Origin of the sequence: Prosthecobacter sp., from assembly GCF_044222565.1 — a bacterium.
In the GTDB taxonomy this organism is placed as follows: domain Bacteria; phylum Verrucomicrobiota; class Verrucomicrobiia; order Verrucomicrobiales; family Verrucomicrobiaceae; genus Prosthecobacter.
The window spans coordinates 115,344-227,983 of the sequence record NZ_JBGANA010000012.1 but is presented as its reverse complement, the minus strand read 5'-3'; the positions used below and the strand labels follow the sequence as shown (position 1 = coordinate 227,983).

General features: G+C 60.5%; 100 protein-coding genes (1 of these 100 only partly in view). 45 read left to right on the top strand and 55 right to left on the bottom strand.

The features are described 5' to 3' along the window. The 7 genes from ACILSR_RS18860 to ACILSR_RS18830 form a co-directional block, all read right to left on the bottom strand. Positions 1-593, bottom strand: the 5' portion of a protein-coding gene (locus tag ACILSR_RS18860) for a hypothetical protein (RefSeq protein ID WP_395751349.1). It extends 7 nt beyond the left edge of the window; 593 of the gene's 600 nt are visible here — the first part of the coding sequence; its start codon is at positions 591-593; the stop codon falls past the left edge of the window. 6 nt (positions 594-599) lie between these two features. After that, complete coding sequence (murJ, locus tag ACILSR_RS18855; protein WP_395751348.1) at positions 600-2,243, bottom strand: murein biosynthesis integral membrane protein MurJ; 1,644 nt, start codon at positions 2,241-2,243, stop codon at positions 600-602. Positions 2,244-2,341: 98 nt separating this feature from the next. Beyond that, complete coding sequence (locus tag ACILSR_RS18850) at positions 2,342-3,382, bottom strand: L-threonylcarbamoyladenylate synthase (RefSeq protein WP_395751347.1); 1,041 nt, start codon at positions 3,380-3,382, stop codon at positions 2,342-2,344. After that, the gene (gene folE2 / locus ACILSR_RS18845) at positions 3,379-4,167 is read right to left on the bottom strand and encodes a GTP cyclohydrolase FolE2 (protein WP_395751346.1); all 789 of its coding nucleotides are present in this window, start codon (positions 4,165-4,167) and stop codon (positions 3,379-3,381) included. The genes ACILSR_RS18850 and folE2 overlap by 4 nt, the downstream gene beginning before the upstream one ends. Before the next feature lie 84 nt (positions 4,168-4,251). Continuing rightward, positions 4,252-4,491, bottom strand: a complete 240-nt coding sequence (rpsR, locus tag ACILSR_RS18840) for a 30S ribosomal protein S18 (RefSeq protein ID WP_395751345.1) — start codon at positions 4,489-4,491, stop codon at positions 4,252-4,254. A 19-nt stretch (positions 4,492-4,510) separates the two neighbouring features. After that, the gene (gene rpmG, locus ACILSR_RS18835) at positions 4,511-4,684 is read right to left on the bottom strand and encodes a 50S ribosomal protein L33 (protein ID WP_294397372.1); all 174 of its coding nucleotides are present in this window, start codon (positions 4,682-4,684) and stop codon (positions 4,511-4,513) included. Between the two features lie 23 nt (positions 4,685-4,707). Further along, positions 4,708-5,754 carry a TraR/DksA family transcriptional regulator gene (locus ACILSR_RS18830; RefSeq protein ID WP_395751344.1) on the bottom strand — a complete coding sequence of 349 codons (1,047 nt, stop codon included), beginning with the start codon at positions 5,752-5,754 and terminating at the stop codon, positions 4,708-4,710. Positions 5,755-5,948: 194 nt separating this feature from the next. Here ACILSR_RS18830 and ACILSR_RS18825 point away from each other — a divergent pair, with 194 nt between their 5' ends. Next, positions 5,949-6,287 carry a DUF4282 domain-containing protein gene (locus ACILSR_RS18825; protein WP_395751343.1) on the top strand — a complete coding sequence of 113 codons (339 nt, stop codon included), beginning with the start codon at positions 5,949-5,951 and terminating at the stop codon, positions 6,285-6,287. Between the two features lie 95 nt (positions 6,288-6,382). Next, a complete protein-coding gene (locus ACILSR_RS18820) occupies positions 6,383-7,585 on the top strand; it encodes an NADH-quinone oxidoreductase subunit H (protein WP_395751342.1) in 1,203 nt (400 codons plus the stop codon). A 51-nt stretch (positions 7,586-7,636) separates the two neighbouring features. Here the strand turns inward: ACILSR_RS18820 and ACILSR_RS18815 are convergent, their stop codons facing one another. Next, positions 7,637-7,999, bottom strand: a complete 363-nt coding sequence (locus ACILSR_RS18815) for a VanZ family protein (RefSeq protein ID WP_395751341.1) — start codon at positions 7,997-7,999, stop codon at positions 7,637-7,639. Between the two features lie 156 nt (positions 8,000-8,155). Here ACILSR_RS18815 and ACILSR_RS18810 point away from each other — a divergent pair, with 156 nt between their 5' ends. Together ACILSR_RS18810 and ACILSR_RS18805 are read left to right on the top strand one after the other, a co-directional pair. Next, complete coding sequence (locus ACILSR_RS18810) at positions 8,156-8,875, top strand: DUF1080 domain-containing protein (protein WP_395751340.1); 720 nt, start codon at positions 8,156-8,158, stop codon at positions 8,873-8,875. 168 nt (positions 8,876-9,043) lie between these two features. Further along, complete coding sequence (locus tag ACILSR_RS18805; RefSeq protein ID WP_395751339.1) at positions 9,044-9,760, top strand: hypothetical protein; 717 nt, start codon at positions 9,044-9,046, stop codon at positions 9,758-9,760. Between the two features lie 336 nt (positions 9,761-10,096). On the opposite strand, the gene ACILSR_RS18800 is transcribed toward ACILSR_RS18805, so the two are convergent. The 5 genes from ACILSR_RS18800 to ACILSR_RS18780 form a co-directional block, all read right to left on the bottom strand. Then, the gene (locus tag ACILSR_RS18800; protein WP_395751338.1) at positions 10,097-10,513 is read right to left on the bottom strand and encodes an OsmC family protein; all 417 of its coding nucleotides are present in this window, start codon (positions 10,511-10,513) and stop codon (positions 10,097-10,099) included. Between the two features lie 30 nt (positions 10,514-10,543). After that, entirely contained in the window at positions 10,544-11,113 is a 570-nt protein-coding gene (locus ACILSR_RS18795) for a plastocyanin/azurin family copper-binding protein (protein WP_395751337.1), read from the bottom strand. A 67-nt stretch (positions 11,114-11,180) separates the two neighbouring features. After that, positions 11,181-12,035 carry an alpha/beta fold hydrolase gene (locus tag ACILSR_RS18790; protein ID WP_395751336.1) on the bottom strand — a complete coding sequence of 285 codons (855 nt, stop codon included), beginning with the start codon at positions 12,033-12,035 and terminating at the stop codon, positions 11,181-11,183. A gap of 7 nt (positions 12,036-12,042) precedes the next feature. Beyond that, positions 12,043-12,483 carry a hypothetical protein gene (locus ACILSR_RS18785; protein WP_395751335.1) on the bottom strand — a complete coding sequence of 147 codons (441 nt, stop codon included), beginning with the start codon at positions 12,481-12,483 and terminating at the stop codon, positions 12,043-12,045. A 96-nt stretch (positions 12,484-12,579) separates the two neighbouring features. Continuing rightward, positions 12,580-14,160 (bottom strand): hypothetical protein, encoded by a 1,581-nt coding sequence (locus tag ACILSR_RS18780; RefSeq protein WP_395751334.1) that lies wholly within the window; start codon positions 14,158-14,160, stop codon positions 12,580-12,582. 136 nt (positions 14,161-14,296) lie between these two features. On the opposite strand from ACILSR_RS18780, the gene ACILSR_RS18775 reads away from it, so the two are divergent. Together ACILSR_RS18775 and ACILSR_RS18770 are read left to right on the top strand one after the other, a co-directional pair. Beyond that, positions 14,297-14,725 (top strand): hypothetical protein, encoded by a 429-nt coding sequence (locus tag ACILSR_RS18775; protein WP_395751333.1) that lies wholly within the window; start codon positions 14,297-14,299, stop codon positions 14,723-14,725. A gap of 101 nt (positions 14,726-14,826) precedes the next feature. Beyond that, positions 14,827-15,330 carry a universal stress protein gene (locus ACILSR_RS18770; RefSeq protein ID WP_395751332.1) on the top strand — a complete coding sequence of 168 codons (504 nt, stop codon included), beginning with the start codon at positions 14,827-14,829 and terminating at the stop codon, positions 15,328-15,330. 65 nt (positions 15,331-15,395) lie between these two features. On the opposite strand, the gene ACILSR_RS18765 is transcribed toward ACILSR_RS18770, so the two are convergent. The 3 genes from ACILSR_RS18765 to ACILSR_RS18755 form a co-directional block, all read right to left on the bottom strand. Further along, entirely contained in the window at positions 15,396-16,820 is a 1,425-nt protein-coding gene (locus tag ACILSR_RS18765; protein WP_395751331.1) for a class II fumarate hydratase, read from the bottom strand. Between the two features lie 99 nt (positions 16,821-16,919). Next, on the bottom strand, positions 16,920-17,450 hold the full coding sequence (locus ACILSR_RS18760; protein ID WP_395751330.1) for a peroxiredoxin: 531 nt from the start codon (positions 17,448-17,450) through the stop codon (positions 16,920-16,922). A gap of 36 nt (positions 17,451-17,486) precedes the next feature. Continuing rightward, positions 17,487-18,452, bottom strand: coding sequence for a c-type cytochrome domain-containing protein (locus ACILSR_RS18755; RefSeq protein WP_395751329.1), 966 nt, complete (start codon positions 18,450-18,452; stop codon positions 17,487-17,489). A 132-nt stretch (positions 18,453-18,584) separates the two neighbouring features. Here ACILSR_RS18755 and ACILSR_RS18750 point away from each other — a divergent pair, with 132 nt between their 5' ends. Then, positions 18,585-19,895, top strand: a complete 1,311-nt coding sequence (locus tag ACILSR_RS18750; RefSeq protein WP_395751328.1) for a glucose-1-phosphate adenylyltransferase — start codon at positions 18,585-18,587, stop codon at positions 19,893-19,895. Positions 19,896-19,952: 57 nt separating this feature from the next. After that, positions 19,953-21,392 carry a C39 family peptidase gene (locus ACILSR_RS18745; protein ID WP_395751327.1) on the top strand — a complete coding sequence of 480 codons (1,440 nt, stop codon included), beginning with the start codon at positions 19,953-19,955 and terminating at the stop codon, positions 21,390-21,392. 25 nt (positions 21,393-21,417) lie between these two features. On the opposite strand, the gene ACILSR_RS18740 is transcribed toward ACILSR_RS18745, so the two are convergent. Beyond that, positions 21,418-22,152: a hypothetical protein gene (locus ACILSR_RS18740; protein WP_395751326.1), complete on the bottom strand. Its 735-nt coding sequence runs from the start codon at positions 22,150-22,152 to the stop codon at positions 21,418-21,420. Positions 22,153-22,157: 5 nt separating this feature from the next. Continuing rightward, entirely contained in the window at positions 22,158-23,243 is a 1,086-nt protein-coding gene (gene aroC, locus ACILSR_RS18735) for a chorismate synthase (protein ID WP_395751325.1), read from the bottom strand. Between the two features lie 135 nt (positions 23,244-23,378). On the opposite strand from aroC, the gene ACILSR_RS18730 reads away from it, so the two are divergent. After that, the gene (locus ACILSR_RS18730; protein WP_395751324.1) at positions 23,379-24,938 is read left to right on the top strand and encodes a hypothetical protein; all 1,560 of its coding nucleotides are present in this window, start codon (positions 23,379-23,381) and stop codon (positions 24,936-24,938) included. Positions 24,939-25,013: 75 nt separating this feature from the next. Continuing rightward, positions 25,014-25,775 (top strand): phosphodiester glycosidase family protein, encoded by a 762-nt coding sequence (locus tag ACILSR_RS18725; RefSeq protein ID WP_395751323.1) that lies wholly within the window; start codon positions 25,014-25,016, stop codon positions 25,773-25,775. Between the two features lie 72 nt (positions 25,776-25,847). On the opposite strand, the gene ACILSR_RS18720 is transcribed toward ACILSR_RS18725, so the two are convergent. Next, on the bottom strand, positions 25,848-27,398 hold the full coding sequence (locus ACILSR_RS18720) for an NAD(P)/FAD-dependent oxidoreductase (protein ID WP_395751322.1): 1,551 nt from the start codon (positions 27,396-27,398) through the stop codon (positions 25,848-25,850). A gap of 88 nt (positions 27,399-27,486) precedes the next feature. On the opposite strand from ACILSR_RS18720, the gene ACILSR_RS18715 reads away from it, so the two are divergent. After that, the gene (locus ACILSR_RS18715) at positions 27,487-28,422 is read left to right on the top strand and encodes a hypothetical protein (RefSeq protein WP_395751321.1); all 936 of its coding nucleotides are present in this window, start codon (positions 27,487-27,489) and stop codon (positions 28,420-28,422) included. Next, positions 28,419-29,228: a polysaccharide deacetylase family protein gene (locus tag ACILSR_RS18710; RefSeq protein ID WP_395751320.1), complete on the top strand. Its 810-nt coding sequence runs from the start codon at positions 28,419-28,421 to the stop codon at positions 29,226-29,228. The genes ACILSR_RS18715 and ACILSR_RS18710 overlap by 4 nt, the downstream gene beginning before the upstream one ends. Here ACILSR_RS18710 and ACILSR_RS18705 read toward each other — a convergent pair. The 3 genes from ACILSR_RS18705 to ACILSR_RS18695 all read right to left on the bottom strand — a co-directional run bounded on the left by ACILSR_RS18705 (position 29,221) and on the right by ACILSR_RS18695 (position 32,414). Then, complete coding sequence (locus ACILSR_RS18705; RefSeq protein WP_395751319.1) at positions 29,221-29,694, bottom strand: hypothetical protein; 474 nt, start codon at positions 29,692-29,694, stop codon at positions 29,221-29,223. The genes ACILSR_RS18710 and ACILSR_RS18705 overlap by 8 nt on opposite strands. 864 nt (positions 29,695-30,558) lie before the next feature. Continuing rightward, a complete protein-coding gene (locus ACILSR_RS18700) occupies positions 30,559-31,233 on the bottom strand; it encodes a class I SAM-dependent methyltransferase (protein WP_395751318.1) in 675 nt (224 codons plus the stop codon). Then, the gene (locus ACILSR_RS18695; protein WP_395751317.1) at positions 31,230-32,414 is read right to left on the bottom strand and encodes an AMP-binding protein; all 1,185 of its coding nucleotides are present in this window, start codon (positions 32,412-32,414) and stop codon (positions 31,230-31,232) included. Before ACILSR_RS18695 ends, ACILSR_RS18700 begins: the two co-directional genes overlap by 4 nt. 50 nt (positions 32,415-32,464) lie before the next feature. On the opposite strand from ACILSR_RS18695, the gene ACILSR_RS18690 reads away from it, so the two are divergent. Next, the gene (locus ACILSR_RS18690) at positions 32,465-33,748 is read left to right on the top strand and encodes a beta-ketoacyl-[acyl-carrier-protein] synthase family protein (RefSeq protein WP_395751316.1); all 1,284 of its coding nucleotides are present in this window, start codon (positions 32,465-32,467) and stop codon (positions 33,746-33,748) included. Next, on the top strand, positions 33,745-34,770 hold the full coding sequence (locus ACILSR_RS18685) for a beta-ketoacyl synthase N-terminal-like domain-containing protein (protein ID WP_395751315.1): 1,026 nt from the start codon (positions 33,745-33,747) through the stop codon (positions 34,768-34,770). Before ACILSR_RS18690 ends, ACILSR_RS18685 begins: the two co-directional genes overlap by 4 nt. Positions 34,771-34,820: 50 nt before the next feature. Here the strand turns inward: ACILSR_RS18685 and ACILSR_RS18680 are convergent, their stop codons facing one another. Next, a complete protein-coding gene (locus ACILSR_RS18680) occupies positions 34,821-35,459 on the bottom strand; it encodes a DUF4412 domain-containing protein (RefSeq protein ID WP_395751314.1) in 639 nt (212 codons plus the stop codon). Between the two features lie 98 nt (positions 35,460-35,557). Here ACILSR_RS18680 and ACILSR_RS18675 point away from each other — a divergent pair, with 98 nt between their 5' ends. The 4 genes from ACILSR_RS18675 to ACILSR_RS18660 are packed head-to-tail and all read left to right on the top strand — an operon-like array spanning position 35,558 to position 39,243. Then, the gene (locus ACILSR_RS18675; RefSeq protein WP_395751313.1) at positions 35,558-36,856 is read left to right on the top strand and encodes an ABC transporter permease; all 1,299 of its coding nucleotides are present in this window, start codon (positions 35,558-35,560) and stop codon (positions 36,854-36,856) included. Between the two features lie 11 nt (positions 36,857-36,867). Beyond that, a complete protein-coding gene (locus tag ACILSR_RS18670) occupies positions 36,868-37,695 on the top strand; it encodes a rhomboid family intramembrane serine protease (RefSeq protein ID WP_395751312.1) in 828 nt (275 codons plus the stop codon). Between the two features lie 15 nt (positions 37,696-37,710). Further along, entirely contained in the window at positions 37,711-38,553 is an 843-nt protein-coding gene (locus ACILSR_RS18665; RefSeq protein WP_395751311.1) for a phosphodiester glycosidase family protein, read from the top strand. 27 nt (positions 38,554-38,580) lie between these two features. Beyond that, complete coding sequence (locus ACILSR_RS18660; RefSeq protein ID WP_395751310.1) at positions 38,581-39,243, top strand: L,D-transpeptidase family protein; 663 nt, start codon at positions 38,581-38,583, stop codon at positions 39,241-39,243. On the opposite strand, the gene ACILSR_RS18655 is transcribed toward ACILSR_RS18660, so the two are convergent. Further along, a complete protein-coding gene (locus tag ACILSR_RS18655) occupies positions 39,194-39,802 on the bottom strand; it encodes a cyclase family protein (protein WP_395751309.1) in 609 nt (202 codons plus the stop codon). The genes ACILSR_RS18660 and ACILSR_RS18655 overlap by 50 nt on opposite strands. A gap of 88 nt (positions 39,803-39,890) precedes the next feature. Here ACILSR_RS18655 and ACILSR_RS18650 point away from each other — a divergent pair, with 88 nt between their 5' ends. After that, the gene (locus ACILSR_RS18650) at positions 39,891-41,240 is read left to right on the top strand and encodes a Gfo/Idh/MocA family protein (RefSeq protein WP_395751308.1); all 1,350 of its coding nucleotides are present in this window, start codon (positions 39,891-39,893) and stop codon (positions 41,238-41,240) included. A gap of 59 nt (positions 41,241-41,299) precedes the next feature. Here the strand turns inward: ACILSR_RS18650 and ACILSR_RS18645 are convergent, their stop codons facing one another. Then, on the bottom strand, positions 41,300-42,727 hold the full coding sequence (locus ACILSR_RS18645) for a DUF1501 domain-containing protein (protein WP_395751307.1): 1,428 nt from the start codon (positions 42,725-42,727) through the stop codon (positions 41,300-41,302). A 144-nt stretch (positions 42,728-42,871) separates the two neighbouring features. Between ACILSR_RS18645 and ACILSR_RS18640 the strand changes: the two genes are divergently transcribed. Both ACILSR_RS18640 and ACILSR_RS18635 read left to right on the top strand, forming a co-directional pair. Further along, positions 42,872-44,782, top strand: a complete 1,911-nt coding sequence (locus ACILSR_RS18640; RefSeq protein ID WP_395751306.1) for a sulfatase-like hydrolase/transferase — start codon at positions 42,872-42,874, stop codon at positions 44,780-44,782. Between the two features lie 35 nt (positions 44,783-44,817). Further along, positions 44,818-46,302 (top strand): sulfatase, encoded by a 1,485-nt coding sequence (locus ACILSR_RS18635; protein WP_395751305.1) that lies wholly within the window; start codon positions 44,818-44,820, stop codon positions 46,300-46,302. An 8-nt stretch (positions 46,303-46,310) separates the two neighbouring features. On the opposite strand, the gene ACILSR_RS18630 is transcribed toward ACILSR_RS18635, so the two are convergent. The 4 genes from ACILSR_RS18630 to ACILSR_RS18615 all read right to left on the bottom strand — a co-directional run bounded on the left by ACILSR_RS18630 (position 46,311) and on the right by ACILSR_RS18615 (position 50,726). Then, the gene (locus ACILSR_RS18630; RefSeq protein ID WP_395751304.1) at positions 46,311-48,485 is read right to left on the bottom strand and encodes a M56 family metallopeptidase; all 2,175 of its coding nucleotides are present in this window, start codon (positions 48,483-48,485) and stop codon (positions 46,311-46,313) included. Then, positions 48,482-48,868: a BlaI/MecI/CopY family transcriptional regulator gene (locus ACILSR_RS18625; protein WP_395751303.1), complete on the bottom strand. Its 387-nt coding sequence runs from the start codon at positions 48,866-48,868 to the stop codon at positions 48,482-48,484. Before ACILSR_RS18625 ends, ACILSR_RS18630 begins: the two co-directional genes overlap by 4 nt. A 105-nt stretch (positions 48,869-48,973) precedes the next feature. Continuing rightward, positions 48,974-49,372 (bottom strand): thioredoxin family protein, encoded by a 399-nt coding sequence (locus tag ACILSR_RS18620; protein WP_395751302.1) that lies wholly within the window; start codon positions 49,370-49,372, stop codon positions 48,974-48,976. A 64-nt stretch (positions 49,373-49,436) separates the two neighbouring features. After that, complete coding sequence (locus ACILSR_RS18615) at positions 49,437-50,726, bottom strand: DUF2314 domain-containing protein (protein WP_395751301.1); 1,290 nt, start codon at positions 50,724-50,726, stop codon at positions 49,437-49,439. A gap of 201 nt (positions 50,727-50,927) precedes the next feature. On the opposite strand from ACILSR_RS18615, the gene tkt reads away from it, so the two are divergent. Both tkt and ACILSR_RS18605 read left to right on the top strand, forming a co-directional pair. Then, on the top strand, positions 50,928-52,904 hold the full coding sequence (gene tkt, locus ACILSR_RS18610) for a transketolase (RefSeq protein ID WP_395751300.1): 1,977 nt from the start codon (positions 50,928-50,930) through the stop codon (positions 52,902-52,904). A 154-nt stretch (positions 52,905-53,058) separates the two neighbouring features. After that, positions 53,059-54,285, top strand: a complete 1,227-nt coding sequence (locus ACILSR_RS18605; RefSeq protein ID WP_395751363.1) for an MFS transporter — start codon at positions 53,059-53,061, stop codon at positions 54,283-54,285. Here the strand turns inward: ACILSR_RS18605 and ACILSR_RS18600 are convergent, their stop codons facing one another. Genes ACILSR_RS18600 through ACILSR_RS18560 form a run of 9 tightly spaced genes read right to left on the bottom strand, consistent with a single transcriptional unit; the run spans position 54,286 to position 61,956 of the window. Continuing rightward, positions 54,286-54,984, bottom strand: coding sequence for a hypothetical protein (locus ACILSR_RS18600; RefSeq protein ID WP_395751299.1), 699 nt, complete (start codon positions 54,982-54,984; stop codon positions 54,286-54,288). After that, entirely contained in the window at positions 54,981-56,018 is a 1,038-nt protein-coding gene (locus ACILSR_RS18595) for an SAM-dependent methyltransferase (protein ID WP_395751298.1), read from the bottom strand. Before ACILSR_RS18595 ends, ACILSR_RS18600 begins: the two co-directional genes overlap by 4 nt. A gap of 40 nt (positions 56,019-56,058) precedes the next feature. After that, positions 56,059-56,850, bottom strand: a complete 792-nt coding sequence (locus ACILSR_RS18590; RefSeq protein ID WP_395751297.1) for a DUF1295 domain-containing protein — start codon at positions 56,848-56,850, stop codon at positions 56,059-56,061. After that, positions 56,840-57,340 (bottom strand): DUF2062 domain-containing protein, encoded by a 501-nt coding sequence (locus tag ACILSR_RS18585; protein WP_395751296.1) that lies wholly within the window; start codon positions 57,338-57,340, stop codon positions 56,840-56,842. Before ACILSR_RS18585 ends, ACILSR_RS18590 begins: the two co-directional genes overlap by 11 nt. Next, positions 57,337-57,669: a DUF1475 family protein gene (locus ACILSR_RS18580; protein ID WP_395751295.1), complete on the bottom strand. Its 333-nt coding sequence runs from the start codon at positions 57,667-57,669 to the stop codon at positions 57,337-57,339. Before ACILSR_RS18580 ends, ACILSR_RS18585 begins: the two co-directional genes overlap by 4 nt. A gap of 3 nt (positions 57,670-57,672) precedes the next feature. After that, the gene (locus tag ACILSR_RS18575; protein ID WP_395751294.1) at positions 57,673-58,953 is read right to left on the bottom strand and encodes a class I SAM-dependent methyltransferase; all 1,281 of its coding nucleotides are present in this window, start codon (positions 58,951-58,953) and stop codon (positions 57,673-57,675) included. Continuing rightward, on the bottom strand, positions 58,950-59,750 hold the full coding sequence (locus tag ACILSR_RS18570) for a DUF1365 domain-containing protein (protein WP_395751293.1): 801 nt from the start codon (positions 59,748-59,750) through the stop codon (positions 58,950-58,952). Before ACILSR_RS18570 ends, ACILSR_RS18575 begins: the two co-directional genes overlap by 4 nt. After that, positions 59,750-61,027 carry an NAD(P)/FAD-dependent oxidoreductase gene (locus tag ACILSR_RS18565; protein WP_395751292.1) on the bottom strand — a complete coding sequence of 426 codons (1,278 nt, stop codon included), beginning with the start codon at positions 61,025-61,027 and terminating at the stop codon, positions 59,750-59,752. The genes ACILSR_RS18570 and ACILSR_RS18565 overlap by 1 nt, the downstream gene beginning before the upstream one ends. Further along, the gene (locus ACILSR_RS18560) at positions 61,024-61,956 is read right to left on the bottom strand and encodes an acyl-CoA desaturase (protein ID WP_395751362.1); all 933 of its coding nucleotides are present in this window, start codon (positions 61,954-61,956) and stop codon (positions 61,024-61,026) included. Before ACILSR_RS18560 ends, ACILSR_RS18565 begins: the two co-directional genes overlap by 4 nt. Before the next feature lie 163 nt (positions 61,957-62,119). Between ACILSR_RS18560 and ACILSR_RS18555 the strand changes: the two genes are divergently transcribed. The 3 genes from ACILSR_RS18555 (at position 62,120) to ACILSR_RS18545 (ending at position 68,577) form a co-directional block, all read left to right on the top strand. After that, positions 62,120-62,851 (top strand): RNA polymerase sigma factor, encoded by a 732-nt coding sequence (locus tag ACILSR_RS18555; protein WP_395751291.1) that lies wholly within the window; start codon positions 62,120-62,122, stop codon positions 62,849-62,851. 62 nt (positions 62,852-62,913) lie between these two features. Beyond that, positions 62,914-65,418 (top strand): serine/threonine-protein kinase, encoded by a 2,505-nt coding sequence (locus tag ACILSR_RS18550; protein WP_395751290.1) that lies wholly within the window; start codon positions 62,914-62,916, stop codon positions 65,416-65,418. A 129-nt stretch (positions 65,419-65,547) separates the two neighbouring features. After that, positions 65,548-68,577, top strand: a complete 3,030-nt coding sequence (locus ACILSR_RS18545) for a protein kinase domain-containing protein (protein WP_395751289.1) — start codon at positions 65,548-65,550, stop codon at positions 68,575-68,577. Between the two features lie 32 nt (positions 68,578-68,609). Here ACILSR_RS18545 and galT read toward each other — a convergent pair whose 3' ends face one another. After that, positions 68,610-69,608 (bottom strand): galactose-1-phosphate uridylyltransferase, encoded by a 999-nt coding sequence (gene galT, locus ACILSR_RS18540; RefSeq protein WP_395751288.1) that lies wholly within the window; start codon positions 69,606-69,608, stop codon positions 68,610-68,612. 143 nt (positions 69,609-69,751) lie between these two features. Further along, entirely contained in the window at positions 69,752-70,972 is a 1,221-nt protein-coding gene (gene metK, locus ACILSR_RS18535) for a methionine adenosyltransferase (RefSeq protein ID WP_395751287.1), read from the bottom strand. 143 nt (positions 70,973-71,115) lie between these two features. Between metK and ACILSR_RS18530 the strand changes: the two genes are divergently transcribed. From ACILSR_RS18530 to ACILSR_RS18505, 6 genes are all read left to right on the top strand, one after another. Continuing rightward, positions 71,116-72,066: an MJ1477/TM1410 family putative glycoside hydrolase gene (locus ACILSR_RS18530; protein WP_395751286.1), complete on the top strand. Its 951-nt coding sequence runs from the start codon at positions 71,116-71,118 to the stop codon at positions 72,064-72,066. A gap of 36 nt (positions 72,067-72,102) precedes the next feature. Then, positions 72,103-73,425, top strand: coding sequence for a sulfatase-like hydrolase/transferase (locus tag ACILSR_RS18525; protein ID WP_395751285.1), 1,323 nt, complete (start codon positions 72,103-72,105; stop codon positions 73,423-73,425). Between the two features lie 73 nt (positions 73,426-73,498). Beyond that, positions 73,499-75,988 (top strand): HEAT repeat domain-containing protein, encoded by a 2,490-nt coding sequence (locus ACILSR_RS18520; RefSeq protein WP_395751284.1) that lies wholly within the window; start codon positions 73,499-73,501, stop codon positions 75,986-75,988. Positions 75,989-76,104: 116 nt separating this feature from the next. After that, on the top strand, positions 76,105-76,989 hold the full coding sequence (gene hisG / locus ACILSR_RS18515) for an ATP phosphoribosyltransferase (RefSeq protein ID WP_395751283.1): 885 nt from the start codon (positions 76,105-76,107) through the stop codon (positions 76,987-76,989). Positions 76,990-77,019: 30 nt separating this feature from the next. Beyond that, on the top strand, positions 77,020-77,124 hold the full coding sequence (locus tag ACILSR_RS18510; protein WP_133796641.1) for an AURKAIP1/COX24 domain-containing protein: 105 nt from the start codon (positions 77,020-77,022) through the stop codon (positions 77,122-77,124). A gap of 17 nt (positions 77,125-77,141) precedes the next feature. After that, positions 77,142-78,977: a tetratricopeptide repeat protein gene (locus ACILSR_RS18505; RefSeq protein WP_395751282.1), complete on the top strand. Its 1,836-nt coding sequence runs from the start codon at positions 77,142-77,144 to the stop codon at positions 78,975-78,977. 51 nt (positions 78,978-79,028) lie between these two features. Here ACILSR_RS18505 and ACILSR_RS18500 read toward each other — a convergent pair whose 3' ends face one another. The 3 genes from ACILSR_RS18500 to ACILSR_RS18490 form a co-directional block, all read right to left on the bottom strand. After that, positions 79,029-80,303 carry an MFS transporter gene (locus ACILSR_RS18500; RefSeq protein ID WP_395751281.1) on the bottom strand — a complete coding sequence of 425 codons (1,275 nt, stop codon included), beginning with the start codon at positions 80,301-80,303 and terminating at the stop codon, positions 79,029-79,031. A gap of 90 nt (positions 80,304-80,393) precedes the next feature. Next, a complete protein-coding gene (locus ACILSR_RS18495; protein WP_395751280.1) occupies positions 80,394-81,905 on the bottom strand; it encodes a toll/interleukin-1 receptor domain-containing protein in 1,512 nt (503 codons plus the stop codon). A gap of 166 nt (positions 81,906-82,071) precedes the next feature. After that, entirely contained in the window at positions 82,072-82,908 is an 837-nt protein-coding gene (locus tag ACILSR_RS18490) for a hypothetical protein (protein ID WP_395751279.1), read from the bottom strand. 75 nt (positions 82,909-82,983) lie between these two features. On the opposite strand from ACILSR_RS18490, the gene ACILSR_RS18485 reads away from it, so the two are divergent. Both ACILSR_RS18485 and ACILSR_RS18480 read left to right on the top strand, forming a co-directional pair. Beyond that, a complete protein-coding gene (locus ACILSR_RS18485) occupies positions 82,984-84,399 on the top strand; it encodes a caspase family protein (protein ID WP_395751278.1) in 1,416 nt (471 codons plus the stop codon). Positions 84,400-84,406: 7 nt separating this feature from the next. Next, a complete protein-coding gene (locus tag ACILSR_RS18480) occupies positions 84,407-84,814 on the top strand; it encodes a hypothetical protein (RefSeq protein ID WP_395751277.1) in 408 nt (135 codons plus the stop codon). A gap of 11 nt (positions 84,815-84,825) precedes the next feature. On the opposite strand, the gene ACILSR_RS18475 is transcribed toward ACILSR_RS18480, so the two are convergent. Next, positions 84,826-85,647 (bottom strand): TIGR00282 family metallophosphoesterase, encoded by an 822-nt coding sequence (locus tag ACILSR_RS18475; RefSeq protein WP_395751276.1) that lies wholly within the window; start codon positions 85,645-85,647, stop codon positions 84,826-84,828. A gap of 54 nt (positions 85,648-85,701) precedes the next feature. On the opposite strand from ACILSR_RS18475, the gene ACILSR_RS18470 reads away from it, so the two are divergent. Then, positions 85,702-87,243, top strand: coding sequence for a hypothetical protein (locus ACILSR_RS18470; RefSeq protein WP_395751275.1), 1,542 nt, complete (start codon positions 85,702-85,704; stop codon positions 87,241-87,243). After that, positions 87,240-88,676, top strand: a complete 1,437-nt coding sequence (locus tag ACILSR_RS18465; RefSeq protein WP_395751274.1) for a shikimate kinase — start codon at positions 87,240-87,242, stop codon at positions 88,674-88,676. The genes ACILSR_RS18470 and ACILSR_RS18465 overlap by 4 nt, the downstream gene beginning before the upstream one ends. A 61-nt stretch (positions 88,677-88,737) precedes the next feature. On the opposite strand, the gene ACILSR_RS18460 is transcribed toward ACILSR_RS18465, so the two are convergent. Further along, positions 88,738-91,410, bottom strand: coding sequence for an ATP-dependent DNA ligase (locus ACILSR_RS18460; RefSeq protein WP_395751273.1), 2,673 nt, complete (start codon positions 91,408-91,410; stop codon positions 88,738-88,740). Between the two features lie 65 nt (positions 91,411-91,475). Between ACILSR_RS18460 and ACILSR_RS18455 the strand changes: the two genes are divergently transcribed. Then, a complete protein-coding gene (locus tag ACILSR_RS18455; protein WP_395751272.1) occupies positions 91,476-95,081 on the top strand; it encodes an SNF2-related protein in 3,606 nt (1,201 codons plus the stop codon). 3 nt (positions 95,082-95,084) lie between these two features. Here the strand turns inward: ACILSR_RS18455 and ACILSR_RS18450 are convergent, their stop codons facing one another. Together ACILSR_RS18450 and ACILSR_RS18445 are read right to left on the bottom strand one after the other, a co-directional pair. Beyond that, complete coding sequence (locus ACILSR_RS18450) at positions 95,085-95,594, bottom strand: nucleotidyltransferase (protein ID WP_395751271.1); 510 nt, start codon at positions 95,592-95,594, stop codon at positions 95,085-95,087. After that, a complete protein-coding gene (locus ACILSR_RS18445; RefSeq protein ID WP_395751270.1) occupies positions 95,555-95,770 on the bottom strand; it encodes a hypothetical protein in 216 nt (71 codons plus the stop codon). Before ACILSR_RS18445 ends, ACILSR_RS18450 begins: the two co-directional genes overlap by 40 nt. Before the next feature lie 63 nt (positions 95,771-95,833). Here ACILSR_RS18445 and ACILSR_RS18440 point away from each other — a divergent pair, with 63 nt between their 5' ends. Next, positions 95,834-97,207: an FAD-binding oxidoreductase gene (locus ACILSR_RS18440; RefSeq protein ID WP_395751269.1), complete on the top strand. Its 1,374-nt coding sequence runs from the start codon at positions 95,834-95,836 to the stop codon at positions 97,205-97,207. 6 nt (positions 97,208-97,213) lie between these two features. On the opposite strand, the gene ACILSR_RS18435 is transcribed toward ACILSR_RS18440, so the two are convergent. After that, positions 97,214-97,495, bottom strand: a complete 282-nt coding sequence (locus ACILSR_RS18435) for a hypothetical protein (RefSeq protein WP_395751268.1) — start codon at positions 97,493-97,495, stop codon at positions 97,214-97,216. Then, entirely contained in the window at positions 97,488-97,727 is a 240-nt protein-coding gene (locus tag ACILSR_RS18430; protein WP_395751267.1) for a hypothetical protein, read from the bottom strand. The genes ACILSR_RS18435 and ACILSR_RS18430 overlap by 8 nt, the downstream gene beginning before the upstream one ends. A gap of 87 nt (positions 97,728-97,814) precedes the next feature. Here ACILSR_RS18430 and ACILSR_RS18425 point away from each other — a divergent pair, with 87 nt between their 5' ends. Further along, positions 97,815-99,011, top strand: coding sequence for an FG-GAP repeat domain-containing protein (locus tag ACILSR_RS18425; protein ID WP_395751266.1), 1,197 nt, complete (start codon positions 97,815-97,817; stop codon positions 99,009-99,011). A 5-nt stretch (positions 99,012-99,016) separates the two neighbouring features. On the opposite strand, the gene fmt is transcribed toward ACILSR_RS18425, so the two are convergent. The 4 genes from fmt to ACILSR_RS18405 form a co-directional block, all read right to left on the bottom strand. After that, complete coding sequence (gene fmt / locus ACILSR_RS18420) at positions 99,017-99,946, bottom strand: methionyl-tRNA formyltransferase (RefSeq protein ID WP_395751265.1); 930 nt, start codon at positions 99,944-99,946, stop codon at positions 99,017-99,019. 10 nt (positions 99,947-99,956) lie between these two features. After that, positions 99,957-100,592, bottom strand: coding sequence for an adenylate kinase family protein (locus ACILSR_RS18415; protein ID WP_395751264.1), 636 nt, complete (start codon positions 100,590-100,592; stop codon positions 99,957-99,959). A gap of 22 nt (positions 100,593-100,614) precedes the next feature. Then, the gene (locus ACILSR_RS18410; protein WP_395751263.1) at positions 100,615-101,514 is read right to left on the bottom strand and encodes a glycosyltransferase family 9 protein; all 900 of its coding nucleotides are present in this window, start codon (positions 101,512-101,514) and stop codon (positions 100,615-100,617) included. Between the two features lie 67 nt (positions 101,515-101,581). Beyond that, positions 101,582-102,172, bottom strand: coding sequence for a hypothetical protein (locus ACILSR_RS18405; protein WP_395751262.1), 591 nt, complete (start codon positions 102,170-102,172; stop codon positions 101,582-101,584). A 1,024-nt stretch (positions 102,173-103,196) separates the two neighbouring features. Here ACILSR_RS18405 and ACILSR_RS18400 point away from each other — a divergent pair. From ACILSR_RS18400 to ACILSR_RS18390, 3 genes are all read left to right on the top strand, one after another. After that, a complete protein-coding gene (locus ACILSR_RS18400) occupies positions 103,197-103,748 on the top strand; it encodes a transcription termination/antitermination protein NusG (RefSeq protein WP_395751261.1) in 552 nt (183 codons plus the stop codon). A 474-nt stretch (positions 103,749-104,222) separates the two neighbouring features. Then, on the top strand, positions 104,223-104,528 hold the full coding sequence (locus tag ACILSR_RS18395; protein WP_395751260.1) for a glycine zipper domain-containing protein: 306 nt from the start codon (positions 104,223-104,225) through the stop codon (positions 104,526-104,528). A gap of 832 nt (positions 104,529-105,360) precedes the next feature. Then, positions 105,361-106,173: a sterol desaturase family protein gene (locus tag ACILSR_RS18390; protein ID WP_395751259.1), complete on the top strand. Its 813-nt coding sequence runs from the start codon at positions 105,361-105,363 to the stop codon at positions 106,171-106,173. Between the two features lie 64 nt (positions 106,174-106,237). Here the strand turns inward: ACILSR_RS18390 and ACILSR_RS18385 are convergent, their stop codons facing one another. Further along, complete coding sequence (locus ACILSR_RS18385) at positions 106,238-106,369, bottom strand: hypothetical protein (RefSeq protein ID WP_395751258.1); 132 nt, start codon at positions 106,367-106,369, stop codon at positions 106,238-106,240. Positions 106,370-108,146: 1,777 nt separating this feature from the next. Here ACILSR_RS18385 and ACILSR_RS18380 point away from each other — a divergent pair. After that, positions 108,147-108,482: a hypothetical protein gene (locus tag ACILSR_RS18380; RefSeq protein WP_395751257.1), complete on the top strand. Its 336-nt coding sequence runs from the start codon at positions 108,147-108,149 to the stop codon at positions 108,480-108,482. A gap of 482 nt (positions 108,483-108,964) precedes the next feature. Then, positions 108,965-109,264, top strand: coding sequence for a hypothetical protein (locus ACILSR_RS18375; protein ID WP_395751256.1), 300 nt, complete (start codon positions 108,965-108,967; stop codon positions 109,262-109,264). 44 nt (positions 109,265-109,308) lie between these two features. Here the strand turns inward: ACILSR_RS18375 and ACILSR_RS18370 are convergent, their stop codons facing one another. Continuing rightward, entirely contained in the window at positions 109,309-110,541 is a 1,233-nt protein-coding gene (locus ACILSR_RS18370) for a DUF4190 domain-containing protein (RefSeq protein ID WP_395751255.1), read from the bottom strand. Between the two features lie 400 nt (positions 110,542-110,941). On the opposite strand from ACILSR_RS18370, the gene ACILSR_RS18365 reads away from it, so the two are divergent. Next, a complete protein-coding gene (locus tag ACILSR_RS18365; RefSeq protein ID WP_395751254.1) occupies positions 110,942-112,552 on the top strand; it encodes an ABC-F family ATP-binding cassette domain-containing protein in 1,611 nt (536 codons plus the stop codon). The last annotated feature ends 88 nt before the right edge of the window (positions 112,553-112,640 follow it).

Genomic DNA, 112,640 nt, shown 5'->3' with positions numbered 1-112,640 from the left:
ATGCGCATGCCTTGCATGCGGCCTTGCATGGCTTCGAACATGGGGGCCATTTCGAGTTTGGCGGAGAGGGGGGCTTCTTTGAAGAAGAGGCCTGCGTCTTTGATGAGGCTTTTTTCAAAGTCGGCGGGTGTCTGGTCGAGCAGGAGCTGTATTTCAGAATCTTTGCCGGCCTTCTTTTTCATCTCGCGCTGGATGGTGCCGGCGAGGCGGCGGCGGTCTTCGGCGGGGAGTTTTTCCAGGCCTTTCATGACGGCTTTGAAGTTTTCTCCGACGGTGCGGTTCACGTAATCGCTTTTTTCCTCGAAGGTGAGCGATTTGGAAAAGCGGTCCATGGTTTCGAGGCCGTCTTCGCGCATGTCATTGCGCTGGTTGAAGTCGAGCTTGAGGTAAGAGGTGATGACTTTGTCGAGGTAAGCCTGGCGCTTGGATTCGGAGAAGTTTTCATCGGCGAACCATGGAGCGTTCTCCATGAGGGCGAGGGTTTTCTCCGAAGAGAAGACGTAGTCTTCGGTGGACCACATGACGATTCCAACGCCAGCCCAGACAAGGGCGAGGAAGGCGGCGATCTGGAGCCAGAAGCGTTGGAGCGGCATGAGCGCCTACCTTTTGCCAAAGCGGCGGCCTAGCAACGAAAGAAATTCGCCGGATTCCTCGACCTTGAGTTTTTTGGTGACGGTGAAATAGGCGATGGCAGCGGCGCCGATGCTGGCGGCGAGGGCGGCGCAACGGAGGAGGAAGTTGAGGTGCGACCAGCCGGACATGATGGTGTATTTGGCGAGGAGGCAGACGGCGGACATGACGGCGACGCCGATGACGAGCCTGACGAGGGACTGAATGAGGGAGCGAGTTTCGAGGCCGGAGGCGAACCTGCGCATGCAGAGGTAGAGCGTGAGGAAATTGAGCGAGAGGCCGACGGCGGTGGCCCAGGCGAGCGCGGTGTGGTCCCAGTGGAAGACGAAGACGGTGATGGAGTTCACCGTGGCGGTGAAGACGATGACGCCGATGCTGACGAGCATGGGAATGAAGCGGCGGTTGATGGTGTAGAAGGCGGGCTGCAGGACTTTGATGGCGGCGTAGAAGATGAGGCCGAAGGCGTAGGCCTGGAGCGGTGCGGCGGTGTTTTGCACGTCTGTGGCGGTGAACTTGCCATGCTCGAAAATGACGGAGATGATCTCCTGCGAGAGGAGGGTGAGGCCGACGGCGCAGGGCAGCGTGAGGAAGAGCACGAGGCGCAGGCCTTTCGCCAAGGCACTGCGAAAGGCTGGCGTCATGCCCTCTGTGGCGAGGCGTGAAAGCATGGGCAGTGTGACGGTAGCGACGGCGACGCCGAAGAGGCCGAGGGGAAGCTGCTGGAGGCGCTGGGCGTTGGCGAGCCAGGCGAGGGATCGCTCGTGGCCGTCGGTGAAGGAGGCGAAGATGGAATTGAGCAGCACGGCAACCTGAGTGCCGCTGGCGGCGAGCATGGAGGGCCACATGAGATGGAGCACTTCTTTCACGGCGGGATCTTTGCAGCCGAAGTCGAAGCGGAAGCGGAAGCCGACGCGGTGGAGCGATGGGAGCTGAACGGCGAGCTGCAGCACGCCGCCGATCAAAGTGCCGATGGCAAAGCCGGTGAGGCCTTTTTCGCTGACGTGGCCATGGCGGAAGCCGGGATCGATGATCCAGGCGAGGGCGACGCCACCGACAATGCAGCCGAGATTGAAGAAGGCGGAGGCGACGGCGGGGATGAAGAAGACTTTCTTGGAGTTCAGCATGCCCATGACCAATGCGGTGACGGAGACGAGGGCGATGAAGGGATACATGATCTGGGCGAGCCAGGTGCCGAGGACTTTGGCTTCTTCGCTCAGGCCGGGAGTGAGAATGCGGAAGAGGATGGGAGCGAGCGCGACGCCGGCGATGGCGACGAGAGTCATGAACCACATGGAGAGCGAGATCATCTTGCGGCCGAGGATCCAGGCGGCCTCATCGCCCTCGGTCTTCATCTTCTTTGAGAAGGTGGTGACGAAGGCGGTGGAGAGGGCGCCTTCGGCGAAAAGATCGCGCAGCATGTTGGGCGTGCGGAAGGCGGCGGTGAAGATGCCGGTGAAGGCGGAGCCGAAGAAGCCATTGAGCAGCTGGTCGCGCACGAGTCCGAGGACGCGGCTGCAGAGGATGGCGATGGAGACGATGCCGGTGGAGCGGGCCTGGGAGTTGCCGTCGGGCTTGCTCTCTTTCACCGAGCCTGAGGGAGATGGTTCATTCATGAGGGCTTAAATGCTTGATCCCCACTCCAAAAGGTCTGCGCCGCTTCGGCTGCCATTGGATCGAAGTGGGTGAGGTCATTGAAGGAAGGACGGTTGCGCTACGCGTAGCGGCGGGAGGCGCGGCGGAGCTTGTCCATCATGGCGATGCCCATGCCGTGTTCATGCAACGGTTCTGCAATGATTTCATCGACGCCGAGCTTGTCGAGGGCGCGGAGGACGTAGAAGAAGCGGACGGCGGCTTCAGGGAGCTTGCCGTTACCGGGGCTGAGCATCATGACTTCCTCCCAGTCGCATAGATTAAGATAGCCGTCTTTTTCTTCGCCACGGTAGCTCATGAGGGCGTAGCGCTTGCCCTCTTCGGGAATGAAATCCTGGGGGCGCTCAAGAAGGCGGAGGGGGGTCTTGGGGGCGTAGTGGGAGGCGAGCTGGCCGGGGGCAGCGGTGGCTTCATCGACCACGGTGCGCGAGGCGTAGCGCACCTTGCCGTAGGCTTTCAAATCTTCCGCAGTGATGGGGCCGGGGCGGACGATGTCGATGAACATCTTGGGGCTGCCGGGCTCGATCTTGATGATGGTGGACTCGAGGCCGAACATGCAGGCACCGGCATCGACGATGAGGTGGATGCGGCCATCCAGCTCGGAGAGCACGGCGCTGGCGGAAGTGGGGCTGATGGAGCCGAAGCGGTTGGCGCTGGGAGCGGCGAGGGGCTTGTCCAGCGCGCTGATGACGCGGCGGAAAAAGGGATTGGAGCTGACACGCACGGCGACGGTGGGCAGACCGGCGGTGACGAGATCGGGGACGCAGGGCTTCTTGGGGAGAAGGATGGTGAGGGGGCCGGGCCAGAAGCGTTCGACCATTTTTTTCAAAGTGGCAGCGATCTCCGGCGGGACATCGGCCACGCGATCGATCTGTTCTTTGCTGGCGAGGTGGACGATGAGGGGATCGAAGGTGGGGCGTTCCTTGGCTTCGAAAATTTTCGCGACGGCAGCGGCATCGAGCGCATTGGCGGCGAGGCCGTAAACGGTCTCGGTAGGGAGGGCGACGACTTCCCCTTCGCGGAGCAGGCGCACGGCTTCCTCGACCGCCTGGTGCATGAGCGGTGGCTGGTCGGTGGGAAGGACGGCGGTGACGTAGCTCATGATGGCGATGTGTGGCTCTCAATCACCGCCCAGGCGTTGTGATTGTGGATGGACTCGTAGTTTTCCGCCTCGACGCGGAACCAGGTGATGCGGGGGTGGGCCTTGGTCTTGACGGCGATGTTGCGCACGAGGTCTTCGACGAAGACGGGGTTGTCGTAGGCAGCTTCGGTGACGTGCTTTTCGTCCGGGCGCTTGAGGATGCTGAAGAGCTCGCTGCTGGCGCTGGACTCGACAAGCTCGAGAAGGTCCTCGATCCAGACCGGATCGCTGAAACGAACGGCGAGGGTGACGGTGCCGCGCTGATTGTGGGCACCGCGGGCGCTGATGGCCTTGGAGCAGGGGCAGAGGGTGGTGACGGGGACTTCGACGGTTAGGACGAAGTCGGTCTCCGATTTGTCTGCGTTCACTTCAAAGATGACGCCGTAGTCGAGCAGGCCTTCGGCACCGGAGACGGGGGCTTTTTTGGCGCGGAAGTAAGGGAAGCGCATCTCCACGTGGGCCTTGTCTGCATGGAGCTTTTTCATGAGCTCGCGCGGCATCTTGACGATGTTGGAGACGGTGAGCTCCTTGCCATGGGCATGCAGCACCTCCACAAAGCGGCTCATGTGAGTGCCTTTGAACTGATGCGGAAGGTCAACGGCGAGTGAGACGGTGGCGACGGTGTGCTGAACGGCGGAGTCGCGGTCGCGAATGCTCAGAGGGAAACGGAGGCTGCGCACGCCGACGCGATCGATGGGCAGGCGGCGGTCATCGCGTTCATTTTGAGTGTCGGTAAGGGCGGACATGGCTGAAAATAAAACTTCCCACTGTCGCATGATGCAACAGTGGGAAGCGGATCAAAAGAAACCCGGCACGGGCGGGGGCATCGATCAGGCCATGAGGTTCACAGCGCGGGAGCGCTTGATCTCACGGACGACCTTGCGGTGCAGCCAGGCAGGAAGACCGGTGATACGGCGGGGGATGAGCTTGCCGGACTCCGTGGTGAAACGGGCGAGCAGTTCAGGATTGGTGTAGTTGATCTTTTCCACCGGGATGTCCACACGACGGCGCGGCATCTTGCGATTGGCGCGACGGAAATTGGACATGCGTTCTTTGGTCTTCGGTTGCATGGCAGTCTGGGGGTAAAAATTAGCGGGTTTCGCGGTGAAGGGTGCGCTTCTTCATGAAGTGATTAAACTTCACCTTCTCAAGACGGCCAGGGGTGCGGACGCTCTTCTTATTCCGCGTGGTCACGTAGCGGGAGGGGGGCATACCTGCGGCTTTCGCTTCGGTGCATTCAAGGGTGATGATTTCTCGCGGCATAAATTTGGGGCGCGGAGGCTAGGTTATTCCTTGGAGAAGTCAAGTGATTCGCCAGAGTTGTTGCTGGAAGAGCTCGGAGCGGCGTCATCTTCGTCCTTGTCGTCGTCGGCGGCGTCGTCGGCGTTGTCGAGGCCAAAGAGGGAGTGGACAGGGCGGCTCCAACGGCCGCTCATCTGGCTGCGCTCGATCTTTTCCTGGTAGGCGACGGAGAAGCGGGCGAAGGGCATGGCCTCGAGGCGCTCCTCGGGGATCTGGTGGCCGGTGCCTTCACAGACGCCGTAAGTGCCGGTTTCAATGCGCTTGAGGGCTTCATTGATTTCATAGAGGGCGTCCTGCTCCTTGCCGAGGAGGCTGAGGGCGAAGTCGCGGTCATAGGCATCGCTGCCGGCGTCTGCCTGATGCATGCCGAAAGCGGAGGAGTCGCCGTTTTCATTGCGGATGGTCTCGCTGGCGACACCTTCGATGGAATTGAGGTAGGCATCGCGAAGCTCGACGAGGCGCTGCTTCTGCTTTTTAAGGAAGGGGGTCATCTTGACCGGGCCCTTGGCAATTTCGATGGTGATGCCTTCTTCCTCACGATTCAGGCGGGAACGAGGGGTGCCCGAGGTGGAGCCGGAAATGCGGCCTTTGGGAACCAAGGGCACGGGAGCGGTCTTGGAGGATGGCTTGGCGGGCTTTGCGGGAGCCGGGGCCGGAGCTGGCGCAGGAGCGGCGGCCTTTGCAGGGGCAGGCGCGGGAGCGGGCTTGGCGGCGGGTTTCTCAGCCTTGGCAGGAGAAGCGGACTTTTTAGCGGGAGTTGGAGCGGGTGCGGACTTGGCAGCAGCTTTTTTTGCAGGGGCGGGTTGCTTGGCGGGAGCTTTTTTCGGCGCGGGTTTCTTCACAGGCTTGGGGGAGGGTTTTTTCGGAGCGGGCTTTGAGGGCGCCGCTTTTTTAGGAAGGGGTTTCTTGGCCGTTTTGACGGCTTTGGCGGGAGCTGGCTTGGTCTTCGACTTCACCGCCTTGACCGGAAGTTTTTTCGCGGGCTTGGCAGCGGACTTCTTAACTGCGGGTTTCTTGGATTTCGCAGGCATGACTTTGGCGGTGTTGGTTTAGTCGACGGACATCTCTCTTAAGGCACCTGGCCACAGGGCGGAAAAAGAGGCGCGGATTGTGGCTGCGGATGTGAAAACGCGCAACCAGTATTCCAACGGCGCCGCAAGGTTCCCATTTGCAGGCATTTATTTGGCAAGTTGCGCCTGCCAAGCCGGGGCCTACTTTGTCTGTCATGAATGCCGAGCCCCCGTCCAGTTCCGCGCTTTCCAGCCTGTGGCAGCAGATCCGCGCCGTGCTGGACCTGGTGCTGGACCTGTCCTTCAAGCGCTACGTGACGCCACACCTGGTGCGCATGCTGTACGTGCTGAGCCTGCTGGCGGCGCTTTTTTATGCGGGTGTGTGGATGTTCAGCGGCTTCTGGGGATTCGTCACGGCACCGCTGGCCTTTCTGCTCTACCTCATCGTCGCCCGCGTGGCGGTTGAGCTGATTTTGGCGATCTTTCGGATCGCGGAGCATATCGCGCCTTTGGATGGGGAGACATCGAAGGAGATTGGGAAGACGAAGCGCTAGGAAATGGAGGTCGGAGAGGAGGCGGAAGGACTTTGTGAAATTTTTCACAAATTGGGGTTGCCGCCCTTCGCTGCTTCCTGATAATCGGGGTGCCGATGTCCACTCCCCTGCTCGCCAATTACGATCTTCTTGCGCTCTCCATCTCGGTGGGAAAGATCGTGTTTCTGACCTTTCTCGTCATCCTGCCGCTGGTCTCGATCGCCGTTTATTTTGAGCGACGCATCTCGGCGGTGATCCAGGACCGTGTGGGTCCGAACCGGGTGGGGGTGCCGCTGACGCTGTTTGGATTCAAGAAAGACTGGCAGCCCTTCGGCATCGGCGGTCTGGCGCAGGCGGCGGCGGACGGGCTGAAGTTCATCCTGAAGGAAGACTTTGTGCCTGCGCATGTGCGGAAGTTTTACTACTGGCTGGCCCCGTGCATGACGGTGGTGCCGGCGCTCCTGACCTGCGTGGTGCTGCCGTTTGGCAGCGAGCTGAACCTGTCCTATTTCGGGATTGCCGAGCCGATCAAGCTGGTGATCGCAGACCTGAGCGTGGGGCCGCTTTTCACTTTCGCCATCGCCTCGATCGGCGTCTATGGCATCGTGCTGGCGGGCTGGGCCTCGAACTCGAAATATCCCTTCCTCGGCGGTGTGCGCGCGAGTGCGCAGATGATCTCGTACGAGATGTCGCTGGGGCTTTCGATCATCCCAGTGCTGATGATTTTCGGGGAGCTGAACCTGACGAAGATGTCCGCGTTTCAAGATGCGAACGGCTGGCTGCTGCTGCCGCTGTGGGGTGAAGGCCTGAGCCTTTCCCGCTGGGTGCTGCTGATCCCGATTGTGATCTCGTTTGTGATCTTCACGGTCTCGATGTTTGCCGAGACAAACCGTCTGCCGTTTGACCTGGCGGAGTGCGAAACGGAACTGGTGGCAGGTTATCACACGGAATACAGCTCGATGAAATTCGCGCTGTTCTTCATGGGCGAGTATGCGGCGATGATCATTGGCTCCGGCATGGCGGTGACGCTGTTCCTCGGTGGCTGGAGCATCCCGTTTGGGCCGGAGCTTTCGAAGCTCACTGGGCTGCAGTTCCACTACACACCGGGCATGACGCCGCTGTATACGGGGCTGCTGCACATCGCGACCTTCTTTGCGAAGGTGTTTTTGTTCATCGTGTTCTTCATCGTGATCCGCTGGACGCTGCCACGCTTCCGCTTTGACCAGCTGATGGCGCTGGGTTGGAAGGTGTTCTTCGAGCTGGCGCTGGCGAACGTGTTTTTGACGGCGCTGCTGATGTGGGCGTTTCCGCTGAAGTGAGAGCGAGAGTCAGAAACAGACCCTGCCAAACCCAGTTGCGGCGCAACTGGGCTACTTTCTGAGCCAGCGCTCTGTGATGAGGGCGAGGGCGGCGCCGAGGAAACCGCCGCAGATGTCGGCGGTCCAGTCCCAGAAGTCGCCGCCGCTGCGGCCGGGGGTGTGGAGCTGGTGCCATTCGTCGAAGCCGCCGACGGCGGCACAGAAGAGGACGGAGGCGAGGAAGGCGGCCTGGGTGGTTTTGGCGAAGCCGGCGAGGCGCAGGGCGAGGAGGAAGCACATGCCGCCGGCGGAGAAAAAGAGGGTGTGCTCAAACTTGTCCACACCTTCAAATTCCGCCGGGGATGGCAGATGGCTTTGCGAAGAGAGCCAGTAGAGGGTGATGAACCAGGCGCACACGAGAAGGCGCCATGGCATGGGCAAGGAGAGGAAGCGCGGGAGATGCATCTTGCGCGGTGGTATCACCACCGGATGAAACAGCAAGCAGGATTCGTGACATGGGCAAAGCGATAGACAAGAGCAGGGGTGCGCGTAAAACTTCGCCCGATTGATCCAATCCATCCCAACCCATTCATGAAACTGCACCTCGCTCTCGCCGCACTCTTCGCCACGCTTTCCTTTGCCACCGCAGGGGAGAAAGAAATCTTCAACGGCAAGGACCTGACCGGCTGGGAAGGCAACAAGGAGCTGTGGAGCGTACAGGATGGCACGATCACCGGCAAGACTCCCGCCGATCCAGCCAACCCGGCCAAGAGCATTCTGAAGCACAATACTTTCCTGGTGTGGAAGGGCGGCACGGTGGGTGACTTTGAGCTGACGTTTCAATACCGCATCGAGAAGGGGAACTCCGGACTGCAGTATCGCAGCAAGGAGCTGCCTGCAGGTGAGAACGGGCCGATCATCAGCGGCTACCAGGCGGACTTTGAAGCGGGCAAGACCTACAGCGGCATCCTCTATGAAGAGCGCGGTCGCGGCATCCTGGCGAAGCGCGGTGAGAAGACCGTGATCAAGCCCGCAGCGGATGGTGGCAAGAAGGCCGTGGTGGAAGTGACGGGCAGCGTGGGAGACAGCGCCGCGATCCAGGCAAGCATCAAGGAAGAGCAGTGGAACGAGTACCGCATCGTGGCGAAAGGCAACCATGTGCAGCATTTCATCAACGGCATGCAGACGGTGGATGTGACGGATGAGGATGCCGCCAATGCACCGAAGGAAGGCCTGCTGGCGCTGCAGATCCACGCCGGCCCGCCGATGGTGGTGCAGTTCAAGAATTTCAAGCTGGTGGAGACGAAGTAACCAAGTTCTCGGAAAACCTCTTATCAATGCCTGGCGGCGGAGCGGCTCAACTGGCTGCGTCCGCCGCTTTTTTGTTGTCGTTTAACCTTGAGCCACCCGGCCGGCCGAGATCAAAAGGGACAATCTTTTTGAGAAACAGTCCAGCCGTGCTTTGTTATTTACTTCATCATGCCCCGCCTGTTTCTCTCCACGCTTCTCCTGCTGACTTTTGGCTTTGCCGTCAATGCCGCCGCAGACACCGAATACCTTGTCGTCAGCGGCGGGCCCGCGGTGCGGCAGTTTGAGGATCTGCGCCGGCCGGGGGAGCAGCATGACCGCTGGTGGGGCAACTTCATCCGCACCGCGCGTGTGCGCATGCAGGAGATCCACAACACGGCACCTGCAGGCACACGCATCACGTGGCTGGTGTATCGCGACGGGTATGTGCGGCGCGGCGCGGCAGATCACGAGTCGTTGACGGCGAATGTGGAGTCGGTGCCGAAGGCCTACCCATACATCCATCTGGTGTGGTTCCGCACGACGGACGAACTGATCAACTACATCAACCACGGCACGTCGGGCCGCAGCAATTTGAAGATTTCAGGGTTCGAGTACTTCGGGCACTCCAACAAGTTCAGCTTCATGTTTGACTACAGTTCGGACACATATGCGACCAGCACCGCGTGGCTGCATGAACACGATCTGCGCAAGATCAGCCGCTGGGCCTTTAGCGGCAAGGCGTACTGCCAGAGCTGGGGCTGCCACACGGCAGAGAGTTTCAGCCAGGCGTGGAAGCGCGCCACCGGCACCAAAATGGTCGGTGCACGGGGCAAGACGGACTACTCGGACATGCACTTGCGCGACTGGCACGTGGGGCTCTCGAGCGGGGCGACTTGGGTGAGGTAGAGGAGGTGGCGGGGCCGGTTCTGCGAGACCGGCGGATTTGCCTCGTGGAGCAGCGGGACCTTTTTTGGCCGATGCGGAGCCTAGACCAACTCTCAAAAATCTTGTCACATTGCCCGGGCGGCGGAGCGGCCCCATTGGCTGCGTTAGTCGCTTGCCTGTTATTCTTCAATAGCAGGCGGCGCTCCCACCTTGCCACTGGGGCCGCTGCGCTCGCCGGTTCAATATGACAATCTTTTCGAGAACTGGTCTAGGGTATGGCGGAGCGTTGAGGGACCAAGATGGTCCCTCTCCTGCCGGAGGGCGCGTTTTAACGGAGCGCTGCGACTTCGAGGCGATTCACTTCCCGCTCCAGACGAAGGTCACCGGTTTGTCGATGTCTGGATGAACGCTGTGGTGGACGGGGCAGCCGAGGGCGGTGGCTTCGAGGAGCTTGCGGTCGGCGTGGTCTTCGGGCAGAGGGATCTCGATGGTGATGGGCAGGCGCACGATGCGGCGTGGGCTGTCCGCGCTCATGTGCTTTTCCACGCTGACCTTCATGCCGGCGATGTCGTAGCCCTTTTGCTGGGCCTTGATGCCGATGACGGTGGCCATGCAGGTGGCCAGCGCGGTGGCGACGAGGTCAGTGGGGCTGAAGGACTCGCCTTTGCCGTGGTTGTCCACCGGTGCATCGGTGAGGAGCTGGCCCTGCGAGGGGCCGTGGGTGGCACGGCAGCGCAGGCCGCCCTCGTAGTCAACGCTGATGGAGACGGCCATGGGAGGTGTGAAAGGTAAAAGGGAGCTCGATTACTGCACGGTGATAACACCGTTCATGAGCAGGAAGTGGCCGGGGAAAGTGCAGAAGTAGGGATAATCGCCCGCGGCGGAGACGACGAACTCGACGGTTTCGGTTTTGGTGGGCTGCACCAGGCCGGTGTGGGCGAGGATGTCCGGAGAGTCGGGGACGAAACCTTTGTCCACCAGAGTCATGCCGGCGGTGGCGATGGCATTCATCTTGTCCTTCGTGCCCGCCTTGCCGATCACGATGTTGTGCGCAAGCGGCACGGGATGGGCGTTGGTGAGGGTGAGCTTCACTTTCTGGCCCACTTTGGCGCTGATGGTCTTGATGTCATAGGCCATGCCGGCGGGGCCGTCGGGCTTGATGGTGACTTCCAGGGGAGGCATGTCCGCAGCCGGGGCCGCAGCAGCGACGCCCAGTTCTTCAGCCTTGGGCTTCGGACGAAGGGAGCCCAGGCCTTCCGCCACAAAGGCAAGCACCCAGAGCAGCACGAGACCACCGAGAATGGTACCGATGATCTTGTTGAGGAGAGACCAAATGGAGGGGGAATCTTCGGAAGAGGAAGGGTGGGCGGACATGAGCTAGAGATGAGGGATTGAAGGGTCATCAGAGCACAGCGGCGCGTGAAAGCAACCGCCGTGTGTCTCAGGGCTGAGCGCCTGCGAGGACTTCCTGCATCGCACGCCCGACCTGCGGGGAGTCGGTCTCCAGGAGATCATTGTGGTGGCCGCCCGGGATTTCGTGAAAAGTGACGACCTGCGGGTGGGCCTGCGAAAGCTCGCGGCCCATGCGCACGGGGATCACTTCGTCGTCACCGCCATGGAAGATGACGAACCGGGCGCCCGGACGCGCGGCGACCCGGCCCAGGGTCTGCTGATTGTCAAAACGGTGGCGGTTCAGGTAGCAGAGGGGCCAGCCAAGGACTATGCGGCCCATTTCCGTCATGGTGGTAAAAGGAGAAAGAAGCACGCCACGACAGACATCGAGATCGTCCGCAGCCATGAGTGCGGCGGCAGCGCCGAGGGAATGGCCGAGCACGGCCAGGCGTGGGTGCAGTTCTTCCTGGGTGGTTTGCAGGTGCGCCGCAAGGGCGGCCACGGCGGCCTTGGAGCTCTCGCGGATGCGATAAGGCGTCGGCTCGCCTTCGCACTCGCCGTAGCTGGGGTAGTCAATCAAGAGGTAGGCCTGGTGGGTGTCCCACCCGGAGGTATGGCTCAGCCAGTCGAGAGCCAGGGAGCCGTTTCCTGCGAAGCAGAGCCAGAGGGTCGGCGGCAGGCCGGAGGAGGGTGGCGAGTGCGGGGGGATGTAAAAGGCTGTCTGGCGCCCCTGGGAGGTGGTGAAGCGAATGCGCGCTCCACGGGCCTTTTGCAACGCCGTTTCATACTCGTTGCGGTAGGGATTAGGGAAGTAAATGAGACGGGACTGGCAGCTGAGCAGGAAGATCACAGGGGTGAGAACGATGATGGCGACGATGCGCAGGACTCGGTTCCAAAGAGACATGGGGAGATCAGTCAGGTGAATAGGTTTTGGACTTCAGCCTGCCGTTTTCAAAGGCGAGGAAGATGCCTTCACAATTGGGCTCCGTGGCATGCTCGGGGTGCATGAAGAAGGTGATGCTGCGCTCGTCCTCCACGATGATGGTGGGCTTTTTGCGGGGGCCGTCGGGTGGGTAGAGCCGGTTCTGGACAGCCATGACCTCCTCCCGCGTCATGCCGAGGCGGATGTCTGCAAAGAAGGTCTTGTAGCTGCGGTAGCGGGCATCGATCCATTCCGGATAGGCGGCCGCCATCACCAAACCTGCCGGGGCAAGCGTGAGGATAGAAATGAGCACGAGCAGCACTTTTAGCCCGAGACTGCGTACGCGAAAGGCGATGAAGAGCATGAGCACGGTGGCCACGATACCAAGCGCTGCCAGCACGAAGATGGGATGCGGGGAGGAGAGGCTCATGCGGCAGGATTTTGAGCCGTGTCGGGTGGAAAGGCGATCAAAAAGAGGGGGAATGGCAGCGGTGTGTGGCCTGCGGCAGCTGCTCTCTTCTCTTTCTTAGCGGACCGGCGTCCAGCGCAGGCGGTAGAAGTAACTGCCCTGGGGAGCGCCGGGCTTCTGCCAGGTGTAGGTGAAAGAGGCAGTGCTGTCCGCAGTGCGAATGGTCTGCTCCGTAGTCCAGGGGGCGGCGAGATTGGGGGAGCTTTCGAGGATGTAGCTGACCTGAGGATCGAGGCTGGAGAGATCCAGCAACAGGTTGCCGCCGCTGAGGCGGGGTGACACCGCGGGGCCGAGGCCAAGCTGGGTGTCCCAGGCGAGGCCGTAGTTGCGGCCATTCGTGCTGGTGGTGACGACGAGCATGTATTGTCCAGGTGGGAGGTTGTAGCAAAAGAGGTGCTCCACATTATCCACGGTGCTGGTGGAGGAGTAGAGCGGCGTGGCCCCGGGGATGAGGCCGGTGGCGGAGTAAAGCTTGAGGTTCAGGTCCGAAAGGGTGCCGGTGTAGTTGCGCGCGAAGCCAGAGAACGTGCGGTGCCAGGTCAGCGCGGCGGAGAAGGTGCTGCCGTAGCGGCCGGCAGGGATGCTGAAGAAGTAACGCCGCCCGGCAGCGGCATTGGTGGTGGCGGCGTAGTCCCAGCCACGAGAGGGTGACTCGGCGGTGGTGGAATACGTGTGCTGGCCGGCCTGCTGGATGTAGTAGGCATTGCGAAGGTTCAGCTCTCCGGCACCGAAAACGGCATCGTAGGGGGCGCTGTCGCTCGCACGCAGCCATTGGGGCAGGTTTTGCTTGGAAGCGCCGGCGAGCATCTGGGCCTTGATGACCTGGGGCATCTGCGCATTGGCGCTGCCCGAGGCCAGGGAGGCGGCGGATTGGAGCAGGACGGCCCCGGTACCGGCGATGGCGGGTGAGGCGTAGCTGGTTTCAGGCACATTGACGACGAGGTCTGGTTTCATGCGGCCGGAGCCGTCTGTGTTGGTGCCGCCGAGGCTGTGGAGTCCAGAACGCACCCCGGCGGTGAGGGCGTGATAATTGTTTCCCAGAAGGGGCGGGATGGCGCCGGTGCTGTTGTCCAGCGCGACGGAGACGATGCGACCATCCCGATTGATCATGAGATCCAGACTCCGCAACAGCTGGGGATCGGTCGTGGTATCCGCACTGCCTTTCCAACTGTGATTCTGCACGCGCGCCCCAAAATCCGTCGGTCCGGTGGCTGAGTAAAGACCCGTGAGGAAATCGTTCGCGGTGTAGATGCGGATGTCGGTGGCTCCCTGGGCGATGCCGGAGCCGTTGGCATAGAAGTAGAAGGCCACGGACTGCGCGTGGCTGAGCACCACGCCGGCGCCGGATCCGGCGGTAAATGTTTTGCCAGTGTAAGGGTCTGCCCCAGCAAAAGTGCCCGGCCCGCCTGCCTGGGGCAGGTAATTGGGCGGGGAGGTCTGATCATTGGCCTCGGAATCCAGCAGGATGATGCCCGCGCCGGTGGGCATGGAAGGGCCAAGTTCGGCCGCCAGCTGGGTGTACCCGATGTCATCGCGCCAGTCTGCACGCAAGGCCATGCGGCAGCCGAGCAGCAGAAACGGCACCACCCACCAGCGAGGGAGGATGGCGGCAGCTCGAAAGCGTCGGGAAGAGATCATGCAGCGGAGGTAAAGACAGCGCCTATGCGCGAGGCGTTTACGAAAAGTGGCAGATTATGCAGTTTTCTCATGCGGCCAAACCTGAAGACTGCGACGATCTGTTTACCGAGCCATGCACCCCGCGGATTCCGCCTCCATGTTCCAAGCTGCCGTCACCGCGTCAGGGAAGACGGTGGAGACTCTCGGCGCGGAGGGAGCGCTGGAGCAGATGACGGCCTTTTACCGAAATGTGCGCGCGGAGAGCTGCATCCTGGATGAAGAAGGGGACACCCTGCTGTGCGAGTGGGGCCTGCATGAGGAAGGACCCGTGCCCGGATTTCAGCTGGAATTCACCCGCCATTTCATCGAGCCCGGAGATGAAGATGAGGATGGCATGAGCCAGCTCTCCCTGACGCTGTACTACTCCCCTGCCCCGGAGCTGCAGGCACTGGAAAACGGGACGCGCCTGTGCACGATGCCGGATGGGGCAATGGAATTTGAAAACTCCGTGCGCTCGAGCGAAGCCTTTCAGGCCGTGGCCAGGCTGAAGCCTGTAAAGACGGACGCGGCGTGGTACGAAGTGTGACGCATTTGAAGAGAGCGGCGTTTTCAGCCCGACTGCCGAGGGGGTGAAAGACGTATCTTTTCTGGGGAGCCGCACTGGCGCAACAACCACCCCGTGATGTTATGAACACCGTTCTTGCGCTCATCGATTTTTCCGACGTCAGCTCAAAGGTTCTCGAACATGCCAGGACCCTGGCCAAGGCCTTTGAGAGCGAGGTGATTCTGGTACATGTGGTGCCGCCGGAGCCGCTGGTGGTGGATTTTGAGCCTCCAGCAGTGCCTCCCGATGTGTTTGAGGCGAGGCAGAAGGAGCTCTCAATCATGCGTGATGCACTGGCCAAGGAAGGGGTTCATGCCTCTGCGCAGGTGTTCGGGGGACTGCTGCAGGTTACGCTGCTAGAACAGATCGGGCGCATAGATCCCGATGTCATTGTGATGGGATCGCATGGCCATGGCTCGCTGTATCATTTGATTGTGGGCAGTGTGACGGAAGGGATCATTCGGAATGCGCAGAGGCCGGTGGTGATCATTCCGAGTGTGCCAGCGCCGCAGGCTCGTGTGCTGAAGGTGGCTGAAGCGGATGCGCCCGCCGAGGAGGCGGCGCTAGGGGTGCCTTTGCCGGCTTGAAACGATTCCGGAAAAGGTAGAAAGATTTGGGGTTAAAATCTTTCCCAGAGTTCAGATTTTGATTTTCATCCACCGCCGCCGCCGACCATCTGGGCATTGGGACTGGTCATGCGCGCGGGGTCGAGGGCTTCGGTGAGTTCGGCTTCGGTGATGCCGAGGTCTTGGAGGCGATCGAGACAGAGCTGGCGGACTGGGATGCCGGTCTTGGCGCTTTCTTTGGCAATCTGAGCGGCTTTGTCGTAGCCGATTTTGGAGTTTAGGCCGGTGACCATGGCGAGGCTGTGCTCGATGAAATTTGTGCAGCGTTCGTGGTTGGCGATGATGCCGCTGACGCAGCGTTCGCTGAAGAGGGTGGTGGCGTTGGCGAGGAGTTCGATGCTTTCCAGCAGCGCGGCTGCGAGTGAAGGCATCATGACATTGAGCTCGAGATTTCCATTGGCGGCGCACCAGGTGACGGTGGTGTCATTTCCCATGACGCGGGCGCAGACCTGCATGAGGCTCTCGCACATGACAGGGTTTACCTTGCCGGGCATGATGGAGCTGCCGGGCTGGGTGGCGGGAAGGATGATCTCTCCGATGGCGCATTGCGGGCCGGAGCTGAGCCAGCGGATGTCGTTGGCGATCTTGAACAGGCTGGTGGCTATGGTCTTGAGCTGGCCGCTGGTTTCCACGAGGGCGTCCTTGGCCGACTGGGCTTCGAAGTGATCCTGTGCGCGGCGAAAGGGCAGGCCGGTATTTTCCGCGAGGAGAGCAACGGCCTGCGCGGGCATGTCGGGATGGCTGTTTAAACCGGTGCCAACGGCAGTGCCGCCGAGAGGGAGCTCCATGAGGCCGTTGAGAGCCTTGTGCACACGATCCACGCCAAGCTCGGCCTGACGTGCGTAGCCTTTGAACTCCTGCCCGAGACGGACTGGTGTGGCATCCATAAGATGGGTGCGACCGATTTTGAGGACGTCCCAAAATTCCACGCTTTTGGCCGCCAGTGCGACGCGCAGAGCCTCCAGGGCAGGAAGGAGGCGAAGCTGCAACTCCAGCGCCACCGCAATGTGAATGGCGGTGGGAAAGGTGTCGTTGCTGGACTGGCCCATGTTCACGTGGTCATTCGGATGCACAGGGTCTTTGGCACCGATGGGCCTGCCGGCGAGCTGACAGGCACGGTTCGAGATGACCTCGTTCACGTTCATGTTGGTGCTCGTGCCAGATCCAGTCTGGTAGATGTCGATGACGAAGTGCGCATCGTGCGCGCCTGCAGCGACCTCCAACGCCGCCTTTTCAATGAGCGCGGTCTGGTCCTGCGGCAGCAATCCGAGAGCGTGGTGCACATGCGCAGCAGCCCACTTGATGAGGCCGTAGGCGTGAATGAGGGGCAAGGGCACGCGGCGGCCGCTGACGGGGAAATTGAGCACGGCCCGCTGGGTGCTGGCGCCATAGAGGGCGTCCTCCGGCACGGGCATCTCCCCCATGCTGTCTGTCTCCATGCGGGTTTTCATGACAGGCATACGCTTGTGGGAAATGTGGAATGACAAAAAAGCCGGGGGCATTGCGGCCCCCGGCTGGTGTGTGAGTTGGAATCTGAACGCGACGTCTGCTTACTTGGCTTCAGCGAGCACGCGCTTGATGTCGGCGGCCTGCTGGTCGGTGGCGGCGGCGTAGTCTTCCCAGACGACCTTGCCGTCCTTGATGAGGAAGCAGCTGCGCTTGGCGAGGGAGAGAAGACCTTTGGCCATCTTCTCGACTTTGAAAGCGGCGACGATTTTGCCTTCCGGGTCGGCAATGAGGTCGTAGGGGAGGGTGAACTTGTCCTTGAAGGCCTTCTGCGCTTCCGCCTTGTCAAAGGAGACGCCGAGGACCTGCACGCCCTGCTTGGAGAGATCGGCAAAGGCATCGCGGAGGGAGCAGGCCTGCTTGGTGCAGCCGGGGGTGTCGGCCTTCGGGTAGAAGAAGACGACCGTGGGGCCTTTCTTGTACACATCGGCAAAGTTCACCGTCTTGCCATCCTGATTGATGCCCGAGACCTCAGGGGCGGGATAGCTAACCATTTTGCCTTCGCCGGCATTGGCGGTTCCAAAGAGTGAGCTGAGCAGAGACATGGCGGTGAGAATGAAGAGACGCTTTTTCATGGCAGGATACGGGGTGGAGAGACTGAACGGACGGGATTATTCGATGCTGACCTTGACGCCAGGGATGGCGGCGGTGAGCTGTTTTACGCCGGACTTGGTGGCTTTGGACTGCCAAAGATGGACATTTTTGAGGCTCTTGATTTTGGCGAGGTGCTGCAATCCGGCATCTGTGATCTCGGTGCCGTAGAGATTGAGGGTCTCGAGCTTCTTCAAACCGATGAGCGCCTCGAGGCCGGCATCGGTGACCTTGGTCTGGCGCAGGTCCAGGGAGACCAGACGGGGCATCTGGCCGAGGGTCTTCAGAGCGGCGTCGGTGATGATGGTGCGACCGAGGTCCACCTGGACGATGTTTTCCTTGAGGGGAAGGATGGCGGCGACTTTTTCGTCGTTGCACTTGGAGACGCCGGTGAGGAAATCCACGCGGACGAGGGGGCTTTCCACCTTGATGGGAGAGACCTGGGCGCCGGCGGCCTTGGCTTTGGCAAGCTGGTCATCCGAAAGGGGCTTCACTTCCTTCTCCAAAGCGGCGTAAAAAAGGTCATGCGGACGGGGCTTGAAGGGCTTGGTGGATTCCGTCTGCGCACCCGCGGGCATGCCTTCCACGCTGCCGATCCAGCCGCCGAAGTTGGCGCCTTCCTCGATCCATTTCTTGAGGAGGGCGATTTCATCCTTGGTCAGATCCTCGCCTTTGGAAGGCATGTGGCCGTCATCGTCCTTGGGCAGCATGACAGACTCATAAATACCGCTCTTGTCCGGTGCGCCGGGAGTGAGGACGGGACCGTTTTCACTGCCCTTCAAAATGGCCCAGGAGGCATCCAGACGCAGGCCGGCTTTCGGGTCTTTTTTCTGGCCGTTCACCACCTGAGAAGCCTTGTGGCAATCCATGCACTTCTTAGTAATGGTGGGAAGCAGCTCCTTTTCGAAATTGACCGCGGCTTGTACTGAGGACGCAAGAAGGCAGGCGCTGGCAAGAATTGGCAAACGAAACACAATTGAGTGCATGTGGGGGTTGGATATGGTGATAGTACTAAAAAGATTGCGAGGCGCGTCAGCTCGACAAAATGATTGAGGCATGGATAACGCTTGCTTGTTCAGCTTGTTGCAGAGAAATATCGACAGACTCAACCACCTGCCATGAACACGATTATTTCGTCCCAGTTTGAAGCTGATGCACTCCTCCGACGCAGCACTCTGGCCATCGTCATGGGAGGGGGGGCCGGGACGCGACTCTTTCCGCTGACCAAGGACCGCGCGAAACCCGCGGTGCCGCTGGCGGGCAAGTACCGGCTGGTGGACATCCCGATCAGCAACTGCATCAATTCCGGCCTGCGCCAGGTGTATGTGCTTACGCAGTACAACAGCGCCTCGCTGAACCGGCACCTCTCGCGCACCTACCGCTTTGACCAGTTCACGCGCGGCTTTGTGGAAGTGCTGGCGGCGCAGCAGACACCCGATGGCGAACGGTGGTACCAGGGCACTGCGGATGCCGTGCGCCAGAACCTGCGCTACTTCCTCGAGGGCGGTCATGATTACTTCCTCATCCTCAGCGGGGACCAGCTCTACCGCATGGACTTCCGCAAGGTGATGCGCCAGCACCTGGCCAGCGAGGCTGATCTGACGATTGCCACACTGCCGGTCAACGAAAAGGATGCGACGAGCTTTGGCATCATGCACGCCGACGCCACCAACCGCATTCACGAGTTTGTGGAAAAGCCTAAAGATCCGGCGGTGCTCAAGAAGCTGCGCATGCCGGAGGAGACCCTGAAGGGGCTGGGCATTGAAACCACCGAGCCGCGCTTCCAGGCTTCGATGGGGATCTATCTTTTCAACCGCAAGGTGCTGGAGGAGTGCCTGGACAACACGCACAACGACTTCGGCAAGCACATCATTCCCACGGCGATCAAGGACCGCCGGGTGAATGCCTACAACTTCCACGGCTACTGGGAGGACATCGGTACGATCCGCAGCTTTTTCCAGGCCAATCTGGACCTGTGCAAAGTGGTGCCGCAGTTTGACTTCTTTGACTCGACCGCGCCCATCTTCTCCCACTCTCGTGCGCTGCCGGCCACGAAGATCAACGGCGCCACGATTCACCACGCACTGATCGCCGACGGCTGCATCGTGACGGATGCGCACATCGAAACCGCCGTGATTGGCGTGCGCTCGAAGATCGAGCCAGGCGCGACCATCCGTGACACGATCATCATGGGGGCCGATTTCTATGCTGGAGCGGCCGGCACAGATCCGGACCGCCCGCCGCCCGGGATCGGCCGCAACTGCCGCATTGAGCGCGCGATCATCGACAAGAACGTGCACATCGGCGACAACGTGGTGATCACCCCCGAAGGTAAACCGAGCGAAATGGACGGGGACAACTTCTACATCCGTGACGGCATTGTCTGCGTTCCCAAGGACGCGATCATCCCGGCCGGAACGTGGATTTGAGCCGTCCGCAAAAAATACTAACATGAGCGCGCGTGCATGCGTTTAGAGGCGTCAATCATGAAACATATCACCGGTGTTTTCCTAGCCTTAGGTCTCAGCCTTGCAGCGGCATCTGCCCAAGCTCCTGAACTGCGCACTTTCACCAATGCCCAGGGCAAGACAATTCAGGCCAAGATGCTCGGCGTCAGCGGGGCCAACGTGACGCTTGAGCTGGCCAATGGTCAGAAGTACTCGCTGGCCATCGCTTCCCTCTCGGCGGCGGACCAGCAGTTCATCAAGGCGAATGCGTTTAAAAGTCCGGCCGACAAACTGACGCCGGCGGAGATGAACGAAGTCGCAGGCCAGCCGCTTTTCGGCGATGTGATTCTGTGGGACTCCTCCGCCGAAGAACTGGCGACCAAGCTGAAGATCCCGCAGGAGTCGAAGACGAAGAACGCCAGCAGCTACCGCTCCTACACGAAGGAGGACTACATGCTGTTTGGCGCGCATCCTTACTCGGTGGCCATGTATGCGGAGAACGACAAGATCACCGGCTTCTCGCTCGTGTTTGCGAACAAGGGCGATCTCTTCAGCGCCAAGGGTGGCGGAGAAATGCACTTCGACAAAGACACACCGCCTGCCGAGGCGGCGAAGATCGTCAAGAAGGCCATGGACAAGGACCTGGCTGCGATCGCGGAGACGCTCACCAAAAAGCTCGGAGCGCCAAAGAAGGAGCGTTTTGGCGAGAAGGCCGGGCGCATGAACATGCAGCGCTGGGACTGGCGCGGGCATGCCATTCTTCTGGCCGAGGCCGAAGAAGTGTACGTCGGCGTGCAGATCGTCACCACCGCCTTTGCGGATGCCGGTGGCAAGGTGGAGGGAACGGGTGACAAGGAGATCCGCGCGCGTGTGCTGGCCAACCTGGAAAAGCGTGAGAATGGCGACGTGGTGGTGGGCGACCTGCCCATGGTGGACCAAGGCCCCAAAGGCTACTGCGTGCCGGCCACCGCGGAGCGCGCCATGCGCTATCTCGGCATTCCTGCGGACATGTACATCCTCGCCAACGCGGGCCAGAGCGGTTTTGGAGGCGGTACCAGCGTGGAGATGCTGCTGGAAGGCATCGCTCCGCAGATCCGCAGCAAGCGCCGCTCGTTTGATGCCTGGCAGGGCGAACTGAAAATGAAGGAGATTGCCAAGTACGTCGACAAAGGCGTGCCAATCATGTGGCGTCTGTACAGCACGGACAAGTTCAACGACACGGCAAACAAACGCACCCAGGACCGCAAAGCCGTGGCGAACTGGGCCTCCTGGAAAGCCAAGGTCACGGAAGAATCCGCCGCCAACCGGCTGCCGAAGGACAAAGACAGCGCCCACGTGGTCCTCATCACCGGGTACAACCGGGACACGAACGAGATCGCCTTCAGTGACAGCTGGGGAGAAGACTACAAAGAGCGCTGGATCACGCTGCCGGAGGCCGAGCAGGTGTCCCAGGGGCACTTTTATGTGGTAGGATTCTGAGAGGGTAGCGGGGATGGCTCCGCCATCAGTCTTGTCTCCCAGAGGTCACGGCATAGGTTCCAGGCAGCGGCGTTCTCAAGCGCCGGCTGCAATCGACGCAGAGAATGACGCCCAGGACAAGGGGCACGCACATGCCCACGAGCCAGTTGAGGAAGGCAGACTCTCTGATCTTTAACGACGCCATTACTTCAGCGATCACATTGGCCTCTTCAAGATACAACGGGCTGGCAGCATGCAATACGGCGAAGTCGGCTGCGGTGAGACGGCTGGGGTCAGAGCCGGTGCGGCGGAGGATTTCCGGCAGCGTTCTGATCTTATCGGTGAGCACGATGACCGAGTGATACCCCACCGTCAGAGACTGATCCTCGCCCCAGCGATGCAAAAGAACCACGACCTTCTGCCCTTGTTTGAGAGAACCGCAGACGCCCCAGTCGGGCTCCACCTGCTGATAGGTGTCATGCAGGTATGAGCCGCCGATACGAAGAGTGGTGGCACCGGCCAGTTCAGCCGAGGTCCCATACATGGCTTCCAGGCGCAAGGTGCAGCCCTCTTCCAGCCGGATCTCCGAAGCGGATTGATGAGCTTGCGAGGTAACTTTCATGACCTCTGCGATCACGAACGATTCCCAGGTGGTGAAATAGCCCAGGGAGCTGAGTTCCGGGCTGATGGCGACCTCCTTCGGTGTGGTGCCGAGCGGGATGAGCGGCAGCGGCCGCGCCATGCAGCAAGTCGTGAGACCAAGCAGCAGGAGCCAGCGCATGACATTTATCCCCTCATGGCGCGCTGGCGCAGGAAGTGGTCTGCGAGCACGAGGTGGACCATGGCTTCGATCATGGGCACGGCGCGGGGTAGGACGCAGGGATCGTGGCGGCCGCGGGCGGAGAGGGTGGTGTCCTCACCGGTGTTGGTCACGGTTTTCTGCTCGCGCAGGACAGTGGCGGTGGGCTTGAAGGCGACGCGGAAGACGATGTCTTCGCCGTTGCTGATGCCGCCCTGGATGCCGCCGCTGCGGTTGGTGCGGGTGCGGACTGTGCCGCCGTCCATGTAGAATTCGTCGTTGTGCTCCAGGCCGGTGAGGGTGGTGCCGCCAAAGCCGCTGCCGATTTCAAAGCCTTTGCAGGCGGGGAGGCTGAGCATGGCCTTGGCGAGATCTGCCTCCAGCTTGTCAAAGACGGGCTCGCCGAGGCCGGGGGGGACGCCGCGCACGACGCACTCGATGATGCCACCGACGCTGTTGCCTTCGCTGCGGATTTTTTCGATGAGCGCGATCATCTTTTCCGCCGCCACGGGGTCGCAGGTGCGGACGATGTTGGACTCGATGAGGGCAGAGGTGAGTTCCGCTGCGGCGGGGACCTGGGCCTCGATGTTCTGCACGGTCTTCACGTAGGCGAGGCATTCGTAGCCGGTGAGGGAATGCTGGAGGACTTTGCGGGCGATGGCACCAGCGGCGACGCGGCCGATGGTCTCGCGGGCGCTGGAGCGGCCGCCGCCGGAGACTGCGCGGATGCCGTACTTGGCATCGTAGGTGTAGTCTGCGTGGCTGGGGCGGTAGGACTGCTGCATCTCCGTGTAGGCGGAGGGGCGCTGGTCGGTATTGCGGACGAGGATGCCGATGGGAGTGCCGAGGGTGAGGCCATCGAGCACGCCGGAGAGGATTTCCGCTTTGTCGTCCTCTTTGCGAGGGGTTACGATCTTGCTCTGGCCGGGGCGGCGACGGTCCAGCTCTGCCTGAATGTCCTCCACGGAAAGGGGGATGCGCGGCGGGCAGCCGTCGATGACGACGCCGACGCCGACGCCGTGGGATTCACCCCAGGTGCTGATACGAAAAAGTGTGCCGAGACTGCTGGACATGCGGGGTGGCATCATGGGGCAATCCGCCCTGGGTTCAAGGGTTCTTCATGAGTGGAATCAAGGAATTGGGGAAATCCGAATTTGCATGCATTTTGCAGACGCCTGGCCGTTTATCGGCCATCGGTGAATCCAGTCATGAGCCCAAGACGCCTTGCCACAGCCGCCGCACTCGGCGTTTTTCTCGTTCTGGCGGGCGCTCAGGCCGCTGAAGAACGGCCGGCCATCGATGCTGGGTGCACTGAGATGCGGCAGCAAATGGAGGCGGCAGCGGGAAGGCTTTCTCACTTCGCCACTCAGGACATCATCCACAACCGGCATGATGAAAGGCGCTGGCCGGAGAAGATGCTGGAGGAACAGGTGCAGCTGATGAAGGAGTTGCACCAATGGGCCCAGCGCCCCGAGTGCCTGAGAGTGCTGATCAAGCACGATGACGCCAAGGTGCGCACGCTGGCGCTTGGGGCCTTGTTTGTGCGGGAGGAGGCGCATGACCTGCCGCTGATCGCCGCGAGTGCTGATGACACGGCGGCCACATTTCCGGAGATTCACGCATCATTAAACAGCGCGCTCGGCCCGCTGCCGATGGCGGAATTTGAAGGACCTCAAACGGTGGGAGACGTGGCCCGGGCGATGCTGGATTTTTATTTTAAGGCCAGCACGAAGAAGAAGCTCTCCTTTGACGAATACTGGAAGCAGCGTGCGAACCGTAAGCACTGCGCGGGCTGGTTTCTTGTTAAACTCAATCGTGCAGACCGCCTGAGCTCGCCGATTCAGCCCTCCTATCAGGCTGATGTACAACGTGTGCTGGATGAGATCCATGCGCTGCCGATGCCGGAGCGCGCATGGACGCTGCTCTATGTGCGCAGCATGAGCCCTGTAAAATTAGTCCCTCTTTCCCCGGATGCAGCGTGTGTTTCTGCCTTGAGGGAGGCTGGCCCTGCTCAAATCGTGCGGTTCCTGAAACAACGGCGCATTACGGACGATCCGGACCTTTGGCTGGACGCTCTTGACCCAAGCAGCAGCCGCTCGTTTGAATGGATGGCCATCTTCCTCCTGCGCCACGCACGGGAGCTGCTGCGAGCGGAGGATGCTCCGGTGCTGCTGGACTGCGAGAGCGAACAACGCAGCACGACCCGAAAGACGCTGACCGGCGCGTCTCCATACTGGGCCGCTGCGGCCGCGGAACTGACCGGTGAAAGGGATCTCCCATCTGCCATTCACCTCATTGACGAAGCACTCGAACGTTTCCCGATGAAAGTCTTCGGACGCTTCCCGATCAAAGTCGTCAGCGGAGGGGGACAACAGGCGGTGCTGATGGGCGCGCTGTGGCGGGCAGCGGGGGCCCGTGAGAAGCAGAGATTTGTTGAATGGTTTTATCTGGCCCAGGCCAGGCTGAAAGAGTCCCGAAACGATGCGTCGAATCATGGGCCTATGGATTTTTTATATCTGGTGCGAGGCAGCAATCGGCCGGACATCCCTGAGTTTCTGGGAGCTCTGGTCAACGACGGGAGATTTGATGAAACAGACTGGTACACGCTCAAGGCATTGCTGGAAACGGCGAACGATGGACTGACGACGCCCTTGGTCAGTGAGAAGGACCTCAATGATGCCTGGCCTGCAAGACGCCGGCCGGATCAAGCCGAAGTGCTGGCGCAGTGGCGGAAGATTCTGCGGCAGCACTTCGACCGTGGGAAATGAACGACCTCTGTCCAAGCGGGCTGGTGAGTCGGTTCCGGGGATTGCAAGACGATTAGAAAACTGGCAACCTGCCGCATGATCTCCTCTTTTCGGAAGTTTCTCCTGCTCTGCTGCGCTGTGCTGACCTCGTCTCTGCATGCGGGAGAGACGCTGGAGTATGAAGGCGGGCGGTACCACCTCTACCGGGTGGATAAGGCGGACTGGGGACGCCTGCAGCTGGCCTGGCTGGGAGATGACGGCACGCCGCTGCGGGATTTTAACGGACTGAGCCGTCAGGTGAATGCCCATGGCAGGAGGCTGCTGTTTGCCACCAACGCCGGCATCTATGAGCACGGTCCGCGGCCCTGCGGGCTGACGATCTGCGCCGGGAAAGAGCTGGTGCCGCTGAACCTCAATGCAGGTGCGGGCAACTTTTTCCTCAAGCCCAACGGCGTCTTCTACCTCGACGCTGCCACCGGCGCCGGAGTCATGGAGGCGGAGGAGTATGCCAAAAGCGGTCTGCACCCCCGACTGGCCACGCAGTCCGGCCCGCTACTGATGCGCAAGGGGGTGATCCATCCTGCCTTCCGGGCAAATTCCCCCAACAAGCGCCTGCGCAATGCCGTGGGTGTGCGGAAGAAAGGCGGGCAGATCGTCTTTGTGATGAGTGATCGTGATGACTCAGTGAAGGGACGAGTGACGTTTCATCAGCTTACGCAGCTTTTTCTTCACCTCGGCTGTGAGGATGCGCTCTTTCTGGACGGCGACATCTCGCAGATGGTGGTGAATCCTAAGGCGGATGCGACGTTCATCTCGAACACGTTTGCGGGGATGTTTTTTGTGGAGGAGCCGAGGTAGAGCTGGGCGTGAGTTTGTTCCGGGAGGATTTGTTCGCTTTCCAGAACGAGCTAAAGCTCATGACTACCTTGTTCAGGCCTCCGCGGGTTTTTCGGCCATCATGACGGGGGCGGTCGAGGGAGTCGGAGCGAGCCAGGTGGTGATCTCGGCTTTGAGCCAGACTTTGATGCCCGCCCAGAGCAGGCGTGCGGCGGTGTTGTCCGGAGAGAGGCTCATGTGGGGCATCCAGACGTGGCCGTTGTTTTTCGCGCCGTAGATACCCTTGCGCCGACGCTCCTGGCCAAGGTGGACGAGGCGGCGGTTGTAGAAGGCCATGAAGCGGCCGAAGAAGGCACCCGCAGCCCCCTCGTAGGGCATGAGCTTCCACTCGGCATCCGGGTTTGAATACACGCCGCGCACCGGGCCGAGGAAGTAGGCGGAGAGGTCCAGCAGGAAGGTGGCATTGATCAACTCCGCGTCCCCCATGTAGGAGTATTTGTCCTTGTAGAGGGCATTGAACCACAGGCTCCAGCTGCGCGGGTAGGCTTTGTTCAGGTAATCGGTGATCTCCTGGGTGTTTTCCCCCATAAGGTTCTTTTCGACCAAGTCCGTGGCGGCAGACACGGTGTAGCCGGCAAAGTCGAGGCCATGGCTGTAAAGGGGGTCCATGAAGCCGGCGGCGTCGCCGACCATGACCCAGCGATTTCCCGCGATACGATCGGAGCGGTAGGCGAGGTTTTTGTAATAGAAGGTGTCATCGGCATCCGGCACCGCGTTTTCAAACATGAGGCGGCCGATGGGGTGGGTCATCAGGTGGGCCTGCAGGCGGGCGACTAAAGACGGCCCCGCTGGCAGGGTGTAAAAGCGCCGGTCCCAGGTGACGCCAACGCTGAAACTGCCATCCGAGAGGGGAATGATCCAGCACCACCAGCCATGGCCCATGAGGTGATTGGTGGCCGTGGTGCGGAGCTGCTTTACATTCTCCATGAGGCGCGGATGCATCTTGCGGCTCTTGAAGGTGTCGAGGCCGTTGACGTTGCGCATGCGGCACCAGATGGAGGAGGTGGGGTGCAGTTCCTCCATCGTGTGATGGAAACCGAGCTTTTTTGCCAGCACGGCCGCCTTCCCGGAGGCATCGATGAGCCAGCGGGTGGTGACGGTGCGGAGCTGCCCCTCCTGAGGTGCGATCTCGAGCGTGTGCGGAGATTCGTCTTCGGAAAGGGCGATGGACTTGATGGTGGCGGGGCGCAGCAGCTCGCAGCCAAAGTCGCAGGCCTCCTTGAGCAGATGCTCGTCGAGGATGGCACGGTCGAGCTGAAAGGTGGGCAGCCGCGACTGATAACGCGGGCCGACTTCCGTGAGGTCTCCCACATTATCATCAGAAGTCTTGCAGAACCACATGCGAAGACCGTGCTTCTGATAGTGATGCGCACTCAGATGCCCCCCCTGATGCAAGACCCGGGTCAAAAAGCAGGCGGCGACCTCCGAGGTGCTCTCCCCCACCTTCCGGTCAAACTGCACGGTGCGCTCGACGATGAGAATGCGCATGTCCGGGTGCTCGCGCTTGAGCATCATGCCGGCGGAAGCGCCGGAAAAAGCCCCGCCCATGATGACCACATCGTAATCTGTGCCGGGGGAAGTCATGCGTGAACAGGTGAAAAAGTCAGTTGTCGGAGGCAGTGTGACGGTCGAAACAGAACGTCTCATCTTATTTTTCGTACGCCTTTAAATAATGCCATCCGCTGATTCTGCAACACAGCAGCCGAACACGAACACCGCTCCGACACGCATGGGTCTGCATAACGCATGCTGGACGCGGGCCATCCTGTTCTTCATGCAATGGCTGCCGGCGTGGGTCTTCACGCTGCTGACGTATCCCTTCGCGGCGGTGGCGTACCTGCTGGCCGTGAACCAGCGCGAGGCCTTGCGCGCCAACCTGGGCGCGCTGATCCCGGGAAAGGGCTCCAGCTCGCTGGCGGGCTACCGGGTGTTTGTGCAGTTTGCGCTGACCTACCTGGACCGGCTGTGGCACCTGCATTTTGGCGATGAGATTGACTGGCAGATCATTGGCAGCCAGGAATTCGGCTCCCTGCAGCAGCATACCGGCGGCGCGCTGATCTTTACGGTGCATTCCGGCAACTACGACATCGGCGCGAGCCTCTTTGCCCGCAAGTTTACCCGCCCCGTCCATACGGTGCGCGTACCGGAAGCCTCGGAATCCCTGCAGAAGCTGCGCAAGGAGGAGCTGTGCGCCGAGGAGCGCCGGGAGCCGAACCTGCACGTGCACTACAACGAACCCGGCGGGCATCTCGGCATGAAGCTGTGCCGTCTTCTGATGGAAGGTGAAATCGTCTGTGTGCAGGGAGACCGGGTGATGGGAGACGTGGCACGGGCGCGGGCCAGCATCGACGGCGTGACGTACGAGATCCCGCGCGGCCCGCTGGTGCTGGCGGAAGTGACCGGCGTGCCCTGCTACTCGGTGTTTCTGACCCGGCGTGGACGGCTGGCCTATACAATCGAAATCTGCCAGCCGTTTCATGAGGGAGGGACCAAGCTCAAGGCGGACGCGATAGCCGGGGAATGGCTGCCGGTGATGCATCAATTTTTGCTGCGGCACTGGGACCAATGGTTTGTATTCGAGCCACTCGTGACCCGTGAAGCGAAATGAATGAAGCCCTCCGTGCAACCAGCCTGAGGCGTGCCTACCTGCGGTGCATTCCCGCCCTGGCTCCCGTGCCAGCAGTGGCCTGGCTGGCATGGCGGGGGGAGACGCTGGCGGCCGTGCTGCTGTTCTGCACGGTGCTGACGATCATGACGGTGGGCACGCTGGTGCCGCGCTGCGCGATTTTTGGCCGCATGATCCGGACGCTGCCGCCGGAGGGAAAGCAGGTGCTGCTAACCATTGACGACGGCCCGCACCCGCAGCACACCCCGGCGATGCTGGACATCCTGGACCAGCACGGCATCAAGGCGATATTTTTTCTGGTGGGTGATCGGGCGGCACGACATCCAGAGCTGGTGCGGGAGATCGTCGCACGCGGCCATGAAATCGGCAACCACTCGCAGACACATCCAGCAGGGACCTTCTGGATGCTGCGCCCGCGGGCGATGTGGAGGGAAATTGCCACGTGCCAGGAGACACTGACGGCGATCTGCCCGGAACATGCGCCGCGCTTTTTCCGCCCGCCGGCGGGGCATCACAACCTGTTCGCCGCCTTGCTGGCGCGGGCGCTGGGACTGAAGATGATGATGTGGAGCGCGCGAGGGTTTGACGGAGTGATGACGGATGTGCCCGCGATCACGCAGCGCATCTCCCGCCGCCTGAAGGCCGGGGCGATTGTGCTGATTCACGAGGGCACGCCCGTGGCGATCGAGGTGGCACAGACCGTGGCGGGCATGCTGACCGCGAGCGGGCTGAAATGTGACACGCCACCAGACATGCTGGCGTTCAGCGATGATGAGCGGGTTACTTAGCAGCCTCTTGTTTGGTCGTTGCAATCCTTTGGACGAGCGGGAAAATCAATGGTCGTGCCTCTGGATAGATGTCTCCATCTTCAACTTGTCTGCGTGTCCCATTTTCATCTGTATGAACAAAACTTTTTTCCAGCGCTTTGAGGCCATCCTTCCGCCCGAGAGCAAGCAAGTTTCCCTGTTTCAATAGACGTAAGCGAGGCCACTTTTGATCGGCGAACGAGAGATCAATTCCGTTGTCCTCAGTGTAAGCGTATGTCCCGGGATAATTCGAGAATCCATTGCCCCAGGTATAAAGATGAACCTTGGAATCAACGAAGAAGTGCAAGCTCAATATGGCTCCGTCCATTGAAGCCCCAAGATGTGAACTGTCGATAAATACGAGCTCCTTCTTTTTGTTTATCTCCTCTTTAAACTGAGGGACCAAGCTCGCATTTTGTGGCTGCGTGCGGCTGCACGCGTCGAGCATGAATAAAAAGGCGACTAACACCACAGTTGCCGTAGCTTTGGTTGTTCTCGCTGTTCTCATGTGAGTATCGCTAAGTTGCCTGATTGGCTAATGCCCAAGGTGTGCGGACCACCACGGTCGAGCGGAGGCTGGCGGTTCCTTTACGCAAATGGCATCGGAATAAACGTTACGGGTCTAGCGTCGGCATCGCAAACGATGGACTGAACCCGCTCAACAAATAAGTCAGGCTCTGGTTCACAGCCCGTCCCCCAATTTGCACGACCGTTTTTTGCAAATTCAGATACAAAAGTGGTTTTTTGATTGGTGATAGGATTGATCGAGTCTTCCAGGCAAAAGACGCGAGGGTTACCATTCGAGATCAAAAGTGCGAGGTAGTACGCTTCGTTCCGATTTCGAGGCTGAGGGAAGCACACGACTACGGTTTTCATGTCATCGAAACAGTCTGGACTGTAGGATCTCAAACCATCCGTCGGTATCCGTTCGTCGGCCGAATGTTCCTGCCCTAGGGCTTGCCATAGATCTGTCAGGTATACTTGGTCTTCTGCATCACAGAACGTGCGATAAAATCGATCGGGATCTTGGAGTGCCATTTGAGCCAAAATGTATTTGGCTTTCATTGCATGCGTGAGTTTCGACATTGCAGTAAATTCTTGGCTAACGTCTAAGTGGTGGAGACTGAGGGCGCAAGGTATTGCTGACAGCACAGGCGGCTACAAACCGTTGGTACCAGCGTTTTGTCTGGCCGTTGTTGGTCTGTGTTGATCGCCAGTTGTCAGGGAGTGACACGTTGAGCAGCTCGCTTGGGATTCCGCACAAGCATCCCGAGGGCGCGAATTTGCCACCTGCAACTTCGGCGGCTGTGCTTCACTCGCGTTCGGCGACGATGAGGTGGTTGTTGAACGGGGTGCCGCCCCATAGGGGCTGCAGGCGCACGCGCAAACCGGCGGCGCCAAGCACGGACTCAAACAGAGCGCGATCCGGATAGCAGACGGGGGAAGCCTTCATCCAGAACGTCAGCTTGGCCAGCCAGTCTCCGGCGACGGTGATGCGGAAGCGGCGGGAGTCGTCCCGCAGGCAGGTGCGGATGATTAGCCTGCCCCCGGGTGCCACGCGGGAGGCAGCAGCGCCAAGCAGAGCCGACTGCTCCTGCGGGGTGAAAAACTGGAGGATGTCTAAAATCACCACATGGCCGCTGCATTCCGGGAGCCCCTGGCGTGCGTCCCCGGTGACAAAGCTGAGGCCGCGATAGTCGCTGCGCGCCACCATGCTCTGCGCGCACGCGATTTTTTTCGGGTCATAGTCAAAGCCGGAGATGTCGGCCTTGTAGCCCGCCTCCCGCAGGTAAAACGCCAGGAGGCCGATGCCACAGCCGATGTCCAGCACCGGGAGGGAGGAGCCGGCGAGTGCCTCCGCCACCGCCGCATAGACGGGGTCGGAGCGGAGTTTCATGATGGTGTAACAGCGCTCCCAGCGCTGGGAGCGGATGGTGCAGAGCCGGGCGATGCGCCAGAGGGACTGGGATGACACGTGGGCTTTCATGATGTGCCGATCCATTTACGGGGGACTTCCCAGGGTGCTAGCAAAGAGCAGGCTTTGATTTTGAAAGAGGCGTCGATCTGCGCCTGCGGCAAGTCAAGCTCGGCGACGATGTCCTGGCAGCGTTCGGGGTCACGACTGAGGGTTCCACGGATGTTCACGCGCTCCAGACCTGCCGCGCGCCTGATTTTCTCGGCGATTTCGGCAGGGCTGAGCTTGCGCCCGGCCACATTGATGCCCGCGCCCGCGCTGTGCTGAAACAGCAGACGGTCGTCCTGAAGATTGATCTCATCTGAGGTGGAGAACTGGCCTGCGCCGTAGTTTTCTCCGGGCAGCGGCTCATCGTAGCCAAGGCCGACCGAGCTGCTGGTCACAGTCAGCCGACCTGCTTCGGTATGTGCGTTCACAGCGGGCAAGAGGGAGCCGAGATCGCGCTCGTCCTCGCGAAGCTGAAGAGAGGCGTCCCAGGACACCGCGCCGCACTCGCTGGCGCCGTAGAGGTTGTGAATTTTCAGCCCCTGCTGCTCCAGTGCCATGCGCTCCAGCGCGAGGGTGAGCGGGGAACCGGCCGAGATGGCCAGGCTGACATTGGCGAAGCGGACGTCCCCCATGAGCCAGGCCTTCCACAAGGCGGGCACACCGGGCAAAAACACCCGGGGGTGATGCTTCATGGCGTCCATCAACGGCTGGGCAAAAGGCTGCGGTGCGTGGCAGGTGGGCACGGCATTGAACAGGGTCTGCAGCACGGTCATGGTCAGGCCGAAGGAGTGGGCGCAGGAGATGGCGGCCACACCCACGCCGCGTGAGCCGAGATCCAGCGCTGCGTGCAGCCGGTCCACATCGGCAGCGATTTGATCGAAAGTAAAAAACTGGCAGCGGCGCACGCCCGAGCCGCCCACGGCCTGCTTGATCAAGGCGGTCCCGGGAGGCGGCGGGCTGGCAGGAATGCGGCGTTCACGGTCCATCTCCACCAGCTGGACGGGAATCTGATGCAGAAAGCCCGCAAGCAAAAGGCGCATGATCTGGGGCACATCTCCCTGCACTTTGACAAGGTGACCTGCTGGTTTTTGCGCGCGCGCATCGGCATCCAGCTGGCGAAACGTGATGGCACGCCCGTCGGCCAGATACAATGCGGCCTGCGCGCCGCGCTCAGCCACAATACGATCCCAGCGTTCACCAAACATTTGCAGTCCTTGCGGCGAAGCGTAAACCATAGACCGCGCCGTGACGTAGAATGAACACTTGCGTTGGCAGATCAACCTTCCACACAACGAATCTCATCCAGTTTTTAACAGTGCCATCACCCAACAGCCAGCGCATCGCCATCACCGGAGCCGGGATCGTCTCGCCGCTGGGCCTTGGATGGCAGGCGAACGAAGCGTCGCTTGCCGCCGACCGGACTGCCTTCAGGCCGGTGGAGCTGTTTGACACGAGCGGCCTGCTCACCAAAACGGCCGGGGTGGTGGACCTGCCAACGGAGCCATTGTTTCACCGCCTCTCTGCGCACAAGCAGACGTTCATCGACCGCGGCACGCGCATGCTGCTCATCGCCATCCGTGAGGCGCTGGCGCAGGCGGGCCGGCCAAACATGGAAGGGATCGATGCGATGGTGATCGGCAGTTCCGCCGGTGCCATGGTGCTGGGAGAAGCCTACTTTGACCACGCGCTGCATGATCCGCGACGCATCCCCTCCCAGCTTTCCCGCGCGGAGCACTACCAGCCGCAGCGTCAGATGAGCTGCCTCGCCACTGAGTTTGGCTGGCGCGGGCCCGTCATCGTGATCTCCAATGCCTGCGCCTCCGGAGCCAACGCGATCGGCTGGGCGGCTGACATGATCCGCTCCGGACGTGCCAAACGAGTACTGGCCGGAGGGTATGACGCCCTGGCGCGACTGGTGTTTGCCGGATTTGACACCCTGCATGCGCTGGCGCCCAGCGGCATTCCGCGGCCGTTTGACGCCCAGCGGGACGGGCTCGCGCTCGGTGAAGGGGCGGCGATGATGCTGCTGGAAGCGGAGGAAGTGCGGCAAAGCGCCGCGCTGGGAGAGGTCTCGGGCTATTCCACCGCGACCGATTTGCACCACCTCACTCAGCCTGATCCCGCGGGCAAGGCGGCCATCCGCACCATGACCGCAGCGTGCGCGCAGGCGGGCGTGGTGCCGGAGCAGATCGGCTACATCAACTCCCACGGCACCGGCACGCCTTTCAATGATGCGGCCGAGGCAGCCGCCATTGCCGCCTGGGCGGGAGATGCGGTGTCCAAGATCCCTGTGAGCTCCACCAAATCCTCCATGGGCCACCTGCTGGGCGGCGCCGGGGCGGTGGAGGCCGTGCTGTGCCTGATGGCGCTGCAAGGCCAGTGGATGCCTGGAAGTCTGAACGTGCGCGAGGTGGATCCGGCGGTGAGCTTTGATCTGGTGCGCCAGTTCCGCCGCGCTCCGCTGGAGTATGCGCTGACGAATTCCTTCGGATTTGGCGGCACGAATGCAACCCTGGTGCTGAAAAGGAGGGCCGCATGAACACGGGCCATTTGCGCATACGAGGTGTGGGAGCGGTGAGCGCCGCCGGTTGGACCGCTGCGGCCATGCACCAGGCCGTGCTGGAGGGCAAGCCCATCCCCGCGGTAAAATGCCCGCGGTTTGAGAAAGAACGCAACTGGTCTTCCGAAGCGCGACCGGCGCCCGCCGCACCGCCGGAAAAAATCACGCGCCATCCGCGTCTCCGGCGCTCCAGCGCGATCACCCGTTACTCCGTCTCCGCGGCCTTGGAGGCGCTGAAGGATGCAGGGTACGATCCCGCAGCGCCACCGCCGGGGCTGGGAGTGCTGTTTGTGATGATGAACGGCTGCGTGGCCTACACGGGACGCTTTTACCATGAGGTGCTGCAAAATCCGGCGCAGGCCAGCCCGCTGATTTTCCCCGAGACGGTCTTCAACGCACCGGCCTCTCACGTGGCCTCCTACCTCGGGATCGACGGTGCGGTGAGCACGCTGCTGGGCAGCCCGAACTCCATCGTGGAAGCGCTGGACACGGCGGGGTTCTGGATCAGCAGCGGCATCGTGGAAGAGTGCCTCCTCATCGCCGCGGAAGAATGCGACTGGCTCAGCACCGAGGGGCTTTCCTATTACCATCCGAAGCTGATCGCCTCCGAAGGAGCCGGGGCCTTGCTGCTTTCTGCCAAAGGTGATGGGCCGCGTGTGAGTGAAGTCATCGGACCGATGTCCTACCTTTCATGGCAGGAGCGCTGCGAGCTGCTGCCCGAACTTGCCGCGCAAACGTATCGGTGCGTGCAAGGCAAAGCTGTCCTCGTCAATGACCGCACGGGAATCTCGAAGCTGGACCGCGCCGAGGCCGCAGCCTGGTCCGGGGGGCCGTGGGACTCGGTGCTCAGCCCGAAGTATGTGCTGGGTGAAAGCATGGGGGCTGGCGGCGCCCTGCAACTGGTGGTGGGAGCCATGGCGGCGCGACAGACCGGGCAGCCCGTGGTCGTTTCCATGCCGGGGACCAACACGGCTGCCTATGCGTGCGTGCTGACGCCGTAAGTCCACGGAGGAAAACGCCTCCCGCAGAGCAAGAGGCGCAGCTTTTTTGATCAGGGTGCGCCGGGAATTTTCATTTCGCTGTAGCCCTCAGGGACAGCGAATTCGCTGGCAGGCAGATCACCCTCTTTCGCCGAGACGAGGGTCGAGGTGACGGTCTTGCCCATGACGGTCATGATGGATTTCACCGGCATGCCTTCAAAGTCTTTTGCCTGGGGCGCCATGCCAGCCATCGCCCCGCCCATGATTTTCCCGAGCTTGTCATTGAGGGCATTGATCTCAGCGTATTTGGGAAAGTTTTTTGCCACCCAGAATTTCCCCTGAGCCAGCGATCCTTCCCAGGTGTACATCTCGGTGTCCCAGTCGCCGATTTTTTCCTTCTGCCCGGTCGCCACGGGTTTGGGGGCCTCCTTGCCAGCCCCCTTCCCCGCCATCTCCACCACGGCCTTGATCTGGGCGATGCCCATTTTCATCATCTTCTTCTGGCCGTGGATGAGCACCGTCATGCCGTCCAGGCTGACGAAGGCGGTCATCTTGTCTCCCATGTCCACCCGCGCCTGGTCTCCTTTCATTTTCGTCGTGATCTGATCCTCCTTGCCATCTGTGTCGATCTTTTGAACGAGCACCCAGTCTGCACTGGCGAGTGAGGCGGTGAAAAACAGGGCGGCAAGGGACAGGGCGAGGGTTTTCATGGTGTCTGAACGATAATCCGCCACCGGATCGCAGGTCAATGATGAACGTCTCCGGCCTTGAACTGCGTTCTTCTGGCACGCATGGTCATCTATTCCGCATGAGCCGCCTCCCAGCCTTCATCCGCCACCACCTCGCCGGCTCGGGCATGCTCGTGGCGCTGCTGCTGCTGTGCGCCTTTTTCAGCATCATCACCTGGACGGAGCAGTACCCGCAGGATGCCGCCGCAGCGAAGGAACTGGCCGCGGAAATAGCTCCGCAGGCGAGGGTGCTCATCGTGGTGCGCCCGCAGGCGGAGGACAGCGCCTTCGCGGACGCACTCAAAGCACAGCTGGGCTCCCGTGCTGAGATTGTGAAAGGCGAGCCGAAGGATGCACGCTCCGCGCTGCTGCGTGCAGCAGGTGCTGGAGGGCTGGACGTGATCGCCTGCAATCACGCCACGGCCGCCTGGCTGGTGTTCAGTGACCTGGCCACGGACTTCCCAGCACTCAAAGATGCCCGCGTAATCCAACCGCGCGCCCAGTCATGGCCGGTGTTTCTCAAGGCCGACAACTTGCTGAACATTGCCAACCAGATCGCTGTGATCGCCATTCTCGCGATCGGAATGACGCTGGTGATCATCACCGGAGGGATCGATCTGAGCGTGGGGAGCCTGATCGCCCTGTCCGCGGTCATTACGACGATGATAGTGCGGGACTACGGCGGTGGTGTGAACGCCGGGATGGCCGGCATGGTGGCCGGAGGGCTGGGCGGCTTCGCCCTTTGCGGCGTTTGCGGACTGATCTCCGGAGCCTTCATCACGAGGCTTCGCATGCCACCTTTCATCGTGACGCTGGCCATGATGCTGGTGTGCAGCGGGCTGGCCTACCGGCTGGCAGACAACCAGTCCATCTATCATGTGCCGGATTCGTTCGTCTGGCTGGGGCGGGGCGCCAGCCTGCTGGGCCTGCCCAATGCGGTGGTGCTGATGCTGCTGCTCTATGGTGCGGCGCATGTGATGATGACGCAGACCCGCTTTGGCAGAAACCTCTATGCCGTGGGTGGCAATGTGGAGGCGGCAAACCTTTCCGGAGTGCCGGTGCGGCGCGTGATTCTTATGGCGTATCTGCTGTGCGGGCTGCTCGCCGGTCTGGGCGGTGTGGTCACCGCATCCCTGCTCAAGAGCGGATCTCCGACCTACGGGCAGATGTATGAGCTGTATGTCATCGCCGCAGTCGTGGTGGGCGGCACCAGCCTCAGCGGTGGCAAGGGCACGATGCCCGGCACGCTGATCGGAGCTTTCATCATCGCTGTCATTCAAAACGGCATGAATCTGACCAACATTGGCAGCAACGATCAAAAGATCGTGCTCGGCCTCGTCATCCTTGGCGCCGTCCTTGTGGACCGTGTGCGCAAATAGAACCCAACAACATGTTTAACTCCTGGCTTCCTGAATCCAAAGACCATCTGCCGCTAACGTGGTGGAAAACGAACCCCGTGTATCTCTCCGCCATCGTGGCGCTCGTGGGAGCAGCGAGCATGGTGGTGTATGCGATCCTCGGCGTTGGCGTAATGGAGAGGTTTTGCGCCTTCACCTTCAACATCGCCTTTCGCGATTGGCATGTGTGGACGGTGCTGACCTATCCGCTGGTGAATCCGCCGAGCCTTTGGACCCTGTTTGGCTGCTACCTGCTGTGGAACTTCGGCGAGGCGGTGGAGCGGCATCTAGGACGGCGGGCCTTCGTGCGCCTCCTGCTGACGCTGACGCTTTCCTCCCCGGTCTTTCTGACGATTTTTGGCCTGCACAACTCTGCCTGCGCTGGAATTCAGGGCATCGATTTTGGGACGTTCATCGCCTTTGCCACGCTGTATCCTCGCGCCAAGATCAGCATCATCATCCTGACGCTGGATGCATGGGTGCTGGCGGCGATTCTCGTGGGCGTGGACGTACTGAGCTACCTTTCCATGCGCAGCTGGGTGGGCATCCTTCTACTCGCCGCGAATGTCGGCATCGCGTATGCCTTCATTCGTTATGAAACGGGCGCACTGAGGCTGCCTTCGCTGCCCAAACGTGTGTCATCCCCGAAGGGTACACAGCAGCCTCAAAAGAGCAGTGGCACGGCGAAGAGCAGCAAAAGCAGCACGCCGAGTGTGGATGATATCCTCGACAAAATCAGCCACAAGGGCATGCAGAGCCTGACGGCCGAAGAGCGGCGGATTCTGGACAAGGCGAGCGAAGACATGAAGCGGCAACGCTGATGGCGGAACCTCATCATGCGGCATTTCACCACGACATCCCTGACACTGAGCCTGCTCTGGCTGGCGGCTGCCACGGTGAATGCCTATGGGCAAAATCTGGCGCCGAAGGCTCCGGAACCTACCGGGTGGCGTGGGCTGGTGCCGGGCATTGAGCTGGGTCTTTTTCCAGCGCCCGGTGGGCTGGGGCGGATGCAGATTGTACGTGTGGATGTGCGCAGTCATCCGCTGCAGCTGTGCTCGTCCTCGGCGAGCCAGCCCATGCTCACTGCGGAGGAGTGGGCGGCGAAAAAGAAGCTCTGCCTGGTGATCAACGCGGGCATGTATGACAAGGATGGAAGCACCCACTGCGGCTACCTGAAAAATCACGACTTCATTCAGCCCGCCGTTTTTCGCAGCGATTATTCCTCCCTCTGCGTCTTTTCACCCCTGGCCAAAGAGACCGCGCCCTTTCGACTGCTGGACACGGATGATGCGGGCGTGGAGAAGGACGTGCTATCCCGCTATGATGTCGTGATTCAGAACCTGCGCCTGATCAAGCACCCGGGAGAGAACCGCTGGAAGCAGCAGCCGAAGATGTGGAGCGAGGCGGCGCTGGGAGAAGACAAGGATGGCCATGCGCTTTTCATTTTCTGCCGCACACCTTCCACGATGCATGATTTCAACGAGCACCTGCTGAAGCTGCCCATCGGGATTGTGAGTGCGCAGCATCTGGACGGCGGACCTCCTGCGTCCTTTTATTTGAACTGCGGTGGTGTCGTGATCCGCGGTGTGGGCGGCTATGAGTCGGGATTCAATGAGAACAGCGGAAGCCAGAAGTTCTGGCTTCTACCGCATGTCATCGGAGTCCGGGCACCGTGAACCTGCCTTCAAATCCATTTTAGTGCCATGCCTGCCAAAGTACTTTTCTATCTGCTGATTTCTGTGTGCCTGTCATCCTGCCAGTTCGGGAGAAAGCCACCTCCTGCGCCAGTTTTCAAACATCCGCGCTGGCACATCGATGAAGAACGCTGCGCCGCCGTGAAGCCCGGCAAGGTGCGCATGGACATCTCGCTGGCGAGCCAGAGCGCCCAGCTTCTTGATGAAAAGGACTGTGTGCTGGTGGAGATGGATGTGTCGCCTGGCCTGCCTGGACATGAGACACCGACCGGTAACTTCATCGTGAAGGAAAAACTGCCGCTCAAACGCTCCGATCTCTACGGGCAGTACGTCAAGACGGACAGCGGCGAGGTGGTGGTGGCACGCACGTGGGAGCACAGCGGACCGAAGCCCGCGGGCACGAAGTATCTCGGAATCGCCATGCCCTTCTGGCTGAGACTGACGGACGACGGCGTGGGCGTGCACGTGGGCGGTTTTGAGCGGGGGAACTGCACGAGCCACGGCTGCGTGCGCTGCCCCGAGGAGCCGCAGAAAAAATGCTGGGAGCTGTGCAAGCCGGGAGTGCGGGTGCACATTCATCACGGAGCGCACCCGGCGCCTTCGATGCTGGATCAGCCGCAGTCTAGCGAAGCACCACACGGCACGGAGCACCGTCCGCCCCCTCAAGCTTGAGCGGGAGACAGATCAGCTCGTAGTAGCCCGGTTTGATGTCGGCGAGATTGAGGCCTTCGATCACCCAAATGCCGGCACCGAGCATGATCTGGTGTGTTTCCACGCCGTCCTTGTTGAAGCCGCCGATGCTCAGGTAGTCCACGCCTACCGTGACCACACCTTGATCGACGAGGTACTGGGCGGCATCCGCACGGATGGAGACGAAGTCTTTGTCGAACTCGTCCATGGCCCAGCTACGAGTGGAGTTGCGTGTCTTGAAGAGGACGCGCTGGCGTGGGGCGATTTTGAGCTTTTTCAGATCCTCGACAGTGATTTGGTCCTCACAATCGAGTTCAAAGACCCGGCAGCGGCCGATTACGGGCTCCAGCGGCATCTGCTCCATGGTCATGCCGTCTGCCACGAAATGGCGGGGGGCATCCATGTGGGTGCCGGTGTGGGCGCTCATGGAGAGGTGGGTGAGATTGCACACCGCGCCCTCGTCCATGCTGACTACGCGTTTGATGTGGCACTCGGGGTCACCGGGCCAGTGCACCATGCCGTCGCGAAGGGGCACAGACACGTCTTTCCAAGGTCGTTTCATAAGGATCTATACGAGTTTGGGAGCAGAGTCTAAGCAAGAGCTTGCATTTATTTCACGTTTGCACGGAATGTCCCAGCCATCCTCCCTGCCTCGCCGCCAGTTTGTCAAAACCGCAGCCTCGGCAGTCTTTGGCTTCCAGTTTGTGCCGCGACACGTCATCGGCGGACCGGGGTTTACGCCGCCGAGCGAGAAGGTGAATCTGGGCTGCATCGGCATCGGGGGACAAGGGGGCGGTGACATCAGGGATCTGGATGACTCAGGCCTGGCCAACATCGTGGCGCTCTGTGATGTGGATCTGGACCACGCGGCGGGAACCATCAAAAAGTATTCAAGCGCGAAGCTGTACCGGGATTACCGCGAACTGATCGACAAGCAAAAGGACATCGACGCCGTACTCGTCGCCACGCCGGACCATGTGCATGCGCCGGCGAGCATTATGGCCATGCGTGCTGGACGCCATGTGTATGTGGAGAAGCCGCTGGCGCATACGATTGCCGAAGCCCGTGCGATGCGCGATGTAGCGGCGGAGACCAAACGCGTGACGCAGATGGGCAACCAAGGCCATGCGAGCGAGGGCATCCGCCTCACGCGCGAGTGGATCCAGGCCGGAGCCATCGGAAAAGTGACCGAGGTGCATGTGTGGTCCGACCGGCCAGGCAAGTTCTGGGATTCTCAAGGGAAGGCCTACCCGACCGACTCGCCGCCGGTGCCGAAGAATCTCGACTGGAACCTGTGGCTCGGCCCAGCCAAGGAACGCGCCTACCACCCGGACTTCTGCCCGCGCAAGTGGCGTGGCTGGTGGGACTTTGGCTGCGGCGCGCTGGGAGACATGGCGGTGCATAATGCCGACCCCGCCTTCTACGCACTGGATCTCGATGCCCCAGACTGGGTGGAAGCCGAGAACGGCCCGAACAACAATCAGTCGTATCCGGTTTGGAGCATCATCACCTACCATTTCCCTGCCAAAGGCGACCGCCCGGCGGTGAAGATGGTGTGGTATGACGGCGGCAAGCTGCCCCCGCGCCCCGAGGGCCTGGAGGAATCGCGCAACCTCGGCGACAATGGCATCTACTTTGTGGGAGAAAAAGGCTGCATCCTGGCGGGCGGCTGGTCTGGCACGCCGCGCATCGTGCCGGAGACGAAGATGCAGCAGTTCGTCATTCCCGCGAAGACGATCCCCCGCTGCCTCGCCGGCCACCGCAAGGAGTTCCTCGAAGCGTGCAAAACCGGCAACCCCCAGGATGCCAAGAGCGGCTTCTGGTATTCAGCTCCGTTCACGGAATCGCTGCTGGTGGGACTGCTGGCGGTGCGTTTTGGCAAACGCGTGGAGTGGGATGCGAAGGCGCTGAAGTCACCGAACACGCCGGAGGCGGATGCGATTATTCACAAGGCGTATCGGGCGGGGTATGGGATTTGAGTGCCTCGATGCCGGGCCGGATATTGGCTCTTTGAAATCACACAACCGGGGCGGTTGTGCTACGCCAGCATCTTCGTCACCAGCTCGCCAGCCACTCCCGTGAGCCGCATGTCGAGACCTTGGAAGCGCTGATTGAGCTTGGTGTGCTCAAAGCCCAGGAGGTGGAGCAGGGTGGCGTGGAGGTCGTGGACGTGGACGGGGTCTTCGGTGACGTTGAAGCCGAATTCATCGCTCTGGCCGAGGGTGAGGCCGGGCTTCATGCCGCCGCCAGCGAACCACATGCTGAAGCAGTTCGGGTGGTGATCGCGGCCATCGCTCCCGCCTTGGACCATTGGCGTGCGGCCAAATTCGCCTCCCCAGATGATGAGGGTGTCCTCCAGCAGTCCGCGCTGCTTGAGGTCGCGTACGAGCGCGGCACAGGGCTGGTCGGTGAGACCGCACTGCTGCTTGAGGCCGTTGACGAGGCCGCCGTGGTGGTCCCAGGCTTCGTGGAAGAGCTGCACAAAGCGCACGCCGCTTTCGATGAGGCGGCGGGCAAGGAGGCAGTTGTTGGCAAAGGAGGCCTCGCCGGGCTTGGCACCGTACATGTCGAGGATGTGCTTGGGCTCCTGGGAGATGTCCATCAGCTCCGGTGCCGTCTGCTGCATGCGGTAGGCGAGTTCAAAGCTGTTGATGCGGCTGGCGATCTCGGGATCTCCGACCACGCCGAGGCGTTCTTCATTGAGCTGCTTCAGGACATCAAGAGTGTCGCGCTGGGTGGCATCGCTGACGCCTTCGGGGTTGTTGAGAAAGAGGACGGGCTCGCCGCTGCTGCGGAAGGGGACGCCCTGATACACGGTGGGCAGGAAGCCGCAGCCGAAGTTGCTCATGCCGCCGCTGGGGCCTTTTTGCCCGCTTTGCATGACGACGTAGCCGGGCAGGTCCTGATTCTCCGTGCCGAGGCCGTAAAGCGTCCACGCGCCGAAGCTGGGGCGGCCAAAGATCTGCGACCCAGTGCTCATCAAAATCTGGCCCGGCGCGTGATTGAAGGCGTCCGTTTTCATGGAGCGCACAATCGTGAGATCATCGGCGATCTTAGCCGTGTGCGGCAGCAACTCGCTGAGCTCCGTACCGCTCTGGCCATGGCGGGCAAATTTGAACTTGGGCCCGAGCAGCTTGCTGTTCGGATTGATGAAGGCGGCGCGGTAGCCCTTGAGCAAGTCCGCTGGCGGCAGCTTGCCGTCCCACTTGGCGAGCTCGGGCTTGTTGTCGAAGAGTTCCAGATGGCTCGGCGCACCGCCCATGAAGAGGTAGATCACGCGCTTTGCCTTTGCGGGATAGTGCGCCTTCTTCTGCGCCAGCGGGCTCACCGGCGCCGCAGCCGTGGCTGTGCGCGACATGAGATCCGCCGCAGCGATGCTGGCCAGGCCCACGCCGCAATCTTTGAAAAACCAGCGGCGGGTGCGGTAGCGGGCGTATTCGGCCTGGAGTTCGTGGCGGAGAGTCATGACGGGGGATTGACGCATAGAAATCGCTGATTGGCCATGCCGTCTATCCATGCCAGCGGCGCAGCACAATCCAGGCGGCGGGTTTGTCCATGCAGGCTCATTCATGTGAAGGATCGGGCCTTCCACCATCGTTCCACCCGCCCCATGAAGCTCCTCAGCCTCTTCCTATCCTCATTGCTCGCGGTTTCCGCAGTCGCCGCAGACCGCCCGAACATCCTCTGGCTCACCAGCGAGGACCACGGGCCGCACATGGGCTGCTATGGAGACACGTATGCCGACACACCGAATGTGGATGCGCTGGCGGCGAAGGGCATGCTTTTCAAGCATGCGTGGTCCTGTGCGCCGGTTTGCGCGGCGGCGCGCACCACCATCATCACAGGCATGTATTCCCCCTCCACCGGCGGGGAGCACATGCGCAGCATGGTGGCCATGCCGAAGGGCACGAAGATGTATCCGCAGTTTCTGCGTGAAGCAGGCTACTACTGCACGAACAACAGCAAGGAGGACTACAACCTGCAAAAGCCCGAGGGCGTGTGGGACGAGTCCTCCGGGAAGGCAAGCTGGAAAAACCGCAAGGATGGGCAGCCGTTTTTCGCCATCTTCAATGAGACCTGCAGCCACGAGAGCCAGCTCCGCAAACGCCCGCACGTGGCGATTCATGATCCTGCCAAAGTGCGTGTGCCGGCCTACCATCCAGATACTCCCGAAGTGCGGCAGGACTGGGCGCAGTATTATGACCAGGTGACGCTGGCGGATGCCTCTGCGGGCAGACGCTTGAAGGAAATCGAGGAGGCTGGTCTCGCTGAGGATACGATCGTGTTTTACTATGCGGACCATGGCAGCGGCATGCCACGCAACAAGCGCTGGCCCTGCAACTCCGGGCTGCAGGTGCCCATGGTCGTCTATTTCCCGCCGAAGTGGAAGCACCTGGCACCGAAGGAATACGGTGCCGGAGTGAAGTCAGACCGCCTCGTGAGCTTTGTGGATCTCGCGCCGACGCTGCTGAGCCTTATCGGCGTGCAGCCGCCGGAATGGATGCAGGGGCATGCTTTTGCGGGCAAGTTCCAGACTGAACTGCAGTCGTATGTCTATGGGTTCCGCGGCCGCATGGACGAGCGCTATGACTGCGTGCGCAGCGTGACGGACGGCCGCTTTGTCTATCTGCGCAATTACATGCCGCACCTTTCCCAGGGCCAGCACGTGAACTACCAGTTTGAAACTCCCAGCACGCGTGTGTGGCGGCAGCTTTATGACGCAGGCAAACTCACGCCAGAGCAGTCGATCTTCTGGAAGGTGCCGAAGGATCCTGAGGAACTCTACGACCTGCAAAGCGACCCCGATGAAGTGCACAATCTCGCGTCCCGCCCCGAGCATGCGGACACGCTGGCAAAAATGCGCGCTGCGCAGGAAGGGCTGGCGCTGAAAATCCGTGATGCCGGCATGGTCTCCGAAGGGGAAATGCACCACCGCCCCGAAGGCACGACGCCGTATGACATGGCTCATGATGACAAGCTCTATCCGCTGGCCCGCATTGTGAAGGCTGCTGGTGCCGCCTCTTCCATGAAGCCGGATGCCATCGCAGATCTGAAGGCCGGATTTGCCGACAAGGACAGCGCCATCCGCTACTGGTCAGCCATGGGCATCCTCATGCGCGGCAAGGATGGCGTCGAGGCAGCGCGACAGGAATTGACCGCAGCCGCCCGCGACAGCTCCACCTATGTCGCCGTCGTCGCCAACTGGGCGCTCGCCAAATACGGCAACGACTATGACCGGCCCGCCGCGTTGACCAAGCTCGTCAATCTCGCCAACTGGAGCGAGCACGACGTCTTCACCTCAATGAGCGCGTTGAACGCCATCGGCGATCTCGGTGACAAGGCCAAACCCGCGGCCGAACAGCTCAAGGCGCTGCCAGCGAAAGGAGAATCTCCTGACGGACGCTTCAGCGGCTACGTGGCGCGCCTGCTAGGGGATCTAAGAGGCGAAAAGGTCGCCGGAGGTGATGCGGAGGGTGCGCCGGAGCCGAACAAGAAGGCGCGAAAAAAGGGGAAGAAGTAGTCTTCAATTTCGCCTCCATTGTGTTTGCCCCTGCCATGTCTCTGCCTCGTCTCCTAGCCTGCCTGCTTCTCCTCGTCAGCCCTGCTGCTGCTTCTCCTAATGTCATCCTCTTCATTGCGGATGATGTGAGCTGGAATGATCTTGGCTGCTACGGAAATGCGGCCGCGCGCACGCCGAACATCGACAAGCTCGCAGCCAAGGGGCGTCGTTTTGACGAGGCGATTCTGGTGGCCAGCAGCTGCAGCCCCAGCCGCTCCAGCGTCATCACGGGACGTTATCCGCATAACAATGGGCGGGCGTCGGAGCTGCACCAGCCCATCGCCGCGCATCTGCCGTGGTTTCCGCGTCTGTTGCGTGAGTCGGGATGGTACACCGCCCTGGTGGGGAAGCACCACATGACCTCAGACAAGCCTGCCGCAGGCGAGCAGCCGCAGCCCGAGCCCTTTGACCTCGTTGACGCGGGCAATGCTCCAGGCAACAAAGGCGGCCACGCCACCTGGGTGAAAACCGTGCAGGAGCGCCCGAAGGACAAGCCGTTCTTCTTCTGGTTTGCCTCCCTGGATGCGCACCGCGCGTGGGATGCGGACAAGGACTGGAAGGAAGATCTTTACGGCCCGAAGCACGATCGCTCCAAGGTCGTCGTGCCTCCGTATTTGAATGACGATGCCGCCACGCGCGATGACCTGGCGTCCTACTACAACGAGATCACGCGCTGGGATTACTTCATTGGACTGGTGGTGGCGGAGCTGGAGAAGGAAGGGGTGCTGGATGACACGCTCATTCTCATCATGGCTGACAACGGCCGCCCCTTTCCACGTGCCAAGACAAGGCTGCATGATTCCGGCATGAAGACACCATTTGTCGCGCACTGGCCCAAAGGCATCAGCAAAGCGGGCACTCCGACACAAAGCCTCATCAGCAGCATCGACATCGCGCCGACCATTCTCTCGCTCGCCGGTGTGAACGTGCCAGCGACGATGCAGGGACTGAGCTTTGCGCCCGTGCTGGCAGATCCGGCGGCCACGACACGGAAATACGCCTTCTCCGAACACAACTGGCATGACTATGAGGCGCATGGCCGCTCCGTGCGATCGGAGGGGTTTCTGTACATCGTCAATTCGCGCCCGAACCTCGCCTGGCAGGGTCCGGCGGATTCGGTGCACTCGCCCTCATTTCAAAGCCTGCGCGCCGTGCGGGATGCCGGAAAGCTCACCCCGCCACAGGCGGATGTCTTCCTGGCCCCGCGTCCAGCGGTGGAACTCTACCGCACCGACGCCGACCCGCTGCAGCTCAACAATCTTGTCGATGATCCGAACTACGCCTCGGTGAAACAGCGGCTCGCCAAAGCCATGGACGAATGGACTGCGGCCACGGGAGACTCCGTGCCGGCGAACCTCTCCAAGGACTCTTTTGATCGTGAGACCGGCGACAAATTGAAGCTCAAGGAAGCCGACTATCGCGGCACGCCAGCAGGATGGGACAGAGATGCCGCTCACATCAATGCTCCAGGGCCGCGGTAAGCCCGTTCTCAGGCCGGGGACTTTGCCGGCTTGCCGGCCTTGGGTGCAGACTTCGGAGTGGTGTCTTCCACGGATGTTTTCGGTTCACTCTTCCAGAGTTTCCAGATGGGAATGAGTCCGCTTTGCATGACTGCGGTGGCCGGTCTGGCACGCTCCTGGATCGCAACGAAGTCCGCACTGCCGCCGGAGACCGGATGGTGTTGCAGCTGACGCGTGAGCTCTTCGTAAGCTGCTTTGGCGACGTTTGCCTGCCTTTCAAGCTTCGAATACTGGGCGATCTTTGAACCCAGCTCCAGCGCCTCAGCTTCTTTCTCGGCCAGCTGCTCTTTGAGCACCACCACTTTGCGGCGAGTGTCCTCCGCCCTTTCATTCATCTCGTCCCGGAGGGGGTCCAGCAGGGCTTTGAGCAGGTAGCGCGCTTTGTCCGTCTTCGCTTTCGCCTCATCGACCAGCGGATGATCCTGCTTGTGCGTTTCGAGCAGGTATTTGAGTTCATTCTCCAGCCGGCGAAGTTCGCTTTGAGTCTGGACATAATCCTTCTCCGTCTGGGTCATCGGCTGCTTCTCGGCAGTTCGGGTCTGGGCAATTGTGACGGAGGCAGGGATGTTGTGCAAGGCCATCTCCTGCTCCTGCAGGATCCGCTGCTGATCCTGCAGCTGTGTTCTCAGCGTGTTCAGGAGGGTGGCCACCGTGTTGCTGAGATTGGTTATGGAAACGATGCTGCTGGCTCTGCGAAATTCTTCCAGCTCGCTGAACTGTTTTTCCATGGTCGCCTGCGCATCCTTGGTTTCCAGCATGAGCTTATGCATGTCCTTGCCCGCACGCTGCTCCAGAATGGACTGCCGCAGCGCCAGGAATTCATCCAGCAAGGCATCCAGAAACAGCCGTGCATATGTCTTGTCCTCACTGAGCGCGTGAACCCTAAACATGGTGGAGCCCTTGACTTGTTCCGCGTGGATTTCCACGTCCCTGTCCTTGAGATCCGGATTCAAGGCCCTGACCCGCTCGAGAGCACGGCGTTTGATCTCGGTGGATTCGACGGTTTCAATGATCGTGCCGTAAAAATCTGCCAGCCGGCTTTGCCATTCCGGACCAGCATCGGCAGGCGTTCCCGCCACCAGCTTTGCCTCGCTTTGATAAACCGGCGTCCTCGGTTTGAACTCCACCCTCGTCGCCGCCAGAACGGCCAGCACGACGGCCACGAGCGCGATCAAGCTCATCGCACCCATGCCGATGCGCCCGCGCCAGCGGCTGGCCTTCATCAGCTCCCGCACACGGTTCTGCACGGACTCTCCGCCAAACATCGTCACGCCCGGCATGCCGCGGAGGCGGGAGGGCAGCCCTGCAGCGATCTCCACCAGGGTCCGCGCATACTCATGCGTGCTGCCTTCGGCGATCACGGCGGCATCATCGGCCGCGTGTTCGGTTTCAGTCCGCAGACTGCGCCAGGCAAGCCACGCCAGAGGCTGCCACCACCAGAGGCAGACGCTAAGCTGCGCCAGCCAGTGCCAGGCCACGTCCGTGCGCTGGAGGTGCGCCAGCTCATGCCGCAGCACTGCGCGCAAGCGAGTGTCATCCCATGCATGCGCTTCCGGCACCAGCCAGATCACAGGGCGCCTCCAGCCGGAAAGCATGGGCGTGCGCAAGCGCTGCGCCACACGGCAGTCAAGGCCGGGCGGAGCATTCAACTGCCGCAGCAGGCGCAGCACTGGCTCCGGTGCTGGTACGCTGTGTTTTCGCAGCCAGATCATACCGGCGGCCGCGGTCGCCACACGCCAGCACAGCAACACGATGGCAGCCCCAAGCCAGAGCCGGATCCCCTCCCGATCCATGAATTTCGCCGTGCTTTGCCAGATGCTTTTTTGCGGCAACACCAGGACGGGACTTTCTTGCAGGATCGGCGTCTCGATGCTCGGAGGTTCCTGCAGTGGCACGCGCCACTCCACCACGGCCACGGGAGGTGCCGCCTCCGGCATCAAGCGCCAGACAGCCACCACCAGCAACACCGCCAGTGTGATCCTCCAGACAACACTGCGCGCACGCGCCGAACGGCGCTGCAACTGCAAGGCGACAGCCCAAGCCACCAGCACCACCGCCGAACTGGTGAGAAAAGCCGACATCAGCAGGCCGAGATTGGGATTGCGCGTGAGAAAGCGCAGCAGGTCTTCCATCAAGTCATTCATGATTCACGTGCCTCCTCGATGAGTTGAATAAGCTTTTCAGCCTCCTCCTTGGAGAGCTTCACGTTTTTCTGCCCCAGCAACGCGAGCGCCGCTTCGCCCGCGGAGTTTTCAAAGAAGCGGCTCACAAAACTCTGCAAGGCGCTGACCCGTGCTTTTTTAGGAGAAACGGGCAGCGAAAACCAGTCGCGGCCGTCCGCCTGTGTTTTGATGAGAAGCTCCCGCTCCACCAGCAGCCGCAGGATGGAGCGCACGGCCGAATAGGTCGGCGCTTCGGGCAGCTTTTCCTCAATCTCACGAGCGGAGACCCGCCCATGCTTCATCACGATTTCGATCACCTGCCGCTCGCGGCGGCTGAGCTCATTGGAATGTTTGTCGTTCCACATGGGTGCTGATTTTTCAACAGGATGCGGCCGGAGTCAAGCCTGCATGTTGAAATTTCAGCAGGTGTCGGCAGGACGGTCCCATTCACTCGCCCGCATCCTCGTAGTTTACAGACCCAGCAGCTGCCGCATCCGCTCTTTCGGGATGCCGCCGACTTCACGCCCGGTTTCGCGTCCTGATTTGAAGGCGATGAAGGCGGGTATGCCACGCACACCGTGCTCACGGGCCAGCGTGGGGTTTTCATCCACATTGATGCGGATCACGACCGCCTTGCCCTTCAGCTCCTGGGCCAGTTCATCCACCATGGGGCCGACGACTTTGCAGGGGCCGCACCAGTCGGCATAGAATTCCACCAGCACTGGAACCTTGGCCGTGCGCACCGCACTGATGGAGGTGGTGCTGCCTGCTCCTCCCCCGGAGGCCGGACGCAGCATGTCAAAGGCGATCCAGCCGACGTACAGCAGGATGGCTCCGGCAATCCAGAGTGGGATGTTTCCTTTGTTCACGCGGTACCATCCGGGGCAGACTGAGATCTGGCAAGCCCGGATGAATCCATTTCTGACCAGCCGCTCAGTCCTCCCGTTTCTGCTTCGCGGCCTGCGCAATGGCCTGCTGGGTGAAATTCCCCAGCGGATTTCCTTCGGCATCCGGACAGACCCAGTCGGACACATCCGCCACGGCCACCTCCACCTGCGATCCCATCTTCAGCTTGGTGCTGTGCATGGGGTGGTTGATGAGGTTGCCATGGATGTATTCGGGCTCCAAACCAAAGACCTGCAGCCACATGTGCTCCACCCTGCCATTCTCACCAGTAAAAGGAGCCTTCACGATGAAGCGTTCATCATCGGGCTGGCGGTCCTTGAAAACGGCGGCAAATTCCGGCCAGCGCCGCCGCGCCTCGGCAATGGCATTGGCGATCGCATCTCCATCTGGCACGCCGATGACGGGCGCCTTGACCTCTTCCCGCAAGGCGTCCAGCGGCGAATCACCGCACAGCATTTTTTCGAGTTCGGGAGACCAGAGATTGAAGAAGTGATGCTGCGGACACAGGATTGCCATGACATCGTCATCGGCGAGCATTGAAACAGCTTTTCCGATCAGACGATAGGCCTGATCCTGATCCAATTTGGAATCACTGACGCGCATGAGATCCACCGCCAGCCAGGAGCTGTGATCGCGGATGACTTCCGCAAAACGCAGATTCGGCACGCGCGCCGCCATCTCCGCAGGCTCATCAAAATAAGGGGTGTCACGATTGTGCACCATGAACATGGCGAAGGTGGGCATGCGCACCATGACGAGAAACAACGGATTGTCCCCGGCGACGAAACCGTCCGCCGTCTCCGCATCTTCTTTCCCGGCGACGATTCGCAGCCCCCAGGCTTCAGAAAGGGCGTTCGCCAGCACCTGCGGCTCCAAATAGCGCTGCTGCCGGCGCAGGTGCACAAGGGAGATGATGGGCTTTGAGTCTTCGTCATCATCCGATTTCTCCTGATCCGGATGGGCCTTGTCGTTCCCGATGAGATCTTCGTCGACGTCATTGTTGGGATTGGTCCAGAGCTGATAAGCAACCCAGCCATAAATGAAGCTAAACAGCGCCTGCTTCCAGGCGAACTCGCGAGCGAACAGCCCGTAGGCTTTGAAGCCGGAAATCCAGATCATCATGGCCGTGCCGACCAGACGCGTCCACCGCAGCCGAATGAGCAGACCGAGTGCGGTCACCGCCATGAGAGCCCCCACGATTTTGGAGGCTTGATTGTGCATCCACGTGCCGACCATCACCCAGGCCCAGGCGTGAAACCCCAGCAGCAGGGCGGCACACGTCCAATTCGAGCCAAGCCAGTTAAAGATTTTTTTCATCTTCCTCCTTTTGTCACGCCTCCGGCCATGGGGGCAAGTCCTTTTGCACCCAGTGTGGCGGGCCCTCCGCTGATCCCCCCCTGCGTCCGATTCCTCCCAGTTTTCGACCTTGAAACCCACCCCTGCACCGGTAAGGAAGACATCCCGCGCCTGGCCGCATCTGGCGCGCATCCCGACCCTTACTGATCCAGAAACCTCTACATGAACAACACCCTCCTCGCTCAAGCTGCCAACGAAGCCCGTGGTCTCGCCATGGATGCCGTGCACAAGTGCTCCTCCGGCCACCTCGGCCTGCCCCTCGGCTGCGCTGAAATCGGCGCCGTCCTTTTCGGCCAGAATCTCCAGTGCGACCCCGCCGATCCGAAATGGCTGAACCGCGACCGCTTCATCTTGAGCGCCGGCCACGGCTCCATGTTTATCTACTCCTGGCTGCACCTGAGCGGCTATGATCTTTCCATTGAGGAAGTCTCCAAATTCCGCGTGATGGGCAGCCACACCCCGGGCCATCCGGAGTCCTTTGAGACCGTCGGCGTGGAGTGCACCACCGGCCCTCTGGGCCAGGGCATCGGCAATGCGGTGGGCTTTGCCCTCAGCGGCAAAATGGCGGCGGCGAAGTACAACACGGCCGAGCACACCATCCTCAGCAACCATATCATCGCCCTCGCTGGCGACGGCTGCCTGCAGGAAGGCGTGGCGCGCGAGGCGGTGGCCTTTGCCGGACACAACAAGCTGGACAACCTCATCCTCATCTATGATTCCAACGATGTGACGCTGGACGCCATGGCCAAGGTCACGCAGGACGAGGACACCGCCGCCATCTACACCGCCATGGGCTGGGATGCCGTGACGATCCCGGGCAATGATCTCGATGCGATCCTCTCCGCTCTCGAAACCGCCAAGAAGAACGACAACGGCAGGCCCAAGATCATCATCGCCCGCACGCTGATCGGCAAAGGCATCCCCGAAGTGGCCGGCACTGCCAAGGCCCACGGCGAAGGCGGCGCGAAGTTTGTGGACTCCGCCAAGAAGGGCCTCGGCCTGCCCGAAGGCACCCACTTCTATGTGAGCGACGAGGTGAAGGCCTACTTTGCCGACCTGAAGAACAAGCGCGCCGCCATTCACGGCGAGTGGAACAAAGTCTTCCTCGCCTGGAGCGCCGCCAATCCGGAACTGGCCAAACAGCTCGACGCCGCCCGTGCGCACAAGCAGAGCGCTGCAGACCTGCTGAAACTCATCCCCGAATATCCTGCCGAAGGCAAGGCCGCCACCCGCAACAGCGGCGGCGAGATCCTGAACCACCTGGCCAAGGCCATCCCCTACCTCGTGACTGGCAGCGCCGACCTCTTCGGCTCCACGAAGAACTACATCAAGGACGGTGGCGACTTCAGCCCCACCAATCCGACCGGCCGCAACATCTGGTTCGGCATCCGTGAGCACGCCATGGCTGCCATCTGCAACGGCATGGCCTATGACGGTCTCTTCCTCCCCAGCGGCGCGACCTTCCTGGTCTTCGCCGACTACTGCCGCCCGAGCATCCGCCTGGCTGCGCTCTCCCGCCTGCCTGTGACCTACATCTTCACGCACGACTCCGTGGGCGTGGGTGAAGATGGCCCGACCCACCAGCCGGTGGAAACCGTGAGCGGCCTGCGCGTGATCCCAAATCTGGACGTCATCCGTCCTGGAGACGCAGAAGAAGCAGCCGCTGCCTTCGCCTCCGCCTTCAGCCGGAATGACGGCCCCACGCTCCTCGCCCTCAGCCGCCAGGACCTGCCACATCAAGGCTCTGCCAGCGCTGCGACTCGCCGCGAAGGTACGCTCAAGGGTGGCTACATCCTCGTCAAGGAAACCGCTCCGCTGGAGGCCATTGTGCTCGCCACGGGTTCTGAAGTGCAGCACGCCGTCGCAGGCGCCAAGGGCAAGCCCGGCGTCCGCGTCGTCAGCATGCCCTGCTTTGAGCTCTTTGACCGCCAGTCCGAAGAATACCGCAAGGAAGTGCTGCCTTGCTCCTGCAAGAAGCGCGTCGCTATCGAAGCCGGTGTCTCTGCCCTCTGGTGGAAGTATGTGGGCTGCGAAGGCCAGATCATCGGCATCGACCGTTTCGGCATCAGCGCACCCGGAGACCAGGTCTTCAAAAAGCTCGGCATCACCGGCGAAGCCGTGGCCGCCGCGCTGGCGTAAACCGAACTGCTCCACAACAGCATCGAAAACTCACGAAGAGAGGCTGGAGACAGCCTCTCTTTTTTGTCTGCACGTCCCCCATCGGGTGAACAGCGTAAATCTTTTGAGCATATCCATGAAAGCACATGAAGAAGGGAGGTCGAGGCATGACACGATGATCGAGGATCAATCCCCTTATGCTGCCGCTGCGGCAGCAGCCCCCAAGGAGACCGTCTTTGCTCTGCTGTTTGCCATCAGCTTTTCCCACCTGCTGAATGACACCATCCAGGCCCTGCTTCCGGCCATTTATCCGGTGCTCAAGGACTCTTACAGACTCACCTTTTCCCAGCTCGGACTCATCACCCTGACTTTCCAGGTCACGGCCTCGCTGCTGCAGCCGCTGGTAGGCTACATCACCGACAAACGGCCCCTGCCCTACTCTCTGCCTGTCGGCATGGGCTTGACCTTGGTCGGCCTGCTGGCGCTCTCTCGGGCGCACAGCTACCCCGCTATTCTGCTGGCCTCCGGCTTGGTCGGCTCAGGCTCCGCCATCTTTCACCCGGAGGCTTCACGCATTGCCCATATGGCCGCGGGGAAACGGCGCGGTCTGGCGCAATCCTTGTTTCAGGTGGGTGGCAATGCGGGGTCCTCCATCGGCCCCCTGCTGGCGGCATGGTTAATCGTGCCGCACGGGCAGGCGGCTCTGTCGTGGTTCTCCCTCGTCGCCATGCTGGGCGTCTTCCTGCTGTGGCAGATCGGCCTCTGGCAGGCGCGGAATCTGCACCGCATCCAGCGCAAATCCGCGCACACTTCCGCAGCCGCGCAGGTCCGCCCTTCATCCCGCAGGGTGGCCTTTGCCATGGTCATCCTGGTCCTCCTGATCTTCTCGAAGTACGTCTATCTCGTCAGCCTGAGCAATTACTACACCTTCTACCTCATGGAGCGCTTCCACGTCTCCGTGCAGACCTCGCAGTATTACCTCTTCCTGTTTCTCTTCGCAGTGGCCGTGGGCACCATTGTGGGCGGGCCGGTGGGGGATCGCATCGGGCGCAAGCGCGTCATCTGGTTCTCCATTCTCGGGGCCGCGCCCTTCTCGCTGTGGCTGCCACATGCTGGGCTGGCGCTCACGGCCGCGCTCACCGTCATCGTCGGCCTCATCCTGGCCTCTGCCTTCTCCGCCATCCTGGTGTATGCGCAGGAGCTCATGCCAGGAAAGGTGGGCATGATTGCGGGCCTGTTCTTTGGCCTTGCCTTCGGCATCGCCGGCATCGGCTCTGCTGTGCTGGGTCACCTGGCCGACCGCCATGGCATCAACTTCGTCTTCCACTTCTGCGCCTTTCTGCCGCTGCTGGGACTGCTGACGGCCTTTCTGCCCGAGGTAGAAAGCGAGGCCGGAAGGTGATCACAAATCCGCCAGTGTCTTCCTGCCGCGCTCCTTCGTCTCCGGATCATCGCGATCACGGTTTGGCATCGCGAGACCCTTCTCGATGTACCTCCGCGCTTCCTCCTTGCGTCCCATCAGCGCATAGGTGCGGCCGAGTTCCACCTGGTGAACGTCATAGGATGCGCTGGGCAGAGCACCATAGACGACCTTTGCCAGGGCGCGGGTCACACCGCCGATCTGGGCCAGTTCCTGGTTCCAGCGGCCCAGCAGATGCCACGCGAAGTCATCCTTGGGATTGAGCTTCGCCGCCAGTCCTGCTTCGGTCTTGATCTTGCTCGAGGCCTCAATGGCTTCCTTGTTTCCTAGCAGCGGCGAAAGCTTGCCCAGGCAGATGGCCACCGCGAGGTGCGGGTCTGACTCCTTCGGCGCCAGCTTCACGGCACGCTCCGAATAATCGAGCGCCGTGCGTCCTGACTTGAGCTGCTCGGAGTTGGAAGACAAGTTCGCCATGCGGTACACATACTGCCGTGCGATCTTCACAAGCAGCGAAGCATCGTTCGGATTGAGCTTTTCGGCAGGCAGATAAGCCTCCAGCGCAGCCTCGGGCTTGAACCTAGCATCAGAGGCATCGCCCTGTTTCACGAGTTCATTGAAATCAGCGGCCAGGGCGTGGCCCGCCAAAAGCATGACCGCAGAGGCTGTGAGCATCGTTTTCATGGTTTGATAAAGCGGTAGTGTGAAACGATCCATTCCTCGCCGCCGCGGTAGCCCCAGAGCTCAGCGCAGGCCAGGAAAAACAGGCGCCACCAGACCCACCACTTGGTGACTTGGTCCTTGCCATAGGTCTCGGCAAACAGCGGCAGAATCTCCGCCTTGTGCGCGTCCATGTTGGCCAGCCAGGCTTCGCTCGTTTTTGAATAGTGCTGGCCGCTGACGCACCAGTGGTCTTCGATTTTGAGGTCGTCCTGGAAGTAGAGAAGGAGGTCATCACTCGGCATCTGACCGCCCGTGAAGAAATACTTGGCCATCCAGTCATCGTCACTGCGGACTTCATAATGGTAGGCATACTCGCGATGCGTGAAGATGTGCACGAAGAGCTTGCCGCGTGGCTTCAGCCAGATGGACACACGGCGCAGAAGTTCCTGGTAGTTCTTCATGTGCTCAAACATTTCCACTGAGACGCAGCGATCGAAGACACCCGCCCCCACGCCTTCAAAGTGGATCATGTTTGCGGTGATGATCGTCAGGTTTTTCAGCCCGCGCTTTTCCGCCTCTGCGTCGATGAAAAGCTTCTGTGTGCGGGAATTGGAAACACTGGTGATCTGCGCGTTTGGGTAATGCTCCGCCATCCAGAGCGAGAGCGAGCCCCAGCCGCAGCCGAGTTCCAGGATGCGCTGCCCATCCTCCAGTTCAGCGCGCTCACAGGTCAGCGCCAGCATGGCCGCCTCAGATTCATCAAAGGTCGTTCGCTCATCCGGCCAGTAGCCGGAGCTGTATTTCAAATGCTTGCCGAGCACGAGCTGGTAGAAGCGCGTGGGCACCTCATAGTGCTGCTGGTTGGCCTCGTCCGTGGCGATGGCCACCGGCATCTGCTTGAGGTCCTGCACATAGCGCATCAGCGCGGCGCGCTGCGCTTCAGCAGTGGGCTGCCTGTTCTCCCGCAGCGTCTCGGCCAGCCGCTGGCGGATGCCGATCCGGATCATGGTGTCTGGCAGGATGTTCCTGGCGAGGATGGCGTTGATGGTGCTCATACGGGTGTGCTTGTTGTGCGATGTTCGATGCGGGTTGGATTCAGCTTTTTGGCGGCCATGGCACAAAGGCGCTCGTGGTGCGCTGGTATTCGCGGTAGGCGTCTCCTTTGGACTTCACCGAACATTCCTCCGTGAGCGGAATGCCGGTGACGCACAGCAGGAAATACAAGATCATCGCCGGTGCATACACCGTGGCCCAGCCCCACGGCGAACCGCAGGCAAACAGCCAGAAGCCCCACCACACCACCGACTCGAAGAAGTAGTTCGGGTGCCGCGACCAGCGCCACAGCCCCACCTGGCACACCTTGCCCTTGCTGGCGGAATCGGCTTTGAACTTCTGCATTTGCGCATCGCTCAAAGCCTCGCCGCAGATGCCGACGAGCCACACTGCCGCACCGGCAATTTCGATGAGATTCAGCTGAGGAGCAGGGTTCAAACACGCCAGCAGCACAGGCACTGAGAGCAGCACGATGAGCACCGCCTGTGCTTGAAAGAAAAAGAAAAAGCTCTTTGCCAGGCCGCCCTGCCACTTCTCCCGCAGCACCACGTAGCGCACATCTTCGTGCGGATGATGACGTTTAACCCGGAAGAAAAGGTAGGTTCCCAGCCGCAGGCTCCACAGCGCACCCATCATTACCGCCATGATTTTTCGCTCCGTGAATCCCCCTCCCATCACCACATAAACCGGTGCGATGACCGCCAGCGAATAGGACCAGGTAACATCCACAAAACTGAAATTATTCAGTTTCAGGCTGAGCAGCCAGGTCAGAGTAAACAGCACGAACGCCACCGCCGTGCCGACGCCGATCAAGAGCCAGAAGTCATGCATCATGGTGCGCAAAGGGAAGATGTTTAGAGAGTCGTTCGACCAGCGGCCGGCTGATGAAATAAACCACGGCGAGAAGCACCGGCGCGATCAGCAGCCACACCACCACGCCATAAAGACCAATCATGCCGAAGTCCTTCATGAACTGCCACGGGGCGGCAAAGAAGCGCTCCATCATCATGGGAATGGAAAGCGGCACATGCTCCACACCGAACAACGATTCTCCCGCGCGCATGAAAAGTAGAATCGTGGCAAGCTGAACCGGATACACCAGCTGCAGAAACACCTGCAGCACCGGCTGATTGAGCTTCAGCCAAATGCCAATCCCCAGCCCGAGCAGCGTCGTCGTGCCAAGCAGCGGAAACACACCCGCCGTCACTCCGAACGCGATGGCCTGCGCTATTTTCGCAGGCGTTGTGCCTTGCTTTAGCTGTACCACCACCGGCTTCACCACCCAGCGACGCCACAAAGATTCGCGCTGGAGGGTTTCACTCATGGTCGGCGCAGCAGGAGGTCTTCCATACGTGCATTTGCAGGCACGCGGAAAAGTTGGATGAGCATGTAAACCGCCATGGCGATGTTGCCGAGCAGCAGAGTACCCAACAGCCACCCAATGCGGCCCAGCCATGACCGCTCTTTGTAAGCCACCCAGCAGTAAAACGTGAGAAAGGCCCAGTAGGTGTCAAACAATGTGGCGATAAACCACGGATGTCCGCCCACCGATCCTGGAATATCCCACAGCGGACACTGCATCGAGGCCCAGCTTGTGACGCAAAGCATGGACACCAGCACAATGGTGAAGAAGACTCGAAGAAACCAGATCATGGATCAAAAAGCCTGATGCAGGGTTGGGTTGTTTGGTCGTGTGTACACGGCCTGCACCACGCTGATGTTCCGCGTGGCAAAAGCGGCCTCGCAGTATTGCAGGTAGTAGTTCCACTTGCGGATGAAACGGTCGTCAAAGCCCAGCGCCTTCACCTCGGCGGCCTTGGCGTTGAAGCGCTCAAACCACAGGCGCAGCGTCTTCGCATACGAGGCGCCGAGATCTTCCAGGCCATGCATGAACATCTCGCTGGTACGGTTGATCGCCTCATTCACACGTCCTACACTGAGCAGCAGGGAACCCGGGAAGATGTGCTTTTGAATCCAGTCCACGCCTTTGCGCAGATCCTTGTGCTGGCAGTCCGCCACGGTGATCATCTGAAAGGCCAGCAGCCCCTCGGGCTTCAAGACTTCGGCACACTTGGCAAAGTAGGTCTCCAGATACTTGTCTCCCACAGCCTCAAGCATTTCGATGGATGCGATTTTGTCGAACTGCCCGGTGATGTGCCGGTAGTCCTGCAGCCGGATTTCGACCTTGTCGGACAGCCCCTCACGCGCCACGCGCTCAGTCGCATATTTGTGCTGCTCCTGGGAAATGGTGACGGCAGTGACGCGGCAGCCATGGTTTTTCGCCGCATGGCAGGAGAAGCCGCCCCAGCCGCAGCCGATTTCAAGCACATGATCTCCCGGCTTGAGCTGGAGCTTCTGGCACAGCGCCTCATATTTCGAATGCTGCGCCTCGGCCAGCGGCTGGCCTGCACGCTCAAAACGCGCGGCGGAGTACGTCATCGTTTCATCGAGCCAGAGAGAGTAGAACTCATTTCCCAGATCGTAGTGCTCGGCGATGTTCCTCCGGCTGGTGGTCACGCTGTTAGGTCGCAGCAGATGATGCACGCGATTCACAAAGTTCAGCAAGTTAACGAAGGCCACCTTGCCGGAGGAGGCCCGGCCGCCCTGCGTTTTGGAGAGATTCAGGATGAACCACTCAATCACGGCCGCAATGTCATCAGTGTCCCAGTCGCCATCCACGTAGGCCTCACCGAAGCCAACATTGCCAAACAGCGCGCAGCGTTTGAAGAAGTCGCGGGTGCGAATGCGCAGCTCGGCGGTGACCGGCGCACCTTGTTCTCCCAGCACATGAGCGCGCCCGTCTGGATGCACCATGCGCAGACCTCCATGGACGAAAGGTTTCAATGAAAGCATGAAAAGCCGCTCGTAGAAGCCCGGTTTCGCAGCCGCTGGCGTGATGACCGGAAGCTCAGTGTCGCAGGTGATGGTGTCGTTCATGGCTTGTAGGATGAGATGGATGCGTGAGGGCGCAGCACTCCGCGCTGGAGTCCGGCATTGTCTGATTTGCGGTGCCAGGGAATGCGCTTGATCCACAGCAGCAGGGCATGCCAGTGGATGAGAAAAATGACGCGCAGCGTGAGCAGGGGATACTTCACCGCACAGAGCAGCAGCGCACCATCCGTGAGCGGTCGCTGCTTGCCGACGAGCGAAGTGAGAAGCATCCGGTCATCCTCACGCCGGTCATCGATGTGAATTTCCAACTTCTCATCTGGCACCTGCAGTTTGAAATCAAAACTCAGATCAAGCGCGAAAAATGGCGACACGTAAAAATGCTTCGGTGTGACGAGGCGGAAGCGCCTGGGCTGGTCGCACTCCTTTAAGACATAAGGCTTTTGCTCATGAAAAGTATTGGTGACCTCCGCCACCGCACACACCGGCTCACCAGCGGCATCAAAGGCGTAGTAGAAGCAGACGGGATTGAAAATGTAGCCGAGCACCCGGGGAAACGTGAGCAGTCGGATGCTCGCGATGCATGCCGTGTCCACCTGGTTGTCCGCCAGAAATTTCAGAATGTTCGCCTTCACATCTCCCGCACCCAGATCGAGATGATCCCGGTCATAAAACGAAAAAAGGTTGAAGCGGTTGCGGCTGAAGCAGCGAAGCTTTGCGGAGAGATCGTCGATGGCATCAAGATCTAGCCACAGGTAGAACACATTGTAATGGAACCGGTGCACCTTCGGCTTTAACCGGTGGTGCATCACCGCACATTCGTAGATGGCGGATTCGGTTTGCATCACCACGGCTCCTTTCCGAGAAGATCGCGACACAAGGAAACAGCGGATCCAAACGCATCCTCATGGAAGCCATAGCGGAAGTAGCTGCCGCAGAAGTAGGTGCTCTGATCTTGGGAAATTCGGTTCAGCTCAGGCAGTCGCATCTGCGCATCTATCGCAGCGAGGTCAAACAGCGGATGCTCGTAGTTGATTCGCTTCAGCACTTTGTCCGGGGCAATTTCTTCCGCTGCATTGATCGCCACAAAGTAGTTGGTTTGCTCGGACACACCCTGAAGGCTGTTCATCCAGTAGTGGGTGCTCGGCTCGATGCCGCCGCCCGGCAGGGATTTGATGCGGTAGTTCCACGAGGCCCAACACTTCTTCGTGCGCGGCATGAAGCTTTCGTCCGTGTGCAGCGTGGCAATGTTGGGCTGATATTTGAAACAGCCGAGCAGCTCGCTTTCCAGAGCCGTCGGCTCTGCGAGCATGCGCAGGGACTGATCCGCATGACTGGCAAAGATGACCTTGTCGAAGACCTCGGCATCGCCATCACGCGGGATCACCTTCACTCCATCCGCACTCCTCTCCACGCGGACCACGGGAGCGCCCAGTCGAATGCGCTCTTTAAACGGGGCGGTCAGTTTCTTCACATAAGAGCGCGCACCATCTGTCACCGTGCGCCAGGGATGCTGCGTGTGCAGGCCTAGGAATCCGTGATTATGCCAGAAGTGGATCAACGTCAGCGCGGGAAACTCCAGCATCAGCTCCGGCGGCGTGGACCACACAGCAGAGCCCATGGGGATGATGTAGAGATTGAGAAAATCAGCGCCGTAGCCACGCGCCGCCACATACTCACGCAACGTCATGCGGGCAAAACGTGCGTCATCCAGCGCTGCCACCGCCTCCGCATTGAAGCGGTTGATCTGGAGGATGAACTTCCAGAAGCGCGGGCTCAAGAGATTGCGCCTCTGGCCGAACAGATGGTTCAGCGAAGTGCCGTTATACTCAATGCCGCTTTGCAGATGCGCCACGCTGAAGGACATCGAAGTCGGCTTCGTGGCCACATCCAGTTCTTTAAAGAGGCGGCTCAGCAGCGGGTAGGTCACGTAGTTGAAGACCATGAATCCCGTGTCCACCGGCAGCTCACGCCCCGCTTCGTTCACCGTCACCGTGTTGGTGTGCCCGCCCGCGTAGTCGTTCTGCTCAAAGATCGTCAGATCATATTGCGAGTGCAGAAAGTGCGCGCAGCCGAGGCCGGCTACTCCCGTTCCGATGATGGCCAGGCGTGGACGTTTCATGCGCCTTGGCTTTGTTTGAGTTGTTCAGCCTCCCGATACACGCTCGGCGGCACCTCCTTCAGGTCCCAGATCAGACCCATCCATGAAAGCATCTTGAGCGCATAATAGGACACATCGATTTCCCACCAGAAGAACCCCTGGCGTGCCGAGCCGGAATAGCGGTGGTGGTTGTTATGCCATCCCTCCCCCAATGTCAGAAGGGCCAGCAGCAGGCTGTTGCGGCTGTCATCTTCGGTCTTGAACCTCCGCGAGCCAAACACATGCGCCAGGGAGTTGATGAAAAAGGTCGCATGAAGCAGGGCCGTTGTGCTGATGAAAAAGCCCCACACAAACATCTGGGGCCCGTTTGTCCCCAGCCCAGGCGCATGGCGCTCCAGCAGCCAGCCCGCAAGCCAGAGGAGCGCGCCATAAAGCAGCGGCACCATCTGATCATGCCGGTTCAGAAAAACCAGCTCAGGGAAACGCTCCAGATCCCGGATGCGGCTGTAGTCCGTGGGGAAATTTTTGGGGCTGGTGAGCCAGCCGATGTGAGACCAGATGAAGCCGCGCATCCGTGGCGAGTGCGCATCCGGCGTCTCGTCCGAATGCTGGTGATGGTGCCGGTGCACGGAGGCCCACCACAGCGCCCCGCGCTGGCATGAGGTGTTTCCCAGCACGGCAAACAGGAACTGCATCCAGCGCGAGGTGCGGAAGCTGCGGTGAGAAAAGTACCGGTGGTAAAAGGCTGTGATGGCAAACATGCGCACCGCATACAGCAGCAGTGCCGCCACCAGCGCCGCCCAGCTGAAGCCCACCCAAAACACCGCCAGGCAGCCGGCGTGCAAAACGATGAAAGGCAGGCAGCGCCTCCAGTCGATGCCGTCCGGCAGGTGCTCGTCACCTTTCCAGCCCGGCGGGCGATAGTCAGAGTCATGCCACTGCCGCAGCATCACCGCGATCTGCGAGAAGATGTTCCTCTGCTGAGGGTCGATGGCTGAGTTTTCGCTTTTCACGCCTCCTATTGCGCTTGCGACTTTTCCTTGGATTCAAAAAATATTGCAAATCGTCGGTCTACGGCTTGTGCAGCCCGCTCCCGGCATGGTATGAAGCAGCATGAATGACTCCATCGCTCCTGGCGCGCGCGAGTTTCACACCACGCGGTGGAGCCTCGTCCTCGCCGCCCAGCAGGGCGGAGATGCCTCCAAAATGCACAAGGCGATGTCCGCGCTGTGCCGGGACTACTGGTACCCGCTCTATGCCTTTGTGCGGCGTCGCGGTTATGCACCGCACGATGCGCAGGACCTCACTCAGGCCTTTTTTGCCACGCTGCTGGAGGCAAACGCCACGGCCGCCGACCCGGCGCGCGGCAAGTTCCGCTCCTACCTGCTCGGCGCCTTGAAGCACTTCCTCGCGAACGACTGGCACCGTTCCCAGACCCAAAAACGCGGTGGCGGGCAAAGGCTCGTGGAATGGGATGCGCTCGATGCCGAGGCGCGCTTTGCGCTGGAGCCCGCCGAGCAGTCCGATGCCGAGGCGCTCTTTGACAAACGCTGGGCCATGGAGTTGCTGGCACGCGCCATGGAAAAGCTGCGGGCCGAATTCGCCGCGAGAAACGATGTCGAAACCTTTGACGCTCTTAAGGGAACCCTCAGCGGCGCGGAGGCATCCCGTGAGGCGATCGCCAAACAGCTCGGCATGAGCGAAGGCGCGCTGAAGGTCTCCATCCATCGCCTGCGGCAGCAGTATCGCGAAGTACTGCGGGCCGAGATCGCCGGGACGGTTGATTCGCCCGGGGATGTCGAGGACGAGATGCGGCATCTGGTGGCGGTGCTGCGGGCGGCCTGAACTTTTTTGTAACCCACGGCCGCCAATCTTTCAGGAAGGAGTGACGACGACAACACACGCTCATGAATCCTGCCACCACCTGTCCCAAATGCGGCGCCACACTTCCCGGCGATGCACCTGAAGGTCTATGCCCGGCATGTCTGATGCAGGGCGGTTTCGCCACGGATGCCACAGTAAAGCTGGCCGCATCTCAAAAGGTTGGCGCACAGCATCCAATGCCGACTCCCCGGCCGGAGGATCTGGCACCTTTGTTCCCTCAACTCGAAATCTATGAACTGCTAGGCCGCGGCGGCATGGGCGCCGTTTACAAGGCCCTGCAGAAACGCTTGAACCGCCTGGTCGCGCTGAAAATCATCACCATTGAAAACGGCACCGACCAGCATTTCGCGGAGCGTTTTCAGCGCGAGGCCCAGGCTCTGGCAAAACTGAACCATCCCAACATCGTCAGCGTATTCGATTTTGGCGAAACCCAGGGGGTGTACTACTTCCTCATGGAGTATGTGGACGGAGTGAATTTGCGCACCCTCATCAAGGATGGCGGACTGAAACCAGCGGCCGCTCTCGCACTGATCCCGGCATTCTGCGATGCATTGCAATATGCGCACGACGAGGGCGTGGTGCATCGCGACATCAAGCCGGAGAACGTGCTGGTGGACAAGAAAGGCCGCGTCAAGATCGCCGATTTTGGTCTGGCCAAACTGCTCGCCCCTGAGGCGGGCGATCCCATGCTCACCCGCACCGGCATGCAGCTTGGCACGCCGCGCTACATGGCCCCGGAGCAGATGGACAAGCCGGACACAGTGGACCATCGCGCAGACATCTACAGCCTCGGCGTCGTGTTTTACGAAATGCTCACGGGTGAACTTCCGATGGGCCGCTTTGCACCGCCCTCGCAAAAGGTGGAAGTCGACGTGCGCTTCGATGAGATCGTCCTGCATGCGCTCGAGCGAGATGTGAAGCTGCGCTATCAGCATGCGAGCGAGGTCAAAGCGGATGTTGAAGGCGTGACCAGCCGGCCCATGGCGCCGCCATCTTCAGCACAATCGCAGGCTCAGGCAGATGAGGAAGATGAGGAACAAGAAATCGTTGTGGCCCATTCCTTCTTTACATGGGCATGGCAGGCAGTGCCGCTGGTGGCCGTCCTCCTTGCGTTTTTCAATCCGTGGGGTGGGCGAGCCTGGACATGGTTCGCCGCTGGCTGCGCCGTGCTTGCGCTTTCATCGGGGATGTTCTCCCACTCGAAAATGACGATACCGAAGAACGAGAATCCCGTTCCTTCATCTCTCAACAAGCCCGCTGCTGGCGGCATGGCGCGGCCGCTCTCCCCCTTCTTCTGGCTGCGATCGTTTGGTCTGCTCCTGCTCGGCTGGCTGGTCGTGGCTGCACTGTGGAATTTCGGCACACCGGGCTGCCTTCTGGGCGCACTGGTGCTGAGCTGCATCATCGTGGAAAGCGCCATTCGTTATGCCCGGCACAAACCGCAGTGGGCACAAACATGGCGCCAGGCCGGAGGGTGGCTGCGTGTTTATTTCGTCAGCAGTTACATGGTGCTCGGCGTGCTGCCATTCATGCTCGCCATCAACGCCATGAATGTGCAATGGGAGACATCCCCTCTGCGGTGGAATTTTTCGGCCCAGTCCCGCGAAGACTTTGAGGCCTCCCATCGGGGCAAGGAGTATCAGCTCATCCGTGGACTGGACGCCTTCAAGGATGAGGTGCCCACGACCGAGCTCGCCCCGCAGAGCTGGAGCTGGCGCGGCGGCTGGCATATCTGGGGCGACAGCGGTCCTTATCACAACATGTTCAGCAGGCACTCCGTCATCGCCTCACTGTGCGCCGTCAGCTTGATCCTGATTTTTACTCTTCAGCAGCTGATGGGCGCCGAAAAGTTCTCCATTTGGCGCATTGCCACCAGTGGCTGGCGGCCCGCGCTGGCTCTCACGAGCTGCGTACTCGCCAGCGGCGTAACAGGGTATGCCGTGCTGAATTTCGCCTGCCTCTTCTCTCATGCAGGCAGCATTTCCAACTACCACGTCAAAACATCCACCGTACCCGCCACTGTGCAGCAGGTGCAGATGGCCCTGCAGAGATGGGCTGCTGAGAATGCCTATGCACGCGGTGACGACATCCGCTGGAGTCTCGCCACCGTGCCAAAAGGCGAAACCGTGGCTGAAACAGCCTTGTTCAACGCCTGGAAGCCCTCCCCCTTTGATCGCTGGCAGATGACGACTTCTGGCATGCGTCAGATCACCCCACATATCGCCGCACAGATTGTCGGCACCAAGCAGCCGCTGCAATCTCAGGTGAGCTACACCGCCTCCATGCAGCAGCAGGATGAGAATGACAAGGCAGAGGTGGAGCGAGTGATGCACAGCATGGCGGAGGCCATTTCTTACGCGGCGCAGATGGACGTGAAAAAAGGACTCGAGGAACAGATCGCCTTGAAGCAGGGCCGCACCGCTGCATCGAAAGACGTGTCGCCGTGGCTGCTGTTCTGGGGAGTACTGGGCCTTTCATTGGCATGGTCAGCGGCCCGGTTTGGACGGATTTCCTCCCCTGCGCGCTGATCCCGCCTCACGCTCACCGCCAGGCCAATCCGGGTTCTGGCCCGCAACAAAGCTGGCGGTCCGAAAACTTTTTCGTAACCTGCCGCCACCAGTCTTGCAGGAAGGGATGTCATCCAATCTGTCCATACCATGAACACTCCCCAAACCTGCCCCCAGTGCGGAGCGAAACTGCCCGCTGATGCCCCTGACTCCCTCTGCCCGGCATGCCTGATCAGCGGGGCGCTGCCATCACCGGCAGATCACGGCGCGACGATGATCGTCGACAAGCCCACGCCGCGCGCCCTGCCCCGCCCCGGCGAAATTTTTGGCGGCTATCTCATCGAGCGTGAGCTCGGCCGTGGCGGCATGGGTGCTGTGTATGCAGCCGAGCATCTGGAAAGCGGCCGCCGCGTGGCCCTGAAGGTGCTGAGCCATCAGCTCGACTCAGCAGATGCACGTGCTCGATTTCTACGGGAGGGGCGCCTTGCTGCTTCCATCAATCATCCGAACAGCGTCTATGTCTTCGGCACGGAGGAGATCGACGACACGCCGATCATCGCCATGGAGCTGATCGCGGGTGGCACCTTGCAGGACCGCATCCAGCGCGGCGGCCCGTTGCCCATCGGCCAGGCGGTGGACGCTGTGTTGCAAATCATCGCCGGTCTGGAGGCCGCGCACAGCGTTGGCATTCTGCATCGCGACATCAAGCCCGCGAACTGCTTTGAGGACGTGGACGGCACGGTAAAAATCGGCGACTTCGGCCTTTCCATCTCCACCGCAGGCAGGGGCGACTCCATGCACACCATCGAGGGCACCTTTCTCGGCACGCCCGCGTTTTGCTCGCCCGAGCAGCTTCGCGGAGAGGAACTGAATGTGCGCTCAGACATGTACTCGGTGGGCGTCACGCTGTTTTACCTGCTCACCGGACGCACGCCATTTGACGGCAGGAACATGGTGCAGCTGCTGGCAAATTCGCTGGAAAAGCCCGCGCCTTCCCCGGTGCAGTTTCGCACGGACATTCCGCAGGGGCTCGCGCGCATTGTGCTGCGCTGTTTGAACAAGCAGGCCACGGAGCGCTTCAGCAGCTACCATGAACTGCGCCAGGCGCTGCAGCCCTTTTCCTCCATCGCACCCACACCCGCCACGCTGGGGTTGCGCTTCGGCGCCGCGGTGATCGATCATCTCATTTTGAGCGTGGCCAATTTCATAGTGCCGCTGTTTTTCGTGAACTCTCTGATGGATCTGCTCAATCCCGAGGTGCTTCGTTCTCCTGGCTTCCACTGGCTCATGGCGGGCATGTTTGTGGTGCGGCATCTGTATTTCGGCATCACGGAGGGCCTCTGGGGCGCATCCGCCGGCAAGGCGCTGATGGGCCTGCGCGTCGCCACGCTGAACCGCAGTGCGCCGGGCATTCCCCGCGCCTTTCTGCGCTCCGTTCTACTGCAGGCGTTCTTCATCATAGAACTCTTCCGCTACGATATTCCGGACATCACCCAGGTCACCGTCTGGAACTACGTATGGCTTTTCGTTCAGGTCCTTTTCTTCGCACTGTTCTTCATCACTGCCCGGCGCCAGAACGGCTTCGCAGGCCTGCATGATCTGTGGACCGGCACACGCGTCATTCAAAAAGCCGCGTATCAGCCACGCGTCGCCATGGCGCAGGCCGAGGAGCCCGTCACCACCACGGAGGGCATGCGCAAGATCGGCCCCTTCCACGTCATCGCAACACTGTCGGACACCGTCGTGATCGGCTATGACACGCGCCTGCTGCGCCAGGTGTGGATTCGCCAGACGCCCGTCGGAACACCTCCTGTGTCACAGGTTCTGCGCAATATCTCACGTCCGGGCCGCCTGCGCTGGCTGCAGGGAGAGCGGCATGAACGCGAATGCTGGGACGCTTACGAAGCCGCTCACGGCTCGCCAATGACGCAGCTCATCGGTCAGCATGCGTCTTGGCGCGAAGTGCGGTACTGGCTGCGCGATCTCGCCGCCGAACTGGACGCCGCCGCCAAGACGGCCTCGCTGCCGGACACGCTCACGCTGGACCGTGTGTGGATCACCACCGACGGACGTGCCAAGCTGCTCGACTTTCCTGCGCCGGGCAGCACCGCCAGCGCCACTGAAATGGCCGCACCGACCCCGCAGGCATTTCTGCATCAGGTCGCCGCCGCGGCCCTCGAAGGCCACAAAGTCACGGCACATGCTGCCGCTGCACACAATGTCCGCGCGCCTCTGCCCCTGCCAGCACGCCAGGCTCTGAAAGCCCTGGAGAGCACGGCAGATCTGCACAGCGCTGCCGCACAGCTCCGGGCTCTGACCCAGCAGCCTGCCGAGGTTTCACGCTGGCGGCGTTTTGTGCTGTTTTTTGGCACCCTCATGCCGTCCTTGTTCCTCAGCGCCTTCATGGCATTTGGCATGTCCTTCTATGAGGGCTGGGCGGCGAAAAATCCCGCCTTCTCCGCCATCCGCGGCTGCCTGATGTCCTATGAAGAAATGCTCAGCGGTGTGCAGCAGCCCGGGCTTGAAAACATCCCGGTGGCTGAAGCACGCACCGCCATGGAAATCTACATCGGCGGAACTTACGGCCCCATCGTGCGGGATCCAAAACAGTGGGACTCGCTGATGGGGCGCAGCGTACTCCCTCCGAAGGTGCGAGCCTTGGTGGAACAAATCGTGAAGGATCATCCGCAGCCCTCAGCCGAAGAAGTTCAAAAGGCCAGAGCCCTGCTGCAGCCGCTGCTGGACACCCGTGTGAAAGAGCGCGCGGAAGCCATTGGCATGGCCGGCAAAATTCACACCGTGGACATCATCACCGCATCCGTGCTTTGCGTGTATCTTTTGCTCACCGCATTCCTGAGCCTGTTCTGCGCAGTCGTCTTTCGTGGCGGTTTGATGATGCGCGTGCTCGGCATCGCCGTGGTGAGCGATGATGGCACGGACGCCTCCCGCCTTCGCATGCTGTGGCGCGGCCTGATCGCGTGGTCGCCCATTCTGTTGACGCCGTTCGTCATAACGTACCTCACACGTGTCCTGCGGAAAGCCGGGCTGCAAAGCGTGGTCCAGGGCATCGGCCTGAGCCTGATGACGGTGCTGCTCGTCGCCCTTGGCATCGCTGTCGTCGCCGCTCGCGGGCGTGGGCTGCACGACCGCCTCGCGCGCACCTGGCTGGTGCCCCGCTGAAGGCGCGCTGAGCACCGTCATTTTATCTCCCTTTAAAGCGCCACGCCGCGCAGGCGCTCCGCGCAGAGCTCCGGCCGCATGCTGTTGATGTAAGTCCCGCTGCCCAGCTCAAAACCCGCCAGCTGCGAGATGCGCGAGACGATGGAAAGATACCAGTGGAAGCAACCGGACGAGACTTCGCCCACCGGCGCGGAGCGGATGGTGATGTTGTAGTCCGGCGCTCCGGCCGCGGACTTCAGTCGCCGCAGCACACGGCTCAGCATGCCCGCCAGCTCTTCGATGTCCGCATCGCTGATCTCATCAAATGCGGACTGGTGTTTGCACGGAAAAATCCACGTGTGGTATGGAGACAGCGCCGCGTAGGGCATGAAGGCCACAAACGCCGTCCCCGTTTCGATGATGCGCTCCTGCGCCGCCTGCTCCTCCCGCAGCACCGTGCAGTACAGGCAGCCGCCCTCCAGCTCATGAAATCGCCGCGCCTCCTGCAGGCGCATGCCCACCTGGGAGGACAGCACCGGCGCCGCCATGATCTGGGAATGCGCATGCTCCAGCGAGCTTCCCGCACGCTGACCCTGGTTTTTGAAAATGACGATGCTCTCCACCATCGGATTGCCGCGCAAAGCCCGGTAACGCTCCCGGTACATGCGCAGTATCAGCGCCAGATGAGCCGGACCCATGGCCCCGAGATCCAGATCATGACGGGGGTGCTCCACCACCACCTCGTGCACACCGGCTGCCGACATCGAGCGGAAGGTGCCCTGCTTCTGCCGCTGCAGATCATTCACAGGATTGAACACGGAATACTTGTTGGGCACCACTCGCACCAGCCAGGAGCCGTCCGGCGCATTCACACGCGCGATCTCCCCCGGAGTCATCGTCTCGTTGCCAGCACAAAACGGGCAGTTGTCCCGATGGTGCGGCCGCTCCGGATGGACTTCTTTCCCGTGATGAAAATCATCCGGCCTCAGCTCCCGCGCCGGCGACATGACAACCCAGTCCAGCGTGATGGGATTGAAGCGCATTTCAGACATGGTTGGTGCAGGCGGGTCCTACTCTAACGCGAAGGCTCTGTAAACTTGGCAGAAAAAAGCCGCGCAGGTTTCCCTGCGCGGCACGTTCTTTATTCTGATTGAGCTGGAGGCCTAACAGCCGGTTGAGATACGGCTCGTGAGACTTACTTGGCAGCCTTCTTCAGCGCGTCAGCTTTGTTCGTCGTTTCCCAGGTCAGATCGGCATCGTCGATCTTGCCGAAGTGACCGTAGTTGGTGCTCTTCGAATAGATCGGGCGAAGCAGGTTCAGCTGCTTCACGATGTCAGCAGGCTTGAAGGAGAAGACCTTCAGGACGGCGGCAAGGATCTTCTCGTCACCAATCGTTCCGGTGCCGAAGGTGTCGATGTGCACGCTCACAGGCTCAGGATGGCCGATGGCGTAGGCAAACTGCACTTCGCAGCGGGTGGCGAGGCCGGAGGCCACGACGTTCTTGGCAACCCAGCGGCCCATGTAGGCGGCGCTGCGGTCCACTTTGGAAGGATCTTTGCCGGAGAAGGCGCCACCACCGTGACGGCCCATGCCGCCGTAGCTGTCCACGATGATCTTGCGTCCGGTCAGGCCGCTGTCTCCCTGAGGGCCGCCGACGACGAACTTGCCGGTGGGATTGATGAGATACTCAGTCTCCTTGGTCAGCATTTCCTTCGGAAGCACTTTCTTGATCACCTGCTCGATGCAGAACTTCTCGATCTCGGCGTGGCTCACGTCCGCAGCGTGCTGCGTGGAGATGACGACGTTCACGATGCGCGTTGGCTTGCCGTCCACGTATTCCACGGAGACCTGGCTCTTCGCGTCAGGGCGCAGCCACTTGGCCAGCTTGCCAGCCTTGCGGATGCGGGTCAGCTCACGGCCGAGGCGATGCGCGTACATGATCGGCGCAGGCATGAGTTCCGGCGTGTCGTCACAGGCAAAACCGAACATGATGCCCTGGTCGCCAGCGCCCTGTTCCTGAGTCTTCTTGCCTTCGGCAGCGGCGGCGTCCACGCCTTGGGCGATGTCCGGGCTCTGGATGGTCAGGTAGTTGTTGATGAAAAGCTTGTCGGCGTGGAACACGTCGTCGTCATTCACGTAGCCGATGCCACGCACGGCGTCACGGATGACCTTGCCGACGTTGATCACTTCGTCGATCGGCTTGGTGGTGCCGAGCTTCTTGTTCTGAAGCTTCGGGATGGTGATTTCACCGCCGACGACAACAACGTTGCTCTTGGCGAAGGTTTCGCAGGCGACGCGGCTCTTCGGGTCGATCGCAAGGCAGGCGTCGAGGATGGCGTCAGAAATGGTGTCGCAAACTTTGTCAGGATGGCCTTCGCCGACGGACTCGGACGAGAAGATGTAGCTACGGGACATGATGGTGGTCGTGTGGGTTATATGAACGAATCATGATTTGATGATGCGTCCTGGAAAGCCGCATAGTATTCCCCAAACCGGGGGCGTCAATGTGGAATTCGGGGTGGCGGCGGCGCCACCACCCCGCCACGATTCCCCCTGCGATGAACCGCCTCACTCCTGGCATCCTTCTCTCCGTCTTTTTCTGCACCTCTGCAGCCTCGGCCGACCCACCGCCATTCGCTCCCAAGTCGATGGCCTACGTCCTCCAGGCCGACAAGCTCGCTCCCAGCCGCGCCGCTGCCGTACAAAAACTCGCCGCCTCCGACCGCGACCTTGTCGTCATTGATGCCGCTTTCAGCAGCGACGGAGATTGGACCGCGGCGGAGATCGAAGCCATCCGCGCCGGCAAGAGCGGCCGCCGCGTGGTCGCCTATGTCTCCATCGGTGAGGCCGAGGACTACCGCCCCTACTGGCAGAAAAACTGGGATGCCGACAAAGATGGCAAACCCGACGCCAGCGCACCTAAATTCCTCAACAGCGAAAACCCAGACTGGAAGGGCAACTACCGCGTGCGCTACTGGCACACCGAGTGGCAGCAGATCATGCTGCCCGCCGTGGACAAAGTCGTGGCCCAAGGCTTCGACGGCATCTACCTCGACATCGTCGATGCCTTCGAGTTCTACGAATACGACGCCGCCACCAAAGACTGGCTCGATGACCGGCCCAATCCTGAAACCGGCAAAACGTATCGCGAAGACATGATCGCCTGGGTCACCGCAATCGCCCGGCGCGCACGCAGCAAAGTCCCCGGCTTCATCGTCATCCCGCAGAATGCCTCCCAGCTCCTCGCTCACGCAGACTACCGCAACCTCATCAGTGCCATCGGCTTGGAAGACCTTTTCGTCTCGGGCAAAAAGCTGCGCAGCGAAAAGCAGTCACGCTATGTGCTGAGCTTCCTCGATCAGTTCAAACCCACCGGCAAACCCGTGCTCGTGATCGATTATCCAAAGTCGCAAGACATCCACGACGCCGCCTTTGAGGCCGCTGCCAGCCACGGATTCACCCTGCTGCTCACTGACCGCCAGCTCACGACACTGGGCGCATCGAAATGAAGCGATAAGCCCTGCAAACGCCCACGTTCTGCCCTCATGCGCTCTTTGTTTCTCTTGTTCATCTGCACCCTCACTGCCCTGGCTGCGGACCGACCCAACGCCGTTTTCATCCTCGTCGATGACATGGGCTGGGGAGATCCCTCCTGCTTTGGCGGCCAGGTGCAGACGCCAAACATGGACAGGCTGGCCAAAGAAGGCATGCAGTTCCGCCAGTTCTACACGTCCTCCCCCATCTGCTCCGCATCACGCTGCGGCATCCTCACCGGCCAGTTTCCCGCGCGGCACCGCATCACCAGCTATCTGCAAACCAAGGCGGGCAATCGAGAATGCGAACAGGCCGACTTCCTCGATCCGCAGGCCCCTTCACTGCCGCGCGCCTTCAAAGCGGCAGGCTATGCCACGGCCCACATCGGCAAATGGCACCTCGGAGGTGGCCGTGATGTTACAGACGCACCCAAATTCTCCGCCTACGGCTACGACGTGGGCTTGGGCACCTATGAAAGTCCCGAGCCTGCCGCAGCGCTCGGTCTGAAAACAACGCCATGGGAACTCAAGCGCGAACCCCAGCAAGTCGAGCGCCACGACCGCACCCGCTGGATGGTGGATGAGACGCTCAAGTTCATGCGCGAGCACTCCACCCAGCCATGCTTCGTCAATTTGTGGCTCGATGACGTCCACACCCCATATCGTCCCATCGAAGGCAAAGACGAACGGGCTCTCCCCGCGAAATACCACGACGTGCTGGTCGAAACCGACCGCCAGATCGGCCGCCTCATCGATGCCCTTCCCGCCAGCACCCTCATCATCCTCTGCGGCGACAACGGCCCCGAACCCACGCTCGAACACACTCGCACCCATGGCCTGCGCGGCATGAAGTGGAGCCTCTATGAAGGCGGCATCCGCACCCCTCTCATCATCCGCTGGCCCGGCGTGGTACCCGCAGGTGTGGTGAACGAGAGCACCGTCTTCAGCAGCGTCGATTTCATGCCCACCCTCTGCGCCCTCGCGCAAGTCAAAGCACCAGATTCCGCCCAGGATGGCGAAGACGTGAGCGCCGCTCTGCGCGGTGAAAAAGTCGTCCGCCACAAGCCTCTCCTCTGGGAATACGGTCGCAAACCGGGGGAAGCAGGCAAAGTCAAAAACGGCTTCCCTTATCCCAAAGAACCGGATTCCAAATCCCCCAACGTCGCCGTTCGTGACGGCGACTGGAAACTCCTCGTCAATGCAGACGGCACACAAATCGAACTCTACAATCTGTCCAAAGATCCCAACGAAACCACCAACCTCGCCGAGGCCGAAAAAGACACGCGCGACCGCCTCAGGAAGGCCGCCTTGGGCTGGCGGAAAGCGCTGCCGTGATGGCAGGCCGAACCCAAGATCTTGTGGTTTTGCGCGTGCTGTTTGTTGCCCCAGCCCCTTTATGATCCCGGCCATGAAGATTCGCCATCTCATCCTCATCTTGGGGGTTTGCTTCCCAGCCATCGCCCATGCTCAGCTCCCCGATCAGGCACTGAAATGTTTCCAGTGGTTCTCCACCCTCGGCTACCCTGATGTCAAAGAAGCCAGGTGGGCGGAGATCTGGACCGGAAGCTGGAGTTCTAGTGGCGGAGAAGATAAGCCGAAGGCTCACACCATCCAAGGCTTCATCACGAAGGATTCAAAAGCGGAGTTCTTTGTGGTGAGGACCGATCTTTTCTCAAGCAAGCTGAAAAAATCAAAGCCGGACACTCCCAGCCATGAGCGCGTGGGGTTTGAAGAACGCCCTTTTCTGAAAATGGTGGAGCAGCAGCTGGAGGCTCTGCGCCACCCGCCCAAGGACTCATGGCATCGCTTTGGGGCCAAGCTCGGGCTGAAAGCCGAAGTCTTCTTCCTCGCATACGTCTGCTGGCAAAGAGGCGAAGAAGATCTGGCGGCACAGCTTTATGCCGAAGCTCAAAAGCTGACCCCGTTCAGATCGCAAACTCGCGAACCCGGGCAGATGCAGGAGGATCTGGAAAAAGATCTTGGCCACGCCGCCATGTGGGATGCGGTGCTGCGCTGTGGCGGAGGCAGCCTTGGCTGGCACGATTGGGGAAGTTCAGGAAAATTGGAGCCCCGCACCGATCTGCTGAAGGCCTTTCGCCGGGTTGTGCAGCTCTTTCCCCACTGCGAGCATGTGGAACGTGCCAAACAATCTGCCGACATGCTGGAGCGCATGATCCAGGAGGATAAAATCAATCCGCCCCTCACTCAGAAAGAGATCGACCAGCTGCCGCTGGACAAGCGCGTTGCCAAACTGGTCTGGATGCTGCGGGATCAGAACGGCCATCAATGGAGCCAGCCGGGCTGGTGCGATGTCTTCAGCATGGAGGAAAAGGGGACATCCCCCGCTCACCAGCTTCTTGCCATCGGCTATCCTGCCGCGCCCGCTCTCATCGAAGCGCTCAACGACGAGCGCTTTTCGCGCTCAGTGGGCTTTCATCGCAACTTTCACTTCTCCCACACCATCCTGACCGTGGGCGACTGCGCGCAGCAGATCCTCAGCCGCATGTCAGGTCAGAACTTCTATTCTCCCGCCTCGACCTCGGGCTATATGTCCAATGAGGAAAAGATGCTGGAGGTGCAGAAGGCCGCCCGCAAATGGTGGGAGGAATACCAGAAGAAAGGCAAGAAGCAGATGCTGGTGGACTCCATCGCCGCAGGCAAGACCTCTCCCTACGCCCTCGTCCAGCAGTTGCAGGCTGAAGCACCCGCGGCTGTGGAAGACGCCTTGTTGCGCGGCATTGAAAAAGCTCAGAACCCATGGATGCGCCGGCAGTTCATCCAGCAGCTCGGCGCCCTGAAAAGCCCGGCCGCCACGGAGAAGCTGTTCAAGCTCATGGAAAAGGACAAAAGCCAGGAGGTGCGTCTTGAGGCCGCAGGTCGGCTGCTCAATTTGGAACACCCTCGGGTGCTGCCTGCCATATTGCATGAGTGGGACATCCTCCCGGCCGGGGACGACTCTAGCGAAAGGCGTGAAAACTTTGAAGAAAAGGTCGGACTGCTCATCGCCACGGGGGACGAGCAGGCCATGCGCGCTCTTGCAGACCACTGGGACGACCGCCCTGTATCCGAACGCTTTGAGATCGTGAACAAGCTGGGTGAGGGACTGGACGCCGCCCGCAAGGAATACGTTTTCTCCTCCCTCAAAGTCCGGCCTGTTTCTTCCGGGGCGAAGGAAGCAGCCATCGAACTCCTGGCCCATGCGCTCGAAGATCGCGATACCCGTGACGGCTACAGTGGCAGCAACGGAGATTTCAGATTCAACAATCCACCCATCTGCGACTTTGCCCTCTGGGCGCTGCACAAGATCGATGGCGACAAATATGCATTCACTCCCAAGGCAGACCGCCGTCAGCGCGATGCGGAGCAGCTCGCCGCCGCAAACGTGTGGCGCAAAGAACATCAGAAGCCTCTCCTGCAGCCTCCACCACCCAGGCCGGCGCTGGCGGAAAAGGACGCTCTGAAAATTGTCACGGTGCAGATCACGCCTGCCACGGGCTTTGAAGACATCCCTCTAATCAAACAGGCCCTGGCTCTGCGGGACAGCCCGTTTGGCCCCAAGACGATATCCGCTTTGCTGATCCGCTTTGCCAGCGAGGAAGCCCCCGGCATCCGCGGGCTGCGCATCAAGGCCGTGCGCGAAAACGATCTCACTGGCGTGGAGTTGCACCTCCGCATCGAGCCAGGAGACTATCCCGCCAGGGACGGTCCGGGTTGGAGCACCGGCCACAGCGGCACAATCGGCACCAAAAACCTCAGCTCCTCCGGCGGTTCGTCTTCGTTTTCGGGGGCTGGCAAAGCCGACGCCTGGGACGACTTCGAGGAAGAACTCACCCAGGCCCTGGAGTCCCCGCCAACCACCGCTTTCACCTTTTCTGCGGGGCTCAAAGCCTCCCGCTGAGCCGAACCACCCGGCCTCAAAAAGCCCCTTTGCGCCGCCGGGGGCTGCATTGCCGTGAAATTTCCCCTCGCCAGAGGAAAAAATGCCACTAGGATGCGCGCCCCCTTCCCCCGACCATGTCCGAACCCAAGAACATCCTTCGCCTAGGCCTGCCCAAAGGCAGCCTGCAGGAGCCAACGCTTGAACTGTTCAAGCGCGCAGGATTTAACATCGTCGTCTCTTCCCGCTCCTACCGCCCTTCCGTGGATGATTCCGAGCTGGAACTCCGCCTGCTGCGCGCTCAGGAGATCGGCCGTTATGTGGATCACGGCTTCCTGGACTGCGGCATCACCGGCCGTGACTGGATCGTGGAAAACAATGCTGACGTCGAGGTCATCACGGACCTGCGTTACAGCAAGGCCACCTCCTGGCCCACCCGCTGGGTGCTTGTGGTGCCAAACGACTCCCCGGTCCAGACCGTCAAGGACCTGCAGGGCAAGCGCATCGCCACCGAAGCCGTGGAGATGACCAAGAAATACCTCGCCAAACACGGTGTCGAAGCCGAGGTCGAATTTAGCTGGGGTGCCACCGAAGTGAAGGTCCCCGAAATGGTGGATGCCATCGTGGACATCACCGAAACCGGCTCGTCCCTGCGCGCGAACAAGCTGCGCATCGTGGACACGCTGATGGAAAGCTATCCCCAGTTTGTCTCCAGCAAACCTGCCGCCCGTGATGAATGGAAACGGCAGAAGATGGAGACACTCGTGCTGCTGCTCAAAGGGGCGCTCGAGGCCCGCCACAAGGTCGGTCTCAAAATGAACGTCCCCGCGAAACAGCTGCAGGAGGTGGTCGCTTGCCTTCCAGCCCAGCGCTCACCCACCGTCTCCACACTCGCCAGCCAGGAATGGGTGGCCGTGGAGACTGTCATCGATGAAGCCACCGTGCGGGTCATCATCCCGCAGCTGAAATCACTGGGGGCAGAGGGTATCGTGGAATACCCGCTCAACAAAGTCGTCCACTAGATCAACGCCAACACACAGGAGAACACGAACATGGGATCGCTCAAAAAGCGGAGAAAAACGAAGATCAACAAGCACAAGCGCAAGAAGCGCATGCGTGCGAACCGTCACAAGAAGCGTTTGCGCTACAAGTCGTAACCGCTAGCCTTCCCGGCATGGCTCCTCTCCGCAGTGCGATTCGATGGTATCGAGACGCAGGACGCCTTGTCATGTCCGGGTATCGCTCGGTTGGCAGGGCTCTGCGGCCCTGCCGCACGATGTGTCTCGCCGCTTTCATCGGCTCCTTCCCTTCAGGTCATGCCGCCACCACGGCGGACCTGTCTCTGGGGTTGAAAGCGGCGGACGCCTCGGACTTGCAGTTATCTCAGGCCGCCGCCTCCAGGGCGGATGTTTTGGCGCACTTCAGTGCCGCCCTCCAGTTTGAATCCTCCGGCAGGCTCCGGCAGGCGCTGGAACATTATCTGGCCGTTTTCAAGGCAGATCCCAGCAACGCGGATCTGGCATCACACACTGCCGCGATCGCCATGCAGTTTCAGGGGCGTGCCGCCGCCATGAAGATCCTCGAGGATGCCGTGCAGGCCAATCCCAAGGTGCCCGCGCCCCTGCTCAACCTTGCCCGGTTTGCCAATACTTACCCGCCGCAGGACGTCTTCGAAAAAGACGAGGTTCCTGCCAAAGCCATCGCCGAGGCACTGAGCAAATTTCCCACCCACGCCGAAGTCTATGAGATGGCGGTCATGCTCCATCTCACCCACAACGAGCGGGACAAAGCCATCGAAGTCATGACGCAGGCGGCCAGTCAAAACAGCCGCGATCCTCAGTACTGGCTGGCCACAGGGCGCACTGCGGAGCGTGTCTGGCCGCTCGGTCAGGCCGAGTTCGGCACGGAGTACCGCCAGCGCGTCACCCCGTTTTTTGAAAACGCTCTCAAAGTCGCCACCAAGGCGGATGCCGAGCAGGTCACCCTCGAAGTCGCCCGTCAGTACCTTCTTACCAACGATCCTGACCGTGCGCGTCAGCTTTGCGAAAAATTGTCTGCGGAACACAACAGCCTGGATGCCCGCAAGCTCCTCTACCGCCTCTACGTGGCAGCTGAGCAGAAACAAAAGGCTCTCACAACCTTGGAGCAGATCGTCAAGCAATCTCCCGATGATGCCGACCAGCAGCGCCTCCTCGCCAGTGAGTACGACAAGCTCAAGCAGCCGGAAAAGGCCATCCCCCATCTGCAGGCAGCCATTCGAACCGGCGGCGGGGAGATTGGCGATTATGTGAAGCTCGGCTGGGAGCTGTACCAGACCAGGCAGTTTGAGGAAATGGTGCGCGTGGGCCAGCGCAGTGTGCGCCTCTTCCCCGATCATCCGCTCGTCCATTACCAGCTCGCCATTGCCCATCGTGAGCGCGAGGAATGGGCGGCTTCAGTGAAGCATTTTGCCGAAGCCGAGCGCTACGCCGGCTCCACGCAGAGCGAACTGCTGGACTACCACTTCTACTATCAGTTCGGCATCACGCTGGAGCGCGCGTCGCGCCTCGAGGACGCCTCCCGCATGCTGGAGAAATCCATCACCCTCACGCCCCGTGAAGAAGCCCGGTCCGCGGCCAACACCATGAACTTTCTCGGCTACATGTGGCTGGATGCGGGCACACATCTCGACAAGGCAGGCGAGCTCATCACCAAGGCCAATGAACTGCTGCCAGGCCAGCCCGCCTACATCGACAGCCTCGGCTGGTTCCATTACAAAAAGGGCAACTACCCCGACGCCCTCAAGGAACTGCAGCGCGCCGAAACCCTCATGCAGCCCATCGCTCCTGAAGACGCTGAGATCCTCGAACACATTGGCCTCACCCATCAGGCTCTCGGAGAAAAAGCCAAGGCGCTCGACTATCTCGAACGCGCCCAGGCGCTCAAGACTCCGGACGAAAAAGCCCGCAAGCGCATCGAAGACGAGCTCCGGAAGCTGAAAAACGGCAGCCCTGACACCGAGAAGAAATAAGTGAAGTGCTGCGGGCACTCTTGCCCGCAACTCTCCCGGCCAAAGAGCCTGTTATTCCACCAGCTTCTCGTCACTGTCGATGAACGCCCAGCAAAGCGCTGCGACGATATAAAACGAAGCGGAGATCCACATCACCTGATCCCAGTTTCGATTCGTCAGGTTCAGCAGCCACGGGATGGCCACGATGCCCACGGCACCGCCAGCGTTACCGATCATGTTCATGCTGCCGGAAACCGAGCCGGCGAGTTTGCCGCCCACGTCCATGCACGCTCCCCAGGCGCCGGGCATTGAGAGATCATTGAAGAAGCCGGCGAGTCCCATCGACACCATGACGAACACGGGGTTGTGCATGGTGGTGGCCAGCACGATCATGCCACCCGCTCCCAGCATGCCAAGCACACCGATCTGCCGGCGCGCGCGGCTCAGACGGCCAGATTTCGCCGCCATGCGCCGTGCCACAATGCCACCCAGAACGCAGCCAATGCCGCCGAGAAACAGCGGCAGTCCGTTAAGGATCGAGGACAGAGGGGCCTTCATGTCCATTTTCAGCTCAAACTCCATGTACTTCGGCAGCCAGGTGATGTAGAAGTACCACACGTAGGTGATGCAGAAGTAATACACCCATAGCAGCAGCACAGAGCGATTGGTCAGCAGTCTCTTCCATGGGATCTTGGCATGTCCGCCATCCATGTTCTTCTGTGCGTCCGCCAGCAGCGCCAGTTCCGCCGCGTTCACGCCCTTGTGATCCTTCGGATTGTCCCGGAACCACAGGTAAAACGCCACCGCCCAGACCACTCCGAGCATGGCAAAGATCACAAACGTGTGCCGCCAGCTTACAAAGCCGAGGATCCACACCACCAGCAGCGGCGTCAAGGCCCCGCCCCAGCGCGCGGCCATCCAGGTGATGCCCTGCGCAACCCCATGCTCACGCTGCGGCAGCCACAGGCTGAACATTTTGGCGATGTTCGGAAATCCGCCCGCCTCACCCGCCCCAAACAAAAACCGGCACACGATCATCGAAGCCAGATTCCACGCGTAGCCTGTTGCCGCCGTGAACACGCTCCAAAACATCACGATGCGCAGCAGCACCCGCCGCGGCCCCCATTTGTCCCCCAGCCATCCCCCGGGAATTTCAAACATCGCGTACGCCACTGAGAATGCGGCAAACACATAGCCCATCTGCGTTTCCGTCAGACCCAGATCCTTCTCAATGAGAGTCTGCGACTTCGAAATGCACACCCGGTCGATGTAATGAATGATGCCGAGCAGAACGGCGAATACGATTACGCCATAGCGCGTGCGGGAGGGTCGGAGGGTGGCTTCCATGAGAGAGGTCGGAAAAAACGCGCATGCTGTCACGCAACTTGCCCCCGCGTCAACTATTCTCACCAGCGGAGGCAACAAGATCGAGCGTTGTCACTGTCCGCGCTCGATCTCCGCATGCTTCTGGATGAGCGGAAAGCCTTCACTGCTGAAGTGCACGAGATAGGAAGAGCGGACCCAGCCCTGGCTGGTCTTCCCACGTGACGGACTGGATACATGATACTCCAAGCCAACCCTCACCTCCACATCCGGAGTTCCCAGCCCATCGATAACCGTCGGCCCCTCCAAGACCTTGTAATTTCGCATTTCCCACAGCTCGATGAGTCTGCCGGTCTCCTTGGCGATTTCCACGTGGGTGGCGGCACGACCAAAATAATCCGGCTTTTCAACATACATGGCCGCGATGTCGTCAGGGGTCATTCCAGAGTCGGAACTGCCGGATCGCACCGCACGCGTGATGAAGTCGAGAACTTTTTTCTTCTGCCCCTCGGCCTGAAACTGCAACAGCTCAGTCTTCTGCGTTCCGGGCACTTCTGAGACCGCGATAATCTTGAGTTCGCTCTTGATCATCTGCAGGCGCAACCGCGCAGTGTAGGTGCTGATGTTTTTGACCACTGCATTCTCTCTCGTGCAGCGCAACGGAACTTCGCACTCGATCAGTTTTCCGGCCTCGATGACGCGGGCGACTGGTGCTTTCAACAGCTCAGTCTTCTGAACGAGCCATTGTCTGGCGTTTGTCTCGATGGCAGCTTTCACTTCGGCCTTCGTGGCGCCCAGGTGGCCAAGGTAATCCACCTCGTCCGCCATAAAAGAGGTCTCCGTGTTCGAGTCCTTGTTCGCGTTCAGATAATAGTTTTTAACGACGCTCTCCGCTTCTTGCTCCAATGTTTCCACAGGCACGGCTTTGATTGGCTGCATGGGAATGGGTTTGGGTTCAAACCACGAGCCACCATCCATCCAAAGGAAAACTCCGACTGCGCCAGCAACAGTCATGAGCGCCACCCAGCGGCGCAGCCAGCGTCCTGCCGGTTCGGAGTTTTCACTCGAAACCTCAGCTTGTTGATCCGGGATTGTCTCAGGCTCCGGCTCGTTCTCCGGCTTTCGAAGTACGCGCACATTGCCTTCGCCGTCATCCAGCGAAACTTCGCGAAATGCCCGAAGGATGCCGCTCAGGTTTCGGGAGGAAGTTTTCCACTCGATGCCCACATGCTGCAGAGAGGCCTGAATGTCCCGCAGGATCTTGCCGGGATCGTCTTGTTCGTAGGCGACCACCCGCTGCAAGCCAGCGATGCAAAATGCCATCTGCCCGCCTATTTCCGTCTCCTCCAGCAGCACGGGCAGAATGTATTTCTTCATGTCCACGGAAAGGGCGAGCTCCTTCGGCACAAACTCAGAGGCCGCCGAGGCACGTGAGATGAAAAGGATCACGATCCTGGCGGTTCTGATGGCCTCGACAATTTCGTGCTGCCACTTCACTCCTCCCAGCAGGCTCTCGGAGTCAAAAAAAACTTTTATACCGCCTCTTTTCAGATCTTCGACCCACGGCACCACGCGGGCTTTGTCATTACGTGAGTAGCTGACGAAGACATCGTACGGCTGAGACATAGGATATGAAGCAGAGTATCTGGGAATGGAGTTTATATCCTTCTCGATTAAGACCAGCCGAAATATTCAATAACAGAGACGCTTAATCATGCCGGATAGTTTCAGCAAACCGCATGCTGTCACCCAACTTGCCCCCGCGTCAACAAATCAAACCACCCGCCTGCCATTAAGGCTCGCCGATGGTTGGATTCGTCACCACCTGCGCGCTCGCTTTGACCGCCCGCGTCAGCACTTCCTTGGGCTGCTTGCCGCTGGGCACCAGCTCATGCGCCATGCCTTTGTAGCGCAGCGGCTTGTAGCCCAGCGCCAGCAGGGCTTCCAGCGGCGCCTGCTTGAGACCCGGCTTCCAGTAGTCAGGCGCACCGCCCGTTTCATAGTAGTAGATCCACGTGCGCTCCGGGTCATACCACCCGGCGCAGAGGATCACATGCCGGTGCGGAATGTTCAGCACATCCCCCGGCTGCAGATCCTTTGCACTTGCCAGCTCCGTGCAGACCTCCGGCAGCTGGCGGGTGTCATGCACCGTCGGCAGCTTCAGGCAGCGGGAAACGAAGCCGGAGCAGTCCACGCCAGCCGCATTCGCGCTCACCGCTGCATTGTCCGCACGGCGCTTCTCCGGAGAGGACACATCACCTCCCGCGCTGCCATTGGCGATCGCCACGTCAAACGAAGCCGGATCATCAAATCCGCCCCACTTGTACGGCACGCCGCTGTTCACCTCTCCCGGCACCCACCAGCCTTTGCGCTCTTTTCCGGTTTCGTGCGTCACATCCGGCGTGTTTACCAGGATGCCCGCCTTGTCCTTCCCATGCAGAATATTGCGCGCAAACGGCCGCCAGGTGTGGCCGGCGTAGCTTCGCGCAATCGCCATGGATTCCTCCGGGGTAACCTGGGAAGGCGCGGTCGGATCCCCTGGAATGAGCACCGGTGCATGGGCTTCTTCCTTCAATGTTCCATGGCAGCTCGTCATCAGGAGCACTACGGCGAAAAGGGCGCACTTCATCGGCCGATGATGTGTCAGACGATTGGCCCTGTCCAATGGGTTGACCATCCGCGTCTCAATTGCACAGTGTGTGCCATGCCTTCCCGTCTCAGCATCGTCGGCTGCCTGCTTCTCGCCGCATTCCCTTTGGGGAGCGATGCCGCCCCCAAGCCGCCCGCCACACGCACCGCCCTCGTCATTGGCAATGCGAAGTACGAAGCCGCCGTCGGCCCGCTGCGCAACACCGGCAACGACGCCAAAACCGTGGCCAAAACCCTGCGCGATCTCGGCTTCGCGGTGATCGAAAAACACGACCTCACGCGCGATCAGTTCCTGCGCGCCGTCGTCGAATTCCGCGCCACGCTCGCCAATGCCGAAGTCGGCCTCTTTTACTACGCCGGTCACGGCATCTCCGTCGCAGGTTCCAATTACCTCCTTCCAGTGAAATCAGGTTACACCTCCGAAGGCGCTGACGATGTCACCCTCCGCCTGCTCGCAGAAACCAAACTTTTCAATGTCGAGCAGGCCGTGGCAGACATGAAATCCGCCGGCGCTCTTTGCAACCTCGTCATACTCGACGCCTGCCGCACCACCGCCGTTGCTCGAACAGGCCGCACCCGCGATGCTGCCGACGCCGGCGGCCTCAGCGAAATGAAACCGCCCGCCGGATCTCTCATCGCCTTTGCCACCGATGCCGGCCAGACCGCACTGGATGGCGACGGCACCAATGGCCTCTACACCGAGGAACTCCTCAAAAACCTGCGCACCCCCGGGCTGACCGTGGAGCAGGTCTTCAAGCGCACCCGTGCCGGAGTTCTCGAACGCTCCAAAGGCGGCCAGATTCCGGCCGAATACTCACGCCTCGTGGGAGATGACATCTTCCTCGCCGGCCCGGCGCCCTCTGCACCACTCGCAGCTCTGCCAGTCACAGAACCCGAGACACCCGCACCAGTACCAGCGCCTGCCCCCGTTCGGTCCATTCCTGCCCCAGTACCTTCCTTGAAGGAGATCTCAAAGCTCGCCGCTTCAGGCAAAGCCAGAGAATGCGTCGAAGCCTTGCAGCAGCTAGCCCAGTCCAAAGGCCCCGGCGACTATGCCACCGAGCCCCTCGAAACGCTGCTGGATCGGGTGAAGGAAGACCTCAAGGAAACCACCACGGCGTCTCCCAAAGTCGAAGCCGCCGCCGCCACCTGCGAGCTCGTCCTGCAGGCCCTGCGCGAGTGCCTGCCGCCTGATCACGCCAAAAAGATTCTCTTCACCGCCAAAGCCCTGAACCGCCGTGGCGATGCACTCCTGCTGCTCGGCCGTGCCAAAGAAGCGCTCGATGCCTACAATGCCGCCCAGCCTCTCGCCCCTGATGACGCCTACATTCTCTACAATCGTGGCCGCGCCTACCAGGCTCTTGGCGAAACCGAAAAAGCCAGGGCCGACTTCACCGCAATCGCGGACGAAAAATTCAAATCCTTCGGCGCGAAGAAACTCGCACGCGAAGCCTTGGTAAAACTCAACTAATCCGGCCATGCCCAAATCGTGGACTGAAAAATTCGCCCACCCGCCGAAGCCCAGCGTCTCCCGCCTGGGAAAACCCTATGCCGGACATGGCGAAGGCGCGGTCATGTTGATTCCCACCCCTGCCGTGGTGGCCGCCTACGTCGCTAAAATACCCCCTGGGGAATCACGCACCATGCCGCAGCTGCGTGACGATCTTGCCGCCGCTCACCGCGCCGACTTCACCTGCCCTCTCACCGCCGGCATCTTCCTGCGAATCGCCTCAGAGCTTGCCTGGGAGCAGCATCAAAACGGCAAACCGCTCACCGAGATCACGCCCTTCTGGCGTTCGGTGGATCTCAAATCCCCCATGGCCAAAAAGCTGGCCTGCGGTGTCGATTTCATCCTCAAGCAGCGCAAGCGCGAAGGCATCGCCTGACGCCCCCCCTCTCACTCATGCCACGTCCGCGCCACCCGCTCGATTTTGAGCGCCTTGCCCGTGGCGGGATCAATCGTGATCAGCGCCCCGTTCACCCGCACCGCGCCGCTGCCCACGCCAAAGCGTGTGGGCATCATCGTATGAAATCGTTCCAGCACCGGCTCGATCTGGCTGCCGATGATGCTGTCCATCGGTCCGCACATGCCGGCATCACTTTGAAAGGCGGTCCCCTTCGGCAGCACACGTTCATCCGCCGTGGGCACATGTGTGTGCGTGCCCACCACTGCTGAAACTTTGCCGTCCAGATGCCAGCCCATGGCCACTTTCTCGCTGGTGGCCTCCGCATGGAAATCCACAAAGATCACCGGCGTCTCCTCGCGCAGCTTTTCCACGCAGGCCGCGATGGCCGGGAAAGGATTGTCGAGCTGCTGGTTCATAAAAGTGCGCCCCTGCAGGTTCACCACGGCCACTTTGCACTTCTTGGACTCCAGCACCACAAAACCGCTACCGGGTGTGCCTTCCGGGTAGTTCATCGGCCGCAGCATGCGCGGCTCATCCGCCAGAAAGGACACGATCTCCTTCTGATCCCAGATGTGGTCCCCGCTGGTCACCACGGCCGCGCCCGCACGCATGAGACCGATGGCGATCTTCGGCGTGATGCCCCGTCCTCCCGCGGAATTCTCCCCGTTCACAACGATGAAATCCAGCTTCAGCTCCTCTTTCAGCACTGGCAGCAGCAGGGAGACTGCCTTGCGCCCCGGCTCCCCCACCACATCTCCCAAAAAAAGCAGGCGGAAAAGTCCGTCCGCGCTGTCAGCCGTGTTGTCATTCATCGTGCTGCTACTTAGTAGATGATGAAGCCGGGGATCAAGTCTAGGATGCACTTTATGATGATGAACCGAATGCTGCGCCGCTCTCCGCTGGCAGCCATGCTCGCGTCCGTGGTGGTGACGTCTGGCGTGGCGCAGACGATTGCACCCGCGCCCATTTCCCCTGCCCCGGCCTCCGCCCCGGTCCCCACCCCTCCTCCGGCTCCAGCAGCCCCGGCTGCGCCCGCTCCCACTCCCGTCACCCCCGGGCAGCTTACCCCGGGACCTGCTCCGCTGGCACCTACACCCGCCGCCGGGCCGCCTGCCGCTGCATCAGTTCCGGTCACGACGCCACCGGCTCCCACCCTCGCGGTCCCGACCCCGCTGCCTCCGCCATCGGCTCCCGCGACACGGCTGGACCGACTCAGCCCTCTCGGCACCAAGCCGGACTGGCTCAAACTGCAGTCGTTTCACCAAACACTTTCCCGCAGCGAATTCGAAGCCGCCTGGCGGGATGTCTATTCCGACGGCTCCCCGTTCCAGCCGCCATGGAAGCTGGAACCCGACGGCCTCGTCATCCAGACCGGGGATCCCGCCAAGCCCGAGGCACGCATCGCCTTCGCCGGCCGCTCAGAATCTCCGCTGCCCGGCACGCGCACCTGGCGCACCGCGGCAGAAATGCCCCCGCTCAAAGGCCGGCCTCTGCTCAGCGACATCCACATCGCCATTGATCCCGGCCACATCGGCGGCGGCTACGCGCAGATGGAGGAGCGCCGTCTCAGCTTCGCCCCGGGCGAGGTCATTCAGGAGGGCGATCTCACCCTCACCACCGCCCAAGTGCTCGCAGAGAGGCTCAAAGCCCTCGGCGCCTACGTCACCCTCGTGCGCGATCGTCTCGAACCTGTCACACAACAGCGCCCCGCCGATTTCATCGTCCCTGCGCGTCAGATCCTGGTGGACTCCGGATTCCCTCAGCCTCAGGAAAATTACAGCGGCGTCACCGGCGACGCAAAAATCCTCACCGTGCAGTGGCAGAGCGAAAAGCTCTTTTACCGCGTCAGCGAGATTCACGCCCGCGGCAAAAAGGTGAATGACAGCATCAAGCCCGACATGGTGCTCTGCCTCCACTACAACGCCGAAGCCTGGGGAGATGCCACCGCACCGCAGTTCTCCCCGATGAACCACCTCCACGTCCTGGTAAACGGCTGCTACTCCCCCGTTGAGCTGGAGCAGCAGGATGTGCGCTTTGAAATGCTCCGCCGCCTGTTCTCACGCTCACACCTCGAGGAGCTCCCTCTGGCGGAGGCAGTCGCCAATGGCATGCGCGCCAGCACCGGTCTGCCGGCCTATGTTTACACCACGCCCAATGCGCGCCACGTCGGCACGAATGCTTACATCTACGCCCGCAATCTTCTCGCCAACCGCATCTATGACTGCCCGGTCGTTTACCTCGAGCCCTACGTCATGAACCATGAGGAAACCTATCGCCGTCTGCTGCGCGGCCATTTCCTGGGTCGCACGCTCATCTCCGGCCGCCTCCAGTCCAGCGCCATCGAGGACTACGTGCAGGGCATCGTCCAGGGCCTCGTGGCCTACTATCAGAAAAATCGCGCACTATGAAAGTGATCGTCGCAGGATGTGGATTCGTGGGCGCACGCGCCGCGGATCTCCTTCATGCCGCCGGGCATGAGGTCATAGGGCTCACTCACTCGCCGGAGTCCGCCGCACGACTCGCCTCCGCCAAAGCCTGGCGCACTGAAGCCTGTGACATTTCAGACCGCGCCTCCGTCACCGCCCTCGCCGCAAAGCTCGATGCCAGAAGCATCGATGCCATCATTCACTGCGCCAGTTCCAGTCGTGGTGGCGCGGAGACTTACCAGACCGTCTATGTCGATGGAATGCGCCATCTCACGAGCGCCTTCCCAGCCGCCTTTCCCCTCTACACCAGCAGCACCAGCGTGTACCCGCAGGTGGATGCCGAGACCGTCGATGAAACCAGCTTTGCTGACCCCGATCGCGAAACCGGCCGCCTGCTGCGCGCAGCGGAAAACATCGCCCTGGACTCCAGGGGCGCCGTCGCACGTCTCGCCGGCATCTACGGCCCCGGCCGCTCCTTCATTTTAAAGAATCTGCTCGAAGGAAAAGCCGCCATCGAAGGCAATCAGGGGCAGGGCCGCATCCTCAATCAAATCCACGCCGATGATGCCGCCGCTGCGCTCGTTCACCTCGTCACCCATCGTCTCAGCGGCATCTACAACGTCGTCGATGATTCGCAGATGACGCAGCGCCAGTGCCTGGAGCGCTTGTGCTCCATGTTTGGCATGAAGCTTCCCGGAACCCGCGAGCCAGATCCCAACCGCAAACGCGGCTGGAGCCACAAACGCGTTTCAAACACCAAGCTGCATGCCTGCGGCTGGACCCCGCGTTACGCGAGCTATTTCGACGCCTTGCGTGATGATCCCGATCTCGCCTCCTCCATTCTCGAACTCGTTCAGTCCGGCGGGGAGCCACCCCCGCCCCGCCAGCCAAACATTCTTCTCATCGGGCTCATGGGCTCCGGCAAAACCACCGTCGGCCGCATCGTCGCGCAGATGATCGGCTTCAAGATGATCGACACCGACCACCTCATCGTCGATACCGCCAGGAAAAGCATCCCCGAGATTTTCGCGACTGAAGGCGAGGCCGCGTTCCGCCTGCGCGAATCTGCCGCACTGCGCTCGCTGCTGGGCAAGCGTGGCTGCGTCATCGCCACGGGCGGTGGCATCGTCACCCAGCCGCGCAATCTGGCCATCCTGCGTCATCTCGGTTACATTGTCTGGCTGGATGCCGACCCGGAGCGCCTCGCGCGCCGCACCGCCGTGAACAACAACCGTCCCCTGCTCAGCGGCGAAGAGGATCCCAAGGCCAAGCTCGAACGTCTGCTCACGGAGCGCAAGCCGCTCTACAAAGGCCTCTCCGATCTCCGCATCAAGACCGCCGAACTCACACCCCAGGAGACCGCTTACGGCGTCATGGAGAGCGCGCGGGTCTATTTCGCCAAGATGAAAAAGTAAGCAGCTGGAAGGTCGGGCGGTTGGTCTCCAACCGCCGCCGCAGTGCCCAGCATGCCGACCTTCACACCCCCGCCAGCTTCCGCGCATACGCCAGCGTATCGATCTCCTCCGGCCTCTTATCCCTCCGGATCGCCTTGATCCGCGGAAACCTCATCGCCAGCCCGCTGTCGTGCCGGTTGCTCGCCTGCACCGAATCAAATGCAATCTCCAGCACAATCTCCGGCGTCACCGTCCTCACACTGCCACGCTGGCTCAAAGTCGTCTGAGTAAAATGCTCCGTCAGCTCTTCGATCTCCGCATCAGTCAGCCCGCTGTAAGCTTTCCCGATGACACGTAGCGCGTTGCCCGCCTCCTCGTCGCGCACGGCAAAGGTGTAGTCGCTCAGCACATGGCTGCGCTTGCCATGCCCCTGCTCCGCCTTCACCACCACCACATCCAGCGTTGCAAAGGCCTTCTTCAATTTCAGCCACGACTTGCCACGGCGTCCCGGCGAGTAAGTACTCAGCGCATCTTTCGCAATCAGCCCCTCGTTCCCGCGCCGGCGAGCCGCGTGAAATGAAGTCTCAATCTCCTCCGCACTGCTGACTTTCATGACTTCGATCAAGCTCAAGCCGGCAGGCAATGAAATCCCCTCCAACTCAGCACGCCGATCTTCAAGCGGCTTCTCCAGCAGCGAAACGCCATTCTTCCACAGCACATCAAACACCACATACTTCACCGTCACATCGCTGGGCAGAAAGAGGTCCGCCTGGTCCCGCCGCCCCAGTCGCTTTTGCAGATCAAAAAACGACAGCTTCTTGTTCTCCGCATGCGCGATGATCTCACCATCGAGAATAACATCTTCTGGCAGTGCGCTGGCGGCACGCAAGATTTCCGGAAACTGCGCACCCACCGGTTTGAGATCCCGCGTGTAAATCTCCACCCGCTCCGCCGTGCGGTGCATCTGCGCACGAATGCCGTCATACTTGTCCTCCAGCCACACCTCCGCCGTGTTCAGCCGCTCCCAGATGTCCGCCGCCGTTTCCTCCGGGGAAGCCAGCATCACCTTGATCGGCACAAACGGCCGCGGCTTAGCCTCATTCAGCGCGTGTTTGCTCGCCATCGTGGCCGCATAGCCAATGTCCCCGCACAGCATCGCCGCCTCTCGCACTTCATCCGCCGTCACCTCAAACGCCGCCGCCACCGCCTCCTCGATCAGTCCTTCCTTCGACCCCATCCGCAGCTCTCCCGTCATCAGCCGCACCAGCCACGAGCCAGCCACTGCCGTCAGCCCTTGCAGCCTCGTCTTGATCAGCGTCACACGTTCCATCTGGCTGCCCGCCTTGCTCAGATGCTCAAACAGCACCGCCACATCACTCAAAGAACAAGGCGCAGGACTCAGCGCGGCACGTTGCAGCACCAGAAACGCCGTGCGCCCCGTGTCCGCCTGAGATCGCGAAATCGTGCGATACTCCGCTTCATTCACGCCACTCACTTCAATCAGCGCACGCTTGATGAGCGACCATCCCGTGTTCAGCGGCGCATCTCCCGTGCTGCCGGAAGAAAAGCGCGCCGCCAGCGCCAGTTCATCCACATCCGTCAGCTCGCGCAGCAGCGTCGCCAGCCGTTCCACCTTTTTCAGCCGCGAGGCCACTTCCGCCGTCTGCGCACAAGCCGACGCCCATTCCGTGAAACTGCCCTCACCCCAGTCGTCCGCCGTTTTTTCCACAGCAGCACGCACCACCGGCGCCGCGCCTTGCAGCGTCAGCTCCAGTTGATCCGCACTCTCCAGCGTCCAAGCCTCAAACCCACGCAGTCGTAGATCAGCCGCAAACTCCCGTGTGTAGCCATGCACCAGCCACGTGCGCCGCGGCTTCACCTCCTCCACGGTTTCCACCAATTCCGGATAATCCGCATGATCACTCAGCGGAAAAATTTCATCCACCTGATAACGAAACCTCGCCCCAGGTTGCAAAGCCCATCCTGTCAGCATCGCCGTGCGACACACCTTCAGCTTCTTGATCGCGATCGAACGCCCGTTGCTCGGCGGAAACAGCAGCACATGCCCCGCAGCCTCCGCCGCATCAAACAAGCGATACTCCGGCAGCTTTCCCAGCAGCGGTGCCACCGCACGCGTCATGTCCCAGATCGACTTGTGCACCATCACCGGATGCCCCGCCTCCGCCAGTGCACACAGAATCTCCTGCGCCTTTCCCAGCGAATAACCCAGCAGCACTGGGATGCCGCCATCCTCCAGCGTCTCCTGCACAAACTTCAGCACCTGGGCCACCACTTCCGCCGTGGGCGGAAACGTGAACTGCGGCAGCCCAAACGTACACTCCATGATCAGCGTGTCCGCATGCAGCAGCTCGCACCGCTCCGAGCTCAGCCCCTGCCTCAGCTTGTAGTCACCCGTATACAGCAGCGTCGCCCCATCCGCCTTCCGCGTCAGGTGCAGCATCGCCGAGCCAATGATGTGCCCTGCCGGCAGCAGCCGCAGCTCCCACCCCTCCCACTCCACCACCTCCCGCATCGGCAGCACCCGCATCTCCCCCTCGCTCTTGTAGCCATACCGCGTCTTCATCAGATCCCGCGTCACCTCGGAGCAAAACGTCATCTCATGCCGCGCCACGTGATCACTGTGCGCATGCGAAATAAAAGCCCGCTTGCTGGGGAAATGCGGATCCAGCCACAGGTCCGCCTCGGGCACATAAATGCCACGTGGATAGGTGACTTCGATCAGTGGTGGCGGCATGGTGAGAATGGAGATTTGCGCTTGAGCGAACCCGTCGCCATCGCATTCTGAAATACGTCTCAAAGATGTCAGTCGAAACACCCATCAGCATCACTCTCAGGGAACGCACTCTGCTCGCTGACAGCCTGCAATATTTCTCGCCGGAGATCTTGCGCCGCGGCTCCAAGCTCCTGGCGCATGAACCTGTTCATCGGGTGTTCTGGGTAAGGCCGGGCAGCGTTTTGGAAGCGGCCGTCCAAGGCGGCAGTCTATACGCCGTCACGCTTCAATTTCACCGCAAAGGCGTGGAATCTTTCTGCACCTGCCCCTATGAGATCGACTGCAAGCATGCCGCCGCTTTGATCCTCCATTTGCAACGGCTTGCCACCTTGGATGAAGCCACAAACGCCAGGACACTGAAGACCGGAAAATCCGCCAAAGTCCAGTCCGCCCCGGACTCCTTTGCAGGCCGTGCCGCTGCGAAATTGGGCATCACCTTGACCGCCGCCCACCTGAAGTTTCTTGAGGAAGCGGAGATCTTGTGGATGAGCCGGCGAAGTGTCGTGACACACCAGGATCTATATAGGCTCTGCGGGCAGCAGCACTACTGGAGCAATACCCAGGTGCCGCTTTGGCCGTCCAAGCATCCCCAGGTCGATGAAGCCGAGTTTTTCGCTTGTCTGGCCATGGGATTAAAGACCTGCCGTCTCGCCATGCCAGCCGAGTTGGTCCCCCTCGTTGATCCAGACGTGCAGCAGCGGCTTCTGCAAGAATGGGATCGCCTCAAGCAAATCGACCAATGGCGCAAGACGCTTGGCTCCTGGGAAGAGCCGCAGCTTCATCTCGCCCCAGACCTCCCGGAACTCCGCCTGGTGCTGCATGAAACCGGTGCCCTCGTCCAAGTGCGGTACCCGGGAGAGGCCGAATTTGCCAAAGCCACCCCCAAGCTCCTCAAGCAATTCCTGGTCGGTGCGAACCCTTTCAATCCCAAACCGCAGACGCTGCTCAGCGCCGCCTCCGACCTCGTGCTGAAAGCCGCGGTTGAATCCTTCGGCGATCTTCGCTCTGTTGACATCCCACCTCTCTCCGATTCGCTTGCCAAAAGTCTCGGTCAGCTCATGACCGCTCCGCAGTTGTGGCAGACTCACGTCGTCACCTCCGCGGGCGATCCCCTGCCGCTCATCGATGAGCCGCTGCGCTGGGATTTGCAGTCTCCAACGGCACCAGGTGGCGACTACGAACTGCGCCTGCTGGATGACCAAGGCCGCACCACTCCGCCGCCCCTGGCCATCGTGACTGGTTTCCCACTGCGCTACATCACATACGAAGCTGTGCGCACCGTAAACTACTGGCCCTTTGGCAAAGCCTCACAGCCCTGGCCTGTCCGCATTCCCGCAGCCGCGCTTGAAACGAAAGAAGGCGTCAGCGCCCTCGCCAAACTCGGTGTGCCCATGCCTCCACGTCTTGAGGCCCGTGTGAAAATCGTCCGTGCTGCGGTCGAAGTCCGCTGCAAGCTTCATCGCTACCCCTATTCCAACAGCAGCGAGTACCTGCATGTGCGCGCCGCGGCTCAGTTTGAAGGCATGCAGGATGCCAGTGTTTGGACCGGCACGAACTGGATTTCCACCCAGCGATTCGCACCGGTCAAATCTTCATCCCAGGAGATCGTGCAAATCGACAGATCTCACCTGCCCGCAGCCGGCTCATGGCTCGCGCAATGGCCCTTCAAGACTCTTCACACTGGCTTGAATGGCCAGTGGCTCGAACAGCGCATCCAAGGCAAAGACTGGCCGGATCAATTCCTCGCCTGGCTCGATAGTCGGCCCAAAGACATCACTGTCGAACTCGATGCCGAACTCGCCAGCCTGCGCGATGGCAAAGTCGCCGGCCATGTGCGTCTCGACATCGAAGAATCCAAGAACGGCATCGACTGGTTCGATCTCAGCGTCGCCCTAGAAGTCAGCGACTCCACGCTCACGCAGGACGAAATCGATCTGCTGCTCAAGGCCAAGGGCAAATGGGTGCGGCTCCCCGGCAAAGGCTGGCGCAAACTCGAATACCAGCTCAGCGAAGCACAGGTGCAGGAACTCGCCGAACTCGGCCTCGCGGCCCATGATTTCAGCGCGGAGAAACAGCGCCTGCACGCGCTCCAGCTTGGTGGTCTCGCCGGAAAGGAAACCACTCTCCTCAGCGCGGAGCGTGTCACGCAGGTGCGTCGGCGAGTGGAAGAAATCCAAACACGCGTCACCCCGCCGCTGCCCGAGGGCATCACTGCAACTCTGCGTCCTTATCAAACCGAAGGCTTCCACTTCCTCGCCTACCTCACCGCCAACCGCTTCGGCGGCGTTCTCGCCGATGACATGGGCCTCGGCAAAACCTTGCAAACCCTCGCCTGGATCGCCTGGCTGCGCGGCGAAAAACAAGTGCAGGAACCCATGCTCGTCATCTGCCCCAAGTCCGTGCAGGACAACTGGCGCAGCGAAGTCGCCCGCTTCTTTCCCCAGCTCTCAGTTGAAGTGTGGAACCGCGCCAGCGCCGGAAAATCCGGCCTCGATGGCGAGGTCGACCTGCTCATCATCCATTACGCCCAGCTCCGCATTCACGAAGACCTGCTCAAACAAAACGAATGGGGTGCCGTCATCCTCGATGAAGCGCAGGCCATCAAGAACCCCACCTCGCAGAATGCCCAGGCCGCATGTCGCCTGTCAGCCCAGCATCGCCTCGCGCTCACCGGCACGCCCATCGAAAACCGCCTGCTCGATCTCTGGTCCATCTTCGCCTTCGCCATGCCCGGCGTCCTCGGCACTCGCGCCGCCTTCACCAAAAACTTCGATGGCCGCGACGACCCCCTCGCCCGCCGCCGCCTTGCCGCGCGCACGCGTCCCTTCCTGCTCCGCCGCACCAAAAACGAAGTCGCCCGCGATCTCCCCGATCGCGTGGAGGAAGACCTCATCATCGAACTCGAAGGCACTCAGGCCGCCCTGTATCAGGCCGAGATCAAACGCGCCCGCGCCGAGCTTCTGAAAGTCCAGACCAGCAAGCAGCTCGACAAACTTCGCTTCAACATCCTCACCAGCCTCCTGCGCCTCCGCCAGATCTGCTGCCACCCACGCCTGCTCGGCCTCGATGCCACCGCCCCAAAAAAGGGTCGCAAAAAAGCCGCCGAACCCGCCAGCGAAAGCGCCAAAGTTGCTGCACTCATGGAGCTTCTTGAACCCCTCATGGACGAAGGCCAGAAAGTTCTCGTCTTCTCTCAGTTCGTCGAAATGCTCGCCATCATCGAAGCGGAGATTCAGGAGCGCGGCTGGCCGTCCTTCAAGCTCACCGGCCAGACCGAAGACCGCGGCACACTGGTCAATAATTTCCAAACCCACGCCGGTGCCGCCACTTTCCTCATCAGCCTCAAAGCCGGCGGCTTCGGCCTCAATCTCACCGCTGCCAGCTACGTCGTCCTGTTTGACCCCTGGTGGAATCCCGCCGTCGAAGCCCAGGCCATCGACCGCACCCACCGCATCGGCCAGCAGCAGACCGTCTTCGCCTACCGCCTCATCGTCAAAAACAGCATTGAGGAAAAAATCCGCCTCCTGCAAAAACAAAAAGGCTCCCTCGCCAACGACATCCTCGGCGAAGAAAACTTCGCCCAAGCCCTCACCCTCACCGACTTCCAGTTCCTGCTTGGCGGGGAGGATTGAACTTCAGTCCGTCACCTCAGGGTACTGCTGCCGCAAAAAAACCAGATCCATCCTATCCTTCTCTCGATGGGTGTTCTTCTTCATGCGCCATAAAAGGCGGGGTGATGCGAATGGAATTGGCACGCCCTGCACCGTGCGAATCACCACCTCTTTTGAGGCCTCTTCGTAGTCGATGCCTGAGGCAGATTTCATGAGGTCGATAATGATTTCGTCCGCTACGCGCACCACGGTGTACTTCTCGACATCGCCAGATTGCAAATGCAGCACCGCCTTATCTGGCAAGGATTCAAGACAACGGTAAACCTTTGCCTCGTTGACCAGATCGGTATCAAACAACAAATCGACATCACCAGTGGTCCGGCTGTGACCTGCGTACATGATCGCAAATCCTCCCACGATCATGTATCGAGCACCAGAATCATTGAGCTGACGGCACATGGCTACCAGATCATCCTCCGTGGGTGCCCGTGAGATTAACTCACCTTCTTGCGGTTCATCATCTTCACCATCCATGCGTCAGCCTCCTCATGAGAGTTGAAACGGTACACTCCTTTTGGGCACAGGCCGCGCTTTTGCGTCTTCAGCGCCTGGTTCAAGGTGACTTGCAGTCCGGCTCCAGATGGAGGCACGCGCCTTCCCACGGTCTTGCCGATAAACTCTTCGACGTTGACGACTGGCCTTGGCTCCATGGAAACCAAATTAGACGCAGGGCAGGAAGTTGCAAGGCCGTCCATCCGGCCCCAAGAATGCGCATGGCCTCCCTCGCCGATCAACTCATCTCCCTCCTCGGTCCTGACCGCGTCTCTACCACGCAGACCGAGATCGCCACGCACAGCACGGACAAATGGTTCGCGTCGAATCCTCCCGATGTCGTGGTGCATGCCGAATCCACCGCCGAAGTGTCCGAGGTCCTGCGCTTTGCCAATGCCAATCGCATTCCCGTCACACCTCAAGGTTCACGCGTAGGGTACGTCGGCGGCTGCGTTCCGTTGAAGGGCGGCATCGCCCTCTCCGTCGCCCGCATGAACAAGATCAAGGAGATCGCCCTCGAAGACGGCGTGGCCGTGATCGAGCCCGGGGTCATCACCGGCCATCTGCAAAACGAAGTGCGCAAGCTCGGCTGGTTTTACCCACCCGACCCGGCCTCGCTGAAAGAATGCAGCCTCGGCGGAAACATCGCCACCAACGCCGGCGGCCCGCGTTGCCTGAAATACGGCGTCACACGACATTACGTCCTCGGCTTGGAAGCCGTGCTCGCAGACGGCTCCATCGTGAAAGCCGGCGGCCGCTGCCACAAAAACAAAACCGGCTTCGACCTCGTCGGCCTCATGGTCGGCAGCGAAGGAATGCTCGGCGTCGTCACCGAAGCCACGCTGCGCCTCATCCCGCATCCGCCCATGCGCGCTATGCTTTCCGCCGGCTTCAAATCCTTCGCCGAAGCCGCCAATGCCGTGCAGCGCATCCTCGGCAGCGGCTTCCTCCCCAGCGCTCTTGAGATCGCCGACAAGTTCACCCTGCGCGCCGCACGCGAATACCTCGGCTCCTCCGTCACTCCGGAAGGCGATGCCCACCTCCTCGTTGAAATCGATGGCCAGCCCGACTCCGTCAAAGGCGAGATCGATCAGCTCGCCAATCTCGTCACCAGCCTCGGCAGCATCTGCTTGAACAAAGCCATGGGCGATGAAGCCTGCGAAGCCTTCTGGAAACTCCGCCGCGAATTCAGCTACAGCCTCCGCAACACCGGCCTGATCAAGCTCAACGAGGACATTGTCGTCCCCCGCGGCCGCCTCGTCGATCTGGTCGATTTCGCCGAAAAGCTCCAAACCGAAACCGGCTTCCCCGTCGCCTCCTTCGGCCACGCCGGCGATGGAAACATCCACGTCAACATCATGGTCCCCACCATGGACGACCCCGCCATCCGCGAGCGCGCCGAAGTCGCCCTCGATAAACTCTTCCACCAGGTCATCGCCTGGAACGGCGCCATCACCGGAGAGCACGGCATCGGCATCGCCAAAAAACGCTGGTGGCGCGATGCCGTCTCCCCCGCCGCCAACGACATGCACCTCCGCCTCAAAGCCGCCCTCGACCCCAATGGAATTCTGAATCCAGGGAAGTTTTTGGGGTAACCGTTTTCAATAGGGTTCCGCTTCGATCGAAAGCAGTTCAACTTCGCTCTCCGACACAACCACGAACCAGATGCGCACACGCAAAGGTGTTCCATCGTCATGCAGAAATCGCGTTGATTCGGCCACACGCAAACGTTCGGTCCCCGGCACAATGGGAAAGTCATCGGCAAGTCGCGCAATGGCCCACAGCAGACCAGACAGAACTTCGTCCATTTTTTCGGTCGGCCCCAGTTTTGAGGCCTGCCAAGCGTAAAGATCGCTTTCGCGCAGTGTAAATAGGTCAGACATTCCAACCGTGCTTGCGGATCAGCTCATGGGATCTGGCGACCGTTTCCACGCCGATAGGCTGGTCTGAAACAAACTTAACTTCCGTCGGAACACCCGCGTTGCCAGCCCAAGCATCCGCCACGGTCTTGCGCAACCGCACTCCTGGCTGGGAACGCCACCAAGATTCCAGCACGCCACGCTCTTCCAGTGTAAGCTGGGAGATGGCGGATTGAATTTCGAGCACCGAGGACATGGGGGCAATTTATGCCCAAGGATTGATTTTGCAAACACCTGCAGTCTGCAAGAACCTCCGCATTCACTCTGTTCCTTCCCACCGACCATGACCAAACTGCTCATTCCTGCCCTCCTGTTCGCGCTGCCTCTCGCCGCAGCCGATTTGAAGTTCAAAAAATACACGCTCACCGAGGAGTTCGTGGCGGAAGGCGCACACTTCGCAGACTTTGATCATGACGGGAAGAACGACATCTGCTCCGGCCGCTTCATCTGGAAGGGTCCGGAGTTCAAGGAGCGCGTCGAGTTCGCTCCCAAGTTCGAAAAAGAACCCTACGACCCAGCCAAGGGCTACAGCGACTTCTTCCTCACCTACACCTACGACTTCAACGCCGACGGCTGGAGCGACATCCTGGCCTTCTCCTGGCCCGGCAAAGAGACCTGGGTTTTTGAAAATCCGCAGAACAAGGGCGGTGAATGGAAACGCCACACCATCTTCGACGTCACTGACAATGAGTCCCCCGATTTCAAAGACGTGAACGGCGACGGCAAACCCGAGCTCATCTGCCACACTGGCGGCAAGCTCGGCTACGCCGAAATCGACTGGGCCAATCCCTTCGGCAAAGCCCGCTTCCGCCCAATCTCACCCAAGTCACCAGAGAACGACAAGAAATACTTCCGCTACACCCACGGCTACGGCGTAGGCGACGTGAACGGCGACGGCCGCCCCGACATCCTCGACAAGGAAGGCTGGCGCGAACAACCTGCTGACACGAAGGCCGACAGCGACTGGAAGTTTCACCCGCAGCTCTTCACCGTCGAAGGCGGACGCGGTGGCTCCTTCATCCTTGTTTATGACGTCAACGGAGACGGCCGCAACGATGTCATCAGCAGTTACGACGCCCACGGCTACGGCTTCGGCTGGTTTGAGCAGAATGCCGACGGCACCTTCGCCCAGCACAAGCTCATGGGCGCCACGGTGGAAGAAAGCCCCGTCGGCGTAAAATTCAGCCAGCTCCACGCCATGCAGCTCGCCGACATGAACGGCGACGGCGTCATGGACGTCGTTACCGGCAAACGCCGCTGGGCCCACGGCCCCATGAAGGATGACGAGCCAAATGCAGCGCCTGTGCTCTATTGGTTCGAAATCAAACGCGAAGGCAAGGAAGCCAAATTCATCCCCCATCAAATCGACGACAACAGCGGCGTCGGCACCCAGGTAACCCCTGGCGATGTGAACAAAGACGGCAAGATGGACGTCGTCATTGGCAACAAGAAGGGCGTTTTCGTCTTCCTGCAGGAATGAGCAACTCAGTGCAGCACATCGCCCGCCTGCAGCGGGTGACCGCGCAAAAAGTCGGCGGCAGGCAAACGCTTGCCGCCTTCCATTTGCACCTCGCGCAGATTCAGCAGCCCGCTGCCGCAGCTGACCAAAATGCCTTCTGCATTGGCACTCACGATCGTTCCCGGAGCAGGGCAAGCATCCGCATTGGGAATGACCTGCGCCTTGTGCACCTTCATCTGCACGTCCTTCACCATGCAGGAAGTTCCGGGCCAGGGGGTGAAGGCGCGGATGAGGCGGTCGATTTGAGTGGCTGATTGTGACCAGAGGATGCGTCCGTCCTGTCGGGTGAGTTTGCGGACGTGGGTGACCTTGGATTCGTCCTGCTTCTCTCGGGGCGGGTTGCCCGTGGCGAGGAGATCGAGGGCTTCTTCGAGGGCTGAGGGGGCTTGAAGCGCCAGTTTGTCGTGGAGGGTGCCTCCGGTGTCATCGTCTGCGATGGGCATGCGGTGCATGAGGAGGACATCGCCGGTATCGAGGCCTTCATCCATAAACATGATGGACACGCCGGTCTCGGTATCGCCGTCACGGATGGCGGCCTGGATGGGGGCGGCGCCGCGGTGGCGGGGGAGGAGGGAGGTGTGGACGTTCAGGCAGCCGAGAGGGGGGACGTCGAGGACGGCGCGGGAGAGGATCTGACCGTAGGCGATGACAACGGCGACGTCGGCATTGAAGGCCTTCAGTTCTTCGACGGCGTGGCGGATTTTGGCGGGTTGCAGGACGGGGATTCCTGCTGCAAGGGCGCGCACCTTGATGCGCGGAGGTGTCAGAACCAGCTTGCGGCCCACCGGTTTGTCAGGCTGGGTGATGACGCCTACGACCTGGTGCTTGGGCGTGTGGAGGAGCCACTCCAGCGAGGGAAGGCCGATGTCGCCGGTGCCGATGTAGAGGATGCGCATTGGTTTGCGGCTAGACTCTCATCTTTTCGAGCTCTTTCCATGCATCAAGCTGCATGACGCCACCGATGATGTCGTAGAGGACCTTGGCGGGGGGCTGGCTGGCATCGATGCCGAAGACGCGACCGTCGGCGTAGTAGTCGAGGATAGGTTTCGTTTCGGCCTCATAGGTGGCGAAACGTTGCTGGATGACGCTTTCGTTGGCATCGTCGAACCGATTGTCCTTGAGGGCGCGTTTGCGGAGGCGGCGGGCGAGTTCGGTGCGGTCGGGGCAGGAGAGGTGGAAGACTTTGAGGACTTCGATGTGGGGCTCCATGAACTTGGCCTGCTCCACATTGCGGGGGATGCCGTCGAGGACGAGGAAGTCGATCTCGGGTTTAAATTGATGAGAATCAATGCGTTGCTTGAGGTTTTCGTGCCAGAGCTGGACGGTCACATCGTCGGGGACGAGTTCGCCGCGGCTGGAGAACTGGACGAATTTCTGGCCCAGGGGGGTGCGGGTGTCGAGGGAGCGGAAGACATCGCCGCAGGCGAGGTGGTGGAAGCGGGGGATGCTGCCCAATACCTTTCCCTGCGTCCCTTTGCCGCTGCCGGGGGCACCGAGGATGAGGAGGGCTTTGATGCGAGCGGGGGGATTTTGGTCGGACATGATTTTAGGAAAGGCTAGCACGTTACGTTTTTGCCACAACTTGCACGGCGGCCAATTTCACTTCTTCGAGTGTCAGATCGGCCAAGTTGTGTGTCGGATTCCGCAAAAAACGGACCCAGGGCTGGGGTGGGGACCAGATGGCGGGGTCGGTGGGGCCGAACAGGAGAAGGGAGGGGACGCCGCATGCTGCGGCGAGATGGGAGATGCCGCTGTCATGGCCGAGGAAGGCGGTGCAGGTGGCGAGGCGGGCGGCGAGTTCGGGGAGCGGGAGGGAGTGCCAGAGGTTGGGGCCGGTGGGGTGGATGCGGCGCTCGGCTTCGGCTTCGCCGGTGATGTAGATGACTTCGGCGTGGGGGAAGGTGTCGGCGACTTGGTGCCAGTTTTCGAGGGGCCAGTTTTTCTTTTCGGAGCCGCTGCCGACGTGAATGGCGATGCGGGGATGAGCTGAGGGATGAGGTGTGAAGTGAGCGCGGTGGAGGTGGTGGTCTTCGAGGAACATGGCGAGCTTTTCCAAGCCTTGGGCAAGTTGCCTGGAGGCATGGGGGCCGTCAGGCTTTACCAAGGGGGAGCACTCGATGAGGGTTTTGGATGTGATGCCGATGCGTTCGAGGCTGGCGCGGAAGAGGCCATCGGGATCGTAAAGTAAGGAGACGATGAGGTTGAAGCTGCGGAGGTGCTCGGCGAGGGCTTCATCGATGGGGGCTGTTTTGGCGAACAGAGGGGCCATGGTACGATGCTCGAGGCTGCGGATGGAGTCGGCGAGACCTGCGGTGCGGGCGAGTTCGGCGATGGCGGGGTAGCCGAGGACTTCAAGATGGCAGCCGGCAATGGTTTCGCGGAGGAGGCGGATGGCTGGCAGTGTGAGAATGAAGTCGCCAATGGCGCCGCCACGGATGACGAGGACGCGGGGCTGGGGCTTCATCGGTAGTCGGTAGACTTTAACCAGTGGGCGGTAGCCGGAACCAGAGCTGGAGCCGGTGGGACAGGGGTCAGTAGAAGAGGACTGCGCAGACGAGGAGGAGGGCGCCGTAGGCGATGCCACCGTAAACGGCGAGGTTCCAGCGCTGCGGTTTGGCGAGAAGGGTGTTCACCCAGTCGCGCATGAGGAAGGGCATGCCGATGAAGAACATGCCGACGATGATCCAGACGTAGGCGAGAATGGGGAGGAGCAGGCGGGTGACGGGGGGCTGCAGGAAAGCGGCGGTGAGGACGGGGCCAGCGATGAGGAGGAGGAGGGAGCCGAGGGCGCGGACGGCGAGGAATTCCTTCACGTAGATGAGGACGGCGACGTAGCCGCCGGCGATGATGAGCATGAAGTTGCGGCGCATGTTGTAGAACTCGCCCATGTCCATGTTGGCGAGGGCGAACTCGGCCCAGAGGAAGTCGATGGTGAGGAGGACGACGCCCCAGAAGTAGGTGCGGGGGAAGGATTTAAGGAAGGACTGGGTGGAGTCCTTGTTCATGAGGGCCCAGGCATGAGTGAGGATGAGGGCGAGGGCGACGACGATGCCAGTGCCTTTGAGCGGGATGCCGCCGGTGGGTGCCAGGTGGTAGAGGTAGTCGTAGAGGTCTGGAAACATGCGAGGGCGCGGGAAAAAGGGGTGGGATAGGTGGCGCAGGGGGGGCGGGGAAGCAAATGCGGAGTTGGAGGGGAAGCTGGCGGTGGTTTGCTGTTGTTGGCGATTGTTTGCAGTGGTTGGCCGGAGTTTGAGACGGAAGGGGAGTTTACGGTGGTTGACGATGGTTGACTGTTGTTGACGGTGGTTTGGGGCGGAGTTCCGGAGGGGAGGCTGATTTTGCAACGCTAGGGGTCGGAAGACCTCAGAGATGAGGTTCTGAGTTGAGGGCTTGACGTGGTGCCGTTGGAAGGCGCGGCTTGGGGGAGGTCCTCTATGGGGATGATCACTGAGGCATGATGTACACAGAGTTTCCAAGCCTGATGAGGCAGGGGTCGAAGTGGACCAGAATTTTGAACCACGGATGGCACGGATTGACACGGATGCCGGATCGGATTTGAGGCCCGGGGCGAGCAGGGGCGCTGCTTTTTGGTGGGAATGGCCGGAGATTGCACCGCAGAGCTTTGAAAAACGCAGAGGTCCAGATTTGAGGGCCTACGGAAGACGCGGAATAAACGGAAGATGGACCGCAGAGGCACGATGGAACACAGAGTTTGCAATCCAGATGAGGGATGGGCCAGAGGGGAGAGACTGGTTTTGCAACGCTGCGGTGAAGCCGCGAAGCGCAATTTGGAAGACGCAGAGATGGGGTGCTGAAGTGCTTCATCTCAGGTCTCTGTGAACCTCGGCTGGGGCTCTGTGGTTGAAATGGAAGCGCTCTCTATTCTAACCACAGAGGACACAGAGAGGCACGGAGGAGGAGGGACAGCCTGAGGGGAGAGTTTACGGTCGTTGACGGTGGTTGGTCGGGCTCTCGAGGCTGAGGGACTGCGGTGGACTGGTGGAGGAGTGGGGGTGTTGCGGAGTTTGCAGAGCGGCATCGGAGTGCCGCGCTCCCAGGGGGGGAGCGATCTTTGGTGGAAGTCTAAAATTGGGATTGCGGTTGCCTCGGTGCTGGGGGAGGGGCAGTTTGAGGGACGTGAACTGAATGAAACCGAAGAAAGAAGACATCTCTGCCTGGTACGTGGTGCATACGCGCCCGAAGTGCGAGCATATCGCGGCTTCGCTGATGGCGGGGCTGGAGGGGGTGGAGACGTATTGCCCGCGGATTCGGTTTCAGAAGAGCACGCGGCGGGGGAAGGTGTGGTTCATTGAGGCGCTGTTTCCGAGCTACTTTTTTGCGCGGTTTGTGCCGAGCCAGTCGATGCGGGCGGTGAACTACTCGCAGAGTGTGATCAAGGTGGTGGATTTCGGGGGCAACCTGACGTCGGTGCCGGACTCGGCGATTGCGGAGCTGAAGAGGGAGATGAAGGATGTGGAGGTCTGCGAGGTGGCCGTGGGTGTGAAGGTGGGGGATACGGTGGAGCTGACGGAGGGGCCGATGCGGGGGATGAAGGGGATTGTTAACGCGATGCTGACGGGGGTGGAGCGGGTGCGGATTCTGCTGGAGTTTTTGGGTCGGGAGAATGCGGTGGAGGTGCCGCTGTCGAAGATTCTGACGGAGCACAAGCCGCGGGCGGTGGTTGCGGCGTCGAGGTAGGGGGGAGTTTGCGATGGTTTGCCGTTGTTGGCAATTGTTGGCAGTGGTTGGCCGGAGGAGGAAAGGAGAGGAGTTTACGGTAGTTGACGATTGTTGACGATTGTTGACGATTGTTGACGGTGGTTGACGGTGGTTGACGGTTGTTTTGGGTGGAGTTCCGGAGGGTGGGGGCGTTGACGCTGGGACGTTCGGGTTTGCCGCAGTGGAGCAAAGGAGCAGAGGGGGCGGAGATGTTGAGGGTTGTTGGAGGACAGCGCCGAGGATCATGGGACTTTCCGACAGAGAGATTGGATGGCCTTTGGAGGGGACTGTTCTTCTGTGCATCCCGGGGTTTTTGAGCTGACGGGGGGTCAGGGTGGGGCCTTTCCTGGTTATCAGTGGGGGCTGAGGTACGGCCGGGTTGGGGGTGGGGTCCGAAATGGGTTTTGAGAGCAGCGCCCTGGCGTTGTTCGAACTTCAAACCTCTACACCTTTATGAAAACATTCCTTCTTAACGCGATGGCGGTGATTTCCCTGGCCTCCTGCGCCACCGGGCCAAGCGCTCAAACTGGTTCTGTGATCGGCGGGCTGACTGGCGCGGCTGCTGGCGGCATCATCGGCAACCAAAGCGGACGCGGCTTGGAAGGCGCGGCGATTGGTGCTGGCCTGGGAGCACTGGCTGGAAATGCGATCGGGAACTCGCAGGATCAGCGGCGGTATTACAACGGCTACGGCAATGGCTATGGCCCGTACTACAACCCCAATCCCGGCTACTACCCGGGCTACTATCGTGGCTACTGATTGCTAGAGTCAGTCATTGCGGGTCGTTCGTGCGATCTGAATTGCAGCTGATTAGGGTGGTGGTTTGTACGTCGCCTTTTTCAGTCGTGTTTTAATGCTTGGCATGGGAGGAGCCGTTTGTAGGCTCCTCCTTTGTGGGCGTTGGTAGGGAGGTGTGGCAAAAAGATTTGGGGCAAAAGGATTTTTCCCAGCCTTTGAGTTTAGAGGTTGGGAAGGTAGGAGGTTTTGTCGGGGAGCTGCAGCTGGCACCCTTTTCGCCCTTTCTTGGGTTCACTTCCAGAATCTCTGACCACGGATCACTCGGATTGACACGGATGACTGATTCTGAAGATGAATCGCGCAATTGATCCGTGCTGCCCGTGCCGTCCGTGGTTCCATCTTCCCTGTTCAGTGAATCCCGTTCCAGCCTGGCTTCATGACTCAATGCTGCTGGAGGAAGATGCGGATTTTAGCCGCTGACTAGACGCTGATATGACGCTGATTCAGAATCAGAATCTGGGCTGTGAACCACCATCAGGGGACTCAACTCGACGTGCCAACAACGACCGTATCCACCAAGGCTGAACAAAACGGATGCAGACAAGGGCTCGTGTGGCATCTGTGGCGTCTATTTTGACTGGCATTTTTTCAAGGAGATGCAAGCCGACCGGCAGGAGTTTCTCAAAGCGGAATTGAGTGGCAGGTGAAAGACCAGGCTGAAGCAGCGGCCACCCACGGCATGGCGGAATATTCTCGACGTTGACCCGCTGAGCATGACACTCTCATCGCGACCAACATCCTCGGCACTCAGGCATTCAAGCATCGCCAGCAGACAGCCCTTTCCACCCCCGCCATGCTCACTCCACTCGTTCAAGCTGTCGTCAGCATTTTGTTCCTGCTGCTGGTGTTTGGCACGGTGGAGCACGTCTTTGGCAACAAGCGTGGCAGACTGCCGCGTGGGAAGGAGCTGGGGCTGGATCTTGTGCATGCGGCGTTCAATCAGATAGTGACCAAGTGGCTGGTGGGAGTGGCTGTGTTTGCGCTGGCGGTGGCCATCCTGACGCCGCTGGTTGTCGGCGGTGTGAATGCGCTGGATGCCAAAGGACAGTTTAAAGGATTTGGCCCTGTCGGCACGGCGCCTCTGTGGCTGCAGTGCGTGGGAGCGGTCGTGCTCGGAGACTTCCTGCTTTATTGGAATCACCGCATCTTCCATCGTGCCCGGCTGTGGCCGTTTCATGCCGTGCATCACAGCTCGGAGCAACTCGACTGGCTCAGCACATTTCGCAGTCATCCGGTCAATGAGATCGTCGGCAATGTGTTTCTCTCCGCCCCGTTTCTTTTGCTGGGGTTTTCGCCTGCAGCATCCTTTATCTCGCCGGCGCTGCTCGGACTGTACACCATCCTGGTGCATGCGGATGTGGACTGGACCTTTGGGCCCTTTCGCTATGTGCTGGTCTCACCCGCCTTTCATCGCTGGCATCATTCGAAAGCACCCGAAGCCATCGACCGCAACTTTGCCAGCCTCCTTCCGCTCTGGGACCTGCTCTTCGGCACCTGCTACTTTCCCCTCGGCCTCAAACCCTCTGACTTCGGCATTCATGAACCCATCTCCCGCAACTGGTTCGGTCAGATGCTGCATCCTTTTCGCAGAAAGAGATCACGCTGAGAGGCATGTTCTTTGATGGGTTATGACATTGAGCTCCTCGTCTGCGCTTTTTGGTGCTGTTGTTTCAGTGCTGGCCGGGGGAGAAGCCGTTTGGAGACTCCTCCTTTCGGGCATTGGTGAAGGAGAAGTCAGCGATGCTGAAGCAGGCCCAGGGGGAGAGGCTGGTCAAAGATTGGGGGTCAAAGATTTTTTCCACGGCTTTGAGTTATGAGGCTATGCCTTTGGCGATGGAAAGGGCTGAGGTTCGTGGTTGAGAAGGCGGTGGTTTTGTCAGGGAGTTGCACGCTTTCCCCGGTTGCTTGCATTCGACTGCTCAATGCTTCTGGAGAAGCAGGCGGAGTTCAACCGGGGCAGAGACGCTAGGCGGAACGCCGACACCAAGCTTGAGGGAAAGCTCGCGCCAAGAACGCATCGTCCAGATGGCTACACTCCATTGATTGGCAGAGCTTTGCGGATGATGAAGCCTATTTTGCCTGGCATCTTTTTAGCATGGGCCGCGCATGCTCTACATAGTGACTGGCATTTTTCTCGGCCACCGCTACGACATTGATGCAACTTGCGGAACAGGCGGATGGGGCGGGATGCTGAGCCCGCTGAGAGTGGCAAACATGCAGACTATGCAGAGTGCTCAACGCCTAGGCCGAGTCAACATCATGCACATCATGCAATGTGAACCGTCGGGCTTTGAGGGCAAGAATCCTCCGCAGCAACTGCCGAGGGGAGGATCGTCCACCCCGCCGCGAGATGCTTCTGTGATGAGTAACTATCCAGTATGAAACGTGATTGCCATCCTCCAAAATTTCCGCAAAGCCTTGAGAGTCAGAATCAAAGGCCAGCCGGGGGCTCTCAAAATGTAACGCTCAGTTCGTTTAACTGGCGAATCTGGCGCGGTGTGGGACCTCAGCGGGTGGGGCATCGTGTCCTGTAGCCGATTTTGCGGGCGCTAAGTGCCATAAGACCCGCAGAGGAATGAAAAGCCAGCATCCGCAAGTATGTCCAGCAACTCCCTGACAGCAAAATGTAACGCCAGCCAAGCAGATTCGCTTCAAACCAATCCTTCATGCAGCCAAACCGCGCCAAACCGCGCCAAACCGCGCCACTGCGGTCTCAAGTTTGCTAAGCCACAATCGACCCCGTTCAGATCCATCCCCCTTCACCCCCTTGTCCACAGAAACCCCATGACTGGCCATTTTAGCTAATCGCCATTGGTTACGTGTAACTATTTGAGAACCCACTTTTTTATGAGTAACAACTCACCACCCGAAAGGCCCCGCGCCCCCCGCTTTAATGCGGATCAATTTATTGAATTAGAGAAGGTTAGGTATGAAGGCATTGCGAAAGTCGCCCAAGCTCGCAGCCCTGTCAGAATCGTTCTTATTCGTTGCTGCGCACTGGTGCTCTGTGTGTTTTTGTTACTGTGGTTGAAGCCAGACCTCAATTATGTTCTAACTTTGTCAGGCTCCGCCATGATGCAATGGATTGGAAGGTTGTTCTTCAGGGGTTAATGTCCGACTCAGCGTCTGCAGCAACGGAACCCGTAGTTTGACACCGCCGTGCGTTCATGCGCAGGCAACTCACTATCGATGGAATCACGATCACTGTCCAGGACTACCGCGTCATCCTATAAGAGTTCTACCCGCCAGCTGCGCTCGAAAGTTCGCGGCCCAATTGCTGTGTGTGGCATCGTGCGAACATACCAACTTGACTGGCACACATTGAGACGCCCACCTTCCACACCCTCTTTCCCATGCAAACTCTCCGCATTCCGGCCAACTACGACGTGTGGCTCACCGGCCTGAAAGCGCACCTAGATCGCCATCCTGGGTATATTTTGCCTGGCATCTTTTTTCATTCTATGAGATCCCTTTTCGTACAATTTGCCTGGCATCTTTTTTTTACGGAAATCGTATGCCATATGGTACGTTTCGTCAGTTGATTGATACGAAAACCGAAGGCAATCTTCATTTCCAGGCGTGGAGGATTGGCGACAGTTTGATTTTGGAAATGAGAGGCTTATGAGAATACAATCTCCAGAAACGTGGGCTGAACTTTACCGGGACCGAACAATTTATAGTCATCAACTTTTTTTGGGACTCATCCACTGCGTCAAATTTCACGATCCCGCCAAAGTCATTTCCGTTTTAAGTGCTGACGATCTGGAAGGGTTTAAAGCTCTACTGGCTAAATATTCTGCTATCAAGGATTTCAATGATCTGAAATTTGTCGGCAATCCTCCCGAATTTGGAAAAACTGAGGTGGATAAACTGGCAAAACTACTGGGGATTGCATCACAGGGCGACAAGAGTTGATCAAAGTTAAAAAAAGGTGTCAGGCATGAATGGCACTCGGCTAAGGGCATTGATCGTGAGTTCTGGAGCTAGCGACACTCTATGCGTGCGGCGAGGCTCATTGCAGACGCTGCTGGTGAGCATGGCGTGTTGAAAGGGTACTGGGTTTGCTTCCCGGTCGTGTGTCAGGATACCCCGGGGAGCCTCGCCGAGGCTCGGCACCCCGGGGCTATATTCCGCAGCCCTTTCAGGGCTGGTGTGGGGCGGAGCGGAGTGGCGGATGAGTGCGGTATTTCGGAAAGAGCCTGTAGAGTTTCTGGCATCACGGAACCCACGAAAAGCTGACACAACTGAGTGACGTCTTCTGCCCGTGATTTTTTTGGCATTCAATGAAGCACCCAAGAAAAGAGATGCAGGCAGCGGGGCTGATGGCAACTTTCGTGGAATTGAGACCAGCTGTCTCGGCGTCATGTGATGCGAAAGGTTGAGTCGATCCACGCGCCATGCCAAAACTTGCCTGCCCATGTGGTTTTGTTCACGACCTCTCGGGTATACCGGACGAGGGCTGGGTTGCGATTCGCGACAAAGACATGGAGGACTACATTCAGCATGAGCGAGCGTATGCCGACGGCTTCAACGCCCCAGAAGAAAGTGAGGAGCGCAAGGCTTCCGATGCCGGGGGACGGGCGATGGCGCAGATGACGACGCTTTTTTACGAGTGCCCGAAGTGCGGACGCATCATGTGGCGCAAAACACGTGACGAGGGTTTTCGGATTTATGCACGAGAGAACCCGAAGGCTTGACGCATTCGGTGGCGGCGTCTTGCTGAAGGACCCAGTGAGGGCTGTTACTTTTCAGGCGCTTCCATGGCGGCTTTGAGCATGGCGTGGTTGATGACGATGTTGGGCGTGGGGCCGGTGTCTTGGAGGAGGGATTTGGCGAGGAGTTCGGAGAGGGGGCGGAGGACTTGGAAGTGGTCGGCAGCGGGGATTTCGAAATATTGAATGAAACGGCTGGAGTGGCTGCGGCGCATGCGGCGGAGGGACTCTATGTTGCCTTTGACGCCTTCGATGACGAAGGTGGGGGCGTTGATGGCATCGAGGCAGAGGATGGGGGCGCGGGGGATGGCTTCGGCTTCGTTTTCGACATCGAAGGGGAGGACGTCCTGGCCGTAGGCGGCGGTGCTGTGGGCGGGGCCGAAGGAGATGACGGCGCGGAGATCGGTGGTGGAGCCGGCGACGAGGAGGGCGAGGGTGCCACCGGTGCTGTGGCCGCCGAGGTAGATGCGGGCGGGATCGATGTAGGGCTGCTGCTTGAGCCAGGCGAGGGCGGCGAGGACGTCGTCCACCTCGCCAAGGAGGCCTTCTTTGAAGCCGGGGTTCTGATTGCCTCCGCGGAGGGAGGGATAGAGCATGAGGAGGCCGGCTTCGCGAAAGGCGCTGGCGGACTGGTCGTTTTCGGGATCGTCTCCTTTTGGGAGGACGTCGGCGGAGATGCTGTTGCTGAAGCCGCCGATGAGCCAGATGATGGCGGGGTGCTTTTTGCCGTCGGCGGGGTCGGTGGAGACATAGGCGGCCATGTCGCCGAGGGGGCCGGGGTAGCTGACGAGCTTCATGCCGGTGGCCGGAGCGGGCGGGTCGGCGGGAACGTCTTCGCGCTCTTTGCGCAGGAGGCGGGTTTTGAAGGCGTGGCGGGCGCGGGCGTTTTCCTGGGTTTTCTGGACGAGGTCTTCGTGCCGCAGGGTGGCGCTCTGTTTGGCGATGTTTTCGGACGCTCTTTGGATGGTGGAGATGAGCGCCAGGCAGCCGAGGACGAGAGCCCAGAAGACGAGGGCGGCGTAGCCAAGGATCACTCCTGTGAGGGCAAGGCCGGAGCCGACGAGCCGGCCGGGTTGCTTGCGAATGCGCGAGCGGCTGATGTGGCCGGTGATGATGCCGATGAGGGCTGGAATGCCGAATGCGAGGAGGCCGAGAATGCTGAAGACGAGGGAGACGATGGCGAGCCTATCTGTGGAACGCGGCTGAGGGACCGGAAGGCGCGGGTGTTGGCCAGGCAACAGTCGCGGGGTGCTGGGGGACATGGAAGGGCGTATAAACTGGAGTGAGGGGTTTGCCCAGACAAAAAGGCGGGGGTGGCCTACGGAATACACGGAACAGACGGAAGGTCTGAAAGAGGGCGGGCTTGGTGATTTGTGTGTGGAGGCGAATGAAGGGACAGCTTCCTGCTAAGAAGGACAGAAAGGACAAAAGGGACGGAAAGGACTGGAGGGGAGGCCGGATGCTGTGAACGTGGGATGTTTGGCGGGGGTGTGGGCGGGAACTCGCCGGGGGACGCGCGGCGGCGGTTGGGGGACCAACCGCCCTACCTGCGCGGAGGGTCGCCCCATGCGGGACGCCTGTGCTACGGCTCCGTCGCAGAGGCATGCTTGGCCTTGCAAGTGGCGCTGGGTGACGTAGCTGATCTGCCCCCCTTTTTTCTCCATGCTTACCATTCGCGACGTCACGAAGACTTTTAATGCGCGCACGCTTTTCAGCGCTGCGTCGATGACCATCAACTATGGAGAGCGCGTGGCGCTGGTGGGGCCGAATGGGGCGGGGAAGTCCACGCTGTTTTCGCTGATTTTGAAGGAGGACACGCCGGACAGCGGTGAGGTGATCCGGGATGAGTGGACGACAGTGGGCTTCCTGCCGCAGGAGAGTGAGCCGGTGGGGGATGAGACGGTGCTGGAAGTGGCGACGGGGAAGGCGGGGGAAATTGAGGCGCTGGAGAAGGCGCTGAGCGCGTTTGAGGCGGCGGGAGATGTTTCGAGTCCGGAATATTTCGAGGCGCATGCGAAGCATGATGCGCTGCAGGATCCGCAGACGGAGGCGAAGGCGAAGAGGATCCTGAAGGGATTGGGCTATAAGGAGGAGGATTTTGGCCGACGGGCGAAGGAGTTCAGCGGTGGCTGGGTGATGCGTGCGCATATGACGCGGCTGCTGGTGATGGAGCCGGATCTGCTGCTGCTGGATGAGCCGACGAATCACCTGGACCTGCTTTCGCTGATGTGGTTCAGGAATTACCTGAAAAATTATCCGGGGGCGCTGCTGATCATCTCGCATGACCGTGACTTCATGGATGAGCTGGTGCAGCAGGTGTATGAGATCGAGGAGAGCAAGCTGATCTCTTATCAGGGGAACTACAGTGACTACCTGAAGCAGCGGGAGGAGAATTACGAGCGGGCGATGCAGGCGTACAAGAATCAGCAGAAGGAGATCGAGCAGATTCAGGACTTCATTGACCGGTTCAGGTCGGTGGCATCAAAGGCGTCGCAGGCGCAGAGCCGTGAGAAGCAGCTGGCGAAGATGGACAAGCTGGAGAAGCCGCGGCCGCTGCGCAAGGGCTTCCGCTTTAACTTCCCGCAGCCGCAGCGCAGCGGGCAGCGCTTAATCGCGCTGACGGACATCCATCAGGCATACGGAACGAAGCAGGTGTACAAGGGCCTGGACCTGGAGGTGGAGCGTGGGGAGCGGACGGTGCTGGTGGGGCCGAACGGGGCGGGGAAGAGTACGCTGATCAAGATTCTGGCGGGTGAGGTGCCGTTTCAGAAGGGTGAGCGGAGGCTGGGGACGAATGTGAAGCTGGGGTATTTTTCGCAGCATCGCGCGGATACTTTGGACCCGGACTGCAGTGTGCTGGAGGAGCTGAAGCGTGTGGCGCCGGAGCTGCGGGAGGATGAGGCGCGAAGCATCCTGGGGAGCTTTCTTTTCAAGCGTGAGGATGTGCACAAGAAGTGCCGGGTGCTGAGCGGGGGTGAGAAGAGCCGCGTCAATTTGGTGAAATTCCTGGTGGATCCGCCGAACCTGCTGCTGATGGACGAGCCGACGACGCATCTGGACATCTGGGCGATCGAGGGGCTGATCCTGGCGCTGCAGAAGTTTGAGGGGACGCTGGTGTTCATCAGCCATGATGTGCACTTCATCCGGTCGCTGGCGACGAAGGTGCTGCACATCACGGAGGGGAAGGTGCAGGCGTACTCAGGGGACTATGACTACTACCTGGAGAAGACGGGGGCGGAGGAGAATGCGCGGGCGGCGGTGGTGGCGGGGTGAGAGGAAATTATGAAGGATGAATTATGAAAGGTGGAGGGGTAGTTTGCGGTGGTTGGCGATGGTTTGCTGTTGTTGGCGATGGTTTGCT

Excerpts from the sequence above, each read along its gene's own strand:
- ACILSR_RS18605 (WP_395751363.1), top strand. The coding sequence starts at position 53,059 with ATGATCGAGGATCAATCCCCTTATGCTGCCGCTGCGGCAGCAGCCCCC.
- ACILSR_RS18440 (WP_395751269.1), top strand. The coding sequence starts at position 95,834 with ATGGCCTCCCTCGCCGATCAACTCATCTCCCTCCTCGGTCCTGACCGC.
- folE2 (WP_395751346.1), bottom strand. The coding sequence starts at position 4,167 with ATGTCCGCCCTTACCGACACTCAAAATGAACGCGATGACCGCCGCCTG.
- ACILSR_RS18695 (WP_395751317.1), bottom strand. The coding sequence starts at position 32,414 with ATGTTTGGTGAACGCTGGGATCGTATTGTGGCTGAGCGCGGCGCGCAG.
- ACILSR_RS18650 (WP_395751308.1), top strand. The coding sequence starts at position 39,891 with ATGTCCCAGCCATCCTCCCTGCCTCGCCGCCAGTTTGTCAAAACCGCA.
- ACILSR_RS18785 (WP_395751335.1), bottom strand. The coding sequence starts at position 12,483 with ATGAGCCTCTCCTCCCCGCATCCCATCTTCGTGCTGGCAGCGCTTGGT.
- ACILSR_RS18670 (WP_395751312.1), top strand. The coding sequence starts at position 36,868 with ATGTTTAACTCCTGGCTTCCTGAATCCAAAGACCATCTGCCGCTAACG.
- ACILSR_RS18775 (WP_395751333.1), top strand. The coding sequence starts at position 14,297 with ATGTTCCAAGCTGCCGTCACCGCGTCAGGGAAGACGGTGGAGACTCTC.
- ACILSR_RS18550 (WP_395751290.1), top strand. The coding sequence starts at position 62,914 with ATGAATCCTGCCACCACCTGTCCCAAATGCGGCGCCACACTTCCCGGC.
- ACILSR_RS18570 (WP_395751293.1), bottom strand. The coding sequence starts at position 59,750 with ATGCAAACCGAATCCGCCATCTACGAATGTGCGGTGATGCACCACCGG.
- murJ (WP_395751348.1), bottom strand. The coding sequence starts at position 2,243 with ATGAATGAACCATCTCCCTCAGGCTCGGTGAAAGAGAGCAAGCCCGAC.
- ACILSR_RS18640 (WP_395751306.1), top strand. The coding sequence starts at position 42,872 with ATGAAGCTCCTCAGCCTCTTCCTATCCTCATTGCTCGCGGTTTCCGCA.
- ACILSR_RS18485 (WP_395751278.1), top strand. The coding sequence starts at position 82,984 with ATGCCTTCCCGTCTCAGCATCGTCGGCTGCCTGCTTCTCGCCGCATTC.
- ACILSR_RS18490 (WP_395751279.1), bottom strand. The coding sequence starts at position 82,908 with ATGAAGTGCGCCCTTTTCGCCGTAGTGCTCCTGATGACGAGCTGCCAT.
- ACILSR_RS18645 (WP_395751307.1), bottom strand. The coding sequence starts at position 42,727 with ATGACTCTCCGCCACGAACTCCAGGCCGAATACGCCCGCTACCGCACC.
- ACILSR_RS18630 (WP_395751304.1), bottom strand. The coding sequence starts at position 48,485 with ATGAATGACTTGATGGAAGACCTGCTGCGCTTTCTCACGCGCAATCCC.
- hisG (WP_395751283.1), top strand. The coding sequence starts at position 76,105 with ATGTCCGAACCCAAGAACATCCTTCGCCTAGGCCTGCCCAAAGGCAGC.
- ACILSR_RS18810 (WP_395751340.1), top strand. The coding sequence starts at position 8,156 with ATGAAACTGCACCTCGCTCTCGCCGCACTCTTCGCCACGCTTTCCTTT.
- ACILSR_RS18500 (WP_395751281.1), bottom strand. The coding sequence starts at position 80,303 with ATGGAAGCCACCCTCCGACCCTCCCGCACGCGCTATGGCGTAATCGTA.
- ACILSR_RS18665 (WP_395751311.1), top strand. The coding sequence starts at position 37,711 with ATGCGGCATTTCACCACGACATCCCTGACACTGAGCCTGCTCTGGCTG.
- ACILSR_RS18425 (WP_395751266.1), top strand. The coding sequence starts at position 97,815 with ATGACCAAACTGCTCATTCCTGCCCTCCTGTTCGCGCTGCCTCTCGCC.
- ACILSR_RS18750 (WP_395751328.1), top strand. The coding sequence starts at position 18,585 with ATGAACACGATTATTTCGTCCCAGTTTGAAGCTGATGCACTCCTCCGA.
- ACILSR_RS18365 (WP_395751254.1), top strand. The coding sequence starts at position 110,942 with ATGCTTACCATTCGCGACGTCACGAAGACTTTTAATGCGCGCACGCTT.
- ACILSR_RS18730 (WP_395751324.1), top strand. The coding sequence starts at position 23,379 with ATGAGCCCAAGACGCCTTGCCACAGCCGCCGCACTCGGCGTTTTTCTC.
- ACILSR_RS18495 (WP_395751280.1), bottom strand. The coding sequence starts at position 81,905 with ATGTCTCAGCCGTACGATGTCTTCGTCAGCTACTCACGTAATGACAAA.
- ACILSR_RS18635 (WP_395751305.1), top strand. The coding sequence starts at position 44,818 with ATGTCTCTGCCTCGTCTCCTAGCCTGCCTGCTTCTCCTCGTCAGCCCT.
- ACILSR_RS18760 (WP_395751330.1), bottom strand. The coding sequence starts at position 17,450 with ATGAAAAAGCGTCTCTTCATTCTCACCGCCATGTCTCTGCTCAGCTCA.
- ACILSR_RS18525 (WP_395751285.1), top strand. The coding sequence starts at position 72,103 with ATGCGCTCTTTGTTTCTCTTGTTCATCTGCACCCTCACTGCCCTGGCT.
- ACILSR_RS18745 (WP_395751327.1), top strand. The coding sequence starts at position 19,953 with ATGAAACATATCACCGGTGTTTTCCTAGCCTTAGGTCTCAGCCTTGCA.
- ACILSR_RS18850 (WP_395751347.1), bottom strand. The coding sequence starts at position 3,382 with ATGAGCTACGTCACCGCCGTCCTTCCCACCGACCAGCCACCGCTCATG.
- ACILSR_RS18560 (WP_395751362.1), bottom strand. The coding sequence starts at position 61,956 with ATGCTGCGGCAGTGGCATGACTCTGACTATCGCCCGCCGGGCTGGAAA.
- ACILSR_RS18465 (WP_395751274.1), top strand. The coding sequence starts at position 87,240 with ATGAAAGTGATCGTCGCAGGATGTGGATTCGTGGGCGCACGCGCCGCG.
- ACILSR_RS18545 (WP_395751289.1), top strand. The coding sequence starts at position 65,548 with ATGAACACTCCCCAAACCTGCCCCCAGTGCGGAGCGAAACTGCCCGCT.
- ACILSR_RS18375 (WP_395751256.1), top strand. The coding sequence starts at position 108,965 with ATGCCAAAACTTGCCTGCCCATGTGGTTTTGTTCACGACCTCTCGGGT.
- ACILSR_RS18520 (WP_395751284.1), top strand. The coding sequence starts at position 73,499 with ATGAAGATTCGCCATCTCATCCTCATCTTGGGGGTTTGCTTCCCAGCC.
- ACILSR_RS18705 (WP_395751319.1), bottom strand. The coding sequence starts at position 29,694 with ATGCTCGACGCGTGCAGCCGCACGCAGCCACAAAATGCGAGCTTGGTC.
- galT (WP_395751288.1), bottom strand. The coding sequence starts at position 69,608 with ATGTCTGAAATGCGCTTCAATCCCATCACGCTGGACTGGGTTGTCATG.
- ACILSR_RS18430 (WP_395751267.1), bottom strand. The coding sequence starts at position 97,727 with ATGTCCTCGGTGCTCGAAATTCAATCCGCCATCTCCCAGCTTACACTG.
- ACILSR_RS18395 (WP_395751260.1), top strand. The coding sequence starts at position 104,223 with ATGAAAACATTCCTTCTTAACGCGATGGCGGTGATTTCCCTGGCCTCC.
- ACILSR_RS18600 (WP_395751299.1), bottom strand. The coding sequence starts at position 54,984 with ATGAAAACGATGCTCACAGCCTCTGCGGTCATGCTTTTGGCGGGCCAC.
- ACILSR_RS18790 (WP_395751336.1), bottom strand. The coding sequence starts at position 12,035 with ATGTCTCTTTGGAACCGAGTCCTGCGCATCGTCGCCATCATCGTTCTC.
- ACILSR_RS18390 (WP_395751259.1), top strand. The coding sequence starts at position 105,361 with ATGCTCACTCCACTCGTTCAAGCTGTCGTCAGCATTTTGTTCCTGCTG.
- ACILSR_RS18715 (WP_395751321.1), top strand. The coding sequence starts at position 27,487 with ATGCCATCCGCTGATTCTGCAACACAGCAGCCGAACACGAACACCGCT.
- ACILSR_RS18725 (WP_395751323.1), top strand. The coding sequence starts at position 25,014 with ATGATCTCCTCTTTTCGGAAGTTTCTCCTGCTCTGCTGCGCTGTGCTG.
- ACILSR_RS18580 (WP_395751295.1), bottom strand. The coding sequence starts at position 57,669 with ATGATCTGGTTTCTTCGAGTCTTCTTCACCATTGTGCTGGTGTCCATG.
- ACILSR_RS18410 (WP_395751263.1), bottom strand. The coding sequence starts at position 101,514 with ATGAAGCCCCAGCCCCGCGTCCTCGTCATCCGTGGCGGCGCCATTGGC.
- aroC (WP_395751325.1), bottom strand. The coding sequence starts at position 23,243 with ATGTCCAGCAGTCTCGGCACACTTTTTCGTATCAGCACCTGGGGTGAA.
- ACILSR_RS18575 (WP_395751294.1), bottom strand. The coding sequence starts at position 58,953 with ATGAACGACACCATCACCTGCGACACTGAGCTTCCGGTCATCACGCCA.
- ACILSR_RS18590 (WP_395751297.1), bottom strand. The coding sequence starts at position 56,850 with ATGATGCATGACTTCTGGCTCTTGATCGGCGTCGGCACGGCGGTGGCG.
- ACILSR_RS18595 (WP_395751298.1), bottom strand. The coding sequence starts at position 56,018 with ATGAGCACCATCAACGCCATCCTCGCCAGGAACATCCTGCCAGACACC.
- ACILSR_RS18400 (WP_395751261.1), top strand. The coding sequence starts at position 103,197 with ATGAAACCGAAGAAAGAAGACATCTCTGCCTGGTACGTGGTGCATACG.
- ACILSR_RS18460 (WP_395751273.1), bottom strand. The coding sequence starts at position 91,410 with ATGCCGCCACCACTGATCGAAGTCACCTATCCACGTGGCATTTATGTG.
- ACILSR_RS18710 (WP_395751320.1), top strand. The coding sequence starts at position 28,419 with ATGAATGAAGCCCTCCGTGCAACCAGCCTGAGGCGTGCCTACCTGCGG.
- ACILSR_RS18615 (WP_395751301.1), bottom strand. The coding sequence starts at position 50,726 with ATGAAAAAAATCTTTAACTGGCTTGGCTCGAATTGGACGTGTGCCGCC.
- ACILSR_RS18780 (WP_395751334.1), bottom strand. The coding sequence starts at position 14,160 with ATGATCTCTTCCCGACGCTTTCGAGCTGCCGCCATCCTCCCTCGCTGG.
- ACILSR_RS18370 (WP_395751255.1), bottom strand. The coding sequence starts at position 110,541 with ATGTCCCCCAGCACCCCGCGACTGTTGCCTGGCCAACACCCGCGCCTT.
- ACILSR_RS18510 (WP_133796641.1), top strand. The coding sequence starts at position 77,020 with ATGGGATCGCTCAAAAAGCGGAGAAAAACGAAGATCAACAAGCACAAG.
- ACILSR_RS18815 (WP_395751341.1), bottom strand. The coding sequence starts at position 7,999 with ATGCCATGGCGCCTTCTCGTGTGCGCCTGGTTCATCACCCTCTACTGG.
- ACILSR_RS18825 (WP_395751343.1), top strand. The coding sequence starts at position 5,949 with ATGAATGCCGAGCCCCCGTCCAGTTCCGCGCTTTCCAGCCTGTGGCAG.
- ACILSR_RS18755 (WP_395751329.1), bottom strand. The coding sequence starts at position 18,452 with ATGCACTCAATTGTGTTTCGTTTGCCAATTCTTGCCAGCGCCTGCCTT.
- ACILSR_RS18475 (WP_395751276.1), bottom strand. The coding sequence starts at position 85,647 with ATGAATGACAACACGGCTGACAGCGCGGACGGACTTTTCCGCCTGCTT.
- ACILSR_RS18585 (WP_395751296.1), bottom strand. The coding sequence starts at position 57,340 with ATGAGTGAAACCCTCCAGCGCGAATCTTTGTGGCGTCGCTGGGTGGTG.
- ACILSR_RS18555 (WP_395751291.1), top strand. The coding sequence starts at position 62,120 with ATGAATGACTCCATCGCTCCTGGCGCGCGCGAGTTTCACACCACGCGG.
- ACILSR_RS18680 (WP_395751314.1), bottom strand. The coding sequence starts at position 35,459 with ATGAAAACCCTCGCCCTGTCCCTTGCCGCCCTGTTTTTCACCGCCTCA.
- tkt (WP_395751300.1), top strand. The coding sequence starts at position 50,928 with ATGAACAACACCCTCCTCGCTCAAGCTGCCAACGAAGCCCGTGGTCTC.
- ACILSR_RS18565 (WP_395751292.1), bottom strand. The coding sequence starts at position 61,027 with ATGAAACGTCCACGCCTGGCCATCATCGGAACGGGAGTAGCCGGCCTC.
- ACILSR_RS18660 (WP_395751310.1), top strand. The coding sequence starts at position 38,581 with ATGCCTGCCAAAGTACTTTTCTATCTGCTGATTTCTGTGTGCCTGTCA.
- ACILSR_RS18505 (WP_395751282.1), top strand. The coding sequence starts at position 77,142 with ATGGCTCCTCTCCGCAGTGCGATTCGATGGTATCGAGACGCAGGACGC.
- ACILSR_RS18690 (WP_395751316.1), top strand. The coding sequence starts at position 32,465 with ATGAACACTTGCGTTGGCAGATCAACCTTCCACACAACGAATCTCATC.
- ACILSR_RS18625 (WP_395751303.1), bottom strand. The coding sequence starts at position 48,868 with ATGTGGAACGACAAACATTCCAATGAGCTCAGCCGCCGCGAGCGGCAG.
- ACILSR_RS18805 (WP_395751339.1), top strand. The coding sequence starts at position 9,044 with ATGCCCCGCCTGTTTCTCTCCACGCTTCTCCTGCTGACTTTTGGCTTT.
- ACILSR_RS18820 (WP_395751342.1), top strand. The coding sequence starts at position 6,383 with ATGTCCACTCCCCTGCTCGCCAATTACGATCTTCTTGCGCTCTCCATC.
- ACILSR_RS18720 (WP_395751322.1), bottom strand. The coding sequence starts at position 27,398 with ATGACTTCCCCCGGCACAGATTACGATGTGGTCATCATGGGCGGGGCT.
- ACILSR_RS18800 (WP_395751338.1), bottom strand. The coding sequence starts at position 10,513 with ATGGCCGTCTCCATCAGCGTTGACTACGAGGGCGGCCTGCGCTGCCGT.
- ACILSR_RS18415 (WP_395751264.1), bottom strand. The coding sequence starts at position 100,592 with ATGTCCGACCAAAATCCCCCCGCTCGCATCAAAGCCCTCCTCATCCTC.
- ACILSR_RS18740 (WP_395751326.1), bottom strand. The coding sequence starts at position 22,152 with ATGCGCTGGCTCCTGCTGCTTGGTCTCACGACTTGCTGCATGGCGCGG.
- ACILSR_RS18455 (WP_395751272.1), top strand. The coding sequence starts at position 91,476 with ATGTCAGTCGAAACACCCATCAGCATCACTCTCAGGGAACGCACTCTG.
- ACILSR_RS18765 (WP_395751331.1), bottom strand. The coding sequence starts at position 16,820 with ATGAAAACCCGCATGGAGACAGACAGCATGGGGGAGATGCCCGTGCCG.
- ACILSR_RS18450 (WP_395751271.1), bottom strand. The coding sequence starts at position 95,594 with ATGGATGGTGAAGATGATGAACCGCAAGAAGGTGAGTTAATCTCACGG.
- ACILSR_RS18795 (WP_395751337.1), bottom strand. The coding sequence starts at position 11,113 with ATGTCCGCCCACCCTTCCTCTTCCGAAGATTCCCCCTCCATTTGGTCT.
- ACILSR_RS18675 (WP_395751313.1), top strand. The coding sequence starts at position 35,558 with ATGAGCCGCCTCCCAGCCTTCATCCGCCACCACCTCGCCGGCTCGGGC.
- ACILSR_RS18530 (WP_395751286.1), top strand. The coding sequence starts at position 71,116 with ATGAACCGCCTCACTCCTGGCATCCTTCTCTCCGTCTTTTTCTGCACC.
- fmt (WP_395751265.1), bottom strand. The coding sequence starts at position 99,946 with ATGCGCATCCTCTACATCGGCACCGGCGACATCGGCCTTCCCTCGCTG.
- ACILSR_RS18445 (WP_395751270.1), bottom strand. The coding sequence starts at position 95,770 with ATGGAGCCAAGGCCAGTCGTCAACGTCGAAGAGTTTATCGGCAAGACC.
- ACILSR_RS18770 (WP_395751332.1), top strand. The coding sequence starts at position 14,827 with ATGAACACCGTTCTTGCGCTCATCGATTTTTCCGACGTCAGCTCAAAG.
- ACILSR_RS18830 (WP_395751344.1), bottom strand. The coding sequence starts at position 5,754 with ATGCCTGCGAAATCCAAGAAACCCGCAGTTAAGAAGTCCGCTGCCAAG.
- ACILSR_RS18700 (WP_395751318.1), bottom strand. The coding sequence starts at position 31,233 with ATGAAAGCCCACGTGTCATCCCAGTCCCTCTGGCGCATCGCCCGGCTC.
- ACILSR_RS18405 (WP_395751262.1), bottom strand. The coding sequence starts at position 102,172 with ATGTTTCCAGACCTCTACGACTACCTCTACCACCTGGCACCCACCGGC.
- ACILSR_RS18435 (WP_395751268.1), bottom strand. The coding sequence starts at position 97,495 with ATGTCTGACCTATTTACACTGCGCGAAAGCGATCTTTACGCTTGGCAG.
- ACILSR_RS18480 (WP_395751277.1), top strand. The coding sequence starts at position 84,407 with ATGCCCAAATCGTGGACTGAAAAATTCGCCCACCCGCCGAAGCCCAGC.
- metK (WP_395751287.1), bottom strand. The coding sequence starts at position 70,972 with ATGTCCCGTAGCTACATCTTCTCGTCCGAGTCCGTCGGCGAAGGCCAT.
- ACILSR_RS18685 (WP_395751315.1), top strand. The coding sequence starts at position 33,745 with ATGAACACGGGCCATTTGCGCATACGAGGTGTGGGAGCGGTGAGCGCC.
- rpsR (WP_395751345.1), bottom strand. The coding sequence starts at position 4,491 with ATGCAACCGAAGACCAAAGAACGCATGTCCAATTTCCGTCGCGCCAAT.
- rpmG (WP_294397372.1), bottom strand. The coding sequence starts at position 4,684 with ATGCCGCGAGAAATCATCACCCTTGAATGCACCGAAGCGAAAGCCGCA.
- ACILSR_RS18470 (WP_395751275.1), top strand. The coding sequence starts at position 85,702 with ATGATGATGAACCGAATGCTGCGCCGCTCTCCGCTGGCAGCCATGCTC.